This is a genomic window from Rhizobacter sp. P5_A1 (genome assembly GCF_056400745.1).
On record NZ_JBFUKR010000007.1, the window covers coordinates 110,451 to 223,334 of the forward strand.

The 112,884-nt window shown below is 68.0% G+C and carries 100 protein-coding genes and 2 pseudogenes (2 of these 102 running past the window's edge); 49 read left to right on the plus strand and 53 right to left on the minus strand.

Translation table 11 applies throughout. The features are described 5' to 3' along the window. From AC1DTW_RS09935 to AC1DTW_RS09955, 5 genes are all read right to left on the minus strand, one after another. Window positions 1-131 carry the 5' portion of an amidohydrolase gene (locus tag AC1DTW_RS09935; protein ID WP_477980896.1) on the minus strand. Its footprint begins 1,207 nt before the window's first position, so 131 of the gene's 1,338 nt are visible here — the first part of the coding sequence; the start codon lies at window positions 129-131; the stop codon falls past the left edge of the window. A gap of 128 nt (window positions 132-259) precedes the next feature. Beyond that, window positions 260-2,137 (minus strand): FAD-binding monooxygenase, encoded by a 1,878-nt coding sequence (locus AC1DTW_RS09940; protein ID WP_477980897.1) that lies wholly within the window; start codon window positions 2,135-2,137, stop codon window positions 260-262. Between the two features lie 79 nt (window positions 2,138-2,216). Next, window positions 2,217-3,443: an MFS transporter gene (locus AC1DTW_RS09945; RefSeq protein ID WP_477980898.1), complete on the minus strand. Its 1,227-nt coding sequence runs from the start codon at window positions 3,441-3,443 to the stop codon at window positions 2,217-2,219. A gap of 670 nt (window positions 3,444-4,113) precedes the next feature. Continuing rightward, window positions 4,114-5,481, minus strand: a complete 1,368-nt coding sequence (locus tag AC1DTW_RS09950) for an FAD-dependent oxidoreductase (RefSeq protein WP_477980900.1) — start codon at window positions 5,479-5,481, stop codon at window positions 4,114-4,116. Window positions 5,482-5,494: 13 nt separating this feature from the next. After that, window positions 5,495-6,472, minus strand: a complete 978-nt coding sequence (locus tag AC1DTW_RS09955) for a Bug family tripartite tricarboxylate transporter substrate binding protein (RefSeq protein ID WP_477980901.1) — start codon at window positions 6,470-6,472, stop codon at window positions 5,495-5,497. Between the two features lie 146 nt (window positions 6,473-6,618). Between AC1DTW_RS09955 and AC1DTW_RS09960 the strand changes: the two genes are divergently transcribed. After that, window positions 6,619-7,503 carry a LysR family transcriptional regulator gene (locus tag AC1DTW_RS09960; RefSeq protein WP_477980902.1) on the plus strand — a complete coding sequence of 295 codons (885 nt, stop codon included), beginning with the start codon at window positions 6,619-6,621 and terminating at the stop codon, window positions 7,501-7,503. Window positions 7,504-7,850: 347 nt separating this feature from the next. On the opposite strand, the gene AC1DTW_RS09965 is transcribed toward AC1DTW_RS09960, so the two are convergent. The 6 genes and pseudogenes from AC1DTW_RS09965 to AC1DTW_RS09990 all read right to left on the minus strand — a co-directional run bounded on the left by AC1DTW_RS09965 (window position 7,851) and on the right by AC1DTW_RS09990 (window position 12,807). After that, window positions 7,851-8,096 carry a hypothetical protein gene (locus AC1DTW_RS09965; RefSeq protein WP_477980903.1) on the minus strand — a complete coding sequence of 82 codons (246 nt, stop codon included), beginning with the start codon at window positions 8,094-8,096 and terminating at the stop codon, window positions 7,851-7,853. A 143-nt stretch (window positions 8,097-8,239) separates the two neighbouring features. Beyond that, window positions 8,240-9,274, minus strand: a complete 1,035-nt coding sequence (locus AC1DTW_RS09970; RefSeq protein WP_477980904.1) for an L-idonate 5-dehydrogenase — start codon at window positions 9,272-9,274, stop codon at window positions 8,240-8,242. 20 nt (window positions 9,275-9,294) lie between these two features. Continuing rightward, on the minus strand, window positions 9,295-10,071 hold the full coding sequence (locus AC1DTW_RS09975) for a glucose 1-dehydrogenase (RefSeq protein ID WP_477980905.1): 777 nt from the start codon (window positions 10,069-10,071) through the stop codon (window positions 9,295-9,297). A 102-nt stretch (window positions 10,072-10,173) separates the two neighbouring features. Continuing rightward, window positions 10,174-10,880 (minus strand): annotated as a pseudogene (locus AC1DTW_RS09980) (NAD(P)-dependent oxidoreductase). A gap of 22 nt (window positions 10,881-10,902) precedes the next feature. Next, window positions 10,903-11,577 (minus strand): RraA family protein, encoded by a 675-nt coding sequence (locus tag AC1DTW_RS09985; protein ID WP_477980906.1) that lies wholly within the window; start codon window positions 11,575-11,577, stop codon window positions 10,903-10,905. A 21-nt stretch (window positions 11,578-11,598) separates the two neighbouring features. Continuing rightward, entirely contained in the window at window positions 11,599-12,807 is a 1,209-nt protein-coding gene (locus AC1DTW_RS09990) for an aspartate transaminase (RefSeq protein ID WP_477980907.1), read from the minus strand. Window positions 12,808-13,004: 197 nt separating this feature from the next. Here AC1DTW_RS09990 and nac point away from each other — a divergent pair, with 197 nt between their 5' ends. The 13 genes from nac (at window position 13,005) to AC1DTW_RS10055 (ending at window position 23,879) form a co-directional block, all read left to right on the plus strand. Continuing rightward, a complete protein-coding gene (gene nac, locus AC1DTW_RS09995) occupies window positions 13,005-13,946 on the plus strand; it encodes a nitrogen assimilation transcriptional regulator NAC (protein WP_477980908.1) in 942 nt (313 codons plus the stop codon). Between the two features lie 121 nt (window positions 13,947-14,067). After that, window positions 14,068-14,484: an acetyl-CoA carboxylase biotin carboxyl carrier protein gene (locus tag AC1DTW_RS10000; protein WP_477980909.1), complete on the plus strand. Its 417-nt coding sequence runs from the start codon at window positions 14,068-14,070 to the stop codon at window positions 14,482-14,484. A 24-nt stretch (window positions 14,485-14,508) separates the two neighbouring features. Next, complete coding sequence (gene accC / locus AC1DTW_RS10005) at window positions 14,509-15,864, plus strand: acetyl-CoA carboxylase biotin carboxylase subunit (protein WP_477980910.1); 1,356 nt, start codon at window positions 14,509-14,511, stop codon at window positions 15,862-15,864. 2 nt (window positions 15,865-15,866) lie between these two features. Continuing rightward, window positions 15,867-16,523, plus strand: coding sequence for a 5-oxoprolinase subunit PxpB (pxpB, locus tag AC1DTW_RS10010; RefSeq protein ID WP_477980911.1), 657 nt, complete (start codon window positions 15,867-15,869; stop codon window positions 16,521-16,523). Then, a complete protein-coding gene (locus AC1DTW_RS10015) occupies window positions 16,520-17,509 on the plus strand; it encodes a 5-oxoprolinase subunit C family protein (RefSeq protein ID WP_477980912.1) in 990 nt (329 codons plus the stop codon). The genes pxpB and AC1DTW_RS10015 overlap by 4 nt, the downstream gene beginning before the upstream one ends. 2 nt (window positions 17,510-17,511) lie before the next feature. Then, window positions 17,512-17,928, plus strand: a complete 417-nt coding sequence (locus tag AC1DTW_RS10020; protein WP_477980913.1) for an acetyl-CoA carboxylase biotin carboxyl carrier protein — start codon at window positions 17,512-17,514, stop codon at window positions 17,926-17,928. Window positions 17,929-17,949: 21 nt separating this feature from the next. Next, window positions 17,950-18,729, plus strand: coding sequence for a LamB/YcsF family protein (locus AC1DTW_RS10025; protein ID WP_477980914.1), 780 nt, complete (start codon window positions 17,950-17,952; stop codon window positions 18,727-18,729). A 110-nt stretch (window positions 18,730-18,839) separates the two neighbouring features. After that, the gene (locus tag AC1DTW_RS10030) at window positions 18,840-19,592 is read left to right on the plus strand and encodes an SDR family oxidoreductase (RefSeq protein ID WP_477980915.1); all 753 of its coding nucleotides are present in this window, start codon (window positions 18,840-18,842) and stop codon (window positions 19,590-19,592) included. 34 nt (window positions 19,593-19,626) lie between these two features. Next, window positions 19,627-20,328 (plus strand): amino acid ABC transporter permease, encoded by a 702-nt coding sequence (locus AC1DTW_RS10035; protein ID WP_477980916.1) that lies wholly within the window; start codon window positions 19,627-19,629, stop codon window positions 20,326-20,328. 2 nt (window positions 20,329-20,330) lie between these two features. Then, a complete protein-coding gene (locus tag AC1DTW_RS10040) occupies window positions 20,331-21,098 on the plus strand; it encodes an amino acid ABC transporter permease (RefSeq protein WP_477980917.1) in 768 nt (255 codons plus the stop codon). A gap of 22 nt (window positions 21,099-21,120) precedes the next feature. Further along, window positions 21,121-21,855: an amino acid ABC transporter ATP-binding protein gene (locus AC1DTW_RS10045; RefSeq protein WP_477980918.1), complete on the plus strand. Its 735-nt coding sequence runs from the start codon at window positions 21,121-21,123 to the stop codon at window positions 21,853-21,855. A gap of 33 nt (window positions 21,856-21,888) precedes the next feature. Further along, window positions 21,889-22,719 (plus strand): ABC transporter substrate-binding protein, encoded by an 831-nt coding sequence (locus AC1DTW_RS10050; RefSeq protein ID WP_477980919.1) that lies wholly within the window; start codon window positions 21,889-21,891, stop codon window positions 22,717-22,719. Window positions 22,720-22,844: 125 nt separating this feature from the next. Next, window positions 22,845-23,879 (plus strand): porin, encoded by a 1,035-nt coding sequence (locus AC1DTW_RS10055; protein ID WP_477980920.1) that lies wholly within the window; start codon window positions 22,845-22,847, stop codon window positions 23,877-23,879. A gap of 294 nt (window positions 23,880-24,173) precedes the next feature. On the opposite strand, the gene AC1DTW_RS10060 is transcribed toward AC1DTW_RS10055, so the two are convergent. Genes AC1DTW_RS10060 through AC1DTW_RS10075 form a run of 4 tightly spaced genes read right to left on the minus strand, consistent with a single transcriptional unit; the run spans window position 24,174 to window position 27,983 of the window. After that, the gene (locus tag AC1DTW_RS10060; protein ID WP_477980921.1) at window positions 24,174-25,340 is read right to left on the minus strand and encodes a mandelate racemase/muconate lactonizing enzyme family protein; all 1,167 of its coding nucleotides are present in this window, start codon (window positions 25,338-25,340) and stop codon (window positions 24,174-24,176) included. Window positions 25,341-25,358: 18 nt separating this feature from the next. Next, window positions 25,359-26,054 carry an SDR family NAD(P)-dependent oxidoreductase gene (locus AC1DTW_RS10065; RefSeq protein ID WP_477980922.1) on the minus strand — a complete coding sequence of 232 codons (696 nt, stop codon included), beginning with the start codon at window positions 26,052-26,054 and terminating at the stop codon, window positions 25,359-25,361. Then, window positions 26,044-27,012: a Bug family tripartite tricarboxylate transporter substrate binding protein gene (locus AC1DTW_RS10070; protein ID WP_477980924.1), complete on the minus strand. Its 969-nt coding sequence runs from the start codon at window positions 27,010-27,012 to the stop codon at window positions 26,044-26,046. Before AC1DTW_RS10070 ends, AC1DTW_RS10065 begins: the two co-directional genes overlap by 11 nt. A gap of 38 nt (window positions 27,013-27,050) precedes the next feature. Next, a complete protein-coding gene (locus AC1DTW_RS10075) occupies window positions 27,051-27,983 on the minus strand; it encodes a dihydrodipicolinate synthase family protein (RefSeq protein WP_477980926.1) in 933 nt (310 codons plus the stop codon). A gap of 106 nt (window positions 27,984-28,089) precedes the next feature. Between AC1DTW_RS10075 and AC1DTW_RS10080 the strand changes: the two genes are divergently transcribed. Both AC1DTW_RS10080 and AC1DTW_RS10085 read left to right on the plus strand, forming a co-directional pair. Then, window positions 28,090-29,004, plus strand: a complete 915-nt coding sequence (locus tag AC1DTW_RS10080; protein ID WP_477980927.1) for a LysR family transcriptional regulator — start codon at window positions 28,090-28,092, stop codon at window positions 29,002-29,004. A gap of 235 nt (window positions 29,005-29,239) precedes the next feature. After that, a complete protein-coding gene (locus tag AC1DTW_RS10085) occupies window positions 29,240-29,998 on the plus strand; it encodes a hypothetical protein (protein WP_477980928.1) in 759 nt (252 codons plus the stop codon). A gap of 294 nt (window positions 29,999-30,292) precedes the next feature. On the opposite strand, the gene AC1DTW_RS10090 is transcribed toward AC1DTW_RS10085, so the two are convergent. Both AC1DTW_RS10090 and AC1DTW_RS10095 read right to left on the minus strand, forming a co-directional pair. After that, window positions 30,293-31,177, minus strand: a complete 885-nt coding sequence (locus AC1DTW_RS10090; protein ID WP_477980929.1) for a helix-turn-helix domain-containing protein — start codon at window positions 31,175-31,177, stop codon at window positions 30,293-30,295. 10 nt (window positions 31,178-31,187) lie between these two features. After that, a complete protein-coding gene (locus AC1DTW_RS10095) occupies window positions 31,188-32,348 on the minus strand; it encodes an ester cyclase (protein ID WP_477980930.1) in 1,161 nt (386 codons plus the stop codon). 325 nt (window positions 32,349-32,673) lie between these two features. On the opposite strand from AC1DTW_RS10095, the pseudogene AC1DTW_RS10100 reads away from it, so the two are divergent. Then, window positions 32,674-33,290 (plus strand): annotated as a pseudogene (locus AC1DTW_RS10100) (tyrosine-type recombinase/integrase). 404 nt (window positions 33,291-33,694) lie between these two features. Here AC1DTW_RS10100 and AC1DTW_RS10105 read toward each other — a convergent pair. Next, window positions 33,695-34,609 carry an alpha/beta hydrolase gene (locus AC1DTW_RS10105; RefSeq protein ID WP_477980931.1) on the minus strand — a complete coding sequence of 305 codons (915 nt, stop codon included), beginning with the start codon at window positions 34,607-34,609 and terminating at the stop codon, window positions 33,695-33,697. 193 nt (window positions 34,610-34,802) lie between these two features. Then, a complete protein-coding gene (locus AC1DTW_RS10110) occupies window positions 34,803-35,255 on the minus strand; it encodes a hypothetical protein (protein WP_477980932.1) in 453 nt (150 codons plus the stop codon). 214 nt (window positions 35,256-35,469) lie between these two features. On the opposite strand from AC1DTW_RS10110, the gene AC1DTW_RS10115 reads away from it, so the two are divergent. Beyond that, window positions 35,470-36,432 carry a LysR family transcriptional regulator gene (locus AC1DTW_RS10115; RefSeq protein WP_477981063.1) on the plus strand — a complete coding sequence of 321 codons (963 nt, stop codon included), beginning with the start codon at window positions 35,470-35,472 and terminating at the stop codon, window positions 36,430-36,432. Further along, the gene (locus AC1DTW_RS10120) at window positions 36,429-37,400 is read left to right on the plus strand and encodes a Bug family tripartite tricarboxylate transporter substrate binding protein (RefSeq protein WP_477980933.1); all 972 of its coding nucleotides are present in this window, start codon (window positions 36,429-36,431) and stop codon (window positions 37,398-37,400) included. Before AC1DTW_RS10115 ends, AC1DTW_RS10120 begins: the two co-directional genes overlap by 4 nt. A 240-nt stretch (window positions 37,401-37,640) precedes the next feature. Here AC1DTW_RS10120 and AC1DTW_RS10125 read toward each other — a convergent pair whose 3' ends face one another. Beyond that, window positions 37,641-38,609, minus strand: coding sequence for a LysR family transcriptional regulator (locus tag AC1DTW_RS10125; protein ID WP_477980934.1), 969 nt, complete (start codon window positions 38,607-38,609; stop codon window positions 37,641-37,643). Window positions 38,610-38,682: 73 nt separating this feature from the next. Between AC1DTW_RS10125 and AC1DTW_RS10130 the strand changes: the two genes are divergently transcribed. The 3 genes from AC1DTW_RS10130 (at window position 38,683) to AC1DTW_RS10140 (ending at window position 41,199) form a co-directional block, all read left to right on the plus strand. Then, window positions 38,683-39,300 carry a dioxygenase family protein gene (locus tag AC1DTW_RS10130; protein WP_477980935.1) on the plus strand — a complete coding sequence of 206 codons (618 nt, stop codon included), beginning with the start codon at window positions 38,683-38,685 and terminating at the stop codon, window positions 39,298-39,300. Next, window positions 39,297-40,283, plus strand: a complete 987-nt coding sequence (locus AC1DTW_RS10135; protein ID WP_477980936.1) for a tripartite tricarboxylate transporter substrate-binding protein — start codon at window positions 39,297-39,299, stop codon at window positions 40,281-40,283. The genes AC1DTW_RS10130 and AC1DTW_RS10135 overlap by 4 nt, the downstream gene beginning before the upstream one ends. 484 nt (window positions 40,284-40,767) lie before the next feature. After that, window positions 40,768-41,199 carry a YybH family protein gene (locus AC1DTW_RS10140; protein WP_477980937.1) on the plus strand — a complete coding sequence of 144 codons (432 nt, stop codon included), beginning with the start codon at window positions 40,768-40,770 and terminating at the stop codon, window positions 41,197-41,199. Between the two features lie 240 nt (window positions 41,200-41,439). Here the strand turns inward: AC1DTW_RS10140 and AC1DTW_RS10145 are convergent, their stop codons facing one another. From AC1DTW_RS10145 to AC1DTW_RS10155, 3 genes are all read right to left on the minus strand, one after another. Further along, complete coding sequence (locus AC1DTW_RS10145) at window positions 41,440-41,571, minus strand: hypothetical protein (RefSeq protein WP_477980938.1); 132 nt, start codon at window positions 41,569-41,571, stop codon at window positions 41,440-41,442. Window positions 41,572-42,250: 679 nt separating this feature from the next. Next, complete coding sequence (locus tag AC1DTW_RS10150; protein WP_477980939.1) at window positions 42,251-43,204, minus strand: 2-hydroxyacid dehydrogenase; 954 nt, start codon at window positions 43,202-43,204, stop codon at window positions 42,251-42,253. A 26-nt stretch (window positions 43,205-43,230) separates the two neighbouring features. Continuing rightward, window positions 43,231-44,187 carry a Bug family tripartite tricarboxylate transporter substrate binding protein gene (locus AC1DTW_RS10155; RefSeq protein ID WP_477980940.1) on the minus strand — a complete coding sequence of 319 codons (957 nt, stop codon included), beginning with the start codon at window positions 44,185-44,187 and terminating at the stop codon, window positions 43,231-43,233. A gap of 197 nt (window positions 44,188-44,384) precedes the next feature. On the opposite strand from AC1DTW_RS10155, the gene AC1DTW_RS10160 reads away from it, so the two are divergent. After that, entirely contained in the window at window positions 44,385-45,566 is a 1,182-nt protein-coding gene (locus AC1DTW_RS10160) for a citrate synthase family protein (RefSeq protein WP_477980941.1), read from the plus strand. Window positions 45,567-45,762: 196 nt separating this feature from the next. Here AC1DTW_RS10160 and AC1DTW_RS10165 read toward each other — a convergent pair whose 3' ends face one another. Both AC1DTW_RS10165 and AC1DTW_RS10170 read right to left on the minus strand, forming a co-directional pair. Further along, on the minus strand, window positions 45,763-46,587 hold the full coding sequence (locus AC1DTW_RS10165; RefSeq protein ID WP_477980942.1) for an alpha/beta fold hydrolase: 825 nt from the start codon (window positions 46,585-46,587) through the stop codon (window positions 45,763-45,765). Window positions 46,588-46,687: 100 nt separating this feature from the next. Further along, on the minus strand, window positions 46,688-47,503 hold the full coding sequence (locus AC1DTW_RS10170) for an ankyrin repeat domain-containing protein (RefSeq protein ID WP_477980943.1): 816 nt from the start codon (window positions 47,501-47,503) through the stop codon (window positions 46,688-46,690). A gap of 80 nt (window positions 47,504-47,583) precedes the next feature. Between AC1DTW_RS10170 and AC1DTW_RS10175 the strand changes: the two genes are divergently transcribed. From AC1DTW_RS10175 to AC1DTW_RS10185, 3 genes are all read left to right on the plus strand, one after another. Beyond that, window positions 47,584-49,281, plus strand: coding sequence for a pyrroloquinoline quinone-dependent dehydrogenase (locus AC1DTW_RS10175; RefSeq protein WP_477981064.1), 1,698 nt, complete (start codon window positions 47,584-47,586; stop codon window positions 49,279-49,281). Window positions 49,282-49,308: 27 nt separating this feature from the next. After that, window positions 49,309-49,869 carry a c-type cytochrome gene (locus AC1DTW_RS10180; RefSeq protein WP_477980944.1) on the plus strand — a complete coding sequence of 187 codons (561 nt, stop codon included), beginning with the start codon at window positions 49,309-49,311 and terminating at the stop codon, window positions 49,867-49,869. A gap of 302 nt (window positions 49,870-50,171) precedes the next feature. After that, complete coding sequence (locus tag AC1DTW_RS10185) at window positions 50,172-50,501, plus strand: BON domain-containing protein (protein ID WP_477980945.1); 330 nt, start codon at window positions 50,172-50,174, stop codon at window positions 50,499-50,501. A gap of 130 nt (window positions 50,502-50,631) precedes the next feature. On the opposite strand, the gene AC1DTW_RS10190 is transcribed toward AC1DTW_RS10185, so the two are convergent. The 4 genes from AC1DTW_RS10190 to AC1DTW_RS10205 all read right to left on the minus strand — a co-directional run bounded on the left by AC1DTW_RS10190 (window position 50,632) and on the right by AC1DTW_RS10205 (window position 53,060). Next, window positions 50,632-51,087 carry a hypothetical protein gene (locus tag AC1DTW_RS10190; protein WP_477980946.1) on the minus strand — a complete coding sequence of 152 codons (456 nt, stop codon included), beginning with the start codon at window positions 51,085-51,087 and terminating at the stop codon, window positions 50,632-50,634. 150 nt (window positions 51,088-51,237) lie between these two features. Then, window positions 51,238-51,384 carry a GDCCVxC domain-containing (seleno)protein gene (locus AC1DTW_RS10195; RefSeq protein ID WP_477981065.1) on the minus strand — a complete coding sequence of 49 codons (147 nt, stop codon included), beginning with the start codon at window positions 51,382-51,384 and terminating at the stop codon, window positions 51,238-51,240. Window positions 51,385-51,467: 83 nt separating this feature from the next. Then, window positions 51,468-51,890 (minus strand): organomercurial transporter MerC, encoded by a 423-nt coding sequence (gene merC / locus AC1DTW_RS10200; protein ID WP_477980947.1) that lies wholly within the window; start codon window positions 51,888-51,890, stop codon window positions 51,468-51,470. A gap of 84 nt (window positions 51,891-51,974) precedes the next feature. After that, window positions 51,975-53,060: an NAD(P)H-dependent flavin oxidoreductase gene (locus AC1DTW_RS10205; RefSeq protein WP_477980948.1), complete on the minus strand. Its 1,086-nt coding sequence runs from the start codon at window positions 53,058-53,060 to the stop codon at window positions 51,975-51,977. 231 nt (window positions 53,061-53,291) lie between these two features. Between AC1DTW_RS10205 and AC1DTW_RS10210 the strand changes: the two genes are divergently transcribed. From AC1DTW_RS10210 to AC1DTW_RS10220, 3 genes are all read left to right on the plus strand, one after another. After that, window positions 53,292-54,080 (plus strand): substrate-binding periplasmic protein, encoded by a 789-nt coding sequence (locus tag AC1DTW_RS10210; protein WP_477980950.1) that lies wholly within the window; start codon window positions 53,292-53,294, stop codon window positions 54,078-54,080. Between the two features lie 13 nt (window positions 54,081-54,093). After that, a complete protein-coding gene (locus AC1DTW_RS10215; RefSeq protein WP_477980951.1) occupies window positions 54,094-56,697 on the plus strand; it encodes a CHASE domain-containing protein in 2,604 nt (867 codons plus the stop codon). Between the two features lie 85 nt (window positions 56,698-56,782). Next, window positions 56,783-57,121, plus strand: a complete 339-nt coding sequence (locus tag AC1DTW_RS10220; protein WP_477980952.1) for a hypothetical protein — start codon at window positions 56,783-56,785, stop codon at window positions 57,119-57,121. A 6-nt stretch (window positions 57,122-57,127) separates the two neighbouring features. Here the strand turns inward: AC1DTW_RS10220 and AC1DTW_RS10225 are convergent, their stop codons facing one another. From AC1DTW_RS10225 to AC1DTW_RS10235, 3 genes are all read right to left on the minus strand, one after another. Beyond that, a complete protein-coding gene (locus AC1DTW_RS10225; RefSeq protein WP_477980953.1) occupies window positions 57,128-57,946 on the minus strand; it encodes a thymidylate synthase in 819 nt (272 codons plus the stop codon). 74 nt (window positions 57,947-58,020) lie between these two features. Beyond that, window positions 58,021-58,677: a YiaD family glycine zipper/OmpA-like lipoprotein gene (locus AC1DTW_RS10230; protein ID WP_477980954.1), complete on the minus strand. Its 657-nt coding sequence runs from the start codon at window positions 58,675-58,677 to the stop codon at window positions 58,021-58,023. Window positions 58,678-58,818: 141 nt separating this feature from the next. Further along, window positions 58,819-60,615: an ABC transporter transmembrane domain-containing protein gene (locus AC1DTW_RS10235; RefSeq protein ID WP_477981066.1), complete on the minus strand. Its 1,797-nt coding sequence runs from the start codon at window positions 60,613-60,615 to the stop codon at window positions 58,819-58,821. 147 nt (window positions 60,616-60,762) lie between these two features. Between AC1DTW_RS10235 and AC1DTW_RS10240 the strand changes: the two genes are divergently transcribed. From AC1DTW_RS10240 to AC1DTW_RS10255, 4 genes are all read left to right on the plus strand, one after another. Beyond that, window positions 60,763-61,248 carry a MarR family winged helix-turn-helix transcriptional regulator gene (locus AC1DTW_RS10240; protein ID WP_477980955.1) on the plus strand — a complete coding sequence of 162 codons (486 nt, stop codon included), beginning with the start codon at window positions 60,763-60,765 and terminating at the stop codon, window positions 61,246-61,248. Between the two features lie 121 nt (window positions 61,249-61,369). After that, entirely contained in the window at window positions 61,370-62,818 is a 1,449-nt protein-coding gene (locus tag AC1DTW_RS10245) for an efflux transporter outer membrane subunit (RefSeq protein ID WP_477980956.1), read from the plus strand. 52 nt (window positions 62,819-62,870) lie between these two features. Then, window positions 62,871-64,238, plus strand: coding sequence for an EmrA/EmrK family multidrug efflux transporter periplasmic adaptor subunit (locus AC1DTW_RS10250; protein WP_477980957.1), 1,368 nt, complete (start codon window positions 62,871-62,873; stop codon window positions 64,236-64,238). Between the two features lie 24 nt (window positions 64,239-64,262). Then, complete coding sequence (locus AC1DTW_RS10255; RefSeq protein WP_477980959.1) at window positions 64,263-65,870, plus strand: DHA2 family efflux MFS transporter permease subunit; 1,608 nt, start codon at window positions 64,263-64,265, stop codon at window positions 65,868-65,870. Window positions 65,871-65,967: 97 nt separating this feature from the next. Here the strand turns inward: AC1DTW_RS10255 and AC1DTW_RS10260 are convergent, their stop codons facing one another. Further along, a complete protein-coding gene (locus tag AC1DTW_RS10260; RefSeq protein ID WP_477980960.1) occupies window positions 65,968-67,035 on the minus strand; it encodes a lipocalin-like domain-containing protein in 1,068 nt (355 codons plus the stop codon). Window positions 67,036-67,083: 48 nt separating this feature from the next. On the opposite strand from AC1DTW_RS10260, the gene AC1DTW_RS10265 reads away from it, so the two are divergent. Together AC1DTW_RS10265 and AC1DTW_RS10270 are read left to right on the plus strand one after the other, a co-directional pair. Further along, window positions 67,084-67,278 carry a DUF2805 domain-containing protein gene (locus tag AC1DTW_RS10265; protein ID WP_477980962.1) on the plus strand — a complete coding sequence of 65 codons (195 nt, stop codon included), beginning with the start codon at window positions 67,084-67,086 and terminating at the stop codon, window positions 67,276-67,278. A gap of 117 nt (window positions 67,279-67,395) precedes the next feature. Continuing rightward, window positions 67,396-68,079, plus strand: coding sequence for a hypothetical protein (locus AC1DTW_RS10270; protein WP_477980963.1), 684 nt, complete (start codon window positions 67,396-67,398; stop codon window positions 68,077-68,079). Between the two features lie 46 nt (window positions 68,080-68,125). On the opposite strand, the gene AC1DTW_RS10275 is transcribed toward AC1DTW_RS10270, so the two are convergent. Both AC1DTW_RS10275 and AC1DTW_RS10280 read right to left on the minus strand, forming a co-directional pair. Then, on the minus strand, window positions 68,126-68,878 hold the full coding sequence (locus tag AC1DTW_RS10275) for a hypothetical protein (protein ID WP_477980964.1): 753 nt from the start codon (window positions 68,876-68,878) through the stop codon (window positions 68,126-68,128). Between the two features lie 264 nt (window positions 68,879-69,142). After that, window positions 69,143-69,496: a DUF1304 domain-containing protein gene (locus AC1DTW_RS10280; protein WP_477980965.1), complete on the minus strand. Its 354-nt coding sequence runs from the start codon at window positions 69,494-69,496 to the stop codon at window positions 69,143-69,145. An 81-nt stretch (window positions 69,497-69,577) separates the two neighbouring features. On the opposite strand from AC1DTW_RS10280, the gene AC1DTW_RS10285 reads away from it, so the two are divergent. Continuing rightward, complete coding sequence (locus AC1DTW_RS10285; RefSeq protein ID WP_477980966.1) at window positions 69,578-70,270, plus strand: TetR/AcrR family transcriptional regulator; 693 nt, start codon at window positions 69,578-69,580, stop codon at window positions 70,268-70,270. A gap of 5 nt (window positions 70,271-70,275) precedes the next feature. Continuing rightward, window positions 70,276-70,803: a M48 metallopeptidase family protein gene (locus AC1DTW_RS10290; protein ID WP_477980967.1), complete on the plus strand. Its 528-nt coding sequence runs from the start codon at window positions 70,276-70,278 to the stop codon at window positions 70,801-70,803. 16 nt (window positions 70,804-70,819) lie between these two features. Here the strand turns inward: AC1DTW_RS10290 and AC1DTW_RS10295 are convergent, their stop codons facing one another. From AC1DTW_RS10295 to miaA, 3 genes are all read right to left on the minus strand, one after another. Next, window positions 70,820-73,339 carry an ABC transporter permease gene (locus AC1DTW_RS10295; RefSeq protein WP_477980968.1) on the minus strand — a complete coding sequence of 840 codons (2,520 nt, stop codon included), beginning with the start codon at window positions 73,337-73,339 and terminating at the stop codon, window positions 70,820-70,822. Continuing rightward, window positions 73,339-74,001: an ABC transporter ATP-binding protein gene (locus AC1DTW_RS10300; RefSeq protein ID WP_477980969.1), complete on the minus strand. Its 663-nt coding sequence runs from the start codon at window positions 73,999-74,001 to the stop codon at window positions 73,339-73,341. The genes AC1DTW_RS10295 and AC1DTW_RS10300 overlap by 1 nt, the downstream gene beginning before the upstream one ends. 70 nt (window positions 74,002-74,071) lie before the next feature. After that, window positions 74,072-75,007, minus strand: coding sequence for a tRNA (adenosine(37)-N6)-dimethylallyltransferase MiaA (gene miaA, locus AC1DTW_RS10305; RefSeq protein ID WP_477980970.1), 936 nt, complete (start codon window positions 75,005-75,007; stop codon window positions 74,072-74,074). 118 nt (window positions 75,008-75,125) lie between these two features. Here miaA and AC1DTW_RS10310 point away from each other — a divergent pair, with 118 nt between their 5' ends. Beyond that, complete coding sequence (locus tag AC1DTW_RS10310) at window positions 75,126-75,725, plus strand: DUF1579 domain-containing protein (RefSeq protein WP_477980971.1); 600 nt, start codon at window positions 75,126-75,128, stop codon at window positions 75,723-75,725. A gap of 100 nt (window positions 75,726-75,825) precedes the next feature. On the opposite strand, the gene AC1DTW_RS10315 is transcribed toward AC1DTW_RS10310, so the two are convergent. Together AC1DTW_RS10315 and mutL are read right to left on the minus strand one after the other, a co-directional pair. Continuing rightward, window positions 75,826-77,061, minus strand: coding sequence for a pseudouridine synthase (locus AC1DTW_RS10315; RefSeq protein WP_477980972.1), 1,236 nt, complete (start codon window positions 77,059-77,061; stop codon window positions 75,826-75,828). Window positions 77,062-77,118: 57 nt separating this feature from the next. Beyond that, window positions 77,119-78,945: a DNA mismatch repair endonuclease MutL gene (mutL, locus tag AC1DTW_RS10320; RefSeq protein WP_477980974.1), complete on the minus strand. Its 1,827-nt coding sequence runs from the start codon at window positions 78,943-78,945 to the stop codon at window positions 77,119-77,121. Window positions 78,946-79,015: 70 nt separating this feature from the next. Between mutL and AC1DTW_RS10325 the strand changes: the two genes are divergently transcribed. Continuing rightward, on the plus strand, window positions 79,016-79,663 hold the full coding sequence (locus tag AC1DTW_RS10325; protein ID WP_477980975.1) for a DedA family protein: 648 nt from the start codon (window positions 79,016-79,018) through the stop codon (window positions 79,661-79,663). A gap of 11 nt (window positions 79,664-79,674) precedes the next feature. Here AC1DTW_RS10325 and AC1DTW_RS10330 read toward each other — a convergent pair whose 3' ends face one another. The 6 genes from AC1DTW_RS10330 to tsaE form a co-directional block, all read right to left on the minus strand. Next, the gene (locus AC1DTW_RS10330) at window positions 79,675-80,622 is read right to left on the minus strand and encodes an alpha/beta hydrolase (RefSeq protein WP_477980976.1); all 948 of its coding nucleotides are present in this window, start codon (window positions 80,620-80,622) and stop codon (window positions 79,675-79,677) included. A gap of 17 nt (window positions 80,623-80,639) precedes the next feature. Further along, a complete protein-coding gene (locus tag AC1DTW_RS10335; protein ID WP_477980977.1) occupies window positions 80,640-81,683 on the minus strand; it encodes an adenylate/guanylate cyclase domain-containing protein in 1,044 nt (347 codons plus the stop codon). Then, the gene (locus AC1DTW_RS10340; RefSeq protein ID WP_477980978.1) at window positions 81,676-82,017 is read right to left on the minus strand and encodes an Hpt domain-containing protein; all 342 of its coding nucleotides are present in this window, start codon (window positions 82,015-82,017) and stop codon (window positions 81,676-81,678) included. The genes AC1DTW_RS10335 and AC1DTW_RS10340 overlap by 8 nt, the downstream gene beginning before the upstream one ends. Further along, window positions 82,007-91,348 (minus strand): GAF domain-containing protein, encoded by a 9,342-nt coding sequence (locus tag AC1DTW_RS10345; RefSeq protein ID WP_477980979.1) that lies wholly within the window; start codon window positions 91,346-91,348, stop codon window positions 82,007-82,009. Before AC1DTW_RS10345 ends, AC1DTW_RS10340 begins: the two co-directional genes overlap by 11 nt. 112 nt (window positions 91,349-91,460) lie before the next feature. Then, complete coding sequence (locus AC1DTW_RS10350; RefSeq protein WP_477980980.1) at window positions 91,461-92,825, minus strand: N-acetylmuramoyl-L-alanine amidase; 1,365 nt, start codon at window positions 92,823-92,825, stop codon at window positions 91,461-91,463. Beyond that, window positions 92,822-93,298: a tRNA (adenosine(37)-N6)-threonylcarbamoyltransferase complex ATPase subunit type 1 TsaE gene (gene tsaE / locus AC1DTW_RS10355; RefSeq protein WP_477980981.1), complete on the minus strand. Its 477-nt coding sequence runs from the start codon at window positions 93,296-93,298 to the stop codon at window positions 92,822-92,824. Before tsaE ends, AC1DTW_RS10350 begins: the two co-directional genes overlap by 4 nt. Here tsaE and queG point away from each other — a divergent pair, their 5' ends adjacent. The 4 genes from queG (at window position 93,299) to AC1DTW_RS10375 (ending at window position 98,654) form a co-directional block, all read left to right on the plus strand. After that, entirely contained in the window at window positions 93,299-94,417 is a 1,119-nt protein-coding gene (gene queG, locus AC1DTW_RS10360; protein WP_477980983.1) for a tRNA epoxyqueuosine(34) reductase QueG, read from the plus strand. It abuts the gene before it with no gap. Then, window positions 94,414-95,295 carry a phytanoyl-CoA dioxygenase family protein gene (locus AC1DTW_RS10365; protein WP_477980984.1) on the plus strand — a complete coding sequence of 294 codons (882 nt, stop codon included), beginning with the start codon at window positions 94,414-94,416 and terminating at the stop codon, window positions 95,293-95,295. The genes queG and AC1DTW_RS10365 overlap by 4 nt, the downstream gene beginning before the upstream one ends. 96 nt (window positions 95,296-95,391) lie before the next feature. Then, entirely contained in the window at window positions 95,392-97,644 is a 2,253-nt protein-coding gene (locus AC1DTW_RS10370) for a TonB-dependent receptor (protein ID WP_477980985.1), read from the plus strand. 8 nt (window positions 97,645-97,652) lie between these two features. Beyond that, a complete protein-coding gene (locus AC1DTW_RS10375; protein ID WP_477980986.1) occupies window positions 97,653-98,654 on the plus strand; it encodes a nucleoside hydrolase in 1,002 nt (333 codons plus the stop codon). 16 nt (window positions 98,655-98,670) lie between these two features. Here the strand turns inward: AC1DTW_RS10375 and AC1DTW_RS10380 are convergent, their stop codons facing one another. Then, complete coding sequence (locus tag AC1DTW_RS10380; RefSeq protein ID WP_477980987.1) at window positions 98,671-99,576, minus strand: AEC family transporter; 906 nt, start codon at window positions 99,574-99,576, stop codon at window positions 98,671-98,673. A gap of 103 nt (window positions 99,577-99,679) precedes the next feature. Here AC1DTW_RS10380 and AC1DTW_RS10385 point away from each other — a divergent pair, with 103 nt between their 5' ends. After that, window positions 99,680-100,654, plus strand: a complete 975-nt coding sequence (locus AC1DTW_RS10385; protein WP_477980988.1) for a tripartite tricarboxylate transporter substrate binding protein BugE — start codon at window positions 99,680-99,682, stop codon at window positions 100,652-100,654. Further along, window positions 100,651-101,568, plus strand: a complete 918-nt coding sequence (gene xerD / locus AC1DTW_RS10390; RefSeq protein ID WP_477980989.1) for a site-specific tyrosine recombinase XerD — start codon at window positions 100,651-100,653, stop codon at window positions 101,566-101,568. The genes AC1DTW_RS10385 and xerD overlap by 4 nt, the downstream gene beginning before the upstream one ends. Before the next feature lie 11 nt (window positions 101,569-101,579). Here xerD and AC1DTW_RS10395 read toward each other — a convergent pair whose 3' ends face one another. The 4 genes from AC1DTW_RS10395 to AC1DTW_RS10410 are packed head-to-tail and all read right to left on the minus strand — an operon-like array spanning window position 101,580 to window position 105,606. Beyond that, window positions 101,580-102,752: a low temperature requirement protein A gene (locus tag AC1DTW_RS10395; protein ID WP_477980990.1), complete on the minus strand. Its 1,173-nt coding sequence runs from the start codon at window positions 102,750-102,752 to the stop codon at window positions 101,580-101,582. Between the two features lie 9 nt (window positions 102,753-102,761). Further along, a complete protein-coding gene (locus AC1DTW_RS10400) occupies window positions 102,762-103,295 on the minus strand; it encodes a GNAT family N-acetyltransferase (protein ID WP_477980991.1) in 534 nt (177 codons plus the stop codon). After that, the gene (locus AC1DTW_RS10405) at window positions 103,292-104,023 is read right to left on the minus strand and encodes a hypothetical protein (protein WP_477980992.1); all 732 of its coding nucleotides are present in this window, start codon (window positions 104,021-104,023) and stop codon (window positions 103,292-103,294) included. Before AC1DTW_RS10405 ends, AC1DTW_RS10400 begins: the two co-directional genes overlap by 4 nt. 32 nt (window positions 104,024-104,055) lie before the next feature. Then, window positions 104,056-105,606 carry a fumarate hydratase gene (locus tag AC1DTW_RS10410; protein WP_477980993.1) on the minus strand — a complete coding sequence of 517 codons (1,551 nt, stop codon included), beginning with the start codon at window positions 105,604-105,606 and terminating at the stop codon, window positions 104,056-104,058. Window positions 105,607-105,701: 95 nt separating this feature from the next. Here AC1DTW_RS10410 and nhaA point away from each other — a divergent pair, with 95 nt between their 5' ends. Next, window positions 105,702-106,889: a Na+/H+ antiporter NhaA gene (nhaA, locus tag AC1DTW_RS10415; protein WP_477980994.1), complete on the plus strand. Its 1,188-nt coding sequence runs from the start codon at window positions 105,702-105,704 to the stop codon at window positions 106,887-106,889. Here the strand turns inward: nhaA and AC1DTW_RS10420 are convergent. After that, window positions 106,861-107,475 carry a TIGR00645 family protein gene (locus AC1DTW_RS10420; RefSeq protein WP_477980995.1) on the minus strand — a complete coding sequence of 205 codons (615 nt, stop codon included), beginning with the start codon at window positions 107,473-107,475 and terminating at the stop codon, window positions 106,861-106,863. The genes nhaA and AC1DTW_RS10420 overlap by 29 nt on opposite strands. Before the next feature lie 153 nt (window positions 107,476-107,628). On the opposite strand from AC1DTW_RS10420, the gene acs reads away from it, so the two are divergent. Further along, a complete protein-coding gene (acs, locus tag AC1DTW_RS10425) occupies window positions 107,629-109,599 on the plus strand; it encodes an acetate--CoA ligase (RefSeq protein ID WP_477980996.1) in 1,971 nt (656 codons plus the stop codon). A gap of 27 nt (window positions 109,600-109,626) precedes the next feature. Here the strand turns inward: acs and AC1DTW_RS10430 are convergent, their stop codons facing one another. Then, on the minus strand, window positions 109,627-110,313 hold the full coding sequence (locus AC1DTW_RS10430) for a PEP-CTERM sorting domain-containing protein (RefSeq protein WP_477980998.1): 687 nt from the start codon (window positions 110,311-110,313) through the stop codon (window positions 109,627-109,629). Window positions 110,314-110,522: 209 nt separating this feature from the next. Here AC1DTW_RS10430 and AC1DTW_RS10435 point away from each other — a divergent pair, with 209 nt between their 5' ends. Further along, window positions 110,523-111,914, plus strand: a complete 1,392-nt coding sequence (locus AC1DTW_RS10435; protein WP_477980999.1) for a phosphomannomutase/phosphoglucomutase — start codon at window positions 110,523-110,525, stop codon at window positions 111,912-111,914. A 16-nt stretch (window positions 111,915-111,930) separates the two neighbouring features. After that, window positions 111,931-112,884 carry the 5' portion of a lipopolysaccharide heptosyltransferase I gene (waaC, locus tag AC1DTW_RS10440; RefSeq protein ID WP_477981000.1) on the plus strand. Its footprint extends 30 nt past the window's final position, so 954 of the gene's 984 nt are visible here — the first part of the coding sequence; it begins with the start codon at window positions 111,931-111,933; the stop codon falls past the right edge of the window.

Here is a 112,884-nt window from a genome sequence, read left to right on the forward strand (position 1 = left end):
TCGTTGACGAGCCCGTTCGCTTTGGCGCCGTACTGCTCGGCGACCGAGGACGATTGCGCAGAGGTACCGGCGGCGAGGCAGAACAGTAGCGCGCAGGCAGCGATTGGCTTGAAGTACGAAGGCATGTGCATGTTGGTTGTCTACTGGAGGAAAACAAACAAGAGGTGTGGCGCGAGATGGCTGCGTTGGACGAGCCGTGTCGTCACCTTGGACACCGGTATCGACTCGAGCCTCGCACGCTGGATCTGCCGCGATTGCATTAGTGAGGATCGAGCAGGAATCCCGCGAAGAAAGCGGTGAGTGCCTCGTGAGCGTCTAGCGGAAGTACGTTTGAAACGTATTGATCGGGCCGGACCAAGACCATCGCACCATTCCTGCGGTCGATGCCGCGCAGATCAAAAATGTCGGGGCCGTTCCTGAGGTCGGGGCAATAGACCTTCTCGTAATCGACCAGACCGAAGCATCCCTTGCGCGGAATCAGAATGGTTGGCAGCTCCTCCACTTTCAGATCACGGTGTCCCTGCTGGAACACCGCGCGAACGTCGATGACCGTGTCAATGTCGGCGCCGGTAGGCGTAAATCGACGGATCGGGGAGTTTGGCGATTCCGCCAAGAAGGTGGCGAGTTCGCGCAGTCGCTTGCCGTCTGCATCGGCAAAGGCGTAGATGCGCCACGCGCCATCGGCACGGGCGACGTGGCCCAGGTGCAGCGGCTTGGCGTCTGCGAGCCGCACGACCGGTGCCGAGTGAAACCGCATGCCGATCGTGAATCCCTTTGCAAGGCCCTGGTGGGTGGCCTCGCACGTCAGCATCGTCGTCGGCGCGTAGTGGGTCGCGACGCCAGCCGTGTAACGACCCGACTTCACGAAATACGCCTGAAGCTCTTGTGGATCGACGCCGCCGAGCTCCGGGTGGTCCGGATCCAGGGGCTGCGAGGCCATGATCTTCGACCACTCCTTGTCAAAGTCGATGAGCCCCTGCGCAATTGCATGGCGCTCAGCGGAGTAGGTGCGCAGCAGTTCCGGCTTGGCACGGCCCTCGAGAACGGAGGCGAGTTTCCAGCCGAGGTTGAACGTGTCCTGCATCGAAACGTTCATGCCCTGACCCGCTTTCGCGCTGTGTGTGTGGCAGGCGTCGCCGGCGATGAACACGCGCGGCAGGCGAGACGCGATCTGTTCGCTCGGGACATCGTCGAACCGGTCTGTGACGCGCTGGCCGACCTGGTAAACGGCGAACCACACAATGCTCTTCACATCGAGCGTGTACGGGCGAAGCACGCGCTGGGCGATCGCTATGACTTTCTCCTGCGTGTTGTCACGGAAGGCTTCGCGGTTGTTCGGGTCGATCTCGCCGAGGTCGACGTAGAGCCGCACCATGTAGCCACCCTCGCGCGGAATCAACAGGATGTTGCCCTCATCCGCAGACTGGATGGCGGCCTTGAGCCGGATGTCCGGGAAGTCGGTGACGGCCAGCATGTCCACGACACCCCAAGCATGGTTGGCAAAGTCGCCACGCGGGACGGCTCCAATCGAATCACGCACCAAGCTGCGTGCACCGTCGCATCCGACAACGTACTTGGCGCGGACGGTGGTCTTCGAACCCGTGCTCACATCGCGCAGCGTGACCACGACCGGGTGCTCACCTTCGGCTTCGACCTTCAGGGTGACGAATTCCAGGCCGTAGTTGGCCTCGAGTCGTGTAGGCGACATCCTCATGTAGTCGAGCAGGCACTGCTGCAGGCGGGCCTGGTTGACGATGAGGTGCGGAAACTCCGACAAGCCGTCCTCGGTGTCCTGGACGCGTCCGGTGCGCTCGATCTGCGTACGGTCTTGCTTCGACGGACGCCAGAAGACGGTCTCGTTAACCCAATAGGCCTCGCGGACGAGCTTCTGCCCCAAACCGAAAGTCTCGAACATTTCAACCGTACGGCAGGCGATGCCGTCCGCCTGACCAACTTGGAGCGCACCCTCGCGACGCTCGATCAAGCGGGTGCTGATGCGAGGGAAATTTGAAAGCTGTGCGGCCAGCAGTGCCCCAGCAGGGCCGCTGCCGATGACAAGAACGTCGACGGCGTCCGGAAGCTTCTCCTTAACGATGTCGGGATTGCCGGGTGCGTAGCCATTCAGATAGAACTGCATGTGGTCTCCCTTCGTACGTGCATGGCTGCGGCACAGCGCGGGCTTGATGCCGTCGGTGGCCACGAGAGTGAGATGGAACTCAAAGCTGCGGACGCTCTCGCACCGCGGACATGCTCAGCGCCCCCAGCAACGGGCCGGCAGCCAAGGTGACGAATGCGGCGTTGAACGACTGAGTCGACTGGTAGACGACGCCCACCGCCAGCGGCACGATGACGTTGCCAAGCTGCCAGAACGCATTGGTCAGCCCGGTCGCCGAGCCCACCAGGCGCGGTCCCGCGCTTTCGGCCACCATGGCCGCCATCAGCGGTGAGTAGACGAACGCGGTCACGCCGAGGATCGGCGCGGCGATCAGGAACGCTGTTTCGGTGTGCAACGTGCCGAACAGCAGCAGCATCGCGGTGAAGCTGATGAGGCAGACGATCACGAGCGCTTTGCGGCGACCGCCGAGCCAATCGGAGAGGAGTCCTATGAGCGGTTTCGCAAAGATGGCGCCCACGCCGAACATCGCCGTGATGAAGCCAGCGCGAACGGGACTCAGGCCGTGTCCCTTGGTCATCAGCGCGTTGACCCAGAACGCGAACCCCCACGTGCCCCACAGCGCACCGAAGCCTGCGAGCGAAAGCAACATCAGGTCACGGTTTCGGAACAGTTCCATGAACCGCCGAGTTTCAGTTCCCTGGGACGAGGCCGCCGGTGCGTCGCGCAAGACGAACCAGCAAACAATGCCGATCGCGGCCGTGACGACCCCCAGCACCTTGTACACGGCTGCCCACCCGACCGCGGCAGCGAGGGCGGGCACCATTGCGTTGGTTAACACGACTGCGACCGACGACGCCGTGATCAGCAGGCCCATTGCGCGCCCGCGCAGGCGGTATTCGAACCAGGTCGCGGCCAGCTTCACGCAGGCTGCGTAATCGGCCCCAGCCGCCAGCCCCATCACGAACTGCAAAACAAGCCCGAGCGCCACCGACGACGTGTAGCTGAACAGGAAGGTGGAGATGCCAAGCGGCAACATCGCCAGCGTCAGCGTTCGGCTAGGGCCAAGCTTGTCGGTCGCAAGGCCGCCCAGAACATTGGCACCGACGTAGCCGATGTAGAACGACGTCAAAAATACACCGAGCCCGGCGATTGGCAGGCCCAGCGAGCCGCCGACCTGTGCCGCCAGATTCGCCCATGCCAGACGGTCCACGAATGCCATCAGCAATGCAGCCCATGCCACACCCAACACGAGCCATCTATAGGTGACCGCCGGCGTCGGCTTCACTGAGGCGTTCGGAACGGGCATCGGTGAACGAGTTTCGATCATGTCTTGTCTCCGTCGCGACGCTGAGGCGCGCCTTACCTGTTCGCTCATCGGTAGGCCACGGGTCTCAGCAAGCCGTCGCCTGCAACGGCCCGTGGTCCTACATGGGAAGTCGGCTTGGCGTTCGCGACCTCAGTTGCTACAGGCGAAGTTGGTACGTCCTCCCTACCGCCGCGTCCAGAGGCGAGCGCGATACCGACAAGTGAGGTCAGACCGCGTGCTGGTGTTGTGCGCCAAGCAGCCATGACCTGTGCGCGCGATCCGCGAAGGCGATGGAATTCGATCAACATCGCGAATGAGCTCATGTCGAGGCTCACGCGTACGACGCCACCAACTGCCACGCCGCCCAAACGACGATTAGCAGCGACGTAACGATGATGACCAGCGCCAACATCTGCTCAGCACATGCCCCTTGACGCCGCGAATCGGTCTGCCGGACCGCGTAGCCATGTGCATGTCCATGTGAGATGGTCTCCAGCAGTGCGCTCGGAGGCGGACAAGTGCAAGTACGTCGGGCGTTCCACATAAAATTCGCTCGAAGCTTCATGGTTGTTCCTTTGGACGTGGAGCGGCCCGGCGGTCTTGTGCGCCACAAAATCAATGAGGGACCGACTGGTGGTGCGCCCGGTCGGCGGAGGCTTACTTGCCCAACGTCGACTCAGGCTTCGCGCCTTCAGGTGCCGAGAAACACGCCTTGCTGAGTCAGCAGACGCTGGAGTTCTCTCACGTCGATGTCATGAACGGACCCGCTTAGTTTGAGCGCCAGAACCGCGGCCGTACCGGCTGCTTGCCCCATGACGAAGCAAGCGCCAGTGACGCGCGCAGCCGATTGCCCGTCGTGGGTCATCGACGCGCAGCGGCCGGCCACCAGCAGGTTGTCCACGCCGCCGGCCGTTGACCGGCGCGGGAGCAGCATGCGATACGGCAGATGGTTGTATCCGCGGGATTCGGGGATCGGCGGCCAGATCCACTTCACGTCGCCAGCGACATGCTTCTCCAGTGGCCAGCCGTTCACGCCGATCGTGTCCTGGAAGTCGACGCACTGCAGAACGTCGTCGGCGGTCAACATGTACTCCCCAATCAGGCGACGTGTCTCGCGGATCCCGAGCTGAGGCGCGATGTCGAGGGCATAGGCGTGCTCGAAGCCGGGCACCTTGCTGCGCAGGAAGCGCAGGTAGTCGACGACCTGGCGCCGCCCTTCAAGCTCGCCTTCGCTGAGGGAGCTCGCGTCGGTTCCGTCCGTTGCAGAGCCGTCCTTGTTCTTGAGCTGGGTGACGTTCACCCGCCATTCATAGGAGTGCTTTTGCGGTCGAACCACGGCGCCTCTGCGCGGGAACGTGAACTCACCGGTCGCTTCCACTGCATCCATCAGCTTCGGAATCGTCTTCCAGGCCTCACCGGCCGCTTCAGCATCGACGTTGCCAACGCGAAACATCATCGTCGGATAGAGCAATTCGCCGTGCTCGTCGCCTTTCTCGGTCGGGACGCCCGCCCAGTGGGCCATGTCGGCATCGCCCGAGCAATCGATGAAGCATTGAGCACGCACTGCGACTCGGCCAGACTTCGTTTCGAGAAGCAGGGTGTGGATTCGACCCTCGGCGGTTTTGATGACGCCGGCGGCCAGGGCATGGAACAACAGGTGCACGCCGTCTGCGACCAGAAGCGCATCTGCTGCGCACTTGAACGCCGACATGTCGTAGGCCTGCGCGAAGGTCTTGCCGAGCACCAGGTGCGGCTCGTTCAGGCCGTCCAGCCCGCGCATCCGTTCGAGCAAGTCATCGGTGACGCCATGCACTACCTGCTGGATATTGCCGAAGACGTTCGCATGCAAGCCGCAGAAATTGGTGACACCCGCTGCGGTTCCCATCCCACCCAGAAACCCGTAGCGCTCGGCCAGAAGCACCTTGGCGCCGTTGCGCGCTGCCGAGGCGGCTGCGGCGATGCCTGAGGGTCCTCCGCCGAGCACGACGACATCGAAGTCGCCGAACAGGGGCGTCTCGCGGGCTGGTTCGGTGATCGGCGAGATCGAATCGTTGCTCATGTCGTTCGCCTCCTTAGTCCAGGGTGATGTTGTGCTTCTGAATGACCGGCTTCCAACGCGCTACATCAGCGGCAAGCACGCCGCGAAACTCGGCGGACGAGTTAGCCACCGGCTCCATGTATTGCAAGCGAAGCTTCTCCTTGATGCCCGGTTCTGCGAGCACCTGAACCAGTTCGTCGTGCAGGCGCTTGGCGATTTCGGGCGGAGTCTTGGCCGGAACGATGAAACCGATCCAGGCATCCGCCTGAACGTCCTGCACGCCGGCCTCAGCCAAGGTGGGCAACTCGGGCAGCAGGGTCGAACGCCTGGCTGACGCCACCGCCAAGCCCCGGAGCTTGCCCGCCTTAATGTTTGGCATGACGGCCGCTGCGGGCAGGACAGCCATGTCAACCTCGCCGGAGATGATTGCGGTCGCGGCCGCGCCTGACCCGCCGTACGGGACATGAACCAGGTCCGCTTCGTTGCGAGACGACAAGGCCTGCATCGCCAGGTGCGACACGGTGCCGGCGCCCATCGATGCAAAGCTGTACTTCCCGGGGTTCTTCTTCATCAGCGCGAATAGATCGCTCGCGCTGTTCACGCCTCCCAGCTTGTTCGAGACCACCAGCACTGCCGGCTGCGTTGCGGCAATGGTGATCGGCTCGAGATCGCGCGCCGGGTCGTAGGGAAGCTTCTTGAACAGCAATGCGTTCACCGCGAGCGGGCCCGCGATGCTGACACCAATCGTCTGCCCGTCGGGCGCTGATTTGGCGATCGTATCGGTGCCCATGTTGCCGGCCGCCCCCGGCTTGTTGTCGATGACCATGGGCTTTCCCAGCCGCGTGGCAAGCCGCTCGGACAGAAGTCGGGCGACGACATCGGGTGTCGAACCGGCAGCAAACGGAACGACGACGTGAACGGGTCCCTTGGGCCAGGCCTGTGCTTGCGAAATCGCAGTCGCGAAAGGCAAGACGGCACAGACGAACAGGCGGGCGAGATGGGCACGTTGCATGTTTTGTCTCTCAGATCGTTCTTGGGTGGCGGCTGCTTTGGTGCAGCCGTGGGTGCCGTTCATTTGCCGGCTTGCGAGAAGGTTAGGTTCGTGAGAACATTTCGTCCATGACATGGATCGAATAGGTGTCAGCGGGAATCTGCATAATGGACATGAAGCTTCTCGCAGTCTTTGATGAGGTCTACAAGACGAGGAGCGTCTCGCGCGCGGGAGAAAACCTCGGCTTGCCCCAGACGTCCGTCAGCCTTGCGCTCGGTCGCCTGCGTCGGCAGTTCAACGATCCGCTGTTCGTCCGAACGTCCGAGGGCATGGTTCCGACACCGCACGCTGCGTCCCTGCTCGGGCCGCTGCGCCAAGCGCTCGAACTACTTCGCGTCGCGACGAAACAGCAAGTGCTGTTCGGCCCTGCCGGTAGCGAACGTCGGTTTCGCATCTCCATGACAGACATCAGTCACCTGGAGTTCCTGCCGGGGTTGGTGAACCGAATCAATACGCTGGCTCCCTCCGTGCGCATCGAGGTTCTGCGAATCACGGCGGATACGCCCAAGATGCTCGAGTCCGGTGAGTCGGACTTGGCGGTGGGCTTCATGCCCGAACTCGAAGCGGGTTTCTACCAGCAGAGACTCTTCGACCAAACCTTCGCTTGCGTTGTGCGCAAGGATCACCCTCGGATCGAACTGAAGGTCACGACAGCAGCCTTCAAACGCGAGAAGCATGTCGTGGTCACGGCGGCCGGAACGGGTCACAGCCTGGTCGAGCACGAGCTCGAGCGACTGGGAATTCGGCACAGGGTGATGCTTTTGCTGCCTACCCTCCCAGGGGTTGGCAATCTGCTGGCCCATACCGATTTGGTTGCCACGGTTCCTGAGCGAATCGCTCAGATGCTCGTGCGCATTGCTAAGGTCAAAGCGCTGCCTCCGCCGTTCGAATTGCCCAGATTCGCGATCAAGCAGCACTGGCACGAGAGGTATCAGCAAGATCCGGCGAATCGTTGGCTGCGGTCGGTGATCGCGGAGCTCTTCTTGGAGTAGGGATCTATCGCCTGAGACTTGCCCACTTATTCAAGGGAAGCCCTTGGGGGCAAGCAACGGGCCTGCCCGGTTAACCCCCTTCCAAGGACCGCTTCGCGGAGCCGAATCACGTGATCGGTGTGACCGCGTTGGGTCGACTGCGACCGCACGATCGATGAACTTAGCCGGGCGGTCTGCGTGACATTGCTGTCAGACCGGGTCGGATGTCGATAACGCTTCGATGACCTGCCGCTCGAAGTTGTCGTCTGGCCTTCGCTGGACGGCCAGTAGCTGTCGTGGTCGGACGACTGCTTTCGTCGATCCCAATCCCTACTCCGCTGCTTTGCAGCTCTGGTTTGGAGGCGCGCCTATCCTCGTCCGGGACGTCGATCGGCAAGGGCAGGATCGTGCTGCGGGATACCAAGAACCGGAGCGATCACGAGTTGCTCCTGTCGCGCCAGGCGTTGCAGATCGTTGAGCGCAACTGCCTGGACAAGGAGCCCCACGATCCGCTGTTCGCGATCGTCGATGCGCGCAAGACGCTGGCCTGGATCAACGCGAAGGCCGGAACCAAGGTGCAAGGGGCACGGCCTGCGTGCGACGTTCGCGAGCATCGCCGAGGAACTCGTTTCCGGGGGCGTTCTGAAGCGGATGTTGAATCACTCGGCGAGTGGCGACGTGACGCGGTACGTCGAACGTCCGCTTTTCACCGGCCGCCGTCGCCAGCGGAACTCCCATCTCCAGGAATGTCTCCGGTTCAGTCGAAGCTCAACAGGACCTTCATGGCTTGTGTGCGATCACCGGCCAGCGCGAAAGCGCGCGCCGAATCGCGGTAGGACAAGGTGGCCGAGATCAGAGGCTTGACGTCGACCAGCCCCTTGTTGAGCAGCTCGACGGCGACCGCGAATTCTTCGTGGAAGCGGAACGCACCACGCAAGTCGAACTCCTTCGCGACGATGGTGTTGATGGGCAGGTTCATCTCGCCGCCCAGACCGAGCTGAACGATGATGCCGCGCGGGCGCAGCGCATTGAAAGCGCCCGTCAGCGCGCGCTCGTTGCCGCTGGCCTCGAAGAGCACGTCGAAGTGCCCCTTATCGGCGGTATGGCGATCGAGCGCGTCGGGCCGCTCGGCCATGTTGATGGCCTCGTCGGCGCCGAGCTGCAGCACCTTGCGCAGCGGATGCGGCATCACGTCGGTGGCGACGATCTCGGTCGCACCGGCACGCCGCGCCGCAATGACCACCAGCGCGCCGATCGGCCCGCACCCCGTGACGAGCACGCGCTTGCCGAGCAGGGGCCCGGCGCGGCGCACCGCATGCAGCGCGACCGACAAGGGCTCGGCCATCGAACCCTCGCCATCGCTGACGCCGTCCGCCAGCTTGTACGCCTGGTGCGTCTCGACGACGAGTTGTTGGCGAAATGCGCCTTGCACGTGCGGGTTGCGCATCGCGCTGCCGTAGTAGCGCATGTCGAGGCAATGGTTCTGCAGGCCCTGCTGGCAGAAGCGACACAGCCCGCAGGGCCGGCTCGGACTCACCGCGATGCGGTCTCCCGCGGCGTATCCGCTGACCGCTGAGCCCACGGCCTCGATCACACCGGCGACCTCATGGCCGAGCACCATCGGCTCCTGGATGCGCACGGTGCCGAAGCCGCCATGGCGGTAGTAGTGCAGGTCCGATCCGCAGATGCCACCGCAGCGCACACGCACCTGCAGTTGCTCCGGGCCCAGTTCGGGTGTGGCGATCTGCTGGACGCGCAGGTCACCGGGCGCGTGAATGACAAGAGCTTCCATCAGTCGAGTCCCAAGGTTCATCAGAGCGTGGCGGTCACGCCGCCATCGACGTAGAGGATGTGGCCGTTGACGAAGCTGGACGCGTCGCTGGCCAGGAACACGGCGGCGCCGACGAGATCCTGCACGTCACCCCAGCGCCGCGAAGGCGTGCGTCCGAGCAGCCAGCGCGTGAACTCGGCATCGTTGACCAGCGCTTCGGTCAACTCGGTCTTGAAGTAGCCCGGGCCGAGGCCGTTGACCTGGATGTTGTAGGGGCCCCAGTCGATCGCCATGCCCTTCGTGAGCATCTTCACGGCACCCTTGCTCGCCGTGTAGGGCGCGATGTTCGGGCGTCCGAGCTCGCTCTGCACCGAGCAGATGTTGATGATCTTGCCGCGCCGGCGATCGATCATGTGGCGTGCGACCGCCTGGCCGACCAGGAACACGCTGTCGACATTGGTCTTCATCAGCTCGTGCCAGTGCGCCTCGTCGAACTGCTCGAGCGGGGCGCGGCGCTGCATGCCGGCGTTGTTGACGAGGATGTCGATGGGGCCGGCTTCGGCTTCGATCCGGCCGACGCCTTCGGTGACGGCCGCGCCGTCGGTCACGTCGAACGCGGCGCTGAGCACGAAGGCGCCTTCTGCACGCAGACGGTCTGCGGCCTGCTCGAGTTTCTGCGCATTGCGCGCGTTCAGGATCACGCGCGCGCCGGCGCTGGCGAGCCCCCGCGCGAGCGCGTAGCCGATCCCGGCGCTGGAACCGGTGACGAGTGCGGTCCGACCGCTGAGGTCGAAGCTTTTCAGGGCGGAAGGGGTCATGTCGTTCATCGCAATGGGGTCGTCGAGATGCGGTCGAGCCACGTCAGCACGCCGTCGATTTGCCGGAGCCGGCGACGCCCATCACCAGGATGCGCGGGTCGGTCATGACAGCTGATTGCGCGGCACGTCAGGATTCACCGGCGTCGGCGGCCGGCCGGCGTTCGGGCCCTTGCCGAGCGCTGCGATCAGGTTGTCGACGGTCAGCGCCGCCATCGCACGTCGCGTGTGCGCCGAAGCACTGCCGATGTGCGGAGTGAGCACGATGTTGGGCAGTTCGAGCAGGGCCGGGTTCAGCTTCGGCTCGTTTTCATAGACGTCGAGGCCGGCGGCGGCGATCGTCCCGGCGCGCAGCGCAGCGGCCAGCGCGGCATCGTCGACGATGCCGCCACGCGCGATGTTGGTCAGCGTCGCGGTTGGCTTCATCTGCGCCAGCTCGGCCGCACCGATCGCGTGGTGCGACGCGGGCGAGTAAGGCAGCACGAGCACGAGGTGATCGGCCTCTTTGAACAGGGTTGCCTTGTCGACCCAGCGGGCGCGCGCCTCGGCCTCGCGCGCAGGACGTCGACGTTGTTGTAGCCGACGCCGACGTTGCACACGGCCTTGAGCTCCGGACAAGCATCGAGCAGCGTCGCATCGATGCGCTCGCTGCCGGTGCTCATCACGCCCTGCTTGCCTTGCAGGCGCGCGATCAGCTCGGTCGGGCTCCAGACCGTGTCGGGCGGGTTGTCGCTGACAGCGAAGTGTTCGCGCAGCCGATCGGCGATGTCGGGGAACGTCGCGCGGGTGACGAGGACGGCGGCGGTCTGCATCGAGCGTTCCAGATCGGTGGGTTCAGTTGTTGCAGCGCGCTTCCAGCGCGTCGATGAAGGCACGGCTCCAGCGGCCTTCCTTCATCGCGCGCATCGTTTCCGCCTCGGCTTCGAGCACGCCGCGCGCCTTGTCGATCAGCGCCTCGACGCCGTCCTGCGGGATCGCCAGCAGGCCGTCCTGGTCGCCGACGATGATGTCGCCGGGATTGACCACCATGCCGCCGATCGAGACGGTCACGTTGATCTCGCCAGGGCCGTCCTTGTAGGGACCACGGTGCGTGACGCCGCGCGCGTAGACCGGGAACTCGCGTTGGCGGATCTCGGCCACGTCGCGAATCGCGCCGTCGACGACCACGCCTTGCAAGCCGATGCTCGCGGCGTAGAAAGATAGGATGCCGCCGACCGCGGCGTTGAGCAAGTCACCGCCGCCATCGATCACCAGCACGTCGCCGGGGCGGCAGAACTCGAGCGCACGCAGGTAAGTGAGGTTGTCGCCGCCGCGCGAGCGCGCGGTGACTGCTGTGCCAGCCATCGTCTGCCGAACCGGCCGGTGATAGGGCTGCAACCCGACCGTGCCGATGTTGCGGTGCATGTTGTCGCTGAGCGCAGACAGCGGAATCTCGCGCAGCGCAGCGAGAACTCCGAGATCGGCCTGCGTTGCCGATGGAATCTTGCGGATGGCCTTGTAGGTGCTCATGGAGGTTCTTGTCTCTTGGGTTCAATGCAGTTCGGCCACGGCGCGGGCGATGCGCTTGCAGCCTTCTTCGAGGATCTCGATGGAGGTGGCGATCGACAGGCGAAAGTACGGCGACAGCCCGTAGGCCGTGCCGGCCACCACGGCCACGCCGACGCTGTCGAGCAGGTACATCACGACATCGCTGTCTTGCTCCAGCACCTTGCCATCCGGCGTGCGCTTGCCGATGAGGCCGGCACACCCGATGTAGAGATAGAACGCTCCGTCGGGCGCGCGGCAGCTCAGGCCGGGAATGGCATTGATGCGCGCCAGCGTCGCGTCGCGCCGCTGCTTGTAGATGGCCACGCTCTCGCCGACGAAGCGCTGGTCGCCATCGAGCGCCGCTGCGGCCGCGGCTTGACTGATCGAGCAGCAGTTGCCTGTGGACTGCGACAACAAGGTGTCGAGCGCTTGCACGAGATCGCGCGGCCCGGCCACGTAGCCGATGCGCCAGCCCGTCATCGCGTAGGTCTTCGACACGCCGTTGACGACCAGCGTGCGCTCGCGCAGTTCGGGCGCGGCCTGCAGGAAGTGCGGCGTGCGCTGCCCGTCGAAGCGGATGTGCTCGTAGATGTCGTCGGTCATCACCAGCACCTGCGGGTGGCGCAGCAGCACGTCGGCGAGCGCGCGGTATTCGGGCAGGGTGTAGGCCGCACCGGTGGGGTTGCTGGGCGAGTTGATCAGCAGCCAGCGGGTCCTGGGTGTGATCGCGGCCTCGAGCTGGACCGGCGTCAGCTTGAAGCCGTTTTCCTCCGGGCAGGGCACAGTGACGGGCTTGCCGTCGCAGGCCAGGGTCATGTCCGGGTACGAGACCCAGTAGGGCGCCGGGATGATGACCTCGTCGCCCGGCTCCAGCGTGATCGCGAAAGCGCTGTAGATGGCGCTCTTCGCGCCTGAGGTTGCGACGATCTCGTTCAATGCATAGTGCAGCCCGCTGTCGCGTTCGAGCTTGGCGACGATGGCCTGACGCAACTCGACCGTGCCGGCCATCAGCGTGTAGCGCGTCGCGCCGTTGTCCATCGCGAGCGCGGCCGCCCGGCGGATGTGCGCGGGGGTGTCGAAGTCGGGCTCGCCGACGACAAGGTTCACGATGGACCTGCCTTGCCGGCGCAGCTCGTTGGCGCGGTCGGCGGCGGAGGTGCTCGGCGACGGCTTGATGCGCCGGACACGCTCGGCGATGCGGGAAGTGCTCACGGATTTCCTTGCTGCGGCTGTTCGAGAGCCATAACAGTAGGACCGCGGCGGGGCTATCGCCAAGACGAGTTCGGTCTGCCACTATAGGCAAGTCTTATGGATACCATGCGAGGTCGGCCGAACCCTGGCGCGCGCGATTCTTGCTCGCGGCGCTGCCGACATTCGAGCCCGGTGGCATCGATGAAGGAGACCGTGCGGTGAACCTCAGGCGCCTGAAGTATTTCGTGAAGATCGTCGACATCGGCAGCCTGACGCAGGCGGCCGATGTGCTGCACATCGCGCAGCCAGCGCTGAGCCAGCAGCTCGCCACGCTGGAAGGGGAGGTGCGGCAGCAGCTGTTGCTGCGCACCAAGCGCGGCGTGACGCCGACCGAAGCCGGCAAGGTGCTGTACCGGCATGCGCAACTCATCCTGCGCCAGTGCGAGCAGGCGCGCGTCGACATGGATGCCGCGGGTCGCGGCGTGTCGGGCGCGGTGTCGGTCGGTCTCGCGCCGGGGACGGCGGCGGCCGGGCTCGCGCTGCCGCTGCTGCGCACGGTGCGTGCGCGCCACCCCGGCGTGCTGCTGTACCTGAACGAGACCTACGGTACGACGCTGTCCGAACTGGTGATGAGCGGGCGCATGGACCTCGCGGTGCTGTACGGCGGCAAGACCGCGGTGCACGGGCTGAAGTTCCTGCCGCTGCTGAAGGAGCCGCTCTACCTCGTCGGTCCGCAGAGCATGCCACAGCCGCCGGACGAGGTGCCGCTGCGCACGCTGGGCGACACCGATCTCTACCTGGCGCGGCCCTACAACATCGTGCGCAAGATGGTCGACGAGGCCTTCACCATGGCCGGCATGACGCCGCGCGTGATCGCCGAGATCGAATCGGCCGGCACGCTCACCGCGGTCATCGCCGACGGTCTGGGCGCCACGATCCTGCCGGCGTCGATGGCGCGCGAGGTCGTGGGGTCGTGCGGCGCCTGGCAGTGCCGCATCGTCGAGCCGGTGATCGAGGCGCCGCTGGCCTTGTGCCAGTCCGACCACTTGCCGCTGTCCGAGCCCGGGCAGGCCATCAAGGACATCCTGCTCGAGCTGGTTGCCGCACTGCCCGGCTCGCTGCTGGCGCCGGATGAGACGCAAGGCGGGCTGCCGTCATAAGGGTCCCTTATCTCGGCAGAGACATTCCGTCTTGGCGCTGAGCGCGTTCCACCGATACCTTTGAGGCCACAGGACAGCGCGCGTCTTCGGGACGCGCTGTCGGCCCCGGTGGACGCAGCCCATGGATCAACAGCAGATCAAGACCTTCATCGACGCGATGGCCGCCTCGGACCTGGCCGAGATGGAGTTCGCGCAGGACGGATGGACCTTGCACCTCGTTCGGCATGTGCCTGGCGGCGCAGTGGTGCCGACGGCGAGCGAGCCGCGCGTCGCCACCGCGCCCATGCCACGTGAGAGCGCGGCGACTCCGCCGCTCGTTGCCCCGCTGTACGGCGTCGTGCATCTGTCACCCGCACCCGGGGAGCCGCCGTTCGTGGCCGCTGGTCAACCGGTGAGCGCGGGTCAGACCTTGTGCGTGATCGAAGCGATGAAGGTGTTCAACGAGGTGCGCGCCGAGCAGGCCGGGACGCTCGTCGACGTCCTGGTCGAGTCGGGCCAGGAGGTCGACGCCGATCAGCCCCTGATGCGCTTCGCCTGAGAAGTCGTGAACCGAGCCGCTGCGATGTTCGACACCGTCCTGATCGCCAACCGCGGAGAGATCGCGCTGCGCATCCAGCGCGCCTGCCGCGGGCTCGGCCTGCGCACCGTCGCCGTGTATTCCGAAGCCGATAGCGACGCCGTCCATGTGCGGCAGGCCGACCAGGCCCTGTGCATCGGGCCGGCGGCACCCGGCAAGAGTTATCTCGATCAGGCCGCGATCCTGTTCGCCGCCGAGCTCAGCGGCGCGCAGGCGATCCATCCCGGCTACGGGTTCCTGTCGGAGAACGCCGGCTTCGTCGCCAGCGTCGAGGCCGCGGGCCTGAGCTTCATCGGGCCGAGCGCCGCGTGCATCCGCACGATGGGCGACAAGGTTTCGGCGAAGCGCGCGATGCGCGCCGCCGGCGTACCGTGCGTGCCCGGGCCCGATGGTTCGCTGCCGGACGACCCGACCGCGGTGCAGGCGATCGCACGTGAGATCGGCTATCCGGTCATCGTGAAGGCGGCCGGCGGCGGCGGCGGCCGCGGCATGCGGGTCGTGCACGAGGAGGGCAGCCTGCTGGACGCGCTCGCATTGACGCGCGAAGAGGCGCGCCGCGCCTTCGGCAACCCCGAGGTCTACATCGAGAAGTTCCTGCTGCACCCGCGCCACGTCGAGATCCAGGTGCTGGCCGACAGCCACGGCCACGCGCTGTGGCTCGGCAGCCGCGACTGCTCGATGCAGCGCCGTCATCAAAAGGTGCTGGAGGAGGCGCCGGCGCCGGACATCGCCTTTGAACGGATCGCCGAGGTCGGCGAGCGCTGCGCCCAAGCCTGCCGGCAGATCGGCTACTGCGGCGTGGGAACGTTCGAGTTTCTCTACGAGGATGGCGCGTTCTTCTTCATCGAGATGAACACCCGGCTGCAGGTCGAGCACCCGGTGACCGAGATGACGACCGGCATCGACATCGTCCAGCAGCAGATCCGCGTCGCACGCGGCGAGCGATTGACCTTGGCGCAGGCAGACATCGGCTGCCAAGGCCACGCGCTCGAATGCCGCATCAATGCCGAGAACCCCGAGACCTTCGCGCCGTCGCCCGGCCTGATCACCGGCTGGCTCGTGCCCGGCGGCTTCGGCGTGCGTGTCGACACCCACGCGAGCGCCGGCTATCGCGTGCCGCCGCACTACGACTCGATGATCGCCAAGCTGATCGTGCACGGCGCGACGCGCGACGACGCGCTCGAACGCATGCGCCTGGCGCTGGCCGAAATGCAAGTCGACGGCATCGCAACGAACCTGGCGCTGCATCGGCGCATCGTGCAAGAGCCGAGCTTCGCCGCCGGCGGCGTGGACATCCACCATCTCGAACGCTGGCTGCAAAGCGGGAACGCAGCAACATGAGCATGTGCGAACCAACCATCGGTGCTCTGGGGACGAGCGCGTTGCTGTTCGAGGCGCCGGGCCACGCGATGACGCTGCCGGATCAGCAACGCATCTGGGCGCTCGCACGCGAGGCCGAGGCGTGGCCTGAGGTGCGCGAGGCGGTGCCGGGCATGAACAACCTGATGCTCAGCTTCGTGCGCCCACCGCGCTCGCTCGCCGACCTGCATGCGCGCCTGCTCGATGCGTGGAACGCGGCGCAGCCGCTGCCGCTCGCGGGGCGCGTCATCGAGCTTCCGGTGGTCTACGGTGGTGACGGCGGGCCTCATCTGCCGGACGTCGTCGCGCACACCGGCCTGTCGATCGACGAGATCGTCGAGATCCACAGCACACCGGCGTATCCGGTCTACGCGCTCGGCAGCCATCCCGGCTACTGCTACCTGGGTGGCATGGACGCGCGCATCGCCACGCCGCGCCGCAAGGTGCCGGTGCTCAGCATCCCGGGCGGCGCGGTCTCGATCGGCGGCGCGCAGACCGGCGTGTCGGCGTCCGCCGGCCCGAGCGGCTGGAACACGATCGGGAGCACGGCGATGCGCTTCTTCGATCCGAGCCAAGACCCGCCGGCCTTGCTGCAGCCGGGCGACACGCTGCGCTTTCGCGTGCAGAAGGTGATCCGATGATCGAGATCCTGTCGGCGAGTGCGCTGGCCACCGTGCAGGACCTGGGGCGCCTGGGCGCGCTGCGCTGGGGCGTGGGCACCTCGGGCGCGATGGACCCGCTCGCGCTCGCGGCCGGCAACCTGTTGCTGGGCAACGACTCGGGCGCTGCCGCCATCGAGGTGCCGGTGTTTCCGTTTCAAGTGCGCTTCATCGAAGGCGGCCCGTTCGCGCTCACTGGTGCCGACTGCGCCGCGCGAGTCGACGATGTGCCGCTGCTGCCGTGGTGGACCGGCGTTGCGCGTGCCGGCCAGGTCCTGAGTCTGGGCTTGCCGCGCGCTGGCGCCTGGCGTGCGAGCCGGGCCTACCTGTGCCTGCCTGGCGGCGTCGACGTGCCCTCGGTGCTCGGCTCGCGCAGCACGCAGTTGCGCGGCGACTTCGGCGGCCATGAAGGGCGCACGCTGCGCCGGGGCGATGTGCTGCGGGCGGGCGCCGCGCAGTCAGGTGGGCATGTTGGCGGATTCGGCCTGGTGCCGCCCGCGCTCGCGCTGCCGCTGCAGGTCGACGGCGTGGCGGCGATGCGGGTGCTGCCGGCGGCCGAGTACACGCACTACACCGAAGCCTCGCGCGCCGCGTTCTGGACCGGCGAATGGAAGATCACGTCGCAAAGCGATCGCTACGGCTATCGCCTGGCCGGCACGCCGCTGGAGGCCGGCAACCCTGTCGAGATGCGCTCGCACGGCATCGTCCCCGGCGTGATCCAGGTGCCGGCGGGCGGTCAACCGATCGTGCAGATGCGCGATGCCCAGCCCTCCGGCGGCTACCCGAAGCTCGGCACGGTGATCGAGGCCGACTTGTGGCGACTCGGGCAAGCGCCGATCGGCAGCCGGGTGCGCTTCGTTGAAACCACCTGGGACGAGGCCGTCGCCGCGCTCGACCAGATGCAGGCATGGTTGGCCGATGTGCAGCGGCTCGTCGGCCTGTACCGGCGCCAGCAAGCCAGAGGCTGAACATGCAGATCGATTCCCTTCAGGAACTCTCGGAATCGCTCGACGAAGCCGGCATCGGTCTGCTGGAACTGCGGGGACCCGGTGTGCTGCTGCGGCTGGGTCGCGACGCGGCAGACGCCGCATCGGCCTGCCCGAGCAGCGTGGCGACACCCAACGCATCGCCATCCAAGCCATCGCACCGCGTGACGGTGAACGCGCCGTCCGCCGGGGTGTTCCTGCACGCGCATCCGATGCAATCGATCCCACTCGCGCCCGTCGGCGTGCCGGTGCGGGCGGGTGCACCGATCGGCCTGTTACGCATCGGCGCGCTGCTGTTGCCGGTGTGGGCGCCGCGGGCGGCGGTCGTGACCAGCCTGCGGGTGGCCGATGGCACGCTGGTGGGCTATGGCACGCCGCTCGTTGATCTCGACGCCGATTGACCTCTCACGCGAGGCACACGCATGGACATCGATCTGAACGCCGACCTCGGCGAAGGCTATGGCCCCTGGCGCATGGGCGAGGACGACGCGATGCTGTCGCTGATCTCGTCGGCCAACGTGGCCTGTGGGTTCCACGCCGGTGATTCGCTCATCATGGACCGCACGGCGCGGCTGGCACTGCAGCGGGGCGTCGATGTCGGCGCGCATGTGAGCTTTCCGGATCGACAGGGCTTCGGCCGCCGCGCGATGCAGATCGACACGGCCGAGCTGGCGACGATGGTCACCTACCAGCTCGGCGCGATGGCCGGCATCGCGCGGGCCGCCGGGCACCGCCTGACCCACATGAGCTTTCATGGTGCGCTCGGTAACCTCGCCGCGGCCGACGCGTCGCTGGCCGAACCCTTGCTGCGCGCGATCGCCGCGTTCGACCCGGCGATCATCATCAGCTCCTCCAGCAGTGCGGCGATCGAGGGTGCCGCCGATCGCTGCGGGCTGCGTGTGGCGACCGCCTTCCTGGCCGATCGCGCCTACTCCGACGACGGCCTGCTGGTGCCCCGCAGGCTGGCCAACTCGGTGATCAAGGACGAGGCCGAGGTGCTGGCCCGTGTTCGCCGCTTGCTGCAAGACGGTACGGTCGTCAGCTACAGCGGCCACGTGATCACCATGCCGATGCGGTCCATCCTCGTGCATGGCGACACGCCCGGTTCTCTGGCGCTGGCCCGGGCGATACGGGCCGAGATCGAGGCCGGCGGCGGCCGCATCGTGCCGATCTCGGCGCAGATGGCGGCCAGCGTCGCATGACAACGGGTTGCCACCGACATAAGAGCGTCTTATCTCTCCACAGTGATTCCGTCTTGGCGCGAATCGTCGCCGACCGATAAATTGAACCCATCCCCTCAGGAAGCGACAACATGCCGTTCAGCGACTACCAGACCGCTCTCGTCACCGGGGCCTCGTCGGGCATCGGTGCCGCCGTCGTCGAGCGCCTGCGCGCCGAGGGCTTGCAGGTTCACGCGCTGGCGCGTGGCGCCAAGGCGCTCGGCGAGCTCGCCGAGCGCACCGGCTGCATCCCCCATGCGATCGACGTGACCGACCTCGCCGGCATCACGCGCCTCACCCAGGAAGTCGACTTCGACGTGCTCGTCAACAACGCCGGCGTGGACCGCCCGGGTTCGATCCTGCAGGCCGACGCCGAAGGCATCGACCTGCTGATCGACGTCAACCTGCGCGCGGTGCTGCACCTGTGCCGGCTCGTGGTACCCGGCATGGTGGCGCGCGACCGCGGCCACGTCGTCAACATCAGCTCGATTGCCGGCGCCTACAACTTCAACGGCAATTCGACCTACCACGCGACCAAGGCCGCGGTGAGCATGCTCTCGCGCCAGCTGCGCATCGATGCATTCGGCAAGCGCGTGCGCGTCACCGAGATCTGCCCGGGACGCGTCGCGACCGACATCTTTGCCCACGTGCATGGCGACTCGAAAGAGATCCGCGAGAAGTTCATCGACGGCTTCGAACTGCCGCAGGCCGCCGACATTGCCAACGCGATCGCGTTCGCGATCGCTGCACCGATCGCGGTGAACATCGGCCACATGGAGATCACGCCGACGATGCAGGTGCCGGGCGGACTCTCGACCACGCGGCCCGAGTCGGCCCGCGGCTGACGCACCCCGCGACAGCCGCACCCGAGCGCACCCAGTGAAAGGCTTCGACCTCCTCGCCATCCTGCTGAACCCCGAGTTCGGCCGGATGCTGGTGCACGGTCTGGAGCTGACCCTGGTGATCGCCGTCTGTTCGTGGCTGCTGGCGATGACGCTGGCGCTGCTGCTGCTGACCCTGCGCCTCACGCCGAGCAAGCTGGTGCAGCGGTCGGTGGCCGCCTACGTGTCGTACCACCGCAATGTGCCGACGCTGGTGCAGCTGATGCTGTGGTACTTCGGCATCTCGAGCCTGCTGCCCGACAACCTGCAGGCTTGGCTGTCGGAGCACAGTGCCGAGGCGCTGTTCTCGATCATCGCGCTCGGCCTGTGCCAGGCCGCGTACTTCAGCGAAGACCTGCGATCCGGCCTGCGCTCGATTCCCGACGGCCAGGCCGAGGCGGCACGTGCGCTCGGCCATGGCTTTGTCGGTTCGATGCGCCATGTGCTGATGCCGCAGGCGATTCGCAACGCGATTCCGGCCCTGGTCAACCACAGCGTTTCGCTGTTCAAGAACAGCAGTCTGGCGATGGCCATCGGCGTGGTCGAACTCACGCACGCGGTCAAGGAGATCGAGAGCCAGACCTTCCGCGCGTTCGAGTCCTATCTGGTCGCCACGGTGCTGTACCTGGCGATCTCGCTGCTCATCATGGCGGGCGGCGCGTGGCTCGGCCGACGCTACAGCGTTGCGGGTGCGAAGTAGCCATGGCATTCGTCCTCGACCTCTTCGGCATCCTGCGCGACAACTGGCTGCTGCTGCTGGTCGGTTCGTACCCCAACGGCCCGCTCGGCGGCATCGCCTGCACGCTGATCCTGTCGGTGCTGGGCATTGCGCTCGCGTTCCCGCTGAGTGTGCTGCTGGCCCTGGCGCGCTTGTCGACCAGTCGCCTCCTGAACTGGCCGGCCACCGCGCTGGTGTACGTCGTGCGTGGCGTGCCGCTGCTGATGGTGATCCTGTGGGTCTACTTTCTGGTGCCGCTGCTGATCGGGCGCAATGTGTCGGGCTTCACGACGATGCTGTGCACGCTCGTGATCTACGAAGGCGCCTACCTGAGCGAAGTTGTGCGCGCCGGCATCCTGGCGCTGCCCAGGGGGCAGATGGAGGCCGCGCGCGCGCTCGGCCACAGCTACCTGGGCGCGATGGGGTCGGTGATCCTGCCGCAGGCGCTCTACAACATGCTGCCCAGCATGCTCAGCCAGTTCGTCTCGACGATCAAGGAGACCACGCTCGGCTACGTGATCAACGTCCAGGAGCTGACGTTCGCGGCGAACCAGATCAACAACCAGTTGCTGACCAAGCCGTTCCACGTCTTCCTGATCCTGGCCGTCAGCTATTTCGTCGTGTGCTGGAGCCTGACGCAATGGGCGCAGTGGCTGGAGCGGCGCATCACGAAGAAGCGGCGCGGCCAGGTCGCGCAGAAGCCAATCGCCAAGGCGCGCGCGGCGGCGCTGCAGGCGCAGATCGACCACTGACCCGTCACCTGGAGCCGACGACATGATCACGTTCTCGAACGTCAACAAGTGGTACGGCGACTACCGGGCCCTCTCCGACATCAATGCGGAGGTCAGGAAGGGCGAGGTGGTCGTGGTGTGCGGGCCGTCGGGTTCGGGCAAGTCCACGCTGATCCGCACGGTCAACCGGCTCGAGGAGATCAAGTCCGGCCAGCTGCTGTTCGACGGCCACGACATCCAGGCGCGGATGAGCAGCAAGGAGCTCAACCAGCTGCGCAGCCGCATCGGCTTCGTGTTCCAGAGCTTCAACCTGTTCCCGCACTTGTCGGTGCTCGGGAACATCATGCTGTCGCCGATGAAGGTGCGCGGCGTGAAGCGAGCCGATGCAAAGGGCAGGGCGATGCAGCTGCTCGAACGCGTCGGCCTCGCGGCAAAGGCCGAGTCGTATCCCGCTCAGCTTTCGGGCGGCCAGCAGCAACGCGTGGCCATCGCGCGCGCATTGGCGATGGACCCGCCGGCAATGCTGTTCGACGAACCCACCAGCGCGCTCGACCCCGAGATGGTTGGCGAGGTGCTCGCCGTGATGCGAAGCCTCGCGAAGGACGGCATGACCATGATGTGCGTGACCCACGAGATGAACTTCGCGCGCGAGGTGGCCGACCAGGTCTGGTTCATGGACGCTGGTTGCATTCTCGAGATCGCCGCGCCCGACACCTTCTTCCGCAGCCCGCAGCACCCGCGCGCGCAGCGCTTTCTGTCCGATCTGCGCTCGCACTGATCCTTGCTTCTTCATCAACCCCTGGAGTTCGACATGTCCCGAAAGATCACTCTCGTTGCGCTGGGCCTTTGCGGCCTGGCTGCTGCTGCGCATGCCGATCAATGGCAGGACATCCAGCAGCGCAAGGAGTTGAAGTGCGGCACGTTCGCCGACGTGCCGCCGTTTGCCGCGCCCGATCCGAAGACCCGCGAGATGGTCGGCTTCGACGTCGACCTGTGCAATGCGCTGGCCAAGCATCTGGGGGTGGTCGCGAAGATCACGCCGTTGTCGGTCGAAGCGCGTGTGCCCGAGGTGAAGATGGGTCGCGTCGATGTCACGGTGGCCAATCTCGCGTACACGCTCAGCCGTGGCGAGCAGATCCAGTTCAGCGACCCGTACTACGTCGCTAAGGAGATGCTGGCGGTCAAGGCCTCGGACCCAGGCACGAGCAAGGCCGACTTCAAGGGCAAGCGCATCAGCTCGACGAAGGGCTCGACCTCCGAACAGTCGATCAAGCTCAATAACTCGGAGCCGGTGACGTTCCAGGACACCGGCTCGGCCTACATGGCGGTGCAGCAGAACAAGTCGGTCGGCATGGTGGCGAACACGATGACCATCATCAAGCTCGTGAACCAGTCCAAGACCGGCGGTGTCGAGTTGAAGATGATCAAGGAACCGATGGCCCTCGAGCCCGTGGGCGTCGGCATGAAGAAGGACGAACCCGCGCTGCTCGCGAAGGTCAACGAGGCGCTGGCGACGATGGAGAAGGCCGGCGAGATCGATCAGCTCTGGGCCAAGTGGCTCGGCCCGAACACCGAATACAAGATGGTCCGCGAGGAAAAGGTCATGCCGCTCAGCAGCCTGAAGTTCGTGCCGCTCCAGTGACCTGAACCGCCGCGGCGTCTCGCGCCGCACCCGGTTCGTCCATCACCCGATCCCCCTTTTTTAGGCGCCGATCTTTGGGCGCGGGGATGAACTCGTCCGTTCCAAACACAACCCAGGAAAACAGAATGAAAAAGCGTCTCCTCGCCGCGGCCGCGGCATGCACTCTGTGCGCCGCAACCGCCCACGCCCAATCCTCCGTCACCGTCTTCGGCACGCTCGACCTCGGCGCTGGCCATGTCAAGAACGGCGCCGGCTCGTACTACCTGTTGAAGGACAACGGTGCCAGCACCAGCAAGATCGCTCTCAAGGGCACCGAAGACCTGGGCGACGGTCTTTCGGCGATCTTCTGGCTCGAGGGCCAAGTGGATCCGGATGTCGGGACGCAAGGCGGCAGCAATGGCACGACGACGGCGATGTGGAACCGCCGCTCCACGGTCGGCATGGCCGGCAAGTTCGGCGAGTTTCGCCTCGGCCGCGACTATGTGCCCGCGTTCGGCATCATGGCCGACTTCGACCCCGCCAACACCAACGGCTCTGGCAATGCCCTGAACCTGTGGACCTACCTCGGTAGCGGTGCGGTGACCGAGGTGCGGGCCAACAACGCGGTGAGTTACTTCCTGCCGAGCAACCTCGCCGGTTTCTCGGGGCAGGTCATGGTCGCACCCGGCGAAGGGCTGGCGGGACAGAAATACGCCGGTGCGCGTGTCAGCTATGCCATAGGTGCCGCGAAGTTGTCCGCCGCGTTTGGTCAGACGGACACGGCGAATGCCGATACGCCCAAGTTCAAGACCACGAGCATCGGCGGCTCGTACAACTTCGGGGTCGCCACGCTGGAGGGATTTGCGAACCGCAACGCCTACGACGTGAAGAAGGCCGTCACGGTCCTGGTCGGCGTCATCGTTCCGGTGGGAACGAGCGAGATTCGCGCGTCGTATCAAAGGCTGAATGCATCTGGGGGCGGCACCGACGCCAACGACGCCAGTCAGGTCTATCTGGGCTACTGGTACTACCTGTCCAAGCGCACGTCCGTGTACGCCAATGTCGCCCATCTGAGGAACAAGGGGGCAGCCAACTACGTCATCTCGGGAGGGCCGGCGATTGGAGCGTTGACGGGCTTTTCCAACACGGGCTACGAGTTCGGATTGCGGCACTTTTTCTGAATCCAGCGCAACAGAAGCTGAAATTGATCCTCCAGCCCGCGCCACCACGGCAGGCCGAACAACGGCTTCGGCTTGGTTGGCAGGGCCTTGGCGCGCGCCCTGATACGAGCCCGCCTCGCCTGGCGATTACCAGTCTCTCAAACTCGGTCCGGGTGGACACCAACAACCTATTGAACCTTCACAGCTAGGCCGCTCTCGCGGCAACGCTCCGCCGCTGCGTAGGCGAGTACCCGAGACAGTCGTCCTGCCAACGTTGTCGCTCGGGCTCTTCACGCCGTGACCGTCAACCGATGGTCAGCTCGCCAGCGCTTTCATTTCGGCGTAGAGGTCGGCCTTGCCCTCGAAGCCGATGCCGGGCAACTCGGGCAAGGTGACGTAGCCGTTGTCGACCTTCACGCCGTCTGGGAAGCCGCCGTAGGGCTGGAACAGGTCCGGGTACGACTCGTTGCCCCCGAGGCCCAGGCCTGCCGCGATGGCCAGAGACATCTGATGCCCGCCATGCGGCACGCAGCGTGACGGCGACCATCCATTGGCCTTCAGCATCTCGAGCGTGCGCAGATACTCGACGAGGCCGTAGCTCAGCGCACAGTCGAACTGCAGCCAGTCGCTGTCGGGCCGCATCCCGCCGTAGCGGATGAGGTTGCGCGCGTCCTGCATCGAGAACAGGTTCTCGCCGGTGGCCATCGGTCCGGCGTAGTGCTGGGCCAGTTCGGCCTGCAAGGCATAGTCGAGCGGATCGCCGGCTTCTTCGTACCAGAACAGGTCGTACTGCGACAGCGCCTTCGCATACTCGACGGCAGTCTTGAGATCGAAGCGGCCATTGGCGTCGACGGCCAGCTTCCGCCCCGGGCCGAGCAGGCGCAGCACGGCTTCGATGCGCTTGCAGTCTTCCGCCAAGGACGCGCCGCCGATCTTCTTCTTCACCACCGAGTAACCGCGGTCGAGGTAGCTGCGCATCTCGCGTTCCAGGCCTTCGAGGCCCTGGCCCGGCCAGTAGTAGCCGCCGGCGGCATAGACGAACACCTTGCGGTTGGCCCGGCCGTCGCCATAGCGTTCGGCCAGCAGCTGGAACAGCGGCTTGCCTTCGATCTTCGCCACCGCGTCCCACACCGCCATGTCGATCGTGCCCACCGCGACCGAACGCTCGCCATGGCCACCGGGTTTCTCGTTGGTCATCATCAACGCCCACACCTTGTGCGGATCGATGTTGTCGCGCTCGGCATCGAGCAGGCTCGCCGGATCGGCTTCGAGCAGGCGCGGCAGAAACCGTTCGCGCATCAGTGCGCCCTGGCCGTAGCGGCCATTGGAATTGAAGCCGTAGCCGATCACCGGCTTGCCGTCGCGGATCACGTCGGTGACCACGGCAACCAGGCTCAGCGTCATCTTCGAGAAGTCGATGTACGCGTTGCGGATGTTGGACTTGATAGGCTTGGTCTGCTCGCGGATGTCGATGATCTTCATGGTGTGATCCTCGGTTGTTCAGCGCGGCAGCGATGCGCCGCCGCAAATCTGGATGTCCTGGCCGGTGATGGCTGCCGCTGCCGGAGTCAGCAGAAAACTCACGAGCGCAGCGATCTCGTCCGGGCGAATGAGTCGGCCGATGGGCGGCAGCACGGGCGCTGCGGCCTGTCGTTCCGGGTCTTGGGTCATCGCCGTCTGCGTCGCCGCGGGCGACACGACGTTGACGGTGACCCCTTGCGCCACGACTTCGGCGGCCCAGCTTCGCGCGAGGCCTGCCAGCGCGGCTTTGGTCGCCGCGTATTGGCTGCGGCCGGCCTTGCCTTGGGCGACGCGGCTGCCCAGCAGAATGACGCGGCCGTGGCCGGCAGCCGCCATCGCAGGCAGCAGTTGATTGGCGATGCGCTGGGCGGCGTCGACGTGCAGGCGCCACATCAGCTCGCCGTCGGGGGCGTTCAGGCGCCCGAGGGTTCCGAGGCGCAACACGCCGGCGGCATGCACGAAGGCTTGTGCGCCCGCCAAGCGCTGCGCCGCCGCCTCGGTAGCAGGGCCGTCCGTCAGGTCGACCTGCACCGAACGGAACTGCGGGTGGTCGATCGTCGGCGGCGAGACGTCGAGCCCGCTGACCTGCCAGTCGTCGCCCAGCAAGGCGTGTGCGATGGCACGGCCGATCCCGGAACTGCTGCCGGTCACGACGGCATGGCGTTCACTCGGCACGGATCTTCCCCTCGGTGATGATGCGCTGCGACATCGCCATGTCGTCTTTCTGGAAGCGCACGAAGTCATCGATCGAGCCGGGCGTCAGCAGCAATCCTTGCGGCTCGAGCTTCTCGCGCATGTCGGAGCCCAGCGCCTTGTTGACCTCGGCGTTAAGCCGGCTTGCGATCTCCTTGGGAAGACTGGCCGGGCCCCAGAGCCCGTACCAGCTGTAGAACTCGTACCCAGGCACCGTTTCGGCAACGGTCGGCATGTCGGGCTGGCCCGGCACCCGGTTCTTCGAGGTGATGGCCAGCACCTTCAACTGGCCTGCTTTCGCGAACGATGAAGAACCCAGGATCGGGTCGATGAACGCATCGATGCTGCCGCCGACCAGATCCTGGTAGGCCGGCGCGGAACCTTTGTAGGGCACGATGAGGTACTCCATCTTGCCGACGCGACGCAGCAGTTCCGTGCTCAGGTGGCCGGCCGAGCCCGTCGAGCCGATCGCAAATGTCAGCTTGCCGGGATTGGCGCGGGCGTAAGCCAGCAGCCCCTTGACGTCATTGAACGGCAGGTTCTTGTTGACGGCGATCGCCAGCGGCGCCTTGGCCACCAGTGCCACTGGCGCGAAGTCCTTGATGACGTCATAGACCGCTACCTTCTGCGTCATCGGCGTCGTCGTGAAGGTCGAGGCGCTGAACAGCAACGTGTAGCCATCGCCCGGCGCATGAGCGACTGCGCTGGCGCCGATGGTCCCGGCCCCACCCGGGCGGTTGTCCACGATCACCGTCTGGCCAAGCTGTTGGCCCAGCTTCTGCGCCAGCAGTCGTCCGACCACATCGAGCGTCCCGCCCGGCGGAAACGGGATGATCATCGTGATGGGTTTGGCCGGCCAGGCTTGAGCCATGGCGCCGGTGCCCAAACCCATGGCGAGCAGCGCTGCCGCGGCACGACAAACGAATTGCTTGCGGTTCATGGAGTCTCCAGTGCTCTTGATTTGTTTTTCTCGACCGCTCAGCGCTTGAGCAGACCGGCCTGGGCCACTGCTGCGCGCAGCGCCGCCATCTCGGCATCGTTCGGTGCCTCGGTGGGCGGGCGCACGGTCGGCGAATCCAGCACACCGGCCAGGTACATGCCCATCTTCATGCGTGCATGCGCTTCACCGGTGGGCTCGCCGCCGCCGTAGACAGCGTCCTTCAGCGGCGTGATCACCGCCTGCACCGCCATGGCCCGCTTCAGGTCGCCGGCTTTCACGGCTTCCCACAGGTCGTTGATGAGGCTCGGGATGAAGGTCGCGAAGCCGACCAGTGCGCCGTCGACGCCTTGCACCATGGAGGCCAGCAGGTACTCGTCGTGGCAGGTGAGGATGACCTTGCTCGCATCGGCCTTGCGGATGGCGGCGATGTCGGCGGCGTACTTGTTCATGTCCCGCTGGCCCACCTTGAAGGCGGCGACAGAGGGCAGGCGCGCTAGATCTGCCAGCGTCGACGATGAATATGACGCACGCGTCCATGCGGGATAGACGTGCGCCACGAGGTCGAGTCCCGCGGAGGCGATGGCTTCGAAGTACTGCGTCACGTGGTCGGGACGAAAGCCGAAGCGCAGCCAGTGGTGCGGCGGCATCACGTCCAGGCCCTTGGCGCCGGCTTCACGCGCCATCGCGGCCTGCTCGGTCGCGTCGCGCGTGCCTTCGCAGACGATGGACGAAATCACCGGCAGGCGGCCCTTGAGTTCATCGGCCACGATGCGCGTCACCTCGGCGCGCTCGCGCGGCAGCAGCGAGAACACTTCACCGGTGTGGCCGTTGGTCATCACCGCCACGACGCCGGGCTGCGTCGCCAGCCACGAGGCGTGCTTGCGCAGCGCGGGCTCGTCGATCCGGTGGTCGCTGGTGAAGGGGCAGGCGATCGCGGGGATGATGCCGCGGTAGTTCTGGATCGTGCGCATGGGCTGTGTCTCCGGTCTGTTGAACAATCCGGATGAATCTTGCGCGGCGCCGCTGTCTTTGACCAATGCCGCTTGGGCCTTCTTCCATGCTCTGGGAGCACGACTCTTGAATCTGATCTGGCTCGATGATTTCCTGACCCTGGCGGCGAGCGGCAGCTTCTCACGTGCGGCGCAGGAGCGGCACATGACCCAGCCGGCTTTCAGTCGCCGCGTGCGGGCACTGGAGGAGTGGCTCGGCGTGGTGCTCTTCGACAGAAGCACCCAGCCCGCCACGCTCACCGAGGCCGGTGAGTGGTTTCGTGCCGTCGCGCAGGAACTGCTCACGCGCGTGGCCGGCATCCCCGATCAGGCGCGTGCAGTGGCTGACGCGAGCTCGGCCACCTTGCGCATCGCGTCCACGCACGCGCTCTCGTTCAGCTTCTTGCCGAATTGGCTGCGCGGCCTGGAGTCGCGCCTCGCGGAAGGACCGGGCCCGGTGCAGCTCATTTCCGACGTCATGCAGCAATGCGAAGCGCTGATGCAGCAGGGCCGCGTACAGTTTCTGCTGTGCCACGGCCACGAGCAGGTCCCCAACAGGCTGGACCCGGCTTTGCACCGCTGGGCTGTCGTTGGGCACGACGCGCTCTTGCCGGTGTCGGCGCCCGATGCGTCAGGTCGCCCACGCCATGCCCTCGACAACGCCGGAGGTAAGGCTGTGCCGATGCTCGAATACAGCGCCGAGTCCGGCATCGGCCGCCTCGTGCGCGCCTTGCGCGGCAACGCGCTCGCCAGCGCTCATGCGCAATCCGCCATGACGGCGCACCTGGCCACCGTGCTCAAGACCATGGTGCTCGATGGCCGTGGTGTCGCCTGGCTTCCCCGGAGTTTGATCGCTGAAGAACTGGCCGCCGCGCGACTGGTGGCCGCGGGAGGTAAGCAATGGGCGATTAATGTCGAGATCCGTTTGTACCGCCCTCGGTCGACCCTGCCGCGCGCGGCCGAGCGATTCTGGGCGGTGGTCGATGATCATCGAAATGGGTGAGCGTGCACTGGCTCTGGGTATGCCCAGCTCGCGCACGTTGCATCACCGATGTTCGAAGGACCGCTTAGCGACGCTGGGCGATGCGCTAGACCGCGAGGGTCTTTCACCGACAGCCACCCGACGTTGCGCGCGCGGACACGCTGCATGAACCGCCTCCTCCCGTGCAGGATGAATCGGCGGCGCAAGCTTGGCTTGGCTCGCTCGTGGAGAGACTGCGCGCCGATCTGCAGGCGCGATGGGCCGAGCAAATGGCCGAGCCTGGGCGGAACGCCATGCCGAGGCCCAGAGGCAGCGCCAGCGCCTAGCCGAGCTTCGCGGGCTGGCCGCGCCGAACGCGGATCAGCAACTCGAAGCCGTCCGCCTCATCATGCGACTGGAACCGGGAAGCGATGTGCTTGCCGCGCTCACAGGGTTCAATGGCGATCACTCCGATCATCCGCTCGGCCTGTTCCTGGAAGGCACCGCGCGGCTTGGAAAAGGAGAGCGCGAAGGCCTGGCCTTGTTGGATCGCGCGATGGCGCTGGACCCCGAGGCCACTAAACCGGCATGCGAGCGTGTCTATGCGTTCTTGCGCGAACACAAAGATCTGGACTCGGCCGAGGCTTACGCCGAGCGCTGGCGTCGTCGCGACGAGCTGGAGACCAAACGCTCGCGGCAGCTGCAGGTGATCGACGCCAGGCATGCGCTGGCACCACATGGACTGGACGCAGCCACGATCGGCGCGGTGAAATCTCGGCTCGCGGGAGAGGCGCTTGCCCACATCGACGCTGTTTACCTAGCCCGGCGCGTGATCCCCGCTGATCCGAGTGCGGTGCAGCTCGTGATGGGCCTGCACCTGTCCTGGTGGGGCCGGCGGCGCGGAAAGCAGCGTGCCGTCGTAAAGCGGCTCGCCGCGATGGAATGGCCCGTCCCGCTGGTTTTTGTGGCGTTGGATGGCCAATATGCGCCGATGAAGAAGCAGTTCCGTTCGTTGACGGATGCGAAGCTGGTTTGACGCGAGCCCGGTGCTCACTGCATTGGCAAAGCCGCGGCCGGGCGAGTGAACGGCCGAGTCAGACTGATTGCAGCCGGTCGGCCCTGATCGCTGAATGTCAGCAGCTCTTCAAAGCTGACTTCGGCGGCGTTCGCTGCGAAAGGCAGGTCCACTTCGTAAGACGACGGTCGACGTTGCGGTCGGCCGAACGTCCGCTTGCTAGAGCAGGGGACCGACGCTGTCGACCCGTTGTTGTCGTTGGCTCCAGCGTGGCGATCGTCCTCTCTGCGGCGAATCGCGACAGGCCTGCCTGGCTCAGCGGAAGATCATCGATGCGAGGCCCGTGGCCTGAGACAGCAAGCGGAAACGGCTTGCCATCGAGTCGTCCTGCGTCGCGGTCATTGCGTCGGGCGTGGTGCCGAACAGCATCCGAGCGTCGCGGATCAGGTGAGCCTGGTCGTAGTAGCCGGCATCGATGGCCACCTCGGACCAGGCGAGGCCCTGCGCCTGCCTTGACTGAAGCGCCTGCTGCAGCCGCATCACGCGCGAAAACGCCTTCGGACTGGTGCCTATCGCATGTCGAAAACGTCGCTCGAGCGTGCGCTCGCTGAAGCCGCAATCGCGTGCGAAGTCACGCATCGCGCGCGGTCCGGCGCTCGCACGCGCCATGTCACGCGCGACGTGCTCGACCAGGGGGTCGGCTTTGGCACGCAACAGAGTCAACAGATAAGCCTCTACGCGCCGAATGCGCGCCAACGCGGTCGGCAACTCGACCAGCGCGCATTCCAGATCCTCGATCGCGCGCTGCCCGAAAACATCGCGGCATTCGATGCGCTGCAGCGCGGCGTCTTCGAGCGAGCTGGGCATGAAGCACGCCAAGCCGGCTGGCCTGAAGCGTACCGTGATACCCGCCACATCGCCGTCGCACGACACCTGCACTGGGCGCATCTGAAAGCCACAAACGGCACTCCGCGTGGTGAACAGCCGCTCGCCGTCGGTGGCTCGCAACGCGGCGCCGTAGACGAAGACCATCGTCGGGCAACCGTCGGGCAGCAGCGTCAGCGATTGCGGCATGCCGACACGCGCTGAGCGCGGGATCTCGTAGTCCCACAAGTCGGTGACGTACGCTGCTAGCGCGGGCGAAGGTTTGAATGCCTCCATCCGCATGGCGAGCGCTGGTCCATCGGCAATGCCTTGCATTGGCTGAATGCTACGTCAGATGCGCGTGGTGCTCGGGCAGCATCGATTCGAGACCCAGTTGGCGTTGCAGCGCGAGCATGTCTTCCTCGCGCCAGAACTCGGCGATTCGGCCGCGCTCGTCGAGCCGCAGGATCGCGATGCCTTCGATCTCGAAGGCACGACCTGTCGGCGCAATGCCGAACAGCGGACCCTCGTGCAGGCCGGCGTAGCGGTAGCGCGCAGCGATGCGCTCGCCGTCTGCCAACACGTCGATCACCTCGGCGCTCACAGCACTGAAAGCCTGTGCGAACGCGGGCAGAATCGTGGCGATGCCCGCAGGTCCCGCTGCGGCGCCGAACGCAACCCACGGGTGGGCCACAAAATCGGCGCTGACCAGCGCCACCGAGTCCGCCACATCGAAACGCACGAATGCAGCGTCGAGAAAACGCGCAACGATGTCACGCGCCGAACTCAATGGGCGCGTGCCCTGGACGCTGAACTCGACGGCAAGTTGCTGAGACTGCGCCGTTGACAGATGCGGCTGCAGCATAGCGATCATGCCGTCGAACACGGGCGCCGGCATCGCCGCACGCGCACCGGCAAGCACAGCGCTGCGCTCGGCGGGCGACAGGTGTGGGACGATCCAGCGGGCGCCGAGTGCGAGGTCGGCGGCCGACGTCCCGCCGAGGATGCGTTCATTGGTTGCGGCCAGTGCGGCGTCGTCGAAGAACGACCAGAGAATGGCGTTGTGCTGCGACTCCTCGATCTCCATATGGATCAGGTTGTCGGCAACAAAGCGCGAGAAGCGGCGGTACAGCGCCGCTGCGGCGGCACCGCGCCCACTGCCGGTGGCGCAGGCCAGCGCATCGGCTGCGGCACGCAGCGCAAGGATGGCGTGGGCATGTTCGGCGTGCTCGCCAACAATGCGCCCGGTGAAACCGGCGCGCACGCTTTCGATCACCGGATGGACGTAGTGATCCTCCTTCTGCAGGTGCGACTCGCAGTAGTCGAGCAGTTCGTCGAGTTGGTCGAGCGCCGACTTGACGCTCGTGTCGTCGCTGGCATCCATCTGCCCCAGGCGCACCAAGGTGTCGGCGAGAAACGCGCGCAGGCCCTTGTGCACGGGGCCGTAGAGGTCGAATCGGCTGGCCGGATGGCTCGCCGACGCGGCGAGAATGAGGGTCGATGCCATGGTGAGATCCTGTCGTTCGGTAAGTGGAGGAACGGGATCGTAGGAATACCTGGCGCGACGGTATTGGAAATTTCCGCCATGCCGGATGGAGAACGCGAATGGGCCGGAACGACCGAAGCGGAGGCTAACAAGCGCCCGCTTGAGGGTCTGATCCCGGCGTTCAACCCGAGAGTTCGAAGGTCAGCAAATGGCCGGGAACGCAGGTTCGAGGCAGTTCTAAGAAGCTGACCGACAGGGTTAGCGGGCTGCCTTCTTGATCATAGGCAAGCGCTTCGACACCGCATAGGCGCACCTTTGTTGGCCCTCAACTCGATGGGAGACCATCATGGGATCCGTTGCCAACGCTGTTCATCGCGAGCCATGGAACAAGGGCAAGATCGTCGGCCAGAAAGCGCCGTTCAAGCCCAAGGACATCTGGGCACTTCGAGTCCGCCTCCAGATGGAAGGCAGAGTGCGCGAGCTCGCTCTCTTCAACCTGGGAATCGATAGCAAGCTGCGTGGCTGCGACCTCGTCAGCCTCAGAGTCCGAGACATCTGCCACGGCGACCAAGTGGCGACCCGCGCCGTGGTGATGCAACATAAGACCCCGTGCAGTTCGAAATCACGCCGGTGACCCGAGAGGCAGTTCAGAAGTGGATCAACCAGGCGGGGCTGGAGTCCGAGAACTACGTGTTCCCGAGCCGCATTCACGACTCGCCACATCTCGGGGCGCGGCAGTATGCGCGAATCCTCGAGGGCTGGGTCGAGGAGCTCGGGCTCGATCCCGCCGACTACGGCACGCACTCGATGCGGCGAACTAAGGCGACGCTGATCTACCGGCGCACAAAGAACCTCCGCGCCGTGCAGTTGCTGCTTGGGCACTCCAAGCTGGAGTCGACCGTGAGGTATCTTGGCATCGAGGTGGATGACGCCTTGGAGATCTCCGAACAGACCGAGATCTGAACGACACGTCAGGCGGGCGGGTGTCCGATCGCCGACTCCAAGCGATGGCGCTCGTCCGCCGGCCCGTGTCGCCTGGCGCTTCGCCATTCGCGCGCCCCGAAAGGCAGCTTCCTGGCACCGCATCGAACCGGCAGTCCCGGCCACTTCCTGTCATACGATCGATCAGGAAATCGTCGCGCCAACGACCGGTTCCCGAGTGCAGCCGCCACAGGGCTTCGGCCGCGCGAACGTGAGCGTTCTCCAAAGCAGTCGCTCATAGTCTTGCGGCCCTGATCGACATCAGGTGGACGCTGTGCGTCAGCAGTCCGATCAGCCGAAAAGGCGCTACCGACCCCGTTGCTGCCAGTCGAAGCATGAGAAAGCGGTCGCTCGAACGTGGGCCAGCCCTTCGCGGGTCGCCTGCCTTATTGGGCGCTCACAAAGGCCTTCAACGCATCCCCCACCGACGAGTCGTCGCTTTGAACCGAGTAGGCCTCTGACATGTGACTGTGGCCCGCAAAGACAACAGTCTGGAAACTTCTCCCTGCCTTACGCAGTCCCTCGCGCAGCAGGTCCGCCTGCTCCTTGAACTGCGGCGGATCCAACTCCGCACTGCCTACCCACAACGGCACGCGCGTGGCCAGCAAACCATCGAGCGACGAGCGCTGGGCGTACTTGTCGGGGTCGGTCCCGAAATAGCTCGGGTACGTGGGCGATTGCCCCACTAGCTCCGGCGTAATGCGATACGCCCCTGACAGGAGCATCGCACCAGCAAGCCCCGATCCGGCCACACGATGGAACTCGGTCCGCGCGACGTATGAGGCGACGTGGGATGCACCGGCAGAGTGGCCGAAAAGGAAGACGCGCTGCGGGTCGCCGCCTCGGCGCTCGATGTTGTCGTGTATCCACTTGATGGCTTGGCCAATGTCCTGTGCGCCAGACGGCCAAGCGTTCTTCGGGGCGAGGCGGTAGGTCATGTTCACGCCCACCATGCCGTGACGCGCCGCCCACAGCATCACGTTGTCGTAGAACGGACTGGCGGCGCCCGTGCGTCGATTGCCACCGACGAAGGCACCGCCATGGACGAACACGAGAACCGGCCTGGCCTTGCCGGCCTCGCCCGTGGGTGCGAACACGTCCAGTAGGTTGCGCTCGTCTGGGCCATAGATGATGTCTCGCTCGACACTCAGGTTCACATACGGCTCCCTTTCCGCGATGTGGGGGGCGTACAAGGCGGCGGTCGCAGCCGGATTGATCACAGGACCGATGGCGATTAGTTGTTGCGCCAGGTCTGGAGACATTTGAGCTGAAGCGAGGCTGCCGGCCAGGCTCAAGACCATCGCTAGCATCCGTCTCGTCGTTGCGGTCATGCGTACACCTCTCGAAGTACAAAACGTTTGAGGGCTACCGCCGAGCAGTCGACACCCGCTGAACGGCAACGCGCGCTGCGTGCCGGGTACGCCTCTGCGCGAACGATCATCCGAACGACCGGGTGCACGTCCACGCCTTGGAAAGTGCGCACTGGCGGCAGTCTCACGGTGCCGGGCAGAGTTTTTTGTACTCGATTCGGATCGCGTGGAAAGGCTTGTCGCCGACGTTGTCGATGGCGTGCTCGGCCTGTGCGGGAAGCCGAACCATGATGGGCATTTCCGGGTTCGGCGGCGCTTGAACGGCGGGCCGAATCTCTTTGCCATCCTTATCGTAGTTGACGTATTTCGGCCGCGAGTCCAACACCATGACGCTCGGCCATTGGTGGTGGTGAACCAGCTCCCGCTCGCCGGGCTGAACGGTCACCTCCAGCACTCGTACGTCGGCGCTCTCGTAGATCACCTTGTGATTCTTAGGAGCCGCCTTGACGGCGTCGTGACCCATGGGCCACGTCGCGGCTTCGGCGAGACCAGCACACATTGCCTCCGTTTGCGCCATTGATGGACCTGCGGCAAGACAGACCAGCAAGGCGAAGGGGCATAGCGCTTTCATGTTCATCGACACTCTCCATGGTGGGTGATGCGAGACCCATCCCGTTGGCAGCCGGCCCTGCAGCTCCAAGCTTTCGTGGAAATCTCATGCGAGGTCATGTTGCCCGGTGACGTACTGGCCGTCGAGCCGAAACGCGGAATCTCTGATGTGAGTTAATCTCACGAATCGGGGTCATCAGCGCGCGAGGAGAGGTAACTTGGATCGAAGCCACCGATTGGAAATGCTCGTCAGGGCTGCCGACAGCGGCAGCTTTGCCGCAGCCGCGAAGCTCATGGATCTCACACCCTCGGCAGTGAGCCGCGGGATCGGCGAACTCGAGCGTGCTCTCAAGGTCTCGCTGTTCAATCGCACCACCCGGCAATTGCGGCTCACCGAAGATGGCGCCCAGATCTACGGTCGAGCGACCGACATCCTTGCTCGGATGGCGGAGCTGGAAGACAGCGCCGTCAGTCGGCACGCACGCATCAGCGGCGTCGTCCGCGTGGGCGTACAGGCACCATTGAGTCGCTACGTGCTGATGCCTCACCTGCCGACCCTGCAGAGTCGGCATCCAGACCTGCGTGTCGAGACCCGGCTCACCCAGGATCCGAATGACATGCAGACCGAGAATCTCGATGTGTTGCTTCACGTCGGTGAGCCTCCGGCGTCGCGCCTCATCGCGCAGCGGCTCGGCCAGGGCCGGCCGGCGGCCTATGCCTCGCCCGACTATCTCCGGCGCTTCGGAGAGCCGGTGGAACCGGACGAACTGTCTCAGCACCGATGTCTGGTCTTTCGCCGCCCCTGGTCGACTCATCCCTACGACCAATGGGACTTCGAGCGCGATGGCGTGTGCAGGACGGTTCCAGTTGCGCCGATTCTCATCACGCCGGATCGAGAAGGCTTGATCGTCGCAGCCATGGCAGGCGCGGGTGTCATGTACATGGCCTGTTTCGACCCGGCATTCCTTGCTTCGGGCCGGCTTGTTCGACTGTTGCCGGACTGGTCCTGCCCCGCGAGTTTCAATATCTATGCGCTGTACCGACGAAACAAGATTCCCGCGCCGCGGGTGGCCGCCTTCATTCAGTTCGTAAGAGAGGCGTTCGCCGCCTTCGACCCGCAGGAGCTGACGGTTTTACATGCCTCCATGTCGGCTGAACGTTCGGCGATCGCAGGGTCCGCGGGTCCGCGGCCGGGCGCAACATGAACCTCGCCCATACGCTTCGAGTTGTCGTCATCGGTATTTGGGTGTTGATGTTTACGGGTGCGTGCCAGGCGGAGGTCTGGCCCAGCCGTCCCATCCGGCTGATCAATGCCGGGGCGCCCGGCACCGTGACCGATATCGCGGCTCGGCAACTGGCGGAGCTGGTTGGAGCACAGCTGGGTCAACCTATCGTCGTGGACAGCCGGCCTTCGGCCGGCGGCATCGTGGCGCTGGCGGCGCTGAAGGCGAGCCCGTCCGATGGATACACGCTCGCTCTGGTGCAGTCGGCTCAGATGAGCGTCGCACCTACCCTCTTCGCTCATCTGCCATACGACACTGTGAACGACTTCGCCCCGGTAGGCATCCTTTACCGCGGGCCACAAGTGCTGGTGGCGAACGCTTCGCTCCCTGTCTCGTCGCTTGCCGTGTTGATCGAGTTGGCCAAGGCACGCCCGGGTCGGTTGCGCTACAGCTCGACAGGCAATGGCACCCCAACGCATATTGTCATGGAGCAATTCAAGCAACTCGCCGGAATCGACCTCCAGCACATCCCCTACCGCGGCGCCGCCGGACACCAGGCGGTCGTCAGCGGCGAGGTCGACGTGATGATTGAAGGCGTGGCCCCTCTGTTGCCGCACATCCGGGCGGGCAGTCTCAGGCCACTGGCGGTCACCGGAGTCCAACGACTGGCCGTGTTGCCCGATGTTCCGACTCTCGCCGAACTTGGCATCCAAGGAATCGAGCCGGTTTGGGTCGGCGTGGTCGTCCCGCGGGGGACCACGCCGGGTGTGATCGACCGTCTGAACCAGGAATTCATACGGGCTATGTCGGCGCCTGAGATCCGCGAGCAGTTTGAGGGTCTCGGGCGGATCGTCTCAACCGGCACGCCAAAGCAGATGACTGACATGATTGTTGGAGAGATCCCTCGGTGGCGCGAGCTCATCAGAAAGGCCGGGATCAAGCCGGACTGATCTGACTAAGCATTCCGTGGAATGGGCGTTCCGTACTCCGATTTGATGCCACGGGTGGTGGGCTTCATGCCTTTGCACTCGCCGTTGAGGCGTCGTGCGCCCAAAGCAGACGATCGCGCTCAACGACAGCTGACGCTCGAGCCAGAGGCCTTCTCACTCACGATGCGATCGTCAGCGGTGCGTCACATTTCCGCAGGGACTTCTGTCGATGGCCACAGCCGATGTTGTGCGCGCTGTCTTTCAACCTAATGACCGGGCGACTTCTGCCAATGTGTCCAGAAACTTCGCTGCGGGTGACGTGAGCGTGTGATCGCGGTGCTTAACGATCATGTTCGGGATCTCCCACTGTGGGATCTCGATTGGAAGAGCACGCAGCAAGCCGGCCAGCGGCATGAAGCGCAGCATCGCGCGTGGCATCAGGGTCACCCAACGTCCGGTGGTTAACAAACGCAGCCGCAGGTTGATCGAATCCGAACGCATTCGAGGCGCGGGCATGTCGATACCCAAGGCCTGGAAGGCGCAGCTCAAAGGGGATTGAGGCAAAGACTCCGCTTCCGAGAGGATCCAGTCCTCGTCTACCAGCTCCTCGAGCCCGATGCGTCGCCGCCTCGCGTGCGGGTGCTGCACACCGACGACAACGAGGAAGCGATCGACGAAGAGCGGCTCACCCACGAGCCCGGCGGGCAGCGCCAGCTCGCGCGGGCGCACGACTGCAAATTCGATGAGCCGCTCTTTGAGGAAGTGATTGGTCAGACTGACTGAGTTGCCGGGCTGCACATGCAGCCGCATGCGCGGGTAGCGACCCGCCATTTGCTCGATTGCCGCCGCCACAACGCCAGCACACAACGTTTCCATCGCGCCGAAGCGCACTTCCCCGCCGCCGGGATCGCTCAGGTGCTCAATGTCGGCCAAGGCGTGGCGCAGCTCGTCAAAGGCAGCCTTGGTACGCTGTGCCAGCGCGGCGCCAAAGAGAGTGGCTTCGACGCCGCGCTTGCCTCGATCGAGCAACGGGACGCCGAGTGTCTCCTCCAGCGACCGCACCGCCTTCGACACCGCCGGTTGCGAGAGGTGCAGCTGCTGCGCCGCCTTGCGCATGCCGCCGGTCTGCACCACCGCGAGCAAGGTGTCGAGGTCGCGCAGGCGCACGTGGCGCTTCATTGGATCGGGGTGCATGGTGGACTGTGGGAGGTGATAACGATTCGTGATCATGCGCTCACAAATGGGAACTTTTCAAGCATGAACTGCCAGACTACGCTTCGGTCCCAACTGAGGTCATCGCCCCATGACAATCGCAGACAGTCAACGCACCAGCCACACTGAAGCTGGACCCGCACTGCATCGCACGCCGGGCCTGCTCCTGGGGCCCTTCTATCCGGCGCGCGCACAGAGCGACAGGGCAGCTCCGCCGGCGTTGATCGAGGCCGACATGCCTGGCCGGCGCCTCGAGCTGTCTGGCCGCGTGTTGGATGCCCGTGGCGGGCCGCTGGCAGGCGCGTTGGTGGAACTGTGGCACGCGGATTCGGAAGGTCGTTATCGCCACCCAGACGACCCGCGCGTGGCCGAGGTGGACACGCGCTTCGCCGGGTACACGCAGCGAATCGCCAATGTCGACGGGGGCTGGCGCGTCGTGACGCTCGTTCCCGGCGTCTACACGGAGCACGGCGTGGTCCGCGCTCCGCACGTGCATGTTCAAGTCACCCATGGGGCCGGTCGACTGGTGACTCAGATGTTCCTGCCGCGACATCCGCTGAACGAGTCGGACCGCTGGTACCGGGCAGTGGAGCACCCGATAAGGCTCGTAGGGCACGGTCTCGTCGAGGAACCCGATCGGCTCGTCGTTGCGTGGGACATCGTCATGCGCCGTACCGTCTCGGCGAACCCACCAGGAGTCATCGAATGAGCATCTCTCGCCGCCGTTGGCTCGGCAGCTTCGCTGCGTTTTCCATGAGCCGCACGGCTCCCGTCATTGCGCAGCCATCGAAGTTTGAAACCGCCAAGGTGTTGTGCGGATACCCGCCCGGCGGCTCGATCGACGTGGTGTGTCGCGCGCTCGCCGGCGCGATGACTGGCCGCTATGCACCCACAGTCCTGGTGGACAACAAGCCCGGTGCCTCGGGGCGCCTGGTGGTGGACGACCTGAAGCGCGCCGCCCCCGATGGGGCCACGCTGCTCGTCACCCCAGCATCCGTGCTCACGATGTACCCGTTCGTCTACCGGCAGTTGAGCTATGACCCCTTGGTCGATCTCGTGCCCGTGTCGATGTTGGCTTCGATCGGCTTCGCATTGGTGGTTGGACCCAAAGTGCCGACCTCGGTGCGCGACGTGGCGGATTTCGTCGCTTGGTGCAAGGCCAACCCGAAGGCAGCTGATTGCGGTAATGCCGGATCGGGCTCGCTGCCGCATTTCTTGGCAATGCTGCTCGCACGCGATGCGGGCATCGATTTGACGCATATTCCTTACAAGGGTACGTCCGCCGCATTGCAGGACGCGGCGGGCGGGCAACTGAGCGCCGTCTTGGCCACAGAGCCGAGCGCAATGCCGCTCGTCGAAAGTGGGCACGTGCGCGCGCTTGCCACGTCATGGGAAGACCGTTCGCCATTCTTGCCGCAGGTGCCGACCTTCAAGGAGCAAGGTCTGGCTCGACTGACGCAACATGAATGGTTTGGGGCGTTCCTGCCGAAAGGCTCAGCCGCCGCGGCGGTCGCTGTCGCCAGCGCCGAGATGCGCTCCGCGACAGTGGCAAGCGAGGTGCGCAAGACTTGGCAGAAGATGGCGCTGCGTCCCGAAGGCTCCACAGCTCAGGAGCTGCAGGTCGCGTTGCGGACAGAGCATGGCTTCTGGGGACCCGTGATCAAGGCGTCGGGCTTCACGCCTGAGGCCTGAGCGCAGCGGCATCGGCGTCAGCTTTGACGGATGAGCCGGGTGGCCGCTCGATGAGCTGATGAGCTGGCCGTGCGCAGGGGTCTAGCGTGTCACGGTGGCCAATCTGGTGGACGACCGCTTTGCGCCGTGGTCTCAACCGACCGGAATTGGCCGGGACGGCCCATTCGCGGACCACGCTGACAGCAGCCATTGAGGACACTCGCATCGAATGGCCGTTGTGTGGCACGACTGCGAACAGGTAGTCCCGGCCAAGAGCCGACAGTCCTCAGGGTCTGCCTTCGAGAAGGCTGATCGCCGGGCGGGCGTCGGAAAGCATGTCTTGCGTCGTGCGGTCTATCGGTAGAGAGTAATGGGTGGTTCCGCACCTGGGGCCGGCAGACCAACCGAAGAACGAAGATGTCGCGCTACAGCCAAGTTAGCGGAAACCCAGAGGGCACGCCTCGGCCAAGCCACTCGAGCGACATCAACGGGCGGAGATCGTTACATGAACACAATTGAACTCGACAGCGCGATCGAACAGAGCCATGCAGCTCTAGGCGCGATACTGAAAGGCGACCCCACTGTTGCCCAAGCCTTGTACTCTGATGCAGAAGACATAACGCTGGGCAATCCATTCGGGCCGTACGCACGTGGTCGGCAGAAGGTTGAGGCAACACTGGCCGGCGCCGCGTCGCATTACCGCGATGGAGAAGTCACCGGCGTCGACCTCATAGCGAACTATGTCTCCAACGATCTCGCATGCATTGTCGAAGTTGAACGTGGACGAGCAAAGGTCGGTGGTGGCGAGGAGCTCGTTCGAGTAACGTTACGAGTGACCAGCGTGTTCCGGTTAGAACACGGCAATTGGAAGCTCGTTCATAGGCACGCGGATCCGATTACGACGCCACGTCCGGCTGCGTCCGTTATCAGCAAATAGGCCGGTGCAAGTAGCCCGGAGCGGCCTGGTCTCGACCAACAGCGCCTCGGGTCGTCAACGCCGAGATAAATACAGCTGAAAAGGGGCCGTTTCAGCTTCGCATTCCCAGCGGCAGCTTGGGGATATCCAATTTGGAGAACCGCTCAGCATCGGGTCGATGAACGCCAGACGCCCGGCCAAAATTGGCGGCGCATAGCAACGATCGAACCGTCGAAATCGAGGTGCCCGAAAGAGGCCAACTCACATCGATGTGTTCGGCCAGACGCCGGCGGTCATGCCCATGGCTTGCGCAGCTGCGGGCTTCACCCCAGCAGCCGAAGCGGCGAACAATGCGAAGAATGTTAAAGCTGATCTCCGATCAAGTTTGTCCATCGGGTTCCTCCGTGGGTTGCCGTTCGGAAACTACCGAACTGTAGGATCGCTCTTTCTTCCTTCGTCTCTATGCGCTCCAAGAAAGTATGAAGCTATGAGGCGGCCCAGGGCCGGCCATCATGGACTTTTCTCAAGGGTCTAGGAAATCCCTAGAACTGCGCTACTGGCGCAGCGTGAGTCGCCCGCAACCTGCGGACAGATTCACTGAAGGCGCCCCGTGGCCTCGAGTTGGGGTGCGGTGAACGACCGCTTTGCGGCGCCGAGTTTCGGCAGCCCGATGTCTCAATTGGGTCGACTCGCGCCTGCCGGCTGGCGAGACAGCTGTCGTTCAATGTGCTCGGATGCCAGCGGCGGCTTCCTGGCGAGGCCGCGAACTCGCAGTCCCGGCCGGCCATGAGCTGCCACTCGGGGATGTCCTCTATGCAGCAGCTCAAATGTCGAGCGCACTGCGCACTCCGATGCCCGGCCGCTTCGTCACATGCGTTCGGATCATCGTCGGCGACACAGCCTTGTGCCCGGCCAGCTCCGGCGCCGAGCCAATGTCCGTCCCCGACTCCAGCAAGTGCGTCGCGAGCAAATGTCGGAACTGGGGGAACGCGCGACAGCGGACCGGACGTGCGATCTGAACCGACTGATCGCCTACCGGGGGGCCACGCCAGCGATGGCCAGATGCGTTCGACTACGTCGTCAAGCTGTGCACCGGCCGCTCGCCGGCCAGTGCCTGCGCCAGGCTCGCGAGCACCATCTCGCCCATGGCCGTGCGCGTCTCGACCGTGGCGCTCGCGCGATGCGCCTGCAGCGTCACGTTGTCGAGCTCGAAGAGCACCGGCGGCACGTTCGGCTCGTCGACGAACACGTCCAGCCCCGCGCCGGCGATGCGCCGCTCGCGCAGCGCCTGCACCAGGTCGGATTCGCGAACGAGGCGGCCGCGCGCGACGTTGACGAGGAAGCCCTGCGGCCCGAGCGCGTCGAGGACCGAGGCATCGATGATGCCTTCGGCCTTCTCAGCGGCCGCGCACACGATCAGCGCGTCGCTGCCGCGGGCGAGCTGCTGCAGCTCCGGCACGTACGCCCAGGCGACGTCCGGGATCGGCCCGAGATCGGTGTAGCTGACGGGGCAGCCGAAGGCACTCACTCGCGTTGCCACGGCGCGCCCGACGCGCCCGAGGCCGACGATGCCCACGTGCATGCCACTGAAGCGACGCGCCAGCGCGACCGCGCTCGGCTGCGGATGCCGGACCCACGCGCCCGAACGCACGAACCGGTCGACCGCGCAGACATTGCGGCAGGTCGCGAGGAGCAGCGCGACGGCCAGGTCCGCGACATCCTCGGTCAACGCGCCGAAGGTGCCCGTCACCGGCAGCTTGCGAGCACGGGCGTAGGCCAGGTCGACCGCGTCGGTGCCCACGCCGTTGACGGCGACGATCTCGAGCGCGGGCAGCCGCTCCATCAACGCACGCGCGATGCCGGTGTGGCCGCCGGTGATCACGCCGCGGATTGTTGCGCCGTGCTCGCGGACATGGGCGTCCGGGTCGGGCTGCTCGTAGAGGCGATGCATGGCGTAGAGCGCGTCGAGACGCGCGTTGATCGACGGCACCAGGATCGGGTTCAGCTGGAGGATGTGCGGTTTCATCTGGGTTCTGAGGTGATGGACGTCGCTCACTCGGGTTCGATGCCGGCGGCCTTGATCACGCTGCCCCAGCGCTTGTACTCGGCGGCCTGGAAGCTCGCCAGCTCCACGGGGGTCGAGGTGAACGGCTCCATGCCGTTGCGCTCGACGAAGCGGCGCACGTTCTCGGTCGCCAGCGCGCGCTGCATCAGTTCGTTGACGCGCTGGACGATCGGCACCGGCGTGCCGGCCGGGGCGTACACCGCGTTCCAGTAGCTGATCTCGTAGCCGGGCAGGCCGGCCTCGGCGATCGTCGGCAGCTCCGGCGCGAGCGGCGAGCGCTTCGGGCTGCTGACACCCAGCGCCTTCAGCTTGCCGGCCTTGACCTGCGGCAGGCTCGTCGTCAAGTCGACGATCATCATGTCGATCTGCCCGCCGACCAGGTCAATGACCGCCTGGGGGTTGGCCTTGTACGGCACGTAGGTCAGCCGGGCGTGCGTCATCTGCTGGAACAGCTCGGACGCGACCCGTGCCGATGAGCTGCCGGCACCGAAGGTCAGCGGCTGCTTCTTGGCGGTGGCGACCAGCTCGGCGACGTTTTGCGCCTTCACGTTCGGATGCGTCACCAGCAGCAGGTAGCCTTTGACCAGCGCGCCGACCGGCGCGAAGTCCTTGACCGGGTCATAGCCAAGCTTGCGGAACAAGTGAGGGTTCGCGGCCTGTGTCGTGTTCGTCGTGATGAACAGCGTGTAGCCGTCGGCCGTGGCACGTGCCACGGCCTGCGCCGCGATGCCGCCGTTCGCGCCCGCCTTGTTGTCGACGATGACCGGCACCTTGGTCTCGGCGGCGATCTCCTGGCCGATCGCGCGCGCCAGGCCGTCGGTGGTACTGCCGGCGCTGGAGCCGACGACGATCGTGATCGGCTTGGACGGATAGCCGTCCGCCAGCGCAGGCTGCGACATGACGGCGCAGCAAGCTATCGCGGCAAGGATGGTGACAGTGTTCATGGCTCTTGTCTCCGTTGGATGCGTGGTGATGTGTCTGCATGCTAGGCAGCCGGATGCCGCAGCGTCAATATTGATCATCAATATCAATGTATTGCGCAGGCTCGAGTCGGAAGTGCCTTGATGATCTCCCTATAGGAGGCTTGATATTGATATATGCAGTCAATATAATTCAGGCCGAGGCAGCAGGAACTCTGGCGATGGCAACGTGGATGACACTTGAAGAGGCGAGGCGAGCACTGGGGGTTCGCCCGCAAACCATCTACGCCTACGTCAGCCGAGGACGAATCGCCGTCAGCCCGGATCTGGAGGACTCCAGGCGCAGCTTGTATCGATCGGAAGACGTCGCCAAGCTCGTGCGTCGCAAGGTCAACGGCAGGACCAGAGAAACGCTGGCAGCGACCACCCTGTTCGGTGCCGAGTCGAGCATCCCGACATCGATATCGACCTTTGCCGGCGGTCGTCTGTACTACCGCGGGGTGGACGTCGGGTCGTTGGCTGCCGCCGCGACTCTGGAGGATGCTGCGTCCCTGCTCTGGGGATCGGAGCACCCGCTGGTCTTCGCGCCTGCTCCAGGTTCGGCCGCGCCGGCTGGTCGCGTGCGAGCGTTCACCGAGTTGGCGGCGCTGACAGCTACCGGTCATTCGACGCGGGGCCGTACCGCGAAGGTGCTGCTGGAGGAGTCGGCCAGTCTGGTCGGACGTCTGGCGAGTGCGTTCGGTGCGTCCGGCGATCGCGCACCGCCGTTGCACGAGAGGCTGGCGCGCGGCTGGCGGCAGCCGCGTACGGTTGCCGGCCTGATTCGCAAGACCCTGGTGCTGCTGGCGGATCATGAGATCACGAGTTCGGCCTTCTCGTCGCGCATCACGGCGTCCACCGGGGCGTCGCTTCCAGCCTGCCTGCTTGCCGGCCTGACGACACTCTCGGGTCCGCTTCACGGCGATGCGTCGGGCCGGGTGCGTACGCTGTTCGACGAAGTCGAACGAAGCAGCGCCGACGCGGTGGTGGACCGCTACCTGTCTTCGGCGATACCGATTCCCGGCTTCGGTCACCCCATCTACCCCGACGGAGATCCGAGGGCCGCCACCCTGATGGCCGAGCTCGAGCCTCCGAAGCACATTGCCCGCTTGATCGCTCGCGTCGTTTCGCTGACCGGCTTGCTGCCGACCATCGATGTGGCGCTCGCGACGCTGGTCACGCGCTACCGGCTCCCCGGGGATGCGGCGTTTGCGCTGTTCGCCGTTGCGCGCAGCGTCGGCTTGCTCGCCCACAGCATGGAGCAGCTCAGCGTCGACTCGGTGATACGCCCTCGGGGCCGGTATACCGGGCCAATCGCCGAGGTGCAGCCGAGCGCCCGTCGGCACGGGCGCAAAGGCCAGTAGATGCTGGGCAAGGCAGCTTCAGGGAACTCATGCGGGACTTTTTCGTCGCCCGTCATGCGTCGAGTGGTTGCCACCCCGCGCGGTAGTTCGCGCGAGGTTCCTCACGAGAGCGAGAGTAGCGGCCGTCCTGCCAGGCTCGTCAGAAGTGTGATCGCGGTTCGCAAGCTCAGGCAGGCATCAATGCCAAGCTTCGGCGTCAGGTCGGACGACGCGCTGCCTCGGTGACGTACGCTTCAAGTTGCGCCGTGAGCTCGTCCGGTTGACTGAGTGCCACCAGATGCCCCCCCGGGATCTCGTCAGGCGACATGCCGAGGCGATCGCGTGCCACACGCCGTTGGAACTCGGCCGGAAAGAATCGGTCTTCGCTCGCGACGAGAACACGGGTCGGGACGGCTGGCCAACTCGTGAAAGTGCAGGGTGATGCGAAAACGGTGTCGGATTGACGCGGCTCGCCCTGCGCCCATGCCTCGTCGATCACCGGCTGGGGCACGTCATGAAAGAAGTCGACAAGCGGATCAAATGGAGCGTCCGCCCGACGGCCGTCGCGCTGGTTCTCCTTGCGCCTCGCCTCGCTATGGCGGGTATTCGTCCACCATGCGCCGGGCGTTTCGCCGGGCTTGGGGATCATGGCATTGACCAGCACCAGCAGTGAGACCGAAATCTGTTGGCAGACGAGAGGTGCGGTAAAACCGCCCAGGGATTGCGCAACGATCACGACATGCCGTGGCTCGCGATCGCCGATCGCCTGCACGACGGCGTCAACATATTCGGGCAGACCGGCCGCATCGTCGGCCGCCGGCAGCGCGACAGGAACGGCCTCATGCCCAATCCGTTCGAGCCTTGGCACGACCAGATGCCAGTACCAGGCGCTGCCACCCGCGCCAGGTATGAGGATGAGTGTTTTACGCGTCATCGCTGTGCAGATTCCCTCGCATCGAGCAGCCTCCCGCTTGAGGAACTTATCCGCTTCTGGCGTTGTGCTGTCAAGCGCGGTCCGATGACGGCTTTCAGGCAGCGACACGGGTTTGAAGGGCGTCAGGAAGAAGCGCGACCAAGCACGCCGCCTGATCGCGCAAGACGCACTCGCGATGATCGGCGGCCAGCTTGAGTCTTCCGGGACGCTACGGACGCTCCTTCGCTGCAAGCACTTCGGCTGTGGCCATCTGCTGGGTCTGCCGCGCGATGTCGAGTGCGCTCAGGCCGCGATCGTCGCGCAGGTCCGCTTTTGCTCCGCGAGCGAGCAGCAGCTTGACCAGATCGGGATGTCCTTGTCCGGAGGCCCACATGAGCAACGTCAGCTGATGCTCGTAGGACAGGTTGACGTCGATGCCGCTCGCGAGCAGCGCATCGACGACGTCGACGTGGCCCCGGCCGGCGGCGTAGATGATCGCGGACTTGTTCATGCGATCGACCGAATCGGTCTTTGCGCCGGCCGCAAGCAAGCGCTTCACCAGTTCGGCGTTTCCGGCATAGCTGGCGGCGATCAGCGGCGTCACGCCTTCGAGCGACGTCGTCGAGATGTTCGCGCCACTGCGCAGCAAGAGTTCGGCGAGCGGCAGGTTTCCTTTTTCGCACGCGATCAGCAGCGCTGTCTTGCCGAGCCGATTGCGCGACTCGACGACCCCGCCTTGCGCGAGCACGCGCTGGGCGGCTTTCACATCGTCTTGCCGTGCGGCGACGAGCAACTGCGCGTTGAGGTTCGGGTTGGTCTCGGCCTGCGCACTCGCTTCGCGCAGGGGCAGCAGCAGGGCAAACGCGTACAGGCTGGACAGCCACGCGAATCTGGGAAGTGTCGGCAAGACGTTCATGACAACCCTCGCGAAAGGACCATTGCTGCACCGCAGCGTCAAATAGCGGTTTGCAGTTGTTACCGATCTGGATACGCTTGCCGTTGGTCGGCGCGCCCAGCGATCGATCCGAGACACCGTCGGCGACACGGTGACTTGTGTCAAGAGTCGCCGAACCATAACCGGAGACATTGATGAACCAATCGACATTCGGATCGGCCAAGTGGGCCATGACGGCCGTTGCCACTGCACTGTATGCGTTCGGTGGCGTAGCGTTCGGCCAAGCCGAGATTTCGGGACAGGCGGCGGCGACAGGATCGCCTGTGCCGAAGAACATTTCGGTATCGCAGGGGCAGCTGGACGCCGCCGACAACGATGGCACCAACTTCCTGCACTCGAACATGAACTACGCGCAGACCCGGTACTACCCGGCGAAACAGATCGATGCGTCGAATGTCTCGAAGCTGCGGCCTGCGTTCCAGTTCCAGACCGAGGTTCTCGAGTCGATGGAGACCGCGCCGATCGTCGTCGACGGGATCATGTACATCACGACCTCGTACAACCACGTGTACGCGCTCGACGCGGTGACGGGCAAGGAGTTCTGGCACTACAAGCACAAGATGGGCGCGGTCACGACCTACTGCTGCGGCCCGAACAACCGCGGCGTCGCAGTGATGGGCGATCGCCTTTACATGGGCACGCTCGATGCGAAGCTGCTCGCATTCGACGCCAAGACGGGCAAGGTGCTGTGGTCGACGCAAATCGCCGATCCGGAGGCTGGGTACTCCGAGACCATGGCGCCGGTGGCAGTCAACGGCAAGATCCTGATCGGCACGAATGGCGGCGAGTACGGCATCCGCGGCTTCGTGAAGGCCTTCGACGCGAAAGACGGCAAGCTGCTATGGAGCTTCGCGACGATCCCCGAGAAGGGCCATGAAGGCGTCTGGGCCGTCAACGACGCGACCGGCCGCAACATGCACCGTGACATCGCGGCCGAGAAGTCGCAGCTCGCGAAGAACGCCGACTTCTACAAGACGCTGGGCGGCGGAGTGTGGATGGCGCCAGCGGTCGACAAGGAAACGAACACGGTCTTCTTCGTTGTCGGTAATCCGAGCCCCGACCTCTACGGCGCCGAGCGCCCGGGCGACAATTTGTATACCGATTCGATCGTCGCGGTCGATCTGAACACCGGCGCGTACAAGTGGCACTACCAGTATGTCGCGCACGACGTGTGGGATCTCGACGCGGTCTCCCCGGTGATCCTGACTGAAGCCGCCGGCAAGGACGGCAAGATGCGCAAGGTCGCAATCCACGGCGGCAAGACGGGCCACATCTACGTGCACGACCGCGCGACCGGCGAGCTGATCCGCTTTAGCGAAGCGATGATCCCGCAGGAGAACATGTGGGTGTTGCCGACCAAGGACGGTGCGCGCATGCTGCCGGGCGCAAATGGCGGGGTCGAATGGAGCCCGATGGCGATCAACCCCAGGCTGCGCTTGGCCTACGCGGCGAACCTGCATCAGCCGATGACCTACCACGTCGAGACGGCGGCGTACCCGGGCGGCAAGCTCTGGCTCGGCGGCGCGTTCAAGGTGATCGCGAGCGAGAAGCAGTGGGGTCGCCTGGCGGCCGTCAACATCGACACCGGCAAGGTCGCGTGGAAATTCGATACCGAGCAGCCGCTGATCGGCGGCGTGCTCGCAACCGCCGGCGGCCTGGTGTTCAATGGTGAGGCCAACGGCCTGTTCCGCGCCTTCGATGCGGGCACCGGCAAGATGTTGTGGGAGTACCAGTGCGGTGCCGGCGTCAACGCGCCGGCGGTGTCGTACACGGCCGGTGGCAAGCAGTACGTCGCGGTCGCCGCCGGGGGCAACAACCAGATCGACGCGAAGCGCGGCAACACCGTGCTCGTGTTCGCGCTGCCCTGACGCATGCCCTCGACGCACCGATTGTCCGTGAGCCTGCTGACCTTGTCGGCAGCGCTCGCGGCGCAGGCGCAAGCACAGAGCGCCGACGCTGTCCCCGCAAAGGCGGCGGTCTGTGCCGCCTGTCACGGGCCCGAAGGCAAGTCGACCCAACCGGCGTATCCGATCCTGGCTGGCCAAACCTCGCGCTACATGTACCTCGAGCTGCGCGACTTCCAGGAAGGGCGGCGCAAGAACGATCTGATGACGCCGATGGTCGCCGGCATGACGCGCGACGAGATGCGCGAGCTGTCGGACTACTTCGCCAAGCAGAAGCCACCGCCGCAGACCTTCGCGGTGGACGCCGCGAAGGCCAAACTCGGCAAGGCCAAGGCCGACGAGACCCTGTGCGTGATGTGCCACCTGACCGGCTTCGCGGGCCAGAACGAGATCCCCCGCGTCGCCGGTCAGCACTACGAGTACATCGTCAAGCAGCTCACCGACTTCAAGGCGCGCACGCGCACCAACGATGCCGGCAACATGACCAGCGTGGCGAGCACGCTGAGCGCGCAAGACATTGAAAACCTCGCGCATTACCTCGTCGGCCTCTGAGGCCGCGGCGCGGAGATCGTGAGAGTCCGGCAGCTCTTGGCGTGGTGACAATTTCAGTTCGGCATCCAGCAGGCGTCGCCGTTGCCCGCGCCGGCGATGATGGGGGGCGTCACGTACATCGAGACCTGGCTGGTGGATAAGAGTGGGCGGTTCCAGCTCGACGCATTGACAGAGGGACAGAGGGACGAGTAGGTGCTGCCTGCGAGCCACCGTCCTACCCCCGCGCACAGCCAATTCTTACGCCTCGATGGCGACGCCGATGCCAAAGTTCGGGTCACCATTTCAGCTCGAAAGGAATTGCCGTGAAATCAAGACTCACCATCGCCGGCTTCATCACTTGCGCGTTTCTCGTCCCCGCAATCAGCTACGCCGCAGACCAGGACAAGGATCGAGAACATCCCAAGGCCTTCGTCAAGGACTCGGCAATCACGGCGAAAGTGAAGGCCAAACTGGCGGCTGAGCACCTGAGCAGTCTGGCGAAGATTCACGTCGACACCGACGCGAACGGCACGGTGTGGCTCACCGGAACGGCAAGGAGTCAGGAAGAGATCGACAAGGCCGTATCGATTGCCCAAGGAACCGAGCGTGTGCGCAACGTGAAGAACGAACTGACTGTCAAGAAGGACGACTGAAGCGTCCCCACACACGACCCGCGTGGCACCCGATCAGCTCGATGGGAGCGCTACTCGCTATTGCGTTCAAGCCGGACGGACGTAGCGGGCAGCAGTCTGCCGAAACGAGGGCATCGCGGGCTCGGTCCCGTCAGTTCGTGATGAGTACATCGACCGTGGCCACGATGGCGGAGTCGAAGGTTGATACCGCTGTCAGCGTGATGGCCACGGGCGACGGGAGGAAGAATGCTGCCGAGGTGTCCAAGGCGATGCGCGAGGGGCTCAGTGCCGTTTCGGTGATGGTGACGCCTTGGTAGTACACGCTGGTGTTGAACCCCTCGAACGAGGTGGTTCCTGTTTGGAGCGTCCACACGACAGGTTCACTGGCATCCAGCTCGATAGACTGGCCAGCAGACATGACAATGCTTTGGGTTCCCCCCGGCTGCACGGCACCGCCGACGGGTTGCCCTTCGACGAGGACGCCGACGCTTAGCGTCACGCCGCTGTCACCACCACCTCCGCACGCGGTCAGACTCAACAGTGCCACGAGGGATGCGACCACGGCCAGGGCGCGCGGCGCCACACGAATTCTGCGACTCAGCGACATGTGCATCTCCGACTTTGCTTGAATGGATGTCCAACGTCGTAGAGCTGTTGCCGCTGACGCGCAATCTGTAAAGACCGTAACCCTTTCGAAGGGGCCGGTTCGCTGTCACTCGACCATCGGCTGTTGGAAGAAGGTCGGCCGGGCGGCCACCTAACCGCAGCATGACCGCGCAGCCTGGACCGGTGGACACTTCACCGAGCCGAACGAACAGAACACGCAGCAATCGCCAGGCTTCGGACGCAGCAGCACTCTGCAGTTCTCGCACTCGTAGAAGAATTGGCACGCGGCTACCGGCATCTCTTCTCGCTTGGAATGGCCGCACTGCGGGCAGGTCAGCACGGAGCCGAGAATCACGCTGGCGGGCGAACTCGGTTCACGCGTCACGGGCGTGCTGACGGGGTCGCGCAGCCGTCGATGTCGCAGCGCTTGTTCGCCGGCGAGAAGAGATCCCATAGCGAGACGCCGACCATGCAGGCCAGGCCCGCGTAGAGCAGGGTCGCGAACCAATCCTCGCCAGGGAACAGCAGCAGGGCGGCGAGCACGATCGCCGGGCCGATCATGCCCAGCAGGCTGCGATGCCACTGCCGATGGCGTAGCCATCCGAGCGCGTTGGCGAGCAATGCGACGCCCGCGAAAAGAGGAAGCAGCGTGGTCATGAGCAGGCCTTCGTACTTGGCGAAGACGCCCAAGCCCAGGGCCGCGCCAAGGCTCGCCAGCGCCGGGAAGCAGGCCGGGCATGCGGCCGCCGAAACGATGCTGCCCACGACTCCGGCCTTGTCGGCGGCACGTGTGATCCATTCCATGTGGCAAGGTCCAGGCTGGTCAGACAGCTCAGAATACTCCCGTACTCGACTACGGAGGCAAGCCTTGGGCACAACGCTCGAACGTCAAGCGCCTGAGGTCCGACGAAGTCGCTCCAGTTGCAAGTCGACTTCTTCGCTCAGCGACGCCATGATCTCGGCGGCTGTCGAGACCTCGCGTGCGAGCCGCAGCCCTTGTCCCGCGAGCAGCGGCGCCCACGCCGCGTCCCCCTTCGCGATGGCGGCGCGGTACAGGTCCTCCGCCGCCAGTCCTTGATAGGGCCATCCAAGCACGGGGACGCCGCTTTCCTCGATGGTGCGAACCAGGTCGTTGCGCAGCGCCCGAGCCGACCGCCCTGTGAGGGAGCGTGTCACCACGGTGTCGGACTCGGTGGCCTCGATGAGCCGTTGCCGGTAGGCGGGAAACGCGCCGCTTTCGGCGGCGAGCAGGAAACGAGTGCCGAGCTGGACCGCTTCGGCGCCCAGCGCAAGCGCGGCGAGCACGCCGCGCCCATCCATGATGCCGCCGGCCGCAATGACGGGGATCTGCAACGCATCGACCATCTGAGGCAGCAGCGCCATCAGTCCGACGAGCGGCAGTTCGGCATCCGAAGGCGTGTCGATGCTGGATCGATGGCCTCCGGCCTCGGCACCTTGCGCGACGACGGCGTCGACGCCGCAAGACTGAAGTCGAGTTGCATCGTCGACAGTCGTTGCCATCGCGATCACGAACGCTCCGCTCGCCTTCGCGCGCTCAACCCAGGCTGCGGGGTTTCCCATCGCGAAGCTCAGCACCGGTACTTCGGCCCGACACACGAGCTCGAACTGTGCGGCGAACGGCGATGGCGGCAATTGAAGCGAGGTCGAGCCACGTGCGAGCCCGAGTCGGGACCGGCCTGCATCGAGCACGTTCTGGATGGCGCCGACATCGGAGGGCGGTACATCCGGCGCCGCAAGCAGGAAATTGACCCCGAACGGCCGCGAGGTCAGCCGCCGTACGGCCTCGATCTGCTGTTGCAACTGCTCCGCCGACAAGCGGGCCGCGGCCAGAATGCCGAGCCCCCCGGCATTGCACACCGCTGCGACCAGCGTGGGAGTCGTCCATCCGCCTGCCATGGGCGCCTGCACAATCGGCACGCCCATGCCCAGCCGCGTGCAAAGTGGGGTCTTCATGATTTGTCTCCGACAAAGCGTACTGCTGCCTTCCCCAGTATCCGACTCCTGGCACCGCTGTCGCATGCAACGCCCTTGGAGCCTCGCGCTGCCGGGGCGTTGTTCATTGGCCCGTCGACCTCCGGCACGCGGTGTGCGCGTGCCAAATTGCCGCGTCACCGGACGCCCCGCAGCGTAGGTCGGCGCGATGGCGGTTATTCTGCTTTGTTGTCCCTTTCGCCAACTTCCCCGATGTCGCACGTCTTTCACCTCGCGCTGCTGTCGTTGCTGATGTTCGCAGCGCCGCTTGCCGGCGCGGCTGAACGGCCCGACTGCTCGCGACCGTTGAGCCTGGCGCTGCACGAACACGGCCTGCTGTACTCGGCGCAGACCGGCGAAGGGATCGACAAGGACCTTGCCGACGAGCTCGTGCGGCGCAGCGGTTGTCGGCTCAACGTCAGCGTGATGCCGCGCGCGCGCATCTGGCAGCTGATCGAATCGGGGGTGCTCGACTTCAGCCTGTCGGGCATCACCAATGAGGCGCGCGATCGGTTCGCGGCATTTGCCTGGTACGAGTCGAACAAGTACTACCTGCTGGTGCGCAAGGACGCCGGCGCGCAGACGCTGGCCGAATTCGAGCGCGACCCGGCGCTGCGGCTCGGCGTGATCCGCAGCTTTCGCTACAGCCCGAACGCGAACCGACTCGTCGACACGCTGGACGACGCGCGTCGCGTCAGTTTCGCGACCAGTCTGGAGCCGCTGTACCAGGTGCTGCTCGACAACCGCGTGCAGGCGATGATCATCGAGCCGTTCGACTACCCGACGATCGAGCAGGCCACGATTCGCGCGCAGACGACGATCCTCGAGTTCGATGACCCGCCGGTGCTGCACGGCCTGATCATGTCGAAGAAGTCCTTGCCGCCGGCGCAGCAACAGGCCTGGCGAGCGCTCGTCGACGAGATGCGTGCCGACGGCACCCTGCAGCGCATCTTCGAGAAGTACTTTTCTGCCGAGCTGGCGCGTGCGCTGACGCGGTACTGAGTCGACGGCCGTCGTGAAGCGCGCCTTCCCCACGCTGCTGGCGCTGTTGATCGGCGCGCTGTCGCTGAGCATCACGGCCTCGTTGTGGCGCCATGAGCAGCAGTCGGAGCAGGCCAGCCTGCGCGCCGCTTTCGACTTCGGGCTGCGCCAGACGGCGAGCCGGATCGAGCAACGCATGGCGAGCTACGAGCAGATGCTGCGCGGCGTGCAGGGCCTGTTCATCAGCGCGGACCGGATCGAGCGTGCGCGCTTCGACACCTATGTCGATGCGCTGCTCGCCGGCGCCGACTTCGCCGGCCTGCAGTCGATCAACTATGGCCCGCTGCTGAGCGCCGATCGCGTCGCCGGCCATGTCGCCGCGCAACGCGCCGACGGCGTCACCGGCTACGCGATCGCCCCGGCCGGGGCGCGGCCGCTCGTCGCGCCCGTGACCTACATCGCGCCGCGGCGCGCGGACAACGCGCGCGCGCTCGGCTACGACCTCTACAGCGACCCGGTCCGTCGCGCCGCGATGGACCAGGCGCGCGACTCGGGCGGGGCGGCGGTGACAAGCCGCGTCCACCTCGCCTCCGATGCTGCCGACAACCCGCAGCAGGCGTTCCTGATGATCCTGCCGTTGTACGCGCCGGGCGCCGCGGCTGACACGGTGGCGGCGCGGCGCGCCCACCTCGTCGGCTGGGTCTGGGCGACGTTTCACGTCCGCGACCTGATGTCGAGCCTGTACGGCGAAGGCACGCCGGGCCTGGCGCTGCGCGTGCACGACGGCGTCAGGCTCGACGACGACACGCTGATCTTCCGCACCGCTCCCGACCTCGACAGCGGGCCGCCGGCGCGCTTCGAGGCGCACGAGTACATCGCCCTCGGGGGGCACACCTGGACGCTGAGCGTGCGCAGCCTGCCCGAGTTCGAAGCGCGCTTCAGTCGCGATTCGGCACGCGTGATCGTGATTGCGGGCGCCGGCCTGAGCCTGATGCTGGCCGCGCTGACCTACCTGCTGTTGACGGCGCGGGTGCGCGCACACGGCACGGCCCGCGCGATGACGAACGAGTTGCGCGGCAGCGAGGAACGCTACCGCCGCATCGTCGAGACCGCGAACGAGGGCATCTGGCTGGTCGACGAGGAGGGTGCGCTGAGCTTTGCGAACCCGAAGCTGCTGCGCATGCTCGGACACACGGCCGACGAGGTGCTGGGGCGGCCGCTGGTCGACTTCATCGACGAGCGCGACCGCGCCACGAACACCGGGCTCACCGAGCCCGGCCGGCGCGAGGCGCGCGATTGGCAGGGCATCCGAATGCGCCGAAAGGACGGCTCCGAGCTCTGGGTCGCCATCTCCACCGCGACGATCACCGATGCTGACGGCGCGGCCATCGGCTCGCTCGGCATGGCGACCGACATCACCGAGCGCAAGCACTGGCAGGCCAGGCGCGAGCTGCTCGAGGCGCAGCTGCGCAAGTCGCAGAAGATGGAGGCGATCGGCACGCTCGCCGGGGGCATCGCGCACGACTTCAACAACATCCTCGCGGCGATTCTCGGCAACGTCGCGCTGACGCGCCAGCACGTCGGGCCGGAGCATGCGGCGACCCACGGCCTCGGACAGATCGAGCGGGCCGGCGTGCGCGCGCGCAGTCTGGTGCAGAAGATCCTCGCGTTCAGCCGGATGCAGCCGCACGCGCTGGTGAGCCAGCCGATGCGCCCGCTCGTCGAGGAGGCGATCGTGCTGTTGCGCTCGACGCTGCCGAGCCTCGTCGAACTCGAACTGAAGCTCAGCGATGCACCGCTGCAGATCGGCGCCGATGCGACCAACGTGCAGCAAATCCTGATGAACCTGTGCACCAACGCCTGGCACGCGATGCGGGGTGGCGCCGGCCGCATCACGATCGTCCTGGAGCGGGTCGAGATCGACGCCGACGCGGCGCGCGCGCTCGGCGAGATTCCGCCCGGTGCCTACGCCCACTTGTCGGTGGCCGACAACGGCTGTGGCATGAGCGAGGCCACGCGTGCGCGCGCATTCGAGCCGTTCTTCACGACCAAGCGGGTCGGCGAGGGCACCGGCCTGGGGCTGTCGGTCGTGCACGGCATCGTCGTGGCTCACCAGGGCGCGATCAGCGTCGACAGCGCGCCCGAGCGCGGCAGCAATTTCCATGTCTACCTGCCGCTGTCGAGTGCGACGACCTCGACCGCGCCGAGCGAAGATGCAGCGCCCGAAGCGCCGCGCGGCGCGGGCGAACATGTGATGTACGTCGACGACGACCCGGCAATGCTGTTGATGATCGAGAGCCTGCTGCAGCACGCCGGATACCGCGTCAGCGCGCTCGATCGGCCGCACGACGCGCTGGCGCGCGTGCGTGCCGCGCCGACCGCGTTCGACCTGATCGTGACCGACTTCAACATGCCCGAGATGACCGGCCTCGATCTCGCCGAGGAGATCGCGCGCATCGCACCCGAGCTGCCGGTGGTGATCAGCTCCGGCTACGTCTCCGACGAGATGCGCGCGGCGGCGCTGCGCGCCGGCGTGCGCGGTCTGCTGCAGAAGGAATACAGCCTGGAGCAGCTCGGGGCGCTGATCCATCCGCTGCTGTCCGAGGCTCGCACGCGGCGCGCGCGAGCGGTGATCTGACGGCCGGCACCCGATACACTGCGCGAGCCCGATGGGCGCTGTGCGCGCAGCGCCATCGATCCTCAACCCGCTGGAGATCTCGTCGATGAATCGCCTGTTGACCGCCTCGCTCGCCCTTGTCCTTGCCGCCGTCGCTCAGGCCGCCGAGCCCGAGGCCCCGTCCGCCGCGTCGACCGCCGCCACCAAGACCGGCAACGCGATCAAGAAGGGCGCGACGAAGACCGGCGAAGTGGTCGGCACCACCGTCGAGCGCACCGAGGCCGGTGTCGAGAAGGGCGCCAGGAAGGTCGGCTCGGCCGTCAAGAAGGGCGCCAAGAAGACCGCCGAGGTCGCCAGCACGACAGCCGAGCGCACCAAGGAGGGCGTCACGAAGGGCGCGAAAAAGGTCAAGGCCGCGGTGACGCCGGCCTCTTCCGCGAAGTGATCCCGCCTAGACGGCGACCGGCGCCTTGATCGCCGGATGGTGCTCGTAGCCGAGCACCTCGAAGTCCTCGTACGCGTAGTCGAAGATCGATGCCGGCCGGCGCTTGATCGACAGCGTCGGATACGCGTGCGGCGCCCGCGCCAGCTGCAGCGCGACCTGCTCGGCGTGGTTGCTGTAGATGTGGCAGTCCCCGCCGGTCCAGATGAAGTCACCGACCTGCAGATCGCACTGCTGTGCCAGCATGTGCGTCAGCAGCGCGTAGCTCGCGATGTTGAAAGGCACGCCGAGAAAGACATCGGCGCTGCGCTGGTACAGCTGGCAGCTCAGCCGCCCTTCGGCGACGTAGAACTGGAAGAACGCATGGCACGGCATCAGCGCCATCTTCGACAGCTCGGCCACGTTCCAGGCGCTGACGATGATGCGGCGTGAATCGGGGTTGGTCTTGAGCTGCTTCACGACCTCGGCGATCTGGTCGATGTGGCCGCCGTCGGGCGTCGGCCACGAGCGCCATTGCACGCCGTAGACCGGGCCGAGATCGCCGTCCGGCTGGGCCCATTCGTTCCAGATCGTCACGCCCCGTTCCTGCAGCCACTTCGCATTGCTGTCGCCGCGCAGGAACCACAGCAGCTCCAGGATGATGGACTTCAGGTGCACCTTCTTCGTCGTGACGAGCGGAAAGCCCTCGTTCAGGTCGAAGCGCATCTGGTGCCCGAACACGCTGGTCGTGCCGGTGCCGGTGCGGTCGGGCTTGTAGACTCCGTGCGTGCCCACGTGGCGCATGAAATCTTCGTACTGCGAGCGGATCGGGCGGGAGGCAGGGGGCATCGCGTGACGTTCGTTGGGAAGCGAGGCGCGATTATCCATCGGGTCCGGCTTCGAGACCGGGCGCGCCGCCGCGCTCAGCTCGGCGCCGGCTCGCGCAGGAAGATCTCGACCCGGCGGTTCTTCGCGCGGCCCGTTTCGGTCGTGTTGTCGGCGATCGGTTCGCGCTCCCCGCGGCCCGCGGTGTCGACGCGCTGCGCGGCCACGCCGCGCGTCACCAGGTAGTCGCGCACGCTGTGCGCGCGCTCGACCGACAGCGGGTTGTTGATCGCGTCGGAGCCGGTGTTGTCGGTATGACCGACGATCATCAGGCGCGCGCTCGGGTCATCGCGCAGGCTGTTCGCGAACGGGTCGAGCACCGTGCGCAGCTGGGGCTTGATGGCGGCGCTGCCGGTGTCGAACGAGATGTCGTTCGGGATGTTCAGCTTCAGCTGGTTGTCGGCGGTACGCGAGACCTCGACGTTCGTGCCGCGCGTCGCCTGCTCCATCGCGTTGCGGCGGTCTTCCATGCGCTTGGACCACAGGTTGCCGGCGACCGCGCCGAGCGCGCCGCCGATCACCGCGCCGGTGCCGGCGCGCCCGCCGGTCGCGCTGCCGATCACCGCGCCGGCACCGGCGCCGACCCCGGCCCCGATCGCGGTGCCCTTCTGGCGTTCGCTCATGTCGGCGCAGCCGGCGGCGAGCAGCGCGGCGATCGCACACGCGCCGAGGCGCAGATGAATGGCGTGGTTCATGTTGTTGTCCTTCAGATGAAAGCAGGATGTGCGGCGCGCCGATGCGGGCGCGTCGACACGGGGATTCTGGCGAGCCGTCGTGACCGGCGCTGTCGGAGCGCTGCAACGACCCGTGTCAGTTGAAACCTACAGCAGAACATCTCAGCGATCGAACTGCAACGCGGCGAGGCGCGCATACAGGCCGCCGGAGGCGACGAGCTGCGCATGCGTGCCGGTCTCGACGATCTCGCCGGCTTCCATCACGACGATGCGGTCGGCGCGCTGCACGGTCGCGAGGCGGTGCGCGATGACCAGCGTCGTGCGGTCCTTCATCGCCGATTCGAGCGCGGCCTGCACCATGCGTTCGCTCTCGGCGTCGAGCGCGCTCGTCGCTTCGTCGAGCAGCAGCAGCGGCGGGTTCTTCAGCATCGCGCGCGCGATGCTGATGCGTTGGCGTTGGCCGCCGGACAGCCGCACGCCACGCTCGCCGAGGAAGGTGCGGTAACCATCGGGCAGCTCGGTGATGAAGTCGTGTGCGAAAGCGGCCTGCGCGGCCGCGACGACCTCCGCGTCGCTCGCGCCGGGGCGGCCGTAGCGGATGTTCTCCATCGCGTCGGCCGAGAAGATCACGCTGTCCTGCGGCACGATGCCGATGCGTTCGCGCAGCGCCTCGAGCGCGACCTCGCGCACCGGCACGCCGTCGACGACGACCTCGCCGGCGGCCGTGTCGTAGAAGCGCAGCAGCAGCTGGAACACCGTGCTCTTGCCGGCACCGCTCGGCCCGACCAGCGCGACCGTCTCGCCCGGCGCGACACTCAGGTTGAAGTGCGACAGCGTTGCGCGCTGCGGCCGCGACGGGTAGCGGAACGTCACGTCGCGCAGCGCGACCGCCGAGCCGCCGCTCGTCGTCGCCAGCGCTGCCGGATGCGCCGGTGACGTGATCGGCGAACTCAGGTTCAGCAGTTCCATCAGGCGTTCGGTCGCGCCGGCGGCACGCAGCAGGTCGCCGTAGACCTCCGACAGCACCGCGACGCTGCTGACCAGGATGATCACGTAGACGACGGTCTGCCCCAGGTGCCCGGCCGTGATGTCGCCGCGCGCGACCGCCTGCGTGCCCTGGTACAGCCCCCACAGCAGCGCGCCGAAGGTCGCGGTGATGATGAACGCGACCAGGATCGCGCGCATCCGCGTGCGCTTCACCGCGGTCTCGAACGCGTTCTCGGTCGAGACATCGAAGCGCTTCGCCTCGCGCGCCTCCTGCGTGTAGCTCTGCACGACCGGAATCGCGTTCAGCACCTCGGCGGCGATCGCGCTCGAGTCGGCGACGCGGTCCTGGCTCGCGCGCGAGAGCTTGCGCACGCGCCGGCCGAAATACAGGCTCGGCAGCACGACGATCACGAGAATGCCCAGCACCTGCGTCATCACGACCGGGTTCGTGATCACCAGCATCGCCATCGCGCCGATGCCCAGCACCGTGTTGCGCAGCCCCATCGACAGGCTCGAGCCGACGACCGTTTGCACCAGCGTCGTGTCGGTCGTCAGGCGCGACAGCACCTCGCCGGTCTGGGTGCTTTCGAAGAACTCGGGGCTTTGCGTCACGACGTGCGCGTAGACCGCGTTGCGCAGGTCGGCCGTGACGCGCTCGCCGAGCCAGGTCACCATGTAGAAGCGCAGCGCCGAGAACAGCCCGAGCGCCGCGCCGACCGCGAACAGCGCGACGAAGTGCTCGCGCATCGCCATCACGCGTGTGCCGGGGTCGGCGGCGACGAAGCCCTCGTCGATCAGCGATTTCATCGCGGCCGGGAACACCAGCGTGCTCAGCGCCGCCATCACGAGGAAGAAGCACGCGAGGCCGATCCTGACGCGGTACGGCCGCAGGAACGGGACCAATCCGCTCAGCGAGCGGACATTGCGCGCCGGCGCCGGCGTCGCGGTTCGGGTGGATGCCGGCATCGGCATCGATGCGGGTTGGGCAGGGCTGGGCATGCGCCGAAGTGTAGAGGCCGTGGCATCCGGCCCGGCGCCACCACTGCACGGGCAGACAAAGCCTTGACATTTAATGCCTAGGCAAGTATATTCACGGCATCCCGTCGAACAAGGCCTGCCGTGACCCGCATCGCTCCCCCCGCCGATTTCTACCGCGCCGCCAGCTACTGTGCGGAAGAGAGCGTCGCCTACCTGATGAAACGCATCATGTTGTCGATCGTTTCGCAGGCCGACAAGCGGCTCGACGAGCACGGCCTGACGAGCGCGCAGTGGGGCCCGCTGATGCGCCTGAAGACCGTCGGCGGGGCATCGACCGTGGCCGAGCTCGCGCGCTGGCTCAACGTCGATGCCGGCGCGATGACGCGCCTGCTCGATCGCCTCGAGAAGAAGGGCCTGTGCAAGCGGGTGCGCTCGACCGAAGACCGCCGTGTCGTGCAGGTCGAGTTGACGCCCGAAGGCCTGGCCGCGATTGCCGAGGTGCCGGCCGTGCTGGCCGAGGTCTTGAACGCGCACCTGGCCGGCTTCTCGAAGACCGAGTGGATGGCGCTGCGCAATTACCTGCAGCGCATGCTCGAGTCCGGCGAAGCGCTGCGCGACGCGGGCTGACACGGCGACCGTGCGCCCACCCCCGAGTGTAAAGAATTGATTGCCTAAGCAAATGAAGCCACAACAGCTATTGAACGAAACGTTCGCAGTCCGGCAGATCTTGCAGGCCCATGCGCGCTGCATGCGCAACCTCCTGCCGGTGGTCACCGCGGTCGCCGTCGCGATCGCCTCGAGTGTCGTGCTGACGCTCAGCGGCTGCGCCAGCAGCGCGGGCATTGCGTCGAGCGCGCAGCCGATCGCGCCCGCCAGCGTCGGCCTCGACGCGAGTGCCACGGCGCCGACCGTCGCCGCCGACTGGTGGCGCAGCTTCGGCGACGCCACGCTCGACGACATCGTCGCGCGTGCGCTCGCCGGCAATCCCGGCCTGAAGGTCGCGCAGGCGCGCCTCGAGCGTGCGCAGGCGGCCGTTGGCGTCGCGCAATCGGCCGACGGCGTGCATGTCAACGGCGAGCTCGACGCGACGCGCCAGCGCTTCAGCGCCAACAGCATCTACCCGCCGCCGCTCGGCGGCGGCATCTTCACGCTCGGCACCGCGCAGATCGGCGCGTCGTACGAATTCGACTTCTTCGGTCGCAACCGCGCCGCGATCGAAGCCGCGGTCGGCGCGCAGCGCGCTGCGCAGGCCGACGTGCAGGCCGCGCGCATCCTGCTCGCGAGCAACGTGGCGCGCACCTACGTGCAACTCGGCCGCCTGTTCGAGCAGCGCGAGGTCGCGGCGCGATCGCTCAAATCACGCGACGAGATCCTCGCGCTGATCCGCCAGCGCGTCTCGGGCGGGCTCGACACCAATGTCGAGCTGCGCCAGGGCGAGGGAGCGCTGCCCGAGTCGCGCCAGCAGATCGAGCAGCTCGACGAGCAGATCGCGCTCGGGCGCCACGCGCTCGCGGCGCTGACCGCACAGCCGCCGAGCACGTACGACGGGTTGATCGTGCCGCTGCGCAGCGTCCAGGCGCTGCCGGTGCCCGGCGCGCTGCCAGCCGACCTGCTCGGCCGCCGTGCCGACATCAGCGCCGCGCGCTGGCGCATCGAGGCCGCTGCCGGCGACGTGAGGAGCGCGAAGGCGAGCTTCTACCCGAACATCAACCTGACCGCGTTCGTCGGCCTGTCGAGCATCGGCCTGGATCGCCTCGCGCGCTCGGGCAGCGAGCAGTACGGCGTCGGTCCGGCGCTGACCTTGCCGATCTTCGACGCCGGCCGGCTGCGCTCGAACCTGCGCGGCAAGACCGCCGACCTCGACCTCGCGATCGAGAGCTACAACGGCGCGGTGCTCGACGCGGTCCACGACACGGCCGACCAGCTCAGCTCGGTGCGCTCGATCGAGCGCCAGCAGGCCGAGCAGGCGAACGCGCTGGCCGCCGCCGAGTCGGCCTACGACCTCGCGACCCAGCGCTACAAGGCCGGGCTCGGCAGCTACCTGACCGTCCTCACCGCCGAGGCCAGCGTGCTGAACCAGCGCCGCCTCGGTGCCGACCTGAAGGCACGCGCGCTCGACGTGCAGATCACGCTGATCCGCGCGCTCGGCGGCGGCTATGTGCCGGCCACGCCGCAGAACCTCGCCGCCGGCGCATGAACCCGCGTCCCCGCGAGCCCCGACACGAACCGAATCGAACCGGAGAAACCGCATGAGCTCCCCTGAAGTCACGACCCCTCCCGCCGCAGCAGCGCAAGGCAATCCGGCCCGCAAGAAGGCCCTGACGGCCGTCGCAGCCGCCGTCGTCGTCGCCGGCATCGCGTACGGCGCCTACTGGGCGCTGGTGCTGAACCACTACGAGTCGACCGACAACGCCTACGTGCAGGGCAACCTGGTGCAGCTGACGCCGCAGGTCGGCGGCACTGTCGTCGCGATCAACGCCGACGACACGGACCACGTCAAGGCCGGCCAGCTGCTCGTGAAGCTCGATCCGGCGGACGCGCAGGTCGCGCTCGAGCAGGCGGAGGCGCAACTCGCCCAGACCGTGCGCGAGGTGCGCACGCTGTACGCGAACAACAGCACCTTGCGCGCGCAGATCGCCCTGCGCGAGGCCGACCAGGCCCGTGCGAAGAGCGACGAGGCGCGCGCACAGGACGACGTCGCGCGGCGCGCGCCGCTGGTCACGACCGGCGCGGTCGGCAAGGAAGAGTTCAACCACTCGACCGCTGCGCTCGCCGCCGCGAAGAGCAGCGTGATCGCCGCGCAATCGGCGGTGCTCGCGGCGCGCGAGCAGCTCTCGTCGAACCAGACGCTGACCGACGGCATCGCCGCCGAGCAGCACCCGAACGTGCAGCGCGCCGCAGCGCGCGTGCGCGAGGCCTACCTGGCGCTGCACCGCGCCGACCTGCTCGCGCCGGTCGACGGCTTCGTCGCGAAGCGCAGCGTGCAGCTCGGCCAGCGCGTGCAGGCCGGCACGCCGCTGATGTCGGTGATCGCGCTGAACCAGGTCTGGATCGATGCGAACTTCAAGGAGAGCCAACTGAAGAACCTGCGCATCGGCCAGCCGGTCACGCTCGAGGCCGACGTCTATGGCAAGAAGGTCGAGTACAGCGGCCGCATCGAGGGTCTCGGCGCGGGCACCGGCTCGGCGTTCGCGCTGCTGCCGGCGCAGAACGCGACCGGCAACTGGATCAAGGTCGTGCAGCGTGTGCCGGTGCGCATCGCGCTGGACCCGAAGGAGCTGGTCGAGCATCCGCTGCGGGTCGGCTTGTCGATGGACGCCAAGGTCGACATCCGCAAGACCGATGGCGCGATGCTGGCCGACGGCTCGCGCGCCTCCACCGTCGCGCAGACCAACGTCTTCAACGACAACAACAGTGCGGCCGATGCCGAGGTGCGCAAGATCATTGCCGCGAACGGCGGCCGCGTCGGCGCGACCGAGGTCGCGAGCAACGCCGCCGCCAAGCCCGAGCGCGCACCGCAGAAGGCGCCCGCGCCGGCCGCCGGCGTCGCCTCGGCGGCACCGGTCGCGACGACGGTCGCCGGCTCGAACGCGCTGCCGCCCACGACCCACCAGTAACACTCGCAGCAGCGACCGATCGCCATGGCCTCCACCTCTGCCACGCTGCCCGCGGGCGCCGCGCCCGCGGCGCCGCCACCGGCCGCGCCGGCGCGCCCGGCCGCGTTCCCGCCGCTGAGCGGCAGCCAGCTGGTGCTCGGCACCATCGCGCTGTCGCTCGCGACCTTCATGAACGTGCTCGACAGCTCGATCGCGAACGTGTCGATTCCCGCGATCGCCGGCGACCTCGGCGTGAGCCCGTCGCAGGGCACCTGGGTCATCACCTCGTTCGCGGTCGCGAATGCGATCTCGGTGCCGCTGACCGGCTGGCTTTCGCAGCGCTTCGGCCAGGTGCGGTTGTTCACCCTCAGCATCCTGCTGTTCGTGCTCGCCTCGTGGTTGTGCGGTCTGGCGCCGAACATCGGCATGCTGATCGCGTTTCGCGTGCTGCAGGGCTTCGTCGCGGGGCCGATGATCCCGCTGTCGCAGACCCTGCTGCTCGCGAGCTACCCGCAGGCGAAGGCCGGCACCGCGATGGCGATGTGGGCGATGACGGTGCTTGTCGCACCGGTCGCCGGGCCGCTGCTCGGCGGCTGGATCACCGACAACATCTCGTGGCCGTGGATCTTCTACATCAACATCCCGGTCGGGCTGTTCGCGGCCGGCCTGACCTGGTCGATCTATCACAAGCGCGACCCGGGTCCGCGGCGCGTGCCGCTCGATTACGTCGGCCTGGGCCTGCTGGTGCTGTTCGTCGGCGCGATGCAGATCATGATCGACAAGGGCAAGGAGCTCGACTGGTTCAACTCCGGCCAGATCGTGATCCTCGCGGTGACCTCGCTCGTCGCGTTCCTGTTCTTCATCGCGTGGGAGCTGACCGACAAGCACCCGGTCGTCGACATCCGCCTGTTCGCGCGGCGCAACTTCACGATGGGCACGGTGTCGCTGTCGGTCGCGTACGGGCTGTTCTTCGGCAACGTCGTGCTGCTGCCGCTGTGGCTGCAGCAGTACATGGGCTACACGGCGACCTGGGCCGGTCTCGCGACGGCGCCGGTCGGCATCCTCGCGATCATCCTGTCGCCATGGGTCGGCAAGAACGTCAGCAAGATCGACCCGCGCAAGCTCGCGACGGTGGCGTTCATCGGCTTCGGCGTCGTGCTGTGGATGCGCTCGAACTTCAACGCGCAGGCCGACTTCACGACCATCCTGATCCCGACCGTGCTGCAGGGCGCGGCGATGGCGTTCTTCTTCATCCCGCTGCAGGCGATCGTGTTCTCGGGGCTCACGCCGGACAAGCTGCCGTCCGCCGCCGGCCTGTCGAACTTCGTGCGGATCACCGCCGGCGCGGTCGGCACCTCGCTGTTCACGACGCTGTGGGAGAACCGCGCGATCCTGCACCATGCGCAACTCGCCGAGGCGATCAACACGACGAACAACGCGGCGACGCAGGTGATGGGTCAACTGGCCGCGGGCGGCTTCAGCAGCGAGCAGGCGCTGGCGAACATCAACCGCACGATCGACCAGCAGGCCTACACGATGGCGGTGACCGACGTGTTCTACATGTCGTCGCTGCTGTTCTTCGCGCTGGTCGCGGTGATCTGGTTCGCGAAGCCGAAGGCCGGTGCCGCCGCAGGAGGCGGCGGCGCACACTGAATGAGTGGTGCCCCCCGTCTGTCGAGTACGACAGACGGCCCCCCGCGGGGGCGCGGGCCGGCTTGGGGCGGCCCGGCGCTCGGCCCGCCGGCCACGCTCAGAGACGCAGCGCCGCGGCGTAGCCCGTCATCTCGAGGTAGCCGCGGCCGATGCGCCGGCCGGCGTCGTCGCGCAGCTCGCTGAGGCCCTCCCAGTAGATCGCGCCGGCGCTGGCGCGGCTGTCGAGTTCCTGGTTGTCGAGCAGCGCCTCGACGACGAAGCGGCCGGCCGGCGTCGCGATCGTCCACTGCACCGGGTAGCGCGCCCGCGTCGCCGCACTTTCCCAGACGCGGCCGGGCGTGAACCGCACCTCCTCGGGGCCGAAGCTGCGCACCGCTTCGCCGGCGCGGCGCAGGCTGCCGCCGGCGTAGACCGCGCTGCCGTCGGCGCGCCGCAGCCGGAACACGGTCAACGCGCCGCCGTCGTCGAGGTTCATGCCGAGCCAATCCCAGCCGACCGCCTGCCGCGGGATGAACGCATCGCTCCACTCGTGGTCGAGCCAGGCCCGGCCGGTGACCGCGACGGGCCGGCCGTCGAGCGTCAGCGTGCCTTCGACCGCGAGCTGCGGTTCGCTGTAGTAGTGGCTCGTCTCGGCGCCGCCCGGGCCCTTGCGCGAGACGCCGGCGTCGCCCTGCAGCAGCACCGGCTGCGTCGCGTCGAACTGCAACTCGAACGCGAAGCCGGCGGCGTCGCTCGCGACCCGTGCGGCGTAGCGGCTCAGCGGCGCAGCGTCGGGTTGCGGCACGCGGCTCATGTGCCAGTCGCGAAGCAGCACGGCCGTGTCGTCGGCGCGCGCCTGCGCGACGCCGAAGCCGCTGCGCGCGATGCGCTGGTCGTGGCGCAGCCGCCGCTGTTCGAGATCGGTCAGCGCCGCATGCGCGAACAGCAGCTGCGATGGATTGAAGCGGCTCGCCGACGCCGCGCCGATGCCGGTCGCGACGCGGAAGAACGTGACCTGAAAGCCCCACAGCCGGGCGCCCGCCTGCAGCTGGCCGGTGATGTACCACCACTCGGTGCGCGTGTCGGCGTGCGCGCCGAAGTCGATCGGAAAGCGCAACGCCGCGGGCGGCGTGGCCGCGAACGCGGGCGCGGCGGCGAGCCACAGGAGCAGCGAACGTCGGTGCATGTCGGGAGCATCGCACAGCGCGATGCGGGCCTGACCGACAATCGGCACATGGCCAAGCCCGTTCCCCGTCTGACGCCCGCCGAGATCCAGCGCGTCATCGCGACCGCGTGGGACGATCATCCGCCGTTCAATGCGGTGCTGATGGCACACGGCCTGACCGAAGGGCAGCTGGTGCAGCTGCTCAGGCGGGCGCTGACGCCGAACGCGTTCAAGACCTGGAGCGTACGCGCGCGCGGGCGCTGAATTCCGCTTGCCGGCGCCGGGATCGGCTCGGTCTTTGCCCTAGTCCGCGCTCGCGCCGCTTTGCGGCAGACTCGACAGCCTCGGTCGCTTTTGTCCATCACCCAGAGGAGAAACAAGATGCTGCAAATCCACAGGAAGTCGATCCGCGCGTGGGCGCTGGCCGCCGGCGCCATCGCGGTCGCGGCGCTCGCGGCGTGCGGCAGCATGGCCGGCGGCGCCAAGACCGGCATGAGCTTCTTCGTCACCAGCGCCGGGCCGGGCCAGGGCGCCGACCTCGGCGGCCTCGCCGGTGCCGACCGGCAATGCCAGACGCTCGCCAGCGCGGCCGGCGCCGGCAACCGCACCTGGCGCGCCTACCTGAGCCAGCAGCCGACCGCGAACGTGCCCGGCGTCAACGCGCGCGACCGCATCGGCAAGGGGCCCTGGACGAACGCGAAGGGCGTCGTCGTCGCGACCGACGTCGCGAACCTGCACGGCGCGAACAACATCAGCAAGCAGACCGCGCTGACGGAGACCGGCGCGATCGTCAACGGCCGCGGCGACACGCCGAACATGCACGACATGCTGACCGGCTCGCAGCCCGACGGCAGCTTCATCGCCGGCAACGTCAACACGACCTGCGGCAACTGGACGCAGAGCGGCGAAGGCTCCGCGATGCTCGGCCACCACGACCGGACCGGCCTCGACGACAGCGTGCCGGCGAAGTCGTGGAACTCGTCGCACCTGTCGCGCGGCTGCAGCGCCGACGCGTTGAAGACGACCGGCAGCGCCGGTCTGTTCTACTGTTTCGCGGCCGACTGACACCGCCGGAGCGCGCGGGCCCGGCGGGTCATCGTTGCCCGCAGGCTCAGGCGGTGACGCTGATCGAGCTGTCGCTGGTGCTCGTGGCCGATGCCGCCGCGGTCTGGCCGTACTGCTTGAGCACCAGCTCGATGAACGACGACAGTGTCAGGCTGGAGGCCTTGTCCGAGGAGCCACTCGACGGGTCGCCGGACGAGCCTGCGCCTGAACTCGAACTCTGCAAGCCCTCGAGCGCCGCCTCGATGTTCTTCGCGAGGGCATCGGCCTCGCTCTGGCTGATCGACTTGTCGCCATCGATGTCGGCGGCGGCGAACAGGTTGCCGATCGCATCCTGCATCGCGCCGGCGGCACGCTCCTCGGCCGAGACAACGCCGTCGCCGTTGGTGTCCAGCGGGTCGGCGCTGCTGCTCGCGCCGGTGCTGGCATCCGCCGGCGGCGGTGGCGGCATCTCGCCGTCGGGCGGCGGGGGCGGCCTGGCACCGCCGCTTTGCTGAGCGAAGTCCACCGTCGAACCCGGCGCCGGCATCAGGCTCTTCATGCCGGCATCGAGCTCGTCGGCGCTCAGGCTGCCGCTGCCGTCGGTGTCCATCGACGTCATCAGGTCGCTGGCGCTGCCGAGCGTGGTGCCGGTCTTGTCGTTGATGTCGTCGAGCATGCTCTGCAGCTCGGTCGCGTCGACGGTGCCGCTGCTGTCGGCGTCGACCTTGCCGAACATCCGCGCCGAGCGCGAACTCGCGCGTGCGCTGCTCATCTCGGACCATGCGCTGCTCGCGCTGCCGATCCCGCTGATCGTACTCATCGGTGTTTCCTTTCGCAGGTTGAAGGGGGCCAGCCGCCACCGCCGGTCAGGGCGAAGGGCGACGCGCTCATTCTTGAAAGCCCGCGTCACTGCAGCGTGTCGGCTTTGTGTCGGCGCTGGTACGAACCGGCCTTGCAGCCGCCGAACAGCGGGCGACAAACCGCGCTGTTCGGGTGTTTGCACGCGCGCGTGGCGGCTACAAGCCCAACGTCCTGGTCGTCTTCGACGCGCGCGGCGGCCCTGCGCCGTGCGAGGGCCGGCGCCTTACAGCTTCAGCAGCAGCGCAGCCATCGCCAGCGCCGCCGGCACCGCCTGCACGAACAGGATCTTGATGCCCACGGTCATTGCGCCGTAGAGCCCCGCGACGATCACGCAGCCGAGAAAGAACTGCTGCACCGGCTGCCCGGCCGCGCCCATGCCCAGGCCCCAGATCAGGCCGGCGGCCAGAAAGCCGTTGTACAGGCCCTGGTTCGCGGCCAACACCTTCGAGGCAGCGGCGAACTCGGGCGTGCTGCCGAACACCTTGCGGCCGAACGGCTTGTCCCAGAGGAACATCTCGAGCACGACGATGTAGACGTGGATCAGCACGACCAGCCCCACCAGCACGTTCGCAACCATCGGACAGACTCCTCGGAGATTGGGAAACAAAATCGTTTCCTGACGGTATGATAGTGTTTCCAGATCACGCCGGCAAGACCGATGCCAACGACCCCTCGCGACGAAGCCGCCGCGCGCCTGCCGCGCGGCCGGCATCCGCTGACCCAGCAGGCCGTCGCGGCCTCGCAGCGCGTTCGGCTGCTCGACGCGGTCGCGAAGGTGGTCGCGCGCAAAGGCTACGGCGCGGCGACGGTGGCCGACGTGATCGCCCTCGCCGGCGTCTCGCGACGCACGTTCTACGAGCAGTTCACCGACCTCGAGGCCTGCTTTCTCGCCGCCTACGAAGACGGCATGTCGAGCCTGTTCGACGCGATCCGTCGTGCGCTCGCCGAGCTGCCGGCGCTGCCCGTCGAGCCGCGCATCCGGCGCGCGGTGCAGGCCTATCTCGATGCGCTCGCGAGCCGGCCCGAGGCCGCCTGGGCGTTCACGATCGAGGTGCTGGGCGCCGGCCGGCCGGCGCTCGAGCGCCGCGCCTGGGTCATGGCGCAGTGGGTCGGGCGCTGGCGCGCGCTGCTGGCGCTGCGCAGCGATGCGGCCCGTGCTGCGGCGCCGATCACCGACGCGCGCTTGCTCGCGCTGGTCGGCGGCAGCGAGGAACTGGTGCGCGAGACGCTGCGGCATGACGGTGCTGCGGCACTGCCCGGCATGGCCGGCGACCTGAGCGAGCTGGCGCTGGTGCTGCTCGACATCCTGCGCGCCGGCCCGGCGCGCGACGACCCACGGGTCCCGGGTTGACGCCGATGCTGCCGCGCGTGCCCGCACCGAACTACCTCGCGGGCTATCCGGACGAGGTTCAGGCGCAAGCGCGCGAACTGATCGCGCAGGGCGTGCTCGCCGAACGCCTGCAGCGCCGCTACGGCGCGCCGCACGGCGTACGCACCGACGGCGCGCTGTACGACTACACGATGGCGCTGAAGAACCGCCATCTGCGCAACGCCGAGCCGCTCGCGAAGGTCGTCTACGACAACCGGCTGCATGTGATCCAGAACGCGCTCGGCACGCACACGACGGTCGCGCGCGTGCAGGGCAACAAGCTGAAGGCCAAGCGGGAGATCCGCATCGCCGGGATCTTCCGCGTGCTGCCCGAGCCGCTGCTGAAGATGATCGTCGTGCACGAGCTCGCGCACCTGAAGGAGCGCGCGCACGACCGCGCCTTCTACGCGCTGTGCACGCACATCGAGCCCGACTACCACCAGCTCGAGTTCGACCTGCGCCTGAGCCTGATGCAGGCCGATGCGAGCGGTCGGCCGGTCTGGCCCGCGCCCTGACAACGACGCGGCCGCGTCACCAGTCTTCCTTCACCGCGAGCGCCATCTGCCGGCCGGCCGCGTTGCGCGCCGCGAGCCAGGCGGTCAGCGTGCCCGAGGCGATCACCGCGACGCACAGCGCGGCGAGGCGACCCCACGGCAGCAGCAGGTCCATCGTCCAGTGAAAGCTCTGCGGGTTCACGACCTCGACCAGCACGACGCTGACCGCGAGGCCGAGCAGCAGCCCGAGCAGCGCGCCGGCGGCGGTCCAGACGGCGCCCTCGGCGGCCACCACCGCAAGCACCTGCGTGCGCGTCAGCCCGAGGTGCGCGAGCAGCCCGAACTCCTTGCGCCGCGCGAGCACCTGCGCCGAGAAGCTCGCGGCGATGCCGAACAGTCCGATCGCGATGGCGACCGCCTGCAGCCAGTAGGTCACCGCGAAGCTGCGGTCGAAGATGCGCAGCGAGGTCGTGCGGATCTCGCCGGCCGAGGCGAACTCGAGCAGCGCGCCGTCGAGCCCGAGCTCGCTGGCGAGCGCGCGCAGCTCGTGCTGGACGCGCGCGGCGTCGGCGCGGGGCTGCAGCCACAGCGCGAGGTCGTTGACGCGCGTGTCGCCGGTCAGGCGGCGGTAATCGGCGATGTCGATCGCGATCGCGCCGTGCTGGCGCGCGTAGTCGCGCCACACACCGCGCACGAACACGCGCGGGTCGCCGGGCAGCGGCAGCGCCAGCGTCGTGCCGGGCCGTGCGCGGTACAGGTCGACCATCGCCTCGCTGACGTAGACCGCGGTCGCGCCAGGCGGCAGCGCGACCAGCTCGCCGACCAGCGGCAGGCGCCGGCCGGGCTCGGGCAGCGCGCGTGCGATCAACGCGACCGCGGGCCTCGCGGCCTCCAGCTGCAGCGCGACGACGCGTTGTGCCTCGGCGCGCTGCACGCCGCTCGATCGCGCGGCGCGCTCGGGCATCGCGGCCGGCAGCGTTGCGACATCGCCGGCGGTCAGGCTCGACGCGGCACGCACGTAGAGATCGGCGGGCAGCACCGTGTCCAGCCACTGCGTGACCGAATCGCGGAAGCTCGCGACCATCACGGTCAGCGCGACCGCCAGGCTCAGGCTCGCGACGACGCCGGCGACCGCGATCGTCGCGCTGTGGCGCTGGTGGCGCGCACGCTCGACCGCGAGCAGCGCGAGCGGATGGCCCGGGGGCGCGATGCCCTTCAGCAAGGCGGCGACGCCGGCCGGCACGCAGGCGATGCCGCCGAGAAGCAGGCACGCGACCGAGCCATACGCGGCGAGCGGGATGCCGGCGATCGGTGGCAGCAGCGCGAGCGCCACGCCGGCGGCCAGCAGCAGCGGCCCGAGCCAGCCCGGGCCGGCCGGCGCATCGCCGGTGCCCAGCCCCTTCAGTGCCTGGGCCGGCGCGAGCCGCTGCGCACTGCGCGCCGGCAGCCAGCCGCCGACCATCGCCGCGGCGACACCGAGCAGCCCGTACACCGCGGCCGCGGCCACGCTGAACTGCAGCGCCGGCGTGACGCCCGGAAAGTAGCCGCCGCCCAGATCGCCCGCCAGCAGGCGCAGCGCGAGCGCCGCCAGCGCGGTGCCGAGCGCGAGCCCGAGCACGCTGCCGACGATACCGAGCAGCGCCGATTCGGCCAGCACCAGCGCGAGCCGCTCACGGCCCGTCAGCCCGAGCACGCCGAGCAGCGCGAGCTGCGGCGCGCGCTTCGCGACCGACAGCGACAGGATCGAGAACACCAGAAACGCGCCGGTGAACAGCGCCACCAGCGCGAGCACCGTCAGGTTCACGCGGTAGGCGCGCGAGACGTTCGAGACGCGTTGCGTGGCTTCGTCGGGCGACGCTGCGCGGATGCCCGGCGGCAGCGCGAGCTCGCGCAGCACCTGCGCCCGGTCGGCGCCGGGGCGCAGCCGCACGTCGATGCGGCTGATGCGGCCGAGCCATCCGAACGCGGTCTGCGCGCCGGCGATGTCCATCACCGCGAGCGCGGCACCTTCGGCGGCGATGCTGCCGCGCACTTGAAGCGTGATGCTGCCGGTCGGCGTCTGTGCACGCAGCGTGTCGCCGGGCAGGCGCTGGCGTGCCTGCGCGTTCAGGAACACCGCGTCCGGCTCGAGCATCGCGGTCCGATCGGCGCCGTTGGCGTCGGGCCGGGGCAGCAGCGCCGGCGCGAGCGGCGCGGCGATCAGTGCGTCGACGCCGACGATCTTCAGCGGCACGCGCTGGCCCTGCGCGTCGAGCGCGACGCTGTCGATCTCGATCACCGGGCTCGCGATCACCACCTGCGGATGGCGCGCGACGCGTTCGTACAGCGCCTCGTCGAAGCCGCTGCGCTGGCCGCGCAGCTCGAAGTCGGCCACCCCGCCGACCGCGCGCACCGCGGCGCTGAACTCGCTCAGCGCCGACTGGTTGATCAGTTGCACCGAGAACGCGAGCGCCACGCCGAGCATCACCGCGAGCAGTGCGGCGAGATGGCGCCACGGGTGGTGGCGCAGCTCGGTCCACGAGAGTTCCCGCAACAGCGACCACAGCAACGCGAGCATCACAACGCGCCTTCGCAGATCCCATCCGCCGTCAACGTCATCACGCGATCGGCGCGGGCCGCAGCGGCGCGTGAATGCGTCACCAGCACGCAGGCGGCGCCTTCGCTGCGGACCTGCGCCGAGAGCAGGTCCAGCACGCGCTCGGCGGTCGCCGGGTCGAGGTTGCCGGTCGGCTCGTCGGCGAGGATCAGTTGCGGCTTGTGCACCAGTGCGCGCGCGATCGCGACGCGCTGCAGCTGCCCGCCCGACAGCGTCTGCGGCAGCCGCCCGCCGAGCCCGGCCAGGCCGACCGCCGCGAGCACGGCCTGCACGCGCGGCGCGTCCGGCCGGCGCTGCAACAGCAGCGGCAGGCCGACGTTGTGCGCGACGCTCAGGTGCGGCAGCACATGGAAGGCCTGGAACACGAAGCCGAGGTGCGCGCGGCGGAACACCGCCTGCTGCGCCTCGGGCAGCGATGTGATCTCGGTGCCGGCGATCCGCACCGCGCCCGCATCGACGCTGTCGAGCCCCGCGATGCAGTTCAGCAGCGTCGACTTGCCGACGCCGGATTCGCCGAGGATCGCGACGAACTCGCCCGGCGCGAGCTGCAGGTCGACGTGCCGGAAGATCGTCGTCTCGCCATAGCGCTTCGCGAGCGCGCCGACCTCCAGCAAGGCGGTCATTGGCGCACCCTACGGCCTTCGGCCGGTCCCGCCGAGCGGGAATGAGCCTCTTCGGGCGGCCGGGCGAGGCTCATGGGGCCGAGAGCTTCGCCGCGAGCGCGACGACTTCGGCGATCGGGTCGGCGCCGTCGCAGGCCACGCGATGCCGCTGCGGCATGCTGCGCAGCCAGGTCAGCTGGCGCTTCGCGAGCTGGCGCGTCGCGGCGACGCCGCGCTCGGGCAGCTCGCTCAGATCGCCGTCGACCAGGGCCTCCCAGGTCTGGCGGTAGCCGACGCAGCGCATCGACGGCAGGTCGGCGTGCAGGTCGCCGCGCTCGCCGAGCGCCCGGACCTCGTCGACCAACCCGTCGTCGAGCATCTGGTGAAAGCGCGCCTCGATGCGCCGGTGCAGCCAGGCGCGATCGTCCGGCTCGAGCGAAATCAGCGGCGGCAACGCGCGCTGCGGCTTGTTCTCGGTGTGGAACGACGCGAGCGGCTGGCCGCTGACGCGAAACACCTCGAGTGCGCGCTGGATGCGCTGCTGGTCGGCCGGCTTCAGGCGCGCGGCCGTGACCGGGTCGACGCGCTGCAGCTCGCGGTACAGCGCCGGCAGGCCGTCGCGTTCGAGCTGCTCCGCGAGCGCCGCACGCACGGCGCGATCGGCGGCCGGCATCGCATCGAGCCCGTCGAACAGCGCCTTGAAATACAGCATCGTGCCGCCGACCAGCAGCGGCAGGTGGCCGCGCGCGTCGATCTCGGCGATCAGGCGCTGCGCGTCGACGACGAAACGCGCCGCCGAATAGGCCTCGCTCGGCTCGATGATGTCGATCAGGTGGTGCGGCACCGCGGCGCGTTCGGCCGGGCTCGGCTTCGCGGTGCCGATGTCCATGCCGCGATAGACCAGCGCCGAATCGACGCTGACGATCTCGACCGGCCGGGTCCCGGCCCACGCGGCCGCGATCGCGAGCGCCGCAGCGGTCTTGCCGGAGGCTGTCGGCCCGGCGAGGCAAAGATACGGGGCGCTCATCGGTCGCGCGCCATGGGATCGGCGGCGGGGCCGGCAACGGGATCAAAAGGCATCCGGCGAGGGTATCAGGCCCGCGCCGATGGCATGATCGCCCGTCTGCAGCCAGGGAGGGAACCGAATGAACTGCCGCCGTTACCGCATGCCCGCCGCTGCCGCCGCGCTGGCGATCGGACTCGCGTGCGCAGCGCCGACCGTCGGCGCCCAGGGCCGGCCCGACCCGGTCGCGCTGATCGCGGCGCAGCGCGAGGCGATGAAGCCGCTCGCGTTCATGGACGGCGTCTGGCGCGGCCCCGCGTGGACGCTGCTGCCCTCGGGCGAGAAGCACCACATCACGCAGACCGAGCGCATCGGCCCGTTCCTCGACAACTCGGTCAAGGTCATCGAGGGCCGAGGCTACGAGGCCGACGGGCGCGTCGGCTTCAACGCGTTCGCGACGATCTCGTACGAGGTCGGCACGAAGGCCTATCGCTTCCATTCGTATGCGCAGGGCATGGTCGGCGATTTCGTGCTGACGCCGACGAGCGACGGCTACGTCTGGGAGATCCCGGCCGGGCCGCAGACGACGATCCGCTACACCGCACTCGTGAAGGACGGCGAGTGGTACGAGGTCGGCGACCGCATCGTCGCGGGCCAGCCGCCGGCGCGCTTTTTCGAGATGCGGCTGAAGCGCGTCGGCGATACCGGCTGGCCGGCCGGCGACGCGGTGCCGCCGAAGTGACGAACTGACGAACCGACGCCGGCGACGCCCTTGCGTGGCGCCGCCGGTCGGTCAGCGGGCGGCCCGATTCACCCGAGCGCGCCGCCGGCCGGAGGGCGCGTCACTCGAAGCGTTCGTCGGCGCGCAGATAGCGCCACTGCCCGGGCGGCAGATCGCCGAGCATCACGTTGCCGATGCGCACGCGTTTCAGCCCGAGCACCTGCAGCCCGACGGCCTCGCACATGCGGCGGATCTGGCGCTTCTTGCCCTGCGTCAGCACGAAGCGCAGCTGGTCGTCGTTGATCCACTCGACCTGCGCAGGCCGCAGCGCCTCGCCGTCGAGCTCGAGGCCGTGGCGCAGCAGTGCGAGGCCGGCGTCGCCCAGGCGCTTGCCGTCGGCCGAGGCGACGCGCACCAGATATTCCTTCTCGATCGCGCTGTCTTCGCCGATCAGCTGTTTCGCGATCCGGCCGTCCTGCGTCAGCACGAGCAGGCCGACCGAATCGATGTCGAGCCGGCCGGCAGGCACGAGGTGGTTCAGGTGCGAACGCAGAAAGCGCGTGCCGGAGCGGTCGTCGCGCCACTGGTTGGCCGGCGTCACCAGCACGACGGCGGGTTCGTAGCCGTCCTCGGCCTGGCCCGAGACGTACCCGACCGGCTTGTTGACCAGCACCGTGACACGCTGCGCCTGCTGGAACTTCGCCTTCGCATCGATCGTGATGCGCTGGTGCGGCAGCACACGCGAGCCGAGCTCGCTGACGATCTGGTCGTCGACGCGCACATAGCCTTTCGCGATCCATTCGTCGGCCTCGCGGCGCGACGCGATGCCGAGCTCGCTCATGCGCTTGGAAAGGCGCAGGCTGCCGGGCGCGTGCTCGGCAGGCTCGAAGTGCTCGTCATCGTCGTCATCGCGCGGGCGGCGATCGGCGCGCGGGGCCGAGCGGGCCGGCGGGGCCGGGCGCGGCGGACGCGGCGGTGCCTGGCGTGGGTCGCGCGGCGACGCCGAACGCGGATCGCGCCGCTGCCCCTCCGGCGCGCCACGCGGGTCGCGCTGCGTCGACTGCCGCGGGGCCGGGCGCGGCTGACCGCGCGGAGCGAACGCCGTGTTCGGCGCGCGCGGCGCCGGCGCTGGACTGTCGCCGCGGCGTGCGAAAGCCTCCGGCGGCCGGTCGCCGAAGCGCTGGCGCAGCTGTTCCTGGTAGCGCGCCTCGCGTTCAGCGCGCTGCGCCTGCGCCTGCGCGAGCGTCGGCCGCGCAGGCTTGACGCCGGCACCGCTGCCGCGCACCGGCTGACGTTCCGCCATCCCGGGCGGCGGGGCACCGGCGCTGCCAGGCTTCTTCAGTTTGATCGTGGCCATGGGGCGATTGGAGCATGGGCGCGCCGCCCGCGCGCCGGCCTGGCCTCGGCGGGGCCTTCAGCGGCCGCGCCAGAACAGACCGTCGAGTTCCTTCAGCGTGATCTGGCGCCAGGTCGGCCGGCCGTGATTGCACTGGTCGGCCCGGTCGGTGCGCTCCATGTCGCGCAGCAGCGCGTTCATCTCGGCCAGGCTCAGTTGCCGGTTTGCGCGCACCGCGCCATGGCAGGCCATCGTCGACAGGATCTCGTGCTGCGCGCGCTGGATCACGCTGCTTGCGTCGTATTGCGCCAGTTCGGCGAGCACGCTGCGCGCGAGCTCGACGACATCGCCGCCGGCGAGTGCGGCCGGCTGTGAACGCACGGCGAGCACGCCGGCGGCGAGCGGCGAGATGTCGAGCCCGAGCGCGCGCAGGTTGTCGGCCTGCGCCTCGGCGGTCGCGATCTCCTGCGGCGTGGCCTTGAAGCTCGCGGGGATCAGCAAGGGCTGCGACTCGATCGCCGCGTCCAGCCGATCGCCGAGGCTCGCCTTCAGCCGCTCGTAGACGATGCGCTCGTGCGCCGCGTGCATGTCGACGATGACGAGGCCCTGCGCGTTCTCGGCGAGCACGAAGACGCCGGCGATCTGCGCGATCGCGCGGCCGAGCGGCCAGGTGTCGTGGTCGCCGTGAGCGTCGCGGCCATCGGGCGTCGCGGCCGTTGCGGTGCTCAGTACCGTCGGCGCCGCAGCGTCCTCGCCGTTCCAGCGCGCCGGCACCTGCTGCGCGTACAGCGTGGCCATCTGCTGCAGCCCGAGCGAAGCCTGCTGCGTGTCGCGGTAGTGCCGCAGCCCCGGCGCGGCGAATACCGGCGCCACGCTCGCCGGCCCCTCGACCGCGCCGGCACGCGGGATCGCGAGCGCCGTCTCGACCGCACGCCGCACCGCCTGGTGCACCTCGCGCGATTCGCGAAAACGCACCTCGACCTTGGTCGGATGCACGTTGACATCGACCCGATCCGGCGCGATCTCGATGAACAGCACGTAGGCCGGCTGGCGCCCGCCGTGCAGCACGTCTTCGTAGGCCGAGCGCACGCCGTGGGCGATCAGCTTGTCGCGCACGAAGCGGCCGTTGACGTACACGTACTGCTGGTCGGCGCGCGCGCGCGCCGCCTCGGGCGTGCCGGCGCGGCCACTGACGCGCAGCACGCCGGTGTGCAGCGCGAGTTCGCGGCTCTGGCCGACGAACTCGGCGCCGAGCACATCGAGCATGCGTTGCGCGGCGCTCGCGCGGCGCCATTGAACGCCCAGCTTGCCGTCGTGCCAGACCGTGAAGCCGACCTCGGGCCGCGCCAGCGCGTGGCGGCGCACCGCTTCGACGCAATGTGCGAACTCGGTCGCCTCGGTCTTCAGGAACTTGCGCCGCGCCGGCGTCGCGAAGAACAGCTCGCGCACCTCGACGCTGGTGCCGACGCCGCGTGCCGCCGGCACGAGCTCGCCGGAGCGCGCATCGAGCCGCTGCGCGTGCGCGGCATCCGGCGTGCGGCTCGCGATCGAGACCTCGGCGATCGATGCGATCGCCGCCAGCGCCTCGCCGCGAAAGCCCATCGTCACGACACCCTCGAGCTCGTGCAGCGATGCGATCTTGCTCGTCGCGTGGCGCCGCAGCGCGAGCGGCAGCTCGCCGGCCGGGATGCCGGCGCCATCGTCCTCGACGACGATCGCCCGGATGCCGCCGCCGATCAGCTTCACGGCGACCTCGGTCGCGCCGGCATCGAGCGCGTTGTCGACCAGCTCGCGCACCACCGAGGCCGGCCGCTCGACGACCTCGCCGGCGGCGATCTGGCTGACGAGTTCGTCGGGCAGCTCGCGGATCGGGCGGCGCGGCAGGGGCTGGAACACGGCGTTCATCGGCGCATTGTAGAAACCTGCGTCGGCCGCTCGGCGGCGCGCCCCGGGGCGGCCCCGATAATCGCGCCGCATGGACCTTCTGCACTTCCTGCTCGACTTCATCCTGCACGTCGACGCGCACCTGCGCGACTTCGTGCAGGCCTACGGCGCCTGGGTCTACGCGCTGCTGTTCCTGATCATCTTCGTCGAGACCGGCGTCGTCGTGATGCCGTTCCTGCCGGGCGACTCGCTGCTCTTCGTCGTCGGCGCCTTGTGCGGCGCCGGGCTGATGAGCCTGCCGCTGGTGCTGGTGCTGCTGATCGCCGCGGCGATCCTGGGCAACCAGAGCAACTACGCGATCGGCCGCCACTTCGGGCCGCGCGTGTTCCAGTGGGAGAGCTCGCGCTTCTTCAACAAGAAGGCGTTCGACCAGGCCCACGCGTTCTACGAGAAGTACGGCGGCACGACCATCGTGGTCGCGCGCTTCATGCCGTTCCTGCGCACCTTCGCGCCCTTCGTCGCCGGGGTCGCGCAGATGACGCGGCGCAAGTTTACGATGTTCGACGTGATCGGCGGCACCTTGTGGGTCGGCGGGGTCACGACCGCCGGCTACCTGTTCGGCGAGATCCCGTGGGTCAAGAACAACCTCGACAAGATCATCTGGGGCGCGATCCTGCTGCCCGGGCTGCTGGTGCTGTGGGGCGCATGGCGCGCGCGGCGCAAGCCGCACGCGGCCTGAGCCTCAGCCTCTCAACCGCCGTCGCGCAGCGCGCGGCGCAGTTCGGCCGCGCACAGTGTGACCGCAGTGTTGGCCTCGTCCAGCAGCTTGCCCATCGGGATGAAGCCGTGGATCTGCCGATCGAAGCAGACATGGCTCGCGCTGTTGCCGGCCGCGGTGAGTCGTTCCGCATAGGCCTTGCCCTCGTCGCGCAGCGGGTCGTAGCCGGCGGTCAGCACGAGGGCCGGCGGCAGCCGGCCGAGGTCTTCGCACAGCAGCGGCGAAGCGCGCCAGTCGTCGTGCTGGGCCGGGTCGGCGAGGTAGTGGCCGCAGAAGTAGTCCATCGTGTCGCGGGTCAGCAGATAGCCCTGCGCGTTCTCGGTGTGCGACGGCGCGCCGCGATGCTGGTCGGTTGCCGGATAGATCAGCAGCTGGAACGCGATCGGCAGGTCACCGCTGTCGCGCGCGGCGATCGCGACGACGGCCGCGAGGTTGCCGCCGGCGCTGTCGCCGCCGACCGCGAGGCGCGTCGCATCGAGCCGCAGTTCGGCGGCGTGCTCGCGCACCCAGCGCGTCGCCGCGACTGCGTCGTCGACCGCTGCCGGGAAACGATGCTCGGGTCCCATCCGGTAGTCGACCGCGACGACCGCGCAACCGGCGCCGTTCGCGAGTTCGCGGCACAGCGTGTCGTGGGTGTCGAGATCGCCGATGGTCCAGCCGCCACCGTGGAAGTAGACGAGCACCGGCAGCACGTCGCCGCTACTCGAACCGAGCGGGCGGTAGCAGCGCAATGGGATCGCGCCATGCGGCCCGCTCGCCTGCATCTCGCTGACCTGCGCGACGTCCGGCGGCGCCGGCTGCGTGACGCTGCGCCGGTCGCGGTACCAGGCACGCGCGTCGGCGACGCTCAGCGTGTGCGTCGGCGGGATCCGGCGCGCCTCGATCAGGTCGAGCAGCGCGCGGGTCTGGGGATGCAGCATGGTGGTTCTCTCGTGTCTCAACGCGACGCCGTCCCGGCCACCGCGAACACCTCGACCGGCGCGGACTTGCCATGGAACGACGCGGTGCCGAGCGCATCGCAGCCGACGGCGGGGGCGAGGCTCGCGCGCGTCGCGCTGTCGATCAGGATCGCGCGCTGCGCGACCTTGGTGTGGGCCTCGAGGCGCGCCGCGAGGTTGACCGTGTCGCCGATGCAGGTGTAGGTCGCGCGCTGCTGCGTGCCGGTGTAGCCCGCGACCATCTCGCCGCTGGCGATGCCGATGCCGATGCGCAGCGGGGCCTTGCCCTCGCTCGCGCGCTCGGCGTTGAGCAGCTCGATCATCTCGATCATGTCGAGCGCCGCGCGCACCGCGGCGCCCGCGTGGTCGGCCAGCGGCAGCGGCGCGCCGAAGATCGCCATCAAGCCGTCGCCGACCATCTGGTTGACGACGCCGCCGTGGCCGCTGATCGCATCGAACATCAGCGTGTAGTAGGTGTTGAGCAGCTCGATCGTCTCTTCGGGCGGCTGCGACTCGACCAGCGCGGTGAAGCCGCGGATGTCCGAGAACATCACGGTGCCGCTGACGCGCCGGCCGCCGAGCGCGAAGCCCGACTGCTGCAGGTCCTGCGCCACCTCGGAGGTCGCGAAGCGCCGCACCATCTCCTTCTGCTGATCGCGCAGACGCTTCTTCTCGAGGCTCGCACCGATGCGCGCCTTCAGCAGCACCGCGTTGACCGGCTTGGTCAGGTAGTCCTCGGCACCGAGCTCGATGCAGCGCACGACGTTGGCCAGGCCCTCGAGTGCCGAGGTCACGATCACGCCGAGGTCGCGCAGCTTCAGGTCGGCGAGCAGCAGCTCGAGCACCTGGAAGCCGTCCATCTCGGGCATCGCGATGTCGAGCAGCAGCAGGTCGAAGGGCTCGGCGCGCAGCCGCTCGATCGCGATGCGGCCGTTCTCGGCGGTGACCACCTCGTGACCGAGCAGCTCGAGGTTGCGCGCCAGCAGCAGCCGATTGACCTTGTTGTCGTCGGCCACCAGCAGCCGGGCGCGGCGCTCAGTCACGGATCAGCTCCCGCAGCGCCGCCGCCGCCGTGTCGTGCGCGGCCTGCAACGCCGCCAGCGCGGCCGCGTCGGCCGCGGCGAGCGGCGCCAGCTCGAGCGCGCGTGCGCGCTGCGCGAGCGCCGTCGCGCCGAAGGTCAACGCGTTGCTCTTCAGCGAATGCGCGGCACGCCGGAAGGCCTCGGCATCGCCCTGCACATGCGCGCGCGCGATCTCGGCCAGCAGCAGCGGCGATTCCTCCAGGAAGGTGCCAGCCAGCTCGACCGCGAACTCCGACCCGGCGGTGTCCTGCAGATCGCGCCATGCGGCCAGGTCGATCGGTGTCTCAGCGCTCATCCACTGCCCCTTCGTTGAGTCTCTTCGGTACCTGCGAAAGCGCCTGCACCAGCGCATCGACGCGGATCGGCTTGGTCACGTAGTCGTCCATGCCGGCGGCCAGGCACTGCTCACGGTCGCCCTGCATCGCGTTGGCGGTCATCGCGACGATGCGCGGGCGCGCGTGCGCGGGCCACTTCGCGGTGATGCGGCGCGAGGCTTCCAGCCCGTCCATCTCGGGCATCTGCACGTCCATCAGCACCACATCGTAGGGTTGGCGCTCGACGCATTCGATCGCCTCGATGCCGTTGCTCGCGACATCGGCGCGGTAGCCCATCTGCTGCAGCAGGCGCAGCGCGAGCTTCTGGTTCACGACGTTGTCTTCGGCGAGCAGGATGCGCAGCGGTTGGCGCTTGGCGAGCGTCGCATCGATCTTCGGCTTGGCGGGCTGCGGCGCGGCCTTCGGCGCGGCGTCGTGCGCGAGCAGCGTGACCAGCGTGTCGAACAGCTGGCTCTGGCGCAGCGGCTTGGTCAGCACCGCGGCGAACAGGCTGTCGGCGCCGTCACGGTGGCCGAGCGAGGTGAACAGCACCAGCGGCAGGGTGTGCCCGGCCGCGCGGATGCGCTCGGCCAGCATGTTGCCGTCCATGCCCGGCATGTGCATGTCGACGATCGCGAGGTCGAAGGCGTCGCGCTGCAGCATCTGCAGGGCCTGCTCGGGCGTCTCGGTGTCCTGCGACACCATGCCCCACTTGGCGGCCTGCAGCGCGAGGATGCGGCGGTTCGTCGCGTTGTCGTCGACGACCAGGATGCGCCGGCCCTTCAGCGCCGGCTGCTCGCCGATGAAGTCGCGCCGGCTGCCCGCGGGCAGCGCGGCCGGTGGCGCGTCGATCGTGAAGCGGAAGGTGCTGCCTCGGCCGGGGCCGGCGCTATCGACCCACATCGTGCCGCCCATCAGCTCGGCGAGCCGCTTGCTGATCGCCAGGCCCAGGCCGGTGCCGCCGTACTTGCGCGTGGTGGAACTGTCGGCCTGGCTGAAGCTTTGGAACAGCTTGGCGATGCCGGCCTCGCTCAAGCCGATGCCGGTGTCGCGCACGCCGAACTGCAGCCGGTCGCCGTCGGCCGAGACAGCCAGCACGACCTCGCCGTGGTCGGTGAACTTGACCGCGTTGCTCAGCAGGTTCAGCAGCACCTGGCGCAGCCGCGTCACGTCGCCCAGCACCGCGGCCGGCACCTCGCCCTCGAACACATAGGCGAGGTCGAGCTGCTTCTCGGCGGCGCGGTTGCCGATCAGGTCGAGTGCTGCCTCGACGCACTCGCGCAGGTCGAAGGGGTGCCGCTCGATGTCCATGCGCCCGGCCTCGATCTTCGAGAAATCGAGGATGTCGTTGATGATCGTCAGCAGCGCGTCGCCGCTGTCGCGGATCGTGCCGGCGAAGTCGCGCTGCTCGTCGGTCAGCGGCGTGTCCAGCAGCAGGCCGCTCATGCCGATGACTGCATTCATCGGCGTGCGGATTTCGTGGCTCATGGTCGCGAGGAACGCGCTCTTCGCCTCGTTCGCGGTCTCGGCGGCGGCGCGGGCTTCCTGGGCCTCGTTGAAAAGGCGTGCGTTCTGGATCGCGATCACGGCCTGGTCGGCAAAGGTCTTCAGCAAGCTGATGTCGCGGTCGGAGAACGGCGCGAGCGGCCGGCGCACCACCTGCAGCGCACCGACGCCGCTGTCTTCCCACAGCATCGGCGCGACCAGGTACGAATAGTTGCCGACCTGCTCGGCCGAGCGCCGCAGGCCTTCGGGCACGCCGGGGCCGTGCTGGACGTCCGGGTAGTGCAGCACCTGCCGCTTGTGGATCGCGTAGCCGTGGATCGAGTCCCGCACCGGGCGCGGGAACTGCGACTTGATCAGCGCGTCGGCGTTCGCCTCGATGAACGAGGTCTCGGCATCGAAGTGCATCAGGCCATCGGCGCCGATCAGCGCGATGCCGACCTGACCGTTGTTGAACAGGCGCTGGCAGCTGTGCATGATCTCCTGGAACACCGGCGCCGTGTCGGACACCGAACTGCTGATGACGCGCAGCACGTCGGCCGTTGCCGTCTGGCGTTCGAGCGCCTCCTGGGTCTCGTTGAACAGCCGCACGTTCTCGATCGCGATCACCGCCTGGTCGGCGAAGGTCTGCAGCAGGTCGACCTCGTGAGCGGCGAACTCGCCCACCTCGGCACGGCCGACGACGATGGCGCCGATGACCTCGCCCTGGCGCAGCATCGGCACCCCCAGCGCGGCACGGAAGTCCGCCACCTGCGCGGCCGAAGCCAGCAGGTTGCCCTGCAGGGCCAGCGCATCGGCCACGTTGACCACGTCACCGGAGGCGATGGTGCGTGCGGTGATCGAATGGCCGCCCGCGCGCATCGGAAAGTGCTTGGCCACGGCCTGCAGGCCCGCTTCGGAAGTGCCGGCGTTGCAGGCGAGCCGGATCCATTCGCCGTCGTAGGTGAACACGAAGCTGTAACGCGCGTCGCACAGCGCCATCGAGCGCTCGGCGATCGCCTGGAACACCGGCGACGTGTTGGTCGGTGAGCCCGAGATGGCGCGCAGGATCTCGCTGGTCGCGGTCTGCTTCTCCAGGGCTTCCTGGGTCTCGGTGAACAGCCGCGCGTTCTGGATCGCGATCACGGCCTGCTCGGCGAAGGTCTGCAACAGCGCGATCTCCTTCGCATCGAAGCCGGTCGCAGGCTGGCGGATCGCGTACAGGTAGCCGATCGCACGGTCCTCACGCGCGATCGGCGCCAGCACCTGCGAATACGCGCCGACGCCGAGCTGGTCGGCGATGCGCCGCAGCCACGGCGGCGTGCCCTCGGCGAACACGTCCGGCACGTGCAGCGGCGTGCGCCTGAGCACGCCGTCGCCGAGCGGCCCGGCGGGCACGCCGGCCGCGAAGATCTTTTCCAGCAGCGGCTTCGCCGAGCCGTGGTGGGCACCCAGGTGCAGCCGATGGTCGTCGTCGCCGAGCAGCAGGATGCCCTGCTCGGCACTGTCGAACAGGCGCTGGCAACTGCTCAGGATTTCATCGAACACGGGCCGCGCGTCGGCCACCGACGAGCTGATGACCTGCAGCACCTGGGCCGTCGCGGTCTGCCGCTCGAGCGCCTCGCGGGTCTCGTTGAACAGGCGTGCGTTCTGGATCGCGATCACGGCCTGGCGCGACAGGCCGACCAGGAACTCCAGCTCGTGGGTCTCGAACGGCGCGCCGCCGCTGCGCCAGACCGCCATCGCGCCCTGCACCTGCTCGCCGGCCAATAGCGGCACGACCATCAGGCGCTCGTCATGCTGCGACTCGGTGCCGGCGATCTGCAGCGCGCGCGGGTCGGCCTGGGCGTCGTTGATGCGTTCGGCGCGGCCGCTTTGCAGCAGGCTGCCGATGATGCCGACGCCGGCCCGCACGACCGTGGCGCGGATCGCTTCGGCGTTGTCGCCGAGCGCGACGATCGCGCGATGCGTCGCGCCGCCGGGGTCGGGCAGGAAGATCGCGCTGCTGTTCGCCTGCAGCAGCTCTCTCGCGTGGCCGGCGATGCGGTTCATCACGGTGGCCAGGTCGAGCGAGGACGACAGGTCGCGCCCGACATCCGACAGCGCCGACGACTCGCGCGCGCGTCGCTGCGTCTCCTCGAGCAGGCGCGCGTTCTCGAGCGCCACGCCCATCGCGGCGCTGATCGTCGACATCAGGTTCACGTCGGCGTCGCTGAAGGCGTTCTCGCGCTCGAAGCTCTCGACGACGATCGCGCCGGTCAGGCGCTCGCCGACGATCACGGGCACGAAGACGCAACTCAGGCTGGCATCGGTGCCCTCGACGAGCCGGATGCCCAGCGCGTCCATCTGCGCGCGGCTGCCCGCCACCGCCGGCTGCCCGCGCAGCAGCAATTGGTCGACCGGTCTGTCGGTGCGGATGGGGGAGACCGGCAGCTCATGCAGCCGCTCGCCGTGTTCGTAGGCGTACAGCGGCCGATTCACCTGCGCCTTCTCGTCGCACCATAGGATGGTCATGTCGCCGGTGTCGAACAGCTCGCGCAACTTGTCACCGACCAGGTCGACGATGGCCTGGAAGTTCAACTCCCGCGCCATGCCCTCCTGGATGCGGTTGATCACCGCCAGCTCGGCGCTGCGGCGCTCGGTCTCCCTGAGCAGGAGCTGCGTCTCCTCGAACAGGCGCGCGTTCTCGAGCGCCACGCCCATCGACGCGGCCACGGTCTGCAGCAGCCGGACCTCGGCCTCGCCGTAGGCGTGCTCGCGCTCGTAGTTTTCCAGGCCGATGAAACCCAGCACGCGCTCGCGACCGACGATCGGCACGTAGACGATCGCCTTCGCCTGCGCGGTGCCCGGCTGGGCACCGGCGCCGGCGGCCAGCTGCTCGGCCACCGTGTTGAAGAGGCTGGGCTGTCGCGTCTCGATCAGGCGCCGCGTCGCCGGGCCGACCGTCGACATGGGCACGCGCCACACCGGAAACCGGACGCCGAGTTCGTAGACGTACAGAAAGACCTGCTCGTCGGTCTCGGGGTCGATCCAGCGGATGCTGAGGTCCTTGCTGTGGAACACCTCGCGCAGCTTGTCGCCGACCAGCTCGACGATGCCCTGGAAGTCGAGCGACCCGGCGATGCCCTGCTGCACGCTGTTGATCACGGCCAGCTCGGCGTTGCGCTGCTCGGTCTCCTTCAGCAGCCGCTGGGTCTCGTCGAACAGGCGCGCGTTCTCGAGCGCGACGCTCATGCTCGCGGCGAGCGTCTCGAGCAGGCGCACGTCGCTGTCGCTGTAGGCGTGCTCGCGATCGCGGTCGAACAGCTGCAGCGCGCCGCGCACTTCGCCGCCGGTCGTCAGCGGCACCATCAGCTGCGACTTCGGCGGCGCGATCTTGCCGTGCAGCATGTACGAGCCGTAGCGCTCGGCCTGGGCCGCGAAGTCCTCGTTGATCAGCAGCGTGCGGCCGGTGCGCAGCACCTCGCCGATGAAGCCGCGGTCGGCGGATGTCGGTGGCGGCGGATCGAGGCGCTCGCCGTCGCAGTACGTGTAGGGCACATGCGCCAGCCCGGTCGCCGGATCGAACACGCGCACCGACACGTAGGCGCCCGGGAACATGTCGCGCAGCTTGTCGCCGACCGCGTCGTACACGCCCTGCAGGCTCAGCTCGCCGGCCAGCGCCTGCTGCACCGCGTTGATGATCGCGAGCTCGGCCGCGCGCTGGCGCTCGGCCTCGAAGCTCTGCGCGTTCTGCAGCGCCACGCTGAGGCTCGCCGCGACCGTGGTGATCAGCGCGACGTCGCTCGGCGCGAACGCGTGCGCGGGCTGCTTGCCGATCGCGATCAGGCCGATCGCCTCGTCGCCGCGCAGCAGCGGCGTGTAGACGAACGATTCGTCGAGCACCGCGCCGCCGATGACCTTGCTCTCGATGCCGTTGGCGCGCAGGAATTCTTCCAGCGCCACCGCGGTGTCGAACACCAGCGTGCGGCGGGTGCGCATCGTGATGCCGCCGATGCCGGTCTCCAGCCCGCGCGGGTTGGGCGGCGGATGGAAGCGCTCGTCGTGGTCGATCAGGTACGGATAGCTGACGACGCTGTGCGCCCGGTCGAGCAGCGCGATGCCGACCACGTCGGCGGCGAAGATCTCGCGCAGCTTGTCGCCGACCAGGTCGATCACGCCCTGCAGGTTCAGCTGCGACGCGAGCCCCTGCTGGATGCTGTTGATCACCGCGAGCTCGGCGTTGCGCTGCTCGGTCTCCTTCAGCAGGCGCTGGGTCTCGTCGAACAGGCGCGCGTTCTCCAGCGCCACGCTCATGCTCGCGGCCAGGGTCTGCATCAGGCGCAGGTCACTGTCGCTGAACGCGTCGTAGCGGTCGACGTTCTGGATGCTGAGGTAGCCGGTGACAATGTCGCCGGAGATCATCGGTGCGAAGATCACCGACTTGGGCAGCGTCGAATCGCCGACCGGCGTGCCGCGAGTGCGGCGGATCACTTCCGGCGTCACGCGATTGTTCAAGTACGGTTCGTGCGTCTCGATCAGGCGCCTGCGCACCGGGCCGATCGCACGCGGTGGCGCCTCGAAGCGCCGGCCCTTCTCGAAGGTGTAGTGGAAGACCTCGACGTCGCGGGCGTGATCGAAGCTCGCGACCAGCACGGCTTGGGCATCGAAGGTGTCGCGGATGCGGTCGCCGACGACCTCGTAGATGGCCTGCATCTCGAGCTTGCCCGCGAGCGCCTGCTGCACCGCGTTGATGATCGCCAGCTCCGCCGCGCGCTGGCGCTCGGCCTCGAAGCTGTTGGCGTTGAGCAGCGCCACGCCCATGCTGGCCGCGATTGTCGACACGAGACGCACGTCGTCGGGGCCGAAGGCGTTGTCGCGCTCGTGGTTCTCGAGCATCACCGCGCCGAGGACGCGCTCGCCGGCCATCATCGGCACGGCCAGCAGGCAGCGTGACGCGTCGGTGCCGGGCGTGGTCGTGACGCCCAACGCCGCCTGCTCGGCGGGCGAGTTGGCCAGCCAGACCTTGCGCTCGCTCAGGAAGCGCGCCACCGGGCCGCCGGGCGCGGGCGTGCGCGGCGCGATGTTCAGACGCAGGCCATGCTCGTACCCGTAGAGCTGGTGGATGAGGTTCGCCTTCTCGTCCCACCAGCGGATGCTCATGTCGCCGGTGCCGAACACCTCGCGCAGCTTGTCGCCGACCACGTCGACGATGGCCTGGAAGTCGAGCTCGGCGCCCACCGCCTGCTGGATGCTGTTGATCACCGCCAGCTCGGCATTGCGCTGCTCGGTTTCCTTCAGCAGGCGCTGGGTCTCGTCGAAGAGGCGCGCGTTCTCGAGCGCCACGCCCATGCTCGCGGCGAGCGTCGTCAAGAGCCGCAACTCGGATTCACCGAATGCGTTTTCGTGCGCCTCGTCCACCATCTCGAGCGTGCCGAGCAGGCGGTCGCTGCCGACGATCGGGACGAACAGGCGCGAGCCCGGCGGCGCCGAGGCCGCTGTGCCGAGCCCGAGCGCTTCGGCCTGCGCGCGTGTGGCAACCATCAGCGGCTGGCGTGTCGCCTCCAACGCCTTGACGACGGGGCTGTCGGTGGGGAGCCGGGCGGGCTCCAGCAGAAAGCGCTTGCCGACCTCGTAGGCGAACCGATAGTGCGCCAGCCCGCCGGCGTGATCGGTCCAGCGCAGGCCGATGTCGCCGGGGTGCTCTCGCGTTCGATGTGCGGCGCCCGAGGGATCGCCGCGCGCCAGCAGGTTCAGTTCGGCGGCCATGCCTTGCTGAATGCGGTTGATGATCTTCAGCTCGTTGGCCTGCTGGTCGAGCCGCGCATTCGACGCCCGCAGTTCGGCGCCGCGCTCGGCCACCTTGTTCTCGAGGCCGGCGGTGATGCGCAGGTTGGCCAGTGCGACCGCGGCCTGACTCGCGAGCATCGTCAGCAGGTCGCGGTCGCTGTCGCGCAGACGGCCATAGAGCCCGTCGATGTCGGCGTACAGGAAGCCGAGCAGCTCGCGCTGCGCGATCAGCGGTGCGATCAGGCACGAGCGTTGGTCGACCTGATCGGCGCCCTCCGGCCCGTGGCGCAGGCTCGCGGCGCGGCTGCGCCGCGCTTCGGCCAGCCACGGCGCGATCGCCGCCAGCAGCTCGGCCGGCGTCTCGCCCGGCGGCAGCTCGTGCCCGGCGACGAAGGCGCCGTCCGGTCCTTCGAGCACCAGCAGCACGCGCTCGGCGCCGCACAGCTCGGTGGCCTGGTCGAGCAGCAGTTCGCGCCACTCGGCCTCGTTGCGCAGTTCGTTCAGGCGCAGGCCGATGTCGGCAAGGCGGTCGAAGGCCTCGCTCGGGCTGGTGCGGGCCCGCAGGTGCGGCAGCGCCTCGGCGCCGCCGGGCCCGCGACGCCGGGCTTCGACACGCCACGCGTCGATCACCTCGCGGTGCACCGCGACCTTGTGGAACCAGCTGCGCCGCAGGCCCTCGTCGCCGAGCGTGGCGACGCCGTCGCACAGATGGCGGTACGCGCGTTCGAGCTGAACCGCAGCCTGCTGTTCGTGGCCCACGGCGGCGAGCGCAGCGGCGTGCGCCCACCAGGCGCCGACCGGCGACGCCAGACCGATCAGCGTCGGCCTGTCGCGCGCGGCGACGAGTTCGACCGCGCGGCGCGCGACTGTCAATGCGCGCTGTGGCCGCCCCGACCGCAGCCAGGCGCGCGCCAGCGAGGTCAGCGAGACGATCGCGAAGCTGCTCTCCGGCAGCTGCTTCGTGGACTCGGCGCCCGCCTGCGCGTGGCGCCGCCAGCCGGGCAGGTCGCCGCCGATCTCGGCGACCGTGGCGTCGACGTTGCCCAGCATCCAGCCGAACACGGGGTCGTGCAGGGTCGCGTCGAGCCGTGCCAGCTCGTCGCGCCAACGGCGTGCGCCGTCGGCGTTGCGCAGAAAGCCCTCGAGCGCCGCGACGACGCCCACCGTGAGGGCGCGCGAGTTCGGGTTCTGATGGTGCCGCTCGGCCTCGAGCACCGCCAGCGCGGTGCGCAGTGCCAGCCGGTACAGCCCCATCGAACCGTAGGCGAGCGCGAGGTTGTGGCGGATGCCGTGCTGGCGCTCGGTGTAACCGGCGGCGCCGAAGGCGGCCACGGATCGCCGCAGGCCGGCGAGGCGCACCGCGATGTCCGGGTCCTCGCGCCAGCGCAGGTTGCAGGCGCTGCCCAGGCCTGACTGATCGCCCGTCTGCTCCGCGAGGGCGACGGCGCGTGCGGCCGCTTCGACGGCCTCGGTCTTGCGCCCGAGCAGCGACAGCGCGCAGGCCTGCGACCACAGCGATCGGCCCTGCCAGACGGCATCGCCCAAGCGCCCGAAGCGCTCGGTGGCCTGCTGCGCATGGCGCAAGCCGGCGCGCTCGTCGCGCCCGCGCCACTGCGCCTCGGCGAGGCGGAACAGCGCCAGCGCCATGAGCCCCTCGTGATGCGCGCTGCGCGCCGCCGCCAGTGCCGCCCGCGCGCTGCGCTGGGCGCCGACGTGGTCGCCCTGGCGCACCTGGACCAGCGACAAGCGGCACAGCGCGCGCGCTTTCGGCTCGGCCGTGCCGGCGCTGCGCGCGAGCGCGCGCAGCGCTAGCGCGTCGTCCAGCGCGGCCGCGAAGTCGCCCACCGCGAGGTGGCTCTCGGCGCGCTCGTCGAGCAAGGCGATGCGCTCGCCGGTGTCGAGTGCTGCGGACTGCAGCGCCTGCGTTGCCGCGGCGATCGCCTGCTGCTGGCGCCCGGACCAGGCCAGTGCCGCGACCTCGGCCACGGCGACGGCCGGGCCGCGTGGGCGCGATGTGGTGGCGCGCCGCGGCGCTGCGAGTGTCTTTCGTGAAGCAGGCATGCGTCGCTCGAACGAACCTTCCGCCGTGGAGGAGCCGGGCCGGCTTGGCAGCGAGCCCGGCCGCAGTCTACAGGGGCAACCCGTGCCGGACGCGGGCCCGGCGCCCGCGGCGCTACAGCTGGCGCGATCGCGCCAGCGGCGGGTTCTTCGCGAAGTAGCGCTGGATGCCGAGCGCCAGCGCGCGCACCAGCTGCGCCTGGTACTCGGGGTCGCGCAGGCGGGCCTCTTCCTCGGGGTTCGAGATGAACGCCGACTCGACCAGGATCGACGGGATGTCGGGCGCCTTCAGCACCGCGAAGCCGGCCTGCTCGACGCTGCCCTTGTGCAGCTTGCCGACCTTGCCGATCTGGCCGAGCACCTCGCCGCCGAGCTTCAGGCTGTCGCGGATCTGCGCGGTCGTGCTCATGTCGAGCAGCGCGCGCAGCACGCTCGCGTCCTTGGCCTTGATGTTGACGCCGCCGATCGCGTCGGCGGCGTTCTCGCGGTTCGCCATCCAGCGCGCCGCGGCGCTCGTCGCGCCGCCCTGGCTCAGCGCGAACACCGAGGCGCCCCGCGCTTCCGGCGTGATGAAGGCATCAGCGTGGATCGAGACGAACAGGTCGGCCTGCACGCGCTGCGCCTTGCGCACGCGGTCGACCAGCGGCACGAAGAAATCGGCGTCGCGGGTCAGCATCGCACGCATGTTCGGCTGGGCGTTGAGCGCGTCGCGCAGCTGCAGCGCGATGCGCAGCACGACATCCTTTTCGTGCAGCCCGCTCGGGCCGCTCGCGCCGGGGTCTTCGCCGCCGTGGCCGGGGTCGATCGCGACGACGATCAGTCGATCGATCTTGCCCTGGACCGCCGGCGGCAACGGCGCGGGCGTCTGCTGCGGCGGCACCGGGGAGGGCAAGGTCGCGACCGGCGGCAACGCCGGCGGGGTGGTCGCGACCGGTGGCCCAGCAGGTCGCTCGATCTTGCCGATGAACTCGCCGAGCGCGTCCTGCACCGCCTGCGCGGCCTGCTGCTCAGCGGCCTCCTTGTCGCGGATCAGCGCGAGCAGCGGGTCGCGCTCCTGCGTCGGGTACAGGTCGAACACCAGCCGATGCTGGTAGGCGGCGACCGGCGCGAGCGTGAACAGCTGCGGCGCGGTCGGCTGCTTCAGGTCGATCACGACGCGCACGACGCGCGGCTGGTTCTGCCCGGCGCGCACGCCGGCGATGAACGGGTCGTCGGCGCGCACCTTGCCGACCAGATCGCGCAGCGCCGGGCTGAGCTCGAGGCCGTCGATGTCGATCACGAGGCGGCTCGGGTTCTCGGCCATGAAATGCTTCTGCGTCAGCAGCGCGTCGGACTCGATCGTCACGCGCGTGTAGTCGGCGGCCGGCCAGACGCGCACCGCGACGATGCTCGCGCCGAACGCCAGATCGGCGCCGCCGAGCAGCAGCGCGACGGCGCCCATCGAGCGCAGCGCATCCCGGCGTGTCGGCGCGCGCGTCATGGCAGCAACGCGACGCCGAGCGGCGTGTGCGCATCGAGGCGCGCGCGCCGCGCGTCGCCTTCGAGCGGCTCGATGTGGATGCGCAGATCGGCCTCGGGCAGCAGCGCCTCGGCCTTCTCGGGCCACTCGGCGAGTTTCAGCCCGCGGCTCGCGAAGACATCGCGAAAGCCCGCGTCTTCCCATTCCTGCGGGTCGTTGAAGCGGTAGAAGTCGAAGTGCCAGACCGCGAACGGCGCGCCGTCGCGGGTCAGCTCGTAGGGCTCCATCACCGCGTAGGTCGGGCTCTTGACGCGGCCTTCGACACCGAGCGCATGCAGCAGGTGCCGAGCGAAGGTCGTCTTGCCGGCGCCGAGCGGGCCGTGCAGTTCGATGAATGCATCGGCCAGGCTCGCGTGGCGGGCCAGCGCACCGGCCGCGGCGGCACAAGCAGCCTCGTCGGGCCAATGCTGCGTGCGGGTTTCTAGAATCGGCAAATGGTGGGCACTCGGCAGTTGGATTCGGAACGGCAGCAAACGCTGCTGGCGCAGCTGCGTGAGCAGGCCGCGCGGCTCGGATTTTCACAGATCGGCGTGGCCGATGTCGACTTGTCCGACGCGGAAGGCGGGCTGATGCAGTGGCTCGGCAACGGCTTTCACGGCGCGATGGGCTACATGGCCCTGCACGGCCTGAAGCGTGCACGCCCGGCCGAGCTGGTGCCGGGCACCGTGCGCGTGATCACCGCGCGCATGGACTACCTGCCGCGCGCGCTGCCCGAAGGCTGGCAGGCGATCGAGTGGCAGCGCCTGGCCGACCCGACGCAGGCGACGCTGTCGATGTACGCGCGGGGCCGCGACTATCACAAGGTGCTGCGCGCGCGGCTGCAGCAGCTCGCCGACACCCTCGCCGACGCGGTCGGGCCGTTCGGCCACCGCGTGTTCACCGACTCGGCACCGGTGCTCGAGGTCGAGCTGGCTTCGAAGAGCGGCATCGGCTGGCGCGGCAAGCACACGCTGGTGCTGAACCGCGAGGCCGGCTCGATGTTCTTTCTCGGCGAGATCTACGTCGACCTGGCGTTGCCGCTGACCGAACCGGCCGGCGCGCACTGCGGCACTTGCAGCGCCTGCATCGACGTGTGCCCGACCGGCGCGATCGTCGCGCCGTACCGGCTCGACGCGCGGCGCTGCATCTCGTACCTGACGATCGAGGAGCCAGGTCCCATTCCGGTGGCGCTCCGGCCGCTGCTCGGCAACCGCATCTACGGCTGCGACGACTGCCAGCTCGTCTGCCCCTGGAACAAGTATGCGGCGCGCAGCACGCTGCCCGATTTCGACGTGCGCGAATCGGTCGGCAACGCCACGCTGCGGCAGTTGTGGGATTGGAGCGAGGCCGATTTTCTGCGCCACACCGAGGGCAGCGCGATCCGCCGCATCGGTTTCGAGCGCTGGCAGCGCAACCTCGCGGTCGCGCTCGGCAACGCGCTGCACGCCGCCGACGACCCGGCGCTGCGCGCCGCGCTCGAGAGCCGGCGCGAAGCTTGCAGCGCACTCGTGCGCGAACACATCGACTGGGCGCTCGCACGCGCACCGCAACTCGAGGAACCTGTCCCACCATGATTCACCGCTGCCGCCTGGACGATGCCCCCGGCCTGTCACCCGAGGCCGTCGCGGCCTACGCCCGCGACGGCGTGATCGTGGTCGAGGACTTCATGCCCGCCGAGCGCTGCGCGGCGCTGCGCGCGCGCGCACTCGAACTCGTCGCCGCGCATGCGCCGGCCGCGCCCGGCACGGTGTTCTCGACCCGCGACCAGCGCCATGCGCAGGACGCGTATTTCGAAGCCTCGGCGAGCCGCATCGGCGCGTTCTTCGAGGAGGGCGCGTTCGACGCCGGCGGCCGCCTCCAGGTGCCGCTCGAGCGCGCCGTCAACAAGCTCGGCCATGCGATGCACGACCTCGACCCGGTGTTCAGCGCGTTCTCGCGCGGGCCGCGGCTGCAGGCGGTGGCCGATGCGATCGGCCTGGTCGACCCGAAGCTGGTGCAGTCGATGTACATCTTCAAGCAGCCCGGCATCGGCGGCGAGGTGATGTGCCACCAGGACTCGACCTACCTGTACACCGAGCCCGCGTCGGTGGTCGGCTTCTGGTTCGCGATCGAAGACGCGCACCGCGGCAACGGGTGCCTGGGCGCGCTGCCGGGCCAGCATCGGCGCGGCCTGAAGGAGGTGTTCAGGCGCCAGTCTGGCGGCCGCTTCGCGCTCGAGCCGCAGCACCCGCCGCCCGCGTGGGACATGGGTGGGCTCGAATGGCTCGAGGTGGGGCGGGGCGCGCTGGTCGTCTTCGACGGCGGCCTGCCGCACCTGTCGGAGGCGAACCGGTCCGGGCAATCGCGCCACGCCTACACGCTGCATGCGGTCAGCGGGCAGGCGCATTACCCGGCGAGCAACTGGATCCGGCGCACCGACGGCGTCGACCCGCCGTTCACCGGGTTCGGGTAAGCCCCGTGCCCGGTCGGCCTCAAAAGCGGGCCGAATCGGCGGCGCGCTGGCACACGGCTTGCACGGGTCGCGGCGATAACAACCACCGGAGGGACCATGTCCAGGATCAGCCATCTGAAGAAGAAGTTCGGCCTCATCGCGCCGTCACTGGCACTCGCACTGCCGTTCGCGCAGGCGCAGGACGCCAAGCCGCCCGGCGCCGCCGCGAGTGCGGTGGCCGGCACGCTGCAGACGGTCACCGTGACCGCCGAGCGCCGCACCGAGAACATCAAGGACGTGCCGAGCTCGGTCTCGACACTGAGCGGCGAGAAGCTCGACATCATCAACTCCTCCGGTGAAGACGTGCGCGCGCTGTCGGCCCGCGTGCCGAGCCTGAACATCGAATCCTCGTTCGGCCGCGCGTTCCCGCGCTTCTACATCCGCGGCTACGGCAACACCGACTTCCGCGTCAACGCGTCGCAGCCGGTCTCGCTGGTCTATGACGACGTGGTCCAGGAGAACCCTCTGCTCAAGGGCTTCCCGATCTTCGATCTGAGCCGGGTCGAGGTGCTGGCCGGGCCGCAGGGCAGCCTGTTCGGGCGCAACACCCCGGGCGGCGTCGTGAAATTCGACTCCGCCGCGCCCGAGATCGGCGCGACCGACGGCTACGGCAGCGTGTCGTTCGGCACCTACAAGACCACCAACGTGGAGGCCGCGAAGAGCGTGGCGCTCGGCTCCGCGTGGGCAGCGCGCGTCGCGCTGCTCTACCAGCACCGCGACGACTGGGTCGACAACACCTACAGCGCCGGCCCGACGCAGAAGACCGAAGGCTACGACGATCGCGCCGCGCGCGTGCAGCTGCTCTACCAGCCGGGCAGCGACTTCAGCGCGCTGTTCAACGCCCATGCGCGCGACCTGGACGGCAGCGCACGCGTGTTCCGCGCCAACATCTTCAAGCCCGGCAGCAACGACCTCGTCGACGGCTTCGAGCCGAGCAAGTTCTCGACCGACGGCCGCAACGAGCAGCACATCCAGAGCTATGGCAGCAGCGCACGGCTGCGCTGGAACCTCGGCGACTACGCACTGCACTCGATCACCGGCTTCGAGACGGTGCACACCTTCAGCCGCGGCGACATCGACGGCGGCTACGGCGCGGTCTTCGCGCCGCCTTCCGGGCCGGGGGTGATCCCGTTCCCGAGCGAGACCGCCGGCGCGGTGCACGGCCACCGCCAGTTCACGCAGGAGTTCCGCGTGGAGTCGCGCTATGCCTCGCCGTTGAACTGGCAGGCCGGCCTGTACTACTTCAACGAAGACTTCATCGCGAACAGCTACGGCTACAACAGCCTGGCCGGCGGCGTGCAGACCAGCAAGCTGACCGACGAGCAGAAGAGCACGTCGTGGGCCGCGTTCGGCTCGCTGAAGTACGACGTCACGAAAGACCTCAGCCTGCGCGCCGGCCTGCGCTACACGAAGGACAAGAAGGACCTGGAAAGCGACGCCACCGCCGGCATCGTCACGAGCAACGGTACCTCGGCTCACCTGAGCGACTCCAAGCCCAGCGGCGATCTGAGCGGCACCTACAAGCTGACCCCCGACACGAACGTCTACGCGCGCGTCGCGACCGGCTACCGCGGCTCCAGCGTGCAGCCCGCGTCGGCGTTCGGACCGCAGTCGATCGCGGGCCAGGAGAACACCACCTCCTACGAGGCCGGCGTGAAGTCGGATCTGTTCGATCGGCGCGCGCGCGTGTCGTTCAGCGTGTTCCATTACGACGTCAAGGACCTGCAGCTCACCGAGGTCGGCGGCGCCGGCAACTCCAACACCTTGAAGGTCGCCAAGAAGGCGATCGGCCAGGGCTTCGAGCTGAACCTCGACGCCTACCTGACCGAGAACCTGCTCGTCACGATGAGCGGCAGCTACAACGACACGAAGATCAAGGATCCGAACCTCACGGTCGCGGGCTGCGGCTCGGGCATGTGCACGATGCAGAACCCGCAGGTGGGGACGACCGGGCAGTTCGCGATCGACGGCAACCCGCTGCCGCAGGCGCCGAAGTGGATCGCCAACGTCACCGCGCGCTACGGCATCCCGACGGCCAGCGGCGGCGAGTACTTCGTCTACACCGACTGGTCGTACCGCAGCAAGGTCAACTTCTTCCTCTACGAGGCGGCCGAGTTCACCGGCAAGCCGCTGCTGACCGGCGGCCTGCGCGTGGGCTACAACTGGGCCGGCGGCAAGTACGAGGTGGCCGCCTTCAGTCGCAACATCACCAACAAGGTCGTCGCGGTCGGCGCCATCGACTTCAACAACCTGACCGGCTTCATCAACGACCCGCGCACCTACGGCGTGCAGTTCAAGGCGCAGTTCTGAAGATCGGGGTGTTGCGCGCGGGCCGCTGGGCGTGCCTGTGCCTGGCGGTCTGCTGCGGGTTCACGGCGCAGGCGCAGGCACAGGGTCCGACCCCGACGCCCGCGAAGCAGCGCGTGATCGTCGACACCGACGTCGGCGACGACATCGACGATGCCTTCGCGCTCGCGCTGCTGCTGTCGAGCCCGGAGTTCGAGATCGTCGGCATCACCACCGCCTGGGGCGACACGCCGCTGCGCGTGCGCCTGGTGCGGCGGCTGCTGCGCGAGATCGGGCGCACCGACATCCCCGTCGCCGAGGGCGTCGCCACGCCATCGCAGACACCGTTCACGCAGGCGCGCTGGGCGCAGCGCGGACCGACGCCCGAGCGCGCGGCGCCGGCGGTCGACTTTCTGCTCGACAGCATCCGGCGCCATCCGGGCGAGATCACGCTGCTCGCGCTCGGCCCGCTGACCAACCTCGGCGCAGCGATCCAGCGCGATCCGGCCACCTTCCGTGGGCTGAAGCGCGTGGTGCTGATGGGCGGCTCGGTGCGCAGCGGCTACCGGAAGTCGCCGTTTCACGCGCCGCGCCCGCCCGACCGGGAATACAACATCGTCTCCGACATCGCGGCGGCGCAGGCAGTGTTCGGCGCCGGCGTGAGCCTCGTGATGATGCCGCTGGACGCGACGCAGATCCGGCTCGAGGAGACGGCGCGCAACGCGCTGTTCGCGCAGGGCACGCCGCTCACCGACGCGCTGGCCTTGCTCTACCACCAGTGGGTCGATGCCTACCAGCCCTGGTCCAGCCAGACCCCGACCTTGTTCGACGTCGTGCCGGTGGCCTATGCGATCGATCCCGGCCTGTGCCCGACGACGCCCTTGCACATCGCCGTCGACGAGCAGGGCGCGACCACGGAGGTCGCCGGTCCGCCCAACGCGCAGGTCTGCCTCGCGGCCGATGTGCCATCTCTGGTGGGACTCTTCATGCAACGCGTGCTGAGGACCGCCGCGCCAGCCACGGCAGCACGCTGAGCTCGCGGTCTGGGTCCTAGACCGCCGCGCTGCCGAGCAACGCCAGCCACAGCGGCACGCTGAGCATGCCGAGCAAGGTCGACAGGGTCACGAGCCCGGCGACGTAGCCGCCGTCGCCGCCCATCCGCGCCGCGAGCACATACGCGCTCGACGCGGTCGGCAGCGCGGCGAACAGCACGACGATCAGGCGCTGCGGCGGCGACAGCGCGAGCGCCGCGGTCAGCCCGATCGCCAGCGCCGGCAGCAGTGCGTGGCGCACCGCCATCAGCGCCGCGGCCAGGCCGGGCGAGGTCTTCAGGCCGCCGACGCGCAGCCCGGCGCCGGTCGCCATCAGCCCGAGCGGCAGCGCGGCCAGCCCGATGCGCTGCAAGGTCGTCGACACCGCCTCGGGAAAGCTCAACCCGGCCGCATTCGCGATCAGGCCGGCGAGCGTGCTCAGGATCAGCGGGTTGCGTGCCAGCTCGCGGCCGTAGGAGTGCCCGCCGTGACGCGCCAACGGCCAGACCGCCGCGACGTTCGCGAGCGGCACGCTCAGCGCGATGCACAGCGCCATCCAGGCCAGCCCCGGCGCGCCGCCCAGGCGCTCGGCCAGTGCCAGCCCGATGAACGAATTGAAGCGGTAGGCCGTCTGCGCGCCCGAGGCGTGGCGGCGTGCGTCGATGCCCGGCCAACGGCCGAGCGCGAGCGCGACCGCGATGCCGGTGGCGGTGATCCCCAGGCTCGCGGCCGCGAGGCTGAAGGTCTGCGTCGGTTGCAGCGGGCTCTTCAGGATCGAGTTGAACAGCAGCACCGGGAACAGCAGGTAGTAGACAAGCCGTTCGGCCGCCTCCCAGACCGGGCGATTCAGCGCGGTCAGGCGGCACAGCGCGCAGCCCAACGCGATCAACAGGAAGTCGGGCAACAACAGCAGCGCGTTCGGCATGCGGGCGAGTGTGCCAGCGCCGGCGCAAGGGTGTTCGCCGGTGCCGCGGCCGCCGCGCCGGCCCTAAACTGATCATCATTCAATCCCACACGGAGCCCAACCGATGCAACGCCGATTCCTGATCGCCTCCTGCTGCGCCATGACCCTGCTGACCGGTGCGGGCGCGGCCTGGGCCCAGGCCTACCCGAACAAGCCGGTCAGGCTGGTCGTGCCATTCGCGCCGGGCGGCACGACCGATATCGTCGCGCGCACCGTCGCCGAGAAGATCAACGGGCCGCTGGGCGCGACGCTGATCGTCGAGAACAAGGCCGGTGGCGGGGGTTCGGTCGGCGCGACCGAAACCTCGAAGGCCGCACCCGACGGCTACTCGCTCGGCATGGCCACGGTCTCGACGACCGCGGCGAATCCGGCCATCAACCCGAAGATTCCGTACAACCCGCTGACCGACTTCACGCCGATCATCAATGTCGCCGCGACGCCGAACGTGATCGCGGTGCACCCGAGTTTTCCGGCGCGCGACTACAAGGGCTTTCTCGCCGAGCTGAAGAAGAACCCCGGCAAGTACAGCTTCGCGAGTTCCGGCACCGGCGGCATCGGCCACCTGCAGATGGAGTTGTTCAAGAACCTTTCGGGCACCTTCGTCACGCACATCCCGTACCGCGGCGCCGGCCCGGCGCTGAACGACACCGTCGCCGGCCAGGTGCCGATGATCTTCGACAACCTGCCGTCGGCGCTGCCCTTCATCAAGGACGGCCGGCTGATCGCGATCGTCGTCGCCGCGCCGCAGCGCCTGGCGCAGCTGCCGAACGTGCCGACCTTCAAGGAGGTCGGGCTGGAGCCGGTCAACCGGATGGCCTACTACGGCATCTATGGGCCCAAGGGCCTGTCGAAGGAGATCGTCGACAAGGTCAGTAGCGCGGTCAAGAAGACGCTCGAGGATCCGGCCGTCAAGAAGCGCATCGAGGAGACCGGCTCGTTGATCATCGCCAACACGCCGGAGCAGTTCGCGGCGCAGATCGCGGCCGAGTACGAGGTCTACAAGCAGGTCGTCAAGCTGCAGAAGCTCACGCTGGAGTGACAGGCAGAGCGTCCGCGACGCGCGAGGCCAGCCAGGCTTCGATCGATCGCTTCATCGATGCCGTCTGGATCGAGGACGGCCTGAGTGCGAACACGCTCGCGGCCTATCGGCGCGACCTGAGCCTGTACGCCGACTGGCTCGCGGCGCGCGAGCGGCGTGCGATCGATTCGAGCCGTGAAACCGATCTGCTCGGCTACGCGGTCGCGCGCCACGCCGGCAGCAAGGCGACGAGCGCGAACCGGCGCCTGACGGTCTTCAAGCGCTACTTCCGCTGGGCGCTGCGCGAGCACCTGCTGAGCGCCGACCCGACGCTGAAACTGACGAGCGCGAAGCAGGCGCCGCGCGTGCCGAAGACGCTGAGCGAAGCGCAGGTCGAGGCGCTGCTCGCCGCGCCCGATGTCGACACGCCGCTCGGCCTGCGCGACCGCACGATGCTCGAGCTGATGTACGCCAGCGGCCTGCGCGTCAGCGAGCTGGTGACGCTGAAGAGCGTGCACCTGAGCCTGTCGGACAGCGCGTTGCGCGTCACCGGCAAGGGCGCGAGAGAGCGCCTCGTGCCCTTCGGCGAAGAGGCGCACGACTGGCTCGCGCGCTACCTGCGCGAGGCGCGCGCGCCGATCCTGGACGGGCAGGCGAGCGACGCACTGTTCGTCACCGGCCGCGGCGGGCCGATGACGCGGCAGATGTTCTGGAAGCTGATCAAGGCGCACGCGCTGCGCGGCGGTGTGCACGTGCCGCTGTCGCCGCACACGCTGCGGCATGCGTTCGCGACCCACCTGCTGAACCACGGCGCCGACCTGCGCGCGGTGCAGCTGCTGCTCGGCCATGCCGACATCTCGACGACGACGATCTACACGCATGTCGCGCGCGAGCGGCTGCGGCTGCTGCACGCGCAGCATCATCCGCGCGGCTGAGTGCCGGTCGGTCAGTCCGGCGCCGGCAGCGCCGGCACATGCCGGCTCTGCCACGCGGCCACGCCGATCAGGATCAGGCTCGTCAGCCCGCCGACCAGCAACCGGTCGGTGACGAACGCGGCCGGGAACAGCGCCACGAGCAGCACGATGCCGGCGATGTGCGACGGCGGGAACCAGCCGTACACGACCTTCTTGTAGATCGCATTGCCGAGCAGGTAGATCAGCGGTCCACCGACCAGCACGGCGGCGCTCGGCAGGTCGATCGGCTGGTCGGGGTGGTGGATCACGAGCTCGTCGGCGACCGCCGCGACGATGATGCCGGCGATCAGCGTCACGTGGATGTAGTGGAAGTACGCGCCGATGCGGCCCGGGTCGCTCGAACGCGTGATCGCGTGCGTGCCGTGCTCGCTCGCGGTGTCGAAGTAGATCCACCACATCGCGATGCTGCCGGCGAACGCGACGACCAGCGCCACATGGGTCGCGGTGCCCGGATGGGCCGCGGTGCCGAAGCCGGCGCCGGTCGCGAGGATCGATTCGCCGAGCGCGACGATCACGAACAGCTGGCAACGCTCGGCGAGGTGGCCGCCATCGATGGTCCAGTCTCGGGTGGCGGAACGCCCGAGACCCGGCAGCCGGAAGCCGAGCATCGGCGAGATGTATTCGCACAGCACCGCGGCGCTCCAGAGCGCGAGGCGCACGGCGCCATCGGCCAGGCCGCCGGCGAGCCACAGCACGCCCGAGATGCAGACCCAGCCGAAGATGCGCGTGAAGTTCGGCCGCAGCGCGGTGTCGCCGCGCAGCCGGAACAGCACGAACGCGCTGCGCCCGACCTGGATCGCCGCGTAGCAGGCCGCGAACATCAGCCCCTTCGCGCCGAACGCGTCGGGGATCGCCGACGACATCAGCAGGCCGAGCAGCATCACGCCGAACAACATGCCGCGCATGCCGGCGTTCTCGGGGTTGAACCAGTTCGTGACCCACGCGGTGTATTGCCAGCCGAGCCAGACCGCGAACCACAGCACCAGGGTCTGCAATGCGCCGAGCGGCGTCAGGTTCTCGAGCAGGCGGTGCGAGAGCTGCGTGACGGCGAAGGCGTAGATCAGGTCGAAGAACAGCTCTTCGTTGGTGACCTTCGCGTGGCCGTGGCGATCACGGAAGAACGGCCTGGCGGCGTTGCGGCCCATGGTCCGGACTCACTCCCGCGTCGACGCGAAGGCCGAGAGGCGGGTCGAGCAGCGCAGCTCTTCGACCTCGCGGCCGCCGAGCGTGAAGTGCTTTGCCGACGCGGGCTCGACCGCGAAACCGGCGCTCTCGTAGAAGCGGATCGCGCGCGGGTTGGCCGCGAACACCCACAGCGTCGCGCGCGTGAAGCCGCGCTCGATCAGGCGTTCGCGGGCGCGCTGCCACAGCTGTCGGCCGGCGCCCGAGCGCCACCGGGCCGGCGCGACATAGAGCGCCCAGACTTCGCCGACATCGGCGGCCGCGCCCTCGTCGCGCGAGGGGCCGATCGAGATCCAGCCCTCGATGCTGCCGTCGCGTCGCGCGACCAGCAGCTCGGGCTGCTGCCGCGCGATCGCGTCACACCACATCGCGTGGCGCTGCGCGACCGACAGCCCGGCGAGATAGTCGTCCGACAGGATGCCGGCATAGGCCGCGCGCCACGCGTCGACGTGGATCTGCGCGACGGCTTGTGCGTCGCCCGGCGTCGCCGCATCGATCGTCATCATGGCGTTCTCCGGGCGCTGCGCCAGTTCGACCAGTCGCGCCAGCTGCGCGAGATCAGCACCAGCGCGAGCACGCCGAAGTAGCCGGTCAGCAGATCGACCCGCAGCGCGCCGAGCGCCTCGCGCTGCGCCGCCGAGGGCGGCACGCGCGGCGGCACGACGAGCTGCAAGGCCGCGACCTCGCCGATCATCGACCAGTAGCCCGCCGCCGCGAGCAGCGGCAGGGCCGTCACGGCGCCGATCAGCCACGGGCGCCAGCGCGGGTACCAGGCGCGATGGCGGAACGCGACGTTCAGCCCCATGCAGCCGTGCAGCCAGCCGGGCGCCAGCAGCGCGAGCTGCCAGCCGGTGCTGCCGTCGCGCGCGAGGCTCGCGACGATGCGCTGGTACTGCGCCGCTTCGCCGTACCAGCTGTATGCGATGCGCGTCGAGACCACGTGCCCGAACAGCAGCAGCGGGATCGTCAGGCCGAACACGATGCGCATCATCTCGAGCGGCGGCAGCAGCAGCGTGTGGCGCTGGTGCAGGCCGACCAGCGCCAGCACGAGGTGCGTGCCGAACGCGCCGTACAGCAGCACCGTGCCCGGCCAGCTCTGCCAGACCGCCGCGGCGACGCGCAACGCCGCCTCCGCGGCGCCGAGCGAGACCAGGCCGAGCGCGTGGTTCAGGAAGTGGAACGCGATGTAGGTCCACATCACCTGGCCCGAGGCGAGCCGCAGCGAGCGGATCATCACCCCGCGCATCCGATGGCCCCTCAGCCTCTTCAGACCGCCGCGACCGGGATCAGCGTGCCCGTGCCCGACCTGATGCGCGCCTCCCAATCCTTCGGGCCGGTCTCGTGCACCGAGATGCCGTTCGAGTCGACCGCGACGGTGACCGGCATGTCGGTCACATCGAACTCGTAGATCGCTTCCATGCCCAGATCGGCGAATCCGACGACCTCGGCGTGCTTGATCGCCTTCGAGACCAGATACGCCGCTCCGCCGACGGCCATCAGGTAGGCGCTCTTGTGATTGCGGATCGCCTCGATGCCGGCCGGGCCGCGCTCGGCCTTGCCGATCATGCCGATCAGACCGGTCTGCGCCAGCATCATCTCGGTGAACTTGTCCATCCGCGTCGCGGTGGTCGGGCCGGCCGGGCCGACGACCTCGTCGCGCACCGGGTCGACCGGGCCGACGTAGTAGATCACGCGGTTCGTGAAGTCGACGGGGAGCGGCTCGCCCTTGGCGAGCATGTCCTGAATGCGCTTGTGCGCGGCGTCGCGGCCGGTCAGCATCTTGCCGCTGAGCAGCAGCGTGTCGCCCGGCTTCCACGCGGCGACCTGTTCCTTCGTCAGCGTGTTCAGGTCGACCTTCTTCGAGCGGTTGTAGTCGGGCGCCCACTTCACGTCGGGCCACAGGTCGAGGCTGGGCGGCTCGAGGTAGGCGGGGCCGGAGCCATCGAGCACGAAGTGCGCGTGGCGCGTCGCGGCGCAGTTCGGGATCATCGCGACCGGCTTGCTCGCGGCGTGCGTCGGGTAGGTCGAGATCTTCACGTCGAGCACGGTCGTCAGGCCGCCCAGGCCTTGCGCGCCGATGCCCAGCGCGTTGATCTTGTCGCACAGCTCGATGCGCAGCTCCTCGAGCTTGTTTTGGGGGCCGCGCGCCTTCAGCTCGTACATGTCGATGTCTTCCATCAGGCTTTGCTTGGCCATCAGCATCGCGCGCTCGGCGGTGCCGCCGATGCCGATGCCGAGCATGCCCGGCGGGCACCAGCCGGCGCCCATCGTCGGCACGGTCTTCATGACCCAGTCGACCAGCGAATCGCTCGGGTTCATCATCACGAACTTGCTCTTGTTCTCGCTGCCGCCGCCCTTGGCCGCGACCTGCACGTCGACCGTGTTGCCCGGCACCAGCGTCATGTGGATCACCGCGGGCGTGTTGTCCTTGGTGTTCTTGCGCTCGAAATGCGGGTCGGCGACGATGCTCGCGCGCAGCACGTTGTCGGGGTTCAGGTAGCCGCGGCGCACGCCGTCGTTGACGGCCTCCTCGATGCCGGCGGGGAAGCCCTCGAAGCGCACGTCCATGCCGATCTTCAGGAACACGTTGACGATGCCGGTGTCCTGGCAGATCGGGCGCCGGCCTTCGGCGCACATCTTCGAGTTGGTCAGGATCTGCGCGATCGCGTCCTTCGCGGCCGGGCTCGCCTCGGCCTCGTAGGCGCGCGCGAGGTGCGCGATGTAGTCGGCCGGGTGGTAGTAGCTGATGTACTGCAGCGCGCCGGCGACGCTCTCGACGAGGTCGGCGTAGTTGACGACTGTGGGGATCGTGGTCATGAAGGGTGTCTCGATGGCGAGGAAGAGCTGGTGAACAATGCGGGCCAATCGTCCTGCCCGCAGGGCACCGAGTTTACTGAACCAGGGGCCGCCACGTGATCAGCAGCATTCGACGCTTCATCGCTTCCGAGTCGGCCGGCGGCATCGTGCTCGCGCTCGCGGCGGTCGTTGCGCTGATCGTCAGCAATTCGCCGCTGGGTCCGCAGTACCGCGCGTTCATCGAGCTGCGCGGCGAGCTGCACATTGCGGGCGACTGGCTGGTGCTGTCCAAGCCGCTGCTGCTGTGGGTCAACGACCTGTGGATGGCGGTGTTCTTCTTCGTCGTCGGGCTGGAGATCAAGCGCGAGGTGCTGGCCGGCGAGCTCGCGTCGATCAAGCAGGCCTCGCTGCCGGCGGTGGCGGCCATCGGCGGGATGGTCGCGCCGGCGCTGATCTACCTCGCGCTGAACCGCGCCGATCCGGTCGCGCTGCGCGGCTGGGCGATCCCGACGGCAACCGACATCGCGTTTGCGCTCGGCATCCTGATGCTGCTCGGGTCGCGCGTGCCGGCATCGCTGAAGGTGTTCCTGACGGCGGTCGCGATCATCGACGACCTCGGCGCGATCGTCGTGATCGCGGCGTTCTACACCGCGCAGCTGTCGATGCCGATGCTGCTCGCGGCCGGCGCCGGCGTGCTGGTGCTGGCGCTGCTGAACCGGATGCGCGTGATGCAGATCGGCCCGTATGTCGTGGTCGGGCTGATCGTCTGGGTCTGCGTGCTGAAGTCGGGCATCCACGCGACGCTCGCCGGCGTCGTGACCGCGATGGCGATCCCGCTGCGCAACGACGCCGCCGACGGGCACGGCGGCTCGCCGCTCGAGAGCGCCGAGCATGCACTGCATCCGTGGGTCGCTTTCGCCGTGCTGCCGATGTTTGCGTTCGCGAACGCGGGCGTGAACCTGGCAGGCGTGTCGCTGGGCACGCTGGCGCAAGGCGTGCCGCTCGGGATCGCGCTCGGCCTCGTCGCCGGCAAGGCGATCGGCGTGTTCGGCGCCTCGTGGCTGCTGATGCGCACGACCGGCGCCGGGCTGCCGGCGCAGGCCAGCACGCGGCAGTTCCTCGGCGTGTGCGTGCTGTGCGGCATCGGCTTCACGATGAGCCTGTTCATCGGCGGGCTCGCGTTCGTCGGGCAGGATCCGGCCTACGAGACACAGGTCAAGCTCGGTGTGCTCGGCGGCTCGCTGATCGCGGGCCTGCTCGGCGTTGCGCTGCTGCTCAGTGCCCGGCCGGCAGCGCTGCGCTGAGCAGCTTGTCGGTGTAGGCGATCGCGATCGCCGACAGCAGGAACGCGATGTGGATGATGGTCTGCCACTGCAGCACCTCGGGCCGCATGTCGCCGGCGCTGATGAAGCTCTTCAGCAGGTGGATCGAGCTGATGCCGATGATGGCGGTGCCGAGCTTGACCTTCAGCACCGAGGCATTGACGTGGCTGAGCCATTCGGGCTCGTCGGGATGGCCTTCGAGGTCCATGCGGCTCACGAAGGTTTCGTAGCCGCCGACGATCACCATGATCAGCAGGTTGGAGATCATCACGACGTCGATCAGCGCCAGCACCGCCAGCATGATCACGGTCTCGCTGAGCTTCGGGCCGTGACCCTCGGGGAACGCGTAGCCCATGCCTTCGGTCAACGCGGTCAGCGCGGCCTCGTTGCCGAACGCGGCCTCGACCAGGTGCACCAGCTCGACCCAGAAATGGAACACGTAGACGCACTGCGCGAGGATCAGCCCGAGGTACAGCGGCAGCTGCAGCCACCGGCTCATGAAGATGAAGGCGGGCAGCGGACGCAGCTGGACGATCTTCGGAGCCGGGGGTTCGGGGCGCTGGGGCATGCGGGTTGGTCGGGGCAGACAGGTGGGTGATACTGCGCGAAATTGTAGGTGTGGCGAGATCGCTGGCAGAGTAAGCCCTTCGTAAGAGCCGCTCCCTAAGCTCGCGCCAAAGCAGTCTTGGGGGTCGACCCCAAACACCATTGGAGACACACGATGAGCGCATCCGAGACCCACGTCTACAACCCGTCGGCCGCAGCGATGAAGGACGCGCACGTGTCCGGCATGGCGGCGTACAACGAGCTCGTCGCCGAGGCCGAGGCCGACCACGAAGGCTTCTGGGCGCGCCAGGCGCGCGAGCTGATCAGCTGGAAGACACCGTTCACGAAGGTGCTGAATGCGAGCGATGCGCCGTTCTTCAAGTGGTTCGAAGACGGCACGCTGAACGCCTCGTACAACTGCCTCGACCGGCAGGTCGAGGCGGGCCTGGGCGACAAGGTCGCGATCATCTTCGAGGCCGACGACGCGAAGATCACGAAGGTCACGTACCGCGAGCTGCTCGACCGCACCTGTCGCCTCGCCAACGCGCTGCGCGCGCGCGGCGTCAAGAAGGGCGACCGGGTCGCGATCTACCTCGGCATGTCGATCGAGGGCGTGGTCGCGATGCAGGCCTGCGCGCGCATCGGCGCGATCCACACGGTGATCTTCGGCGGCTTCTCGGCGCAATCGCTGCGCGACCGCATCGCCGACACCGGCGCGATGCTGGTGATCACCGCCGACGAGCAGCTGCGCGGCGGCAAGCAGCTGCCGCTGAAGGGGATCGTCGACGAGGCCCTCGCGCTCGAGGGCTGCGAATCGGTCAAGGACGTGATCGTCTATCGCCGCACCGGCGGCAAGATCGCATGGTCGGACGCGCGCGACCACTGGCTGCACGACGAGGTCAAGGCGCAGCCGGCAACCTGCGAGCCCGAGTGGGTCGGCGCCGAGCACCCGCTGTTCCTGCTCTACACCTCGGGCTCGACCGGCAAGCCCAAGGGCGTGCAGCACTCGACCGGCGGCTACCTGCTGCATGCTGCGCTGACGACGAAGTGGACCTTCGACCTGAAGCCGAACGACGTGTTCTGGTGCACCGCCGACATCGGCTGGGTCACCGGCCATACCTACATCACCTACGGTCCGCTCGCGCTCGGCGGCACCGAGATCGTGTTCGAGAGCATCCCGACGTATCCCGATGCCGGCCGCTTCTGGAAGATGATCCAGGACCACAAGGTCACGATCTTCTACACCGCGCCGACCGCGATCCGCTCGCTGATCAAGGCCGCCGAAGGCAATGCCGCGGTGCACCCCGATCGGTACGACCTGAGCTCGCTGCGCATCCTCGGCACCGTCGGCGAGCCGATCAACCCGGCGGCCTGGGAGTGGTACTACAAGCACATCGGCGGCAGCCGCTGCCCGGTGGTCGACACCTTCTGGCAGACCGAGACCGGCGGCCACATGATCACGCCGCTGCCGGGCGCGACGCCGCTGGTGCCGGGCTCGTGCACCTTGCCGTTCCCCGGCATCGCCGCGGCGGTCGTCGACGAGACCGGCAAGGACGTGCCGTGGGGGCAGGGCGGCATCCTCGTCGTCAAGAAGCCGTGGCCGAGCATGATCCGCACGATCTGGGGCGACCCCGAGCGCTTCAGGAAGAGCTACTACCCGGACGACTTCCAGGGCCGCTACTACCTCGCCGGCGACGGCGCGATCCGCGACGCGCAGACCGGCTACTTCACGATCACCGGCCGCATCGACGACGTGCTGAACGTCTCGGGCCACCGCATGGGCACGATGGAGATCGAGTCGGCGCTGGTCTCGTGCACCGAGCTCGTCGCCGAAGCCGCGGTCGTCGGACGCCCCGACGACACGACCGGCGAGGCGATCTGCGCCTTCGTCGTGCTGAAGCGCTCGCGCCCGACCGGCGACGAAGCCAAGGCGATCGCCAAGCAGCTGCGCGACTGGGTCGGCAAGGAGATCGGCCCGATCGCGAAGCCGAAGGACATCCGCTTCGGCGACAACCTGCCGAAGACGCGCAGCGGCAAGATCATGCGCCGGCTGTTGCGCTCGGTCGCGAAGGGCGAGGCGATCACGCAGGATGTGTCGACCCTCGAGAACCCCGCGATCCTCGAGCAGCTGGCCGAGAACAACTGAGCGGCGCCCGCGGCCCGGTGCGCGTCTTCAGCGCCTGCGCCGCCTCGCGATGACGCCGACCGCAGCCAGACCGCCGAGCATCAGTGCGTACGCGGACGGCTCGGGCACCGCCGCCACCGGCTGCCCGGACTCGCCGACGGTGAATGCATAGTAGTTCTCGTAGGTATCGGTCCACGAGATCGAACTGAAGGTTCCGGTGAACTGGACGACGCCGTTGCCCTCGTGACCGCTGACGACGTTGCCCGCGACCGTGATCGTCGAGCCGCCGTAGTAGCTGTTCGGGCCACCGGCTTCGAGCGTCGGTGTCGCGTCGAACGTGAACGATGCGCCGACGCCGGGCGAGCCGAGGCTCCAGATCGCGAAGACCGGATTCACCAGCGCGGTCGCAAAGCTCAGTGTGTTCGTGCCGGTGGAGCTGCCGTTCAGGAAGATCGCATCGCTCGGGACACCCGGGCCGGCCGTGACCGTGCCGCCGACGAACGACGCGCTGGGCCCCCAGATCGTGGTGCTGCCGTTGGTGGTCGCGCCGTCGACTTCGCCGCTGTACGACACCGCGACACCATTGAGCGACCCGGCGGCCGAGCCCGGTGCGCCGCCGGTCGCGCTGGTCCAGTCGGTCCAGGCCGTCTGGGCCGATGCGGCGCCTGCCAGCAGCAGTGCGGCGCCTGCGATGCATGCGCCCTGCGTCAAGGCCCGAAATTTCAGTGTGTTCATCTCGCTCTCCTGTGGAAGTGGATGGTGGAACCTCTCGGCCGATCCGAGGCGCGCCGGCCGCCGACGAGGGTCGCTGGCCCGACACCTGCCAACAGTAGGAACGTGTCGTTACCGCGCCGTTACGGCTGACCGGCCTGGCGGCGCGACGAACGCGCGGCGCGAGCGGCCCGCGTCCCTACAATCGCCGCACTTCATTGCACCGATCCACCATGCAAGTCAGCGCTTCCAGCTTCAAGGCCTATGACATCCGCGGCGTCGTCGGCGCCGGCATCGACGAGGCGTTTGCCGAACACCTGGGCCGCGCCTTCGGCAGCGAAGCCGTCCAGGCCGGCGAGCGCGCGGTCGCCGTCGGTCGCGACGGCCGCGTCTCGGGGCCCGGGCTGGTCGCCGCGCTGATCAAGGGGCTGGCCTCGACCGGCCTCGATGTCGTCGACCTCGGCGCGGTGACGACGCCGATGCTGTACTACGTCGCCGCGACGCGCGGCCAGCACGGCTGCGAGAGCGGCATCATGGTCACCGGCAGCCACAACCCGAAGAACTACAACGGTTTCAAGATGGTGCTGGCGGGCAAGGCGATCTACGGCGACGAGATCCAGAACCTGCGCCGGCGCATCGAGGCCGAAGACTACGTGCGCGGCGAGGGCCGCTCGGCGACGATGGACATCGGTGCCGAGTACCTGGCCCGCATCGTCGGCGACTGCAAGCTCGCGCGGCCGATGAAGATCGTCGTCGACTCCGGCAACGGCATTCCCGGCGCGTCGGCGCCCGGCATCCTGCGTGCGCTCGGCTGCGAGGTCACCGAGCTCTACTCCGAGGTCGACGGCGATTTCCCGAACCATCACCCGGACCCGAGCAAGCCCGAGAACCTCGCCGACCTGATCCGCACCGTGCGCGAGACCGATGCCGAGATCGGCCTGGCGTTCGACGGCGACGGCGACCGCCTCGGCGTCGTCACGAAAGACGGCCAGATCATCTACCCCGATCGCCAGCTGATGCTGTTCGCCGCCGACATCCTGAAGCGGCAGCCCGGCGGCACGATCATCTTCGACGTGAAGTGCACGCAGCGCCTCGCCCCGCTGATCCGCAAGGCCGGCGGCAAGCCGCTGATGTGGAAGACCGGCCATTCGCTCGTGAAGGCCAAGCTGCGCGAGACCCAGGCGCCGATCGCCGGCGAGATGAGCGGCCACATCTTCTTTGCCGAGCGCTGGTACGGTTTCGACGACGCGACCTACACCGCGGCACGGCTGCTCGAGATCCTCTCGGCAGCCAAGAACCCGAGCCAGGTGCTGAACGCGCTGCCGACCAGCTTCAGCACGCCCGAGCTGAACGTGCCGTGCGCCGAGGGCGAGCCGAAGCGCGTCGTCGAGCAGCTGCTCGCGAACGCGAACTTCCCCGGTTCGAAAGAGATCATCACGATCGACGGGCTGCGCGTCGACTACCAGGACGGCTTCGGCCTGATCCGCTCCAGCAACACGACGCCGGTGCTCGTGATGCGCTTCGAGGGCCACACCGCGCAGTCGCTGCACCGCATCCAGACCGATTTCATGGCGGCGCTGCGGGCGGTCAAGCCGGACGCGCAGGTCGCGGCGGCCGCGCATTGAATCCGCTCTGCGTCGCGTGCGCGTCCTGATCGTCAAGCTGTCGTCGCTCGGCGATGTCGTGCATGCGATGCCGGTCGTGCACGACATCCGCGCGGCGCATCCCGCGGCGCTGATCGACTGGGTCGTCGAACCGGGCTTCGCGGCGCTGGTGCGGCGCGTCGATGGCGTGCAAGTGGTCATCGAATGCGCGTTGCGGCGCTGGAGCCGCGCGTGGTGGACGCGCGCGGTGCGCGCGGAGTGGCGCGCGTTCAAGACGCAGCTGCGAACCCGGCGCTACGACGCAGTGCTCGACCTGCAGGGCCTGACCAAATCGGCGCTGATCGCGCGGCTCGCGCATCGCAGCGCCGACGGCGCGAGCTACGGCCTCGCGAACCGCACCGACGGCGCGGGCCACGAGCCGCCGGCGCGCTGGCTCGTCGATCGTGCGATCCGCGTCGAGCCGCACATCCACGCGCTCGATCGCTCGCGCGTGCTGGCCGCGAAGGCGCTGGGCTACACGGTCGACGGGCCGCCGCAGTTCGGGCTGCGTGCGAACGCCGCAGCGGCGGGCGGCGCGCCGACGCTGGTGCTGGTGCACGGCAGCTCGCGCGACGACAAGCTCTGGCCCGAGGCGTCGTGGATCGAGCTCGCGCAGCGTGCGATCGCGCAGGGCTGGCGCATCGCGCTGCCGCATGCCGGCGCGGACGAACTCGAACGCGCGCAGCGCATCGCCGGCGCGCTCGGTGACGCCGCGCAGGTCTGGCCGGCGATGGGCCTCGATGCGCTGGTCGATCGGCTCGGTGTGACGCAGGGCGTGATCGGCGTCGACAGCGGCCTGAGCCACATCGCGGTCGCGCTGAACCTGCCCCACGTGCAGATCTACAACTGGCCGACCGCGTGGCGTACCGGCCCGCAGCTCGCGCACGGCCACCGCCACCAGGTCTCGGTCGAAGCGCAGCCGACACCGTCGATCGAGGCGGTCTGGAACGCG

Bases quoted from the DNA above. Each gene is read 5' to 3' on its own strand.
- AC1DTW_RS10385 (WP_477980988.1), top strand. From the start codon at position 99,680: ATGCAACGCCGATTCCTGATCGCCTCCTGCTGCGCCATGACCCTGCTG.
- AC1DTW_RS10000 (WP_477980909.1), top strand. From the start codon at position 14,068: ATGGATCAACAGCAGATCAAGACCTTCATCGACGCGATGGCCGCCTCG.
- AC1DTW_RS10025 (WP_477980914.1), top strand. From the start codon at position 17,950: ATGGACATCGATCTGAACGCCGACCTCGGCGAAGGCTATGGCCCCTGG.
- AC1DTW_RS10250 (WP_477980957.1), top strand. From the start codon at position 62,871: ATGAGCTCCCCTGAAGTCACGACCCCTCCCGCCGCAGCAGCGCAAGGC.
- AC1DTW_RS10045 (WP_477980918.1), top strand. From the start codon at position 21,121: ATGATCACGTTCTCGAACGTCAACAAGTGGTACGGCGACTACCGGGCC.
- AC1DTW_RS10135 (WP_477980936.1), top strand. From the start codon at position 39,297: ATGAGCATCTCTCGCCGCCGTTGGCTCGGCAGCTTCGCTGCGTTTTCC.
- AC1DTW_RS10300 (WP_477980969.1), bottom strand. From the start codon at position 74,001: ATGACCGCCTTGCTGGAGGTCGGCGCGCTCGCGAAGCGCTATGGCGAG.
- AC1DTW_RS10150 (WP_477980939.1), bottom strand. From the start codon at position 43,204: ATGAAACCGCACATCCTCCAGCTGAACCCGATCCTGGTGCCGTCGATC.
- AC1DTW_RS10050 (WP_477980919.1), top strand. From the start codon at position 21,889: ATGTCCCGAAAGATCACTCTCGTTGCGCTGGGCCTTTGCGGCCTGGCT.
- AC1DTW_RS10380 (WP_477980987.1), bottom strand. From the start codon at position 99,576: ATGCCGAACGCGCTGCTGTTGTTGCCCGACTTCCTGTTGATCGCGTTG.
- AC1DTW_RS10275 (WP_477980964.1), bottom strand. From the start codon at position 68,878: ATGAGTACGATCAGCGGGATCGGCAGCGCGAGCAGCGCATGGTCCGAG.
- AC1DTW_RS10430 (WP_477980998.1), bottom strand. From the start codon at position 110,313: ATGAACACACTGAAATTTCGGGCCTTGACGCAGGGCGCATGCATCGCA.
- AC1DTW_RS10070 (WP_477980924.1), bottom strand. From the start codon at position 27,012: ATGAACCGCAAGCAATTCGTTTGTCGTGCCGCGGCAGCGCTGCTCGCC.
- AC1DTW_RS10395 (WP_477980990.1), bottom strand. From the start codon at position 102,752: ATGGGCCGCAACGCCGCCAGGCCGTTCTTCCGTGATCGCCACGGCCAC.
- AC1DTW_RS10230 (WP_477980954.1), bottom strand. From the start codon at position 58,677: ATGAACCACGCCATTCATCTGCGCCTCGGCGCGTGTGCGATCGCCGCG.
- AC1DTW_RS10030 (WP_477980915.1), top strand. From the start codon at position 18,840: ATGCCGTTCAGCGACTACCAGACCGCTCTCGTCACCGGGGCCTCGTCG.
- AC1DTW_RS10370 (WP_477980985.1), top strand. From the start codon at position 95,392: ATGTCCAGGATCAGCCATCTGAAGAAGAAGTTCGGCCTCATCGCGCCG.
- AC1DTW_RS10340 (WP_477980978.1), bottom strand. From the start codon at position 82,017: ATGAGCGCTGAGACACCGATCGACCTGGCCGCATGGCGCGATCTGCAG.
- AC1DTW_RS10040 (WP_477980917.1), top strand. From the start codon at position 20,331: ATGGCATTCGTCCTCGACCTCTTCGGCATCCTGCGCGACAACTGGCTG.
- AC1DTW_RS10225 (WP_477980953.1), bottom strand. From the start codon at position 57,946: ATGCCCCCTGCCTCCCGCCCGATCCGCTCGCAGTACGAAGATTTCATG.
- AC1DTW_RS10280 (WP_477980965.1), bottom strand. From the start codon at position 69,496: ATGGTTGCGAACGTGCTGGTGGGGCTGGTCGTGCTGATCCACGTCTAC.
- AC1DTW_RS10245 (WP_477980956.1), top strand. From the start codon at position 61,370: ATGCGCAACCTCCTGCCGGTGGTCACCGCGGTCGCCGTCGCGATCGCC.
- AC1DTW_RS10205 (WP_477980948.1), bottom strand. From the start codon at position 53,060: ATGAAGACCCCACTTTGCACGCGGCTGGGCATGGGCGTGCCGATTGTG.
- AC1DTW_RS10285 (WP_477980966.1), top strand. From the start codon at position 69,578: ATGCCAACGACCCCTCGCGACGAAGCCGCCGCGCGCCTGCCGCGCGGC.
- AC1DTW_RS10060 (WP_477980921.1), bottom strand. From the start codon at position 25,340: ATGAAGATCATCGACATCCGCGAGCAGACCAAGCCTATCAAGTCCAAC.
- AC1DTW_RS09975 (WP_477980905.1), bottom strand. From the start codon at position 10,071: ATGACCCCTTCCGCCCTGAAAAGCTTCGACCTCAGCGGTCGGACCGCA.
- AC1DTW_RS10290 (WP_477980967.1), top strand. From the start codon at position 70,276: ATGCTGCCGCGCGTGCCCGCACCGAACTACCTCGCGGGCTATCCGGAC.
- AC1DTW_RS10400 (WP_477980991.1), bottom strand. From the start codon at position 103,295: ATGATGACGATCGATGCGGCGACGCCGGGCGACGCACAAGCCGTCGCG.
- AC1DTW_RS10255 (WP_477980959.1), top strand. From the start codon at position 64,263: ATGGCCTCCACCTCTGCCACGCTGCCCGCGGGCGCCGCGCCCGCGGCG.
- AC1DTW_RS10020 (WP_477980913.1), top strand. From the start codon at position 17,512: ATGCAGATCGATTCCCTTCAGGAACTCTCGGAATCGCTCGACGAAGCC.
- AC1DTW_RS10105 (WP_477980931.1), bottom strand. From the start codon at position 34,609: ATGGTCTTGAGCCTGGCCGGCAGCCTCGCTTCAGCTCAAATGTCTCCA.
- acs (WP_477980996.1), top strand. From the start codon at position 107,629: ATGAGCGCATCCGAGACCCACGTCTACAACCCGTCGGCCGCAGCGATG.
- AC1DTW_RS10190 (WP_477980946.1), bottom strand. From the start codon at position 51,087: ATGTCGCTGAGTCGCAGAATTCGTGTGGCGCCGCGCGCCCTGGCCGTG.
- AC1DTW_RS10270 (WP_477980963.1), top strand. From the start codon at position 67,396: ATGCTGCAAATCCACAGGAAGTCGATCCGCGCGTGGGCGCTGGCCGCC.
- AC1DTW_RS09945 (WP_477980898.1), bottom strand. From the start codon at position 3,443: ATGATCGAAACTCGTTCACCGATGCCCGTTCCGAACGCCTCAGTGAAG.
- AC1DTW_RS10195 (WP_477981065.1), bottom strand. From the start codon at position 51,384: ATGCCGGTAGCCGCGTGCCAATTCTTCTACGAGTGCGAGAACTGCAGA.
- AC1DTW_RS10435 (WP_477980999.1), top strand. From the start codon at position 110,523: ATGCAAGTCAGCGCTTCCAGCTTCAAGGCCTATGACATCCGCGGCGTC.
- merC (WP_477980947.1), bottom strand. From the start codon at position 51,890: ATGGAATGGATCACACGTGCCGCCGACAAGGCCGGAGTCGTGGGCAGC.
- AC1DTW_RS10210 (WP_477980950.1), top strand. From the start codon at position 53,292: ATGTCGCACGTCTTTCACCTCGCGCTGCTGTCGTTGCTGATGTTCGCA.
- AC1DTW_RS10365 (WP_477980984.1), top strand. From the start codon at position 94,414: ATGATTCACCGCTGCCGCCTGGACGATGCCCCCGGCCTGTCACCCGAG.
- AC1DTW_RS09960 (WP_477980902.1), top strand. From the start codon at position 6,619: ATGGACATGAAGCTTCTCGCAGTCTTTGATGAGGTCTACAAGACGAGG.
- AC1DTW_RS10155 (WP_477980940.1), bottom strand. From the start codon at position 44,187: ATGAACACTGTCACCATCCTTGCCGCGATAGCTTGCTGCGCCGTCATG.
- AC1DTW_RS10220 (WP_477980952.1), top strand. From the start codon at position 56,783: ATGAATCGCCTGTTGACCGCCTCGCTCGCCCTTGTCCTTGCCGCCGTC.
- AC1DTW_RS10330 (WP_477980976.1), bottom strand. From the start codon at position 80,622: ATGCTGCATCCCCAGACCCGCGCGCTGCTCGACCTGATCGAGGCGCGC.
- AC1DTW_RS10075 (WP_477980926.1), bottom strand. From the start codon at position 27,983: ATGCGCACGATCCAGAACTACCGCGGCATCATCCCCGCGATCGCCTGC.
- AC1DTW_RS10325 (WP_477980975.1), top strand. From the start codon at position 79,016: ATGGACCTTCTGCACTTCCTGCTCGACTTCATCCTGCACGTCGACGCG.
- AC1DTW_RS10015 (WP_477980912.1), top strand. From the start codon at position 16,520: ATGATCGAGATCCTGTCGGCGAGTGCGCTGGCCACCGTGCAGGACCTG.
- AC1DTW_RS09970 (WP_477980904.1), bottom strand. From the start codon at position 9,274: ATGGAAGCTCTTGTCATTCACGCGCCCGGTGACCTGCGCGTCCAGCAG.
- queG (WP_477980983.1), top strand. From the start codon at position 93,299: ATGGTGGGCACTCGGCAGTTGGATTCGGAACGGCAGCAAACGCTGCTG.
- AC1DTW_RS10410 (WP_477980993.1), bottom strand. From the start codon at position 105,606: ATGACCACGATCCCCACAGTCGTCAACTACGCCGACCTCGTCGAGAGC.
- miaA (WP_477980970.1), bottom strand. From the start codon at position 75,007: ATGAGCGCCCCGTATCTTTGCCTCGCCGGGCCGACAGCCTCCGGCAAG.
- AC1DTW_RS09955 (WP_477980901.1), bottom strand. From the start codon at position 6,472: ATGCAACGTGCCCATCTCGCCCGCCTGTTCGTCTGTGCCGTCTTGCCT.
- AC1DTW_RS10315 (WP_477980972.1), bottom strand. From the start codon at position 77,061: ATGGCCACGATCAAACTGAAGAAGCCTGGCAGCGCCGGTGCCCCGCCG.
- AC1DTW_RS10295 (WP_477980968.1), bottom strand. From the start codon at position 73,339: ATGCTCGCGTTGCTGTGGTCGCTGTTGCGGGAACTCTCGTGGACCGAG.
- AC1DTW_RS10235 (WP_477981066.1), bottom strand. From the start codon at position 60,615: ATGCCGATGCCGGCATCCACCCGAACCGCGACGCCGGCGCCGGCGCGC.
- AC1DTW_RS10405 (WP_477980992.1), bottom strand. From the start codon at position 104,023: ATGATCCGCTCGCTGCGGCTCGCCTCGGGCCAGGTGATGTGGACCTAC.
- AC1DTW_RS10265 (WP_477980962.1), top strand. From the start codon at position 67,084: ATGGCCAAGCCCGTTCCCCGTCTGACGCCCGCCGAGATCCAGCGCGTC.
- AC1DTW_RS10140 (WP_477980937.1), top strand. From the start codon at position 40,768: ATGAACACAATTGAACTCGACAGCGCGATCGAACAGAGCCATGCAGCT.
- AC1DTW_RS10420 (WP_477980995.1), bottom strand. From the start codon at position 107,475: ATGCCCCAGCGCCCCGAACCCCCGGCTCCGAAGATCGTCCAGCTGCGT.
- accC (WP_477980910.1), top strand. From the start codon at position 14,509: ATGTTCGACACCGTCCTGATCGCCAACCGCGGAGAGATCGCGCTGCGC.
- AC1DTW_RS10260 (WP_477980960.1), bottom strand. From the start codon at position 67,035: ATGCACCGACGTTCGCTGCTCCTGTGGCTCGCCGCCGCGCCCGCGTTC.
- AC1DTW_RS10350 (WP_477980980.1), bottom strand. From the start codon at position 92,825: ATGACGCGCGCGCCGACACGCCGGGATGCGCTGCGCTCGATGGGCGCC.
- AC1DTW_RS09965 (WP_477980903.1), bottom strand. From the start codon at position 8,096: ATGCTCGCGAACGTCGCACGCAGGCCGTGCCCCTTGCACCTTGGTTCC.
- mutL (WP_477980974.1), bottom strand. From the start codon at position 78,945: ATGAACGCCGTGTTCCAGCCCCTGCCGCGCCGCCCGATCCGCGAGCTG.
- AC1DTW_RS10125 (WP_477980934.1), bottom strand. From the start codon at position 38,609: ATGATCACGAATCGTTATCACCTCCCACAGTCCACCATGCACCCCGAT.
- AC1DTW_RS10175 (WP_477981064.1), top strand. From the start codon at position 47,584: ATGACGGCCGTTGCCACTGCACTGTATGCGTTCGGTGGCGTAGCGTTC.
- AC1DTW_RS10095 (WP_477980930.1), bottom strand. From the start codon at position 32,348: ATGGCATCGACCCTCATTCTCGCCGCGTCGGCGAGCCATCCGGCCAGC.
- AC1DTW_RS09985 (WP_477980906.1), bottom strand. From the start codon at position 11,577: ATGAGCACCTACAAGGCCATCCGCAAGATTCCATCGGCAACGCAGGCC.
- AC1DTW_RS10310 (WP_477980971.1), top strand. From the start codon at position 75,126: ATGAACTGCCGCCGTTACCGCATGCCCGCCGCTGCCGCCGCGCTGGCG.
- pxpB (WP_477980911.1), top strand. From the start codon at position 15,867: ATGTGCGAACCAACCATCGGTGCTCTGGGGACGAGCGCGTTGCTGTTC.
- AC1DTW_RS10130 (WP_477980935.1), top strand. From the start codon at position 38,683: ATGACAATCGCAGACAGTCAACGCACCAGCCACACTGAAGCTGGACCC.
- AC1DTW_RS09950 (WP_477980900.1), bottom strand. From the start codon at position 5,481: ATGAGCAACGATTCGATCTCGCCGATCACCGAACCAGCCCGCGAGACG.
- AC1DTW_RS10090 (WP_477980929.1), bottom strand. From the start codon at position 31,177: ATGCAAGGCATTGCCGATGGACCAGCGCTCGCCATGCGGATGGAGGCA.
- AC1DTW_RS09940 (WP_477980897.1), bottom strand. From the start codon at position 2,137: ATGCAGTTCTATCTGAATGGCTACGCACCCGGCAATCCCGACATCGTT.
- AC1DTW_RS10115 (WP_477981063.1), top strand. From the start codon at position 35,470: ATGCTCGTCAGGGCTGCCGACAGCGGCAGCTTTGCCGCAGCCGCGAAG.
- AC1DTW_RS10120 (WP_477980933.1), top strand. From the start codon at position 36,429: ATGAACCTCGCCCATACGCTTCGAGTTGTCGTCATCGGTATTTGGGTG.
- AC1DTW_RS10055 (WP_477980920.1), top strand. From the start codon at position 22,845: ATGAAAAAGCGTCTCCTCGCCGCGGCCGCGGCATGCACTCTGTGCGCC.
- AC1DTW_RS10110 (WP_477980932.1), bottom strand. From the start codon at position 35,255: ATGAACATGAAAGCGCTATGCCCCTTCGCCTTGCTGGTCTGTCTTGCC.
- AC1DTW_RS10345 (WP_477980979.1), bottom strand. From the start codon at position 91,348: ATGCCTGCTTCACGAAAGACACTCGCAGCGCCGCGGCGCGCCACCACA.
- AC1DTW_RS10085 (WP_477980928.1), top strand. From the start codon at position 29,240: ATGGGCCGAGCAAATGGCCGAGCCTGGGCGGAACGCCATGCCGAGGCC.
- AC1DTW_RS10160 (WP_477980941.1), top strand. From the start codon at position 44,385: ATGGCAACGTGGATGACACTTGAAGAGGCGAGGCGAGCACTGGGGGTT.
- AC1DTW_RS10145 (WP_477980938.1), bottom strand. From the start codon at position 41,571: ATGGACAAACTTGATCGGAGATCAGCTTTAACATTCTTCGCATTGTTC.